Origin of the sequence: Paenibacillus profundus (genome assembly GCF_021369635.1) — a bacterium.
Lineage (GTDB): Bacteria > Bacillota > Bacilli > Paenibacillales > Paenibacillaceae > Paenibacillus_B > Paenibacillus_B profundus.
This window is the reverse complement of sequence record NZ_JAJNBZ010000015.1, coordinates 1-115,343: the sequence shown is the minus strand read 5'-3', so window position 1 is coordinate 115,343 and position 115,343 is coordinate 1. Positions and strand designations below refer to the sequence as shown.

117 protein-coding genes and 3 pseudogenes (1 of these 120 running past the window's edge) are annotated in these 115,343 nt (G+C 50.7%); 77 read left to right on the top strand and 43 right to left on the bottom strand.

Annotated features, from left to right (window positions below):
- The 3 genes in view from LQV63_RS17905 to LQV63_RS17895 are tightly spaced (at most 55 nt apart) and all read right to left on the bottom strand, a layout consistent with a single transcriptional unit that may run on beyond the window.
- On the bottom strand, window positions 1–879 hold the 5' portion of the coding sequence (locus tag LQV63_RS17905) for an electron transfer flavoprotein subunit alpha/FixB family protein (RefSeq protein ID WP_233697746.1). 102 nt of this gene lie to the left of the window's left edge; 879 of the gene's 981 nt are visible here — the first part of the coding sequence; it begins with the start codon at window positions 877–879; the stop codon falls past the left edge of the window.
- Between the two features lie 55 nt (window positions 880–934).
- Entirely contained in the window at window positions 935–1,693 is a 759-nt protein-coding gene (locus LQV63_RS17900; RefSeq protein WP_233697745.1) for an electron transfer flavoprotein subunit beta/FixA family protein, read from the bottom strand.
- A gap of 23 nt (window positions 1,694–1,716) precedes the next feature.
- A complete protein-coding gene (locus LQV63_RS17895; RefSeq protein ID WP_019421544.1) occupies window positions 1,717–2,301 on the bottom strand; it encodes a TetR/AcrR family transcriptional regulator in 585 nt (194 codons plus the stop codon).
- Window positions 2,302–2,508: 207 nt separating this feature from the next.
- On the opposite strand from LQV63_RS17895, the gene LQV63_RS17890 reads away from it, so the two are divergent.
- The 6 genes from LQV63_RS17890 to LQV63_RS17865 all read left to right on the top strand — a co-directional run bounded on the left by LQV63_RS17890 (window position 2,509) and on the right by LQV63_RS17865 (window position 12,586).
- Complete coding sequence (locus tag LQV63_RS17890; RefSeq protein ID WP_019421543.1) at window positions 2,509–4,683, top strand: (Fe-S)-binding protein; 2,175 nt, start codon at window positions 2,509–2,511, stop codon at window positions 4,681–4,683.
- Between the two features lie 292 nt (window positions 4,684–4,975).
- The gene (locus LQV63_RS17885; protein WP_233697744.1) at window positions 4,976–7,372 is read left to right on the top strand and encodes a 3-hydroxyacyl-CoA dehydrogenase/enoyl-CoA hydratase family protein; all 2,397 of its coding nucleotides are present in this window, start codon (window positions 4,976–4,978) and stop codon (window positions 7,370–7,372) included.
- A gap of 22 nt (window positions 7,373–7,394) precedes the next feature.
- Complete coding sequence (locus LQV63_RS17880; protein WP_233697743.1) at window positions 7,395–8,576, top strand: acetyl-CoA C-acyltransferase; 1,182 nt, start codon at window positions 7,395–7,397, stop codon at window positions 8,574–8,576.
- Window positions 8,577–8,606: 30 nt separating this feature from the next.
- Window positions 8,607–10,385 carry an acyl-CoA dehydrogenase family protein gene (locus LQV63_RS17875; RefSeq protein WP_325175899.1) on the top strand — a complete coding sequence of 593 codons (1,779 nt, stop codon included), beginning with the start codon at window positions 8,607–8,609 and terminating at the stop codon, window positions 10,383–10,385.
- 35 nt (window positions 10,386–10,420) lie between these two features.
- On the top strand, window positions 10,421–12,100 hold the full coding sequence (locus LQV63_RS17870) for an AMP-binding protein (protein WP_233697741.1): 1,680 nt from the start codon (window positions 10,421–10,423) through the stop codon (window positions 12,098–12,100).
- A 57-nt stretch (window positions 12,101–12,157) separates the two neighbouring features.
- Window positions 12,158–12,586: a PaaI family thioesterase gene (locus LQV63_RS17865; RefSeq protein ID WP_233697740.1), complete on the top strand. Its 429-nt coding sequence runs from the start codon at window positions 12,158–12,160 to the stop codon at window positions 12,584–12,586.
- Window positions 12,587–12,851: 265 nt separating this feature from the next.
- Here the strand turns inward: LQV63_RS17865 and LQV63_RS17860 are convergent, their stop codons facing one another.
- From LQV63_RS17860 to LQV63_RS17830, 7 genes and pseudogenes are all read right to left on the bottom strand, one after another.
- Window positions 12,852–13,880 (bottom strand): phosphotransferase, encoded by a 1,029-nt coding sequence (locus tag LQV63_RS17860; RefSeq protein WP_233697739.1) that lies wholly within the window; start codon window positions 13,878–13,880, stop codon window positions 12,852–12,854.
- 178 nt (window positions 13,881–14,058) lie between these two features.
- Window positions 14,059–14,283 (bottom strand): hypothetical protein, encoded by a 225-nt coding sequence (locus tag LQV63_RS17855; RefSeq protein WP_233697738.1) that lies wholly within the window; start codon window positions 14,281–14,283, stop codon window positions 14,059–14,061.
- A gap of 255 nt (window positions 14,284–14,538) precedes the next feature.
- Window positions 14,539–15,123 (bottom strand): annotated as a pseudogene (locus tag LQV63_RS17850) (DJ-1/PfpI family protein); the annotation flags it as partial.
- Window positions 15,124–15,367: 244 nt separating this feature from the next.
- Entirely contained in the window at window positions 15,368–16,606 is a 1,239-nt protein-coding gene (locus tag LQV63_RS17845) for an FAD-dependent oxidoreductase (RefSeq protein WP_233697737.1), read from the bottom strand.
- A gap of 60 nt (window positions 16,607–16,666) precedes the next feature.
- Window positions 16,667–17,203 carry a YeeE/YedE thiosulfate transporter family protein gene (locus LQV63_RS17840; protein WP_019421534.1) on the bottom strand — a complete coding sequence of 179 codons (537 nt, stop codon included), beginning with the start codon at window positions 17,201–17,203 and terminating at the stop codon, window positions 16,667–16,669.
- A 15-nt stretch (window positions 17,204–17,218) separates the two neighbouring features.
- Entirely contained in the window at window positions 17,219–17,446 is a 228-nt protein-coding gene (locus tag LQV63_RS17835; protein WP_019421533.1) for a sulfurtransferase TusA family protein, read from the bottom strand.
- A 64-nt stretch (window positions 17,447–17,510) separates the two neighbouring features.
- On the bottom strand, window positions 17,511–18,209 hold the full coding sequence (locus LQV63_RS17830) for a YeeE/YedE thiosulfate transporter family protein (RefSeq protein WP_233697736.1): 699 nt from the start codon (window positions 18,207–18,209) through the stop codon (window positions 17,511–17,513).
- 216 nt (window positions 18,210–18,425) lie between these two features.
- Between LQV63_RS17830 and LQV63_RS17825 the strand changes: the two genes are divergently transcribed.
- A complete protein-coding gene (locus tag LQV63_RS17825) occupies window positions 18,426–19,328 on the top strand; it encodes a LysR family transcriptional regulator (RefSeq protein ID WP_233697735.1) in 903 nt (300 codons plus the stop codon).
- A gap of 10 nt (window positions 19,329–19,338) precedes the next feature.
- Here LQV63_RS17825 and LQV63_RS17820 read toward each other — a convergent pair whose 3' ends face one another.
- On the bottom strand, window positions 19,339–19,566 hold the full coding sequence (locus tag LQV63_RS17820) for a sulfurtransferase TusA family protein (RefSeq protein ID WP_233697734.1): 228 nt from the start codon (window positions 19,564–19,566) through the stop codon (window positions 19,339–19,341).
- A gap of 168 nt (window positions 19,567–19,734) precedes the next feature.
- Here LQV63_RS17820 and LQV63_RS17815 point away from each other — a divergent pair, with 168 nt between their 5' ends.
- Both LQV63_RS17815 and LQV63_RS17810 read left to right on the top strand, forming a co-directional pair.
- On the top strand, window positions 19,735–19,989 hold the full coding sequence (locus LQV63_RS17815; protein ID WP_233697733.1) for a hypothetical protein: 255 nt from the start codon (window positions 19,735–19,737) through the stop codon (window positions 19,987–19,989).
- Window positions 19,990–20,251: 262 nt separating this feature from the next.
- Complete coding sequence (locus LQV63_RS17810) at window positions 20,252–20,545, top strand: TFIIB-type zinc ribbon-containing protein (protein ID WP_019421528.1); 294 nt, start codon at window positions 20,252–20,254, stop codon at window positions 20,543–20,545.
- Between the two features lie 260 nt (window positions 20,546–20,805).
- Here LQV63_RS17810 and LQV63_RS17805 read toward each other — a convergent pair whose 3' ends face one another.
- Together LQV63_RS17805 and LQV63_RS31485 are read right to left on the bottom strand one after the other, a co-directional pair.
- On the bottom strand, window positions 20,806–21,924 hold the full coding sequence (locus LQV63_RS17805; RefSeq protein WP_233697732.1) for a tetratricopeptide repeat-containing glycosyltransferase family 2 protein: 1,119 nt from the start codon (window positions 21,922–21,924) through the stop codon (window positions 20,806–20,808).
- Window positions 21,925–22,057: 133 nt separating this feature from the next.
- Window positions 22,058–22,393, bottom strand: coding sequence for a BclA C-terminal domain-containing protein (locus LQV63_RS31485; protein ID WP_325175900.1), 336 nt, complete (start codon window positions 22,391–22,393; stop codon window positions 22,058–22,060).
- 4 nt (window positions 22,394–22,397) lie between these two features.
- Between LQV63_RS31485 and LQV63_RS31480 the strand changes: the two genes are divergently transcribed.
- From LQV63_RS31480 to LQV63_RS17775, 7 genes are all read left to right on the top strand, one after another.
- Entirely contained in the window at window positions 22,398–22,760 is a 363-nt protein-coding gene (locus LQV63_RS31480; RefSeq protein ID WP_267934095.1) for a hypothetical protein, read from the top strand.
- A gap of 317 nt (window positions 22,761–23,077) precedes the next feature.
- Window positions 23,078–24,013 (top strand): bile acid:sodium symporter family protein, encoded by a 936-nt coding sequence (locus LQV63_RS17795; protein WP_036704258.1) that lies wholly within the window; start codon window positions 23,078–23,080, stop codon window positions 24,011–24,013.
- A 50-nt stretch (window positions 24,014–24,063) separates the two neighbouring features.
- Entirely contained in the window at window positions 24,064–24,324 is a 261-nt protein-coding gene (locus LQV63_RS17790; protein ID WP_019421523.1) for a YqkE family protein, read from the top strand.
- Window positions 24,325–24,540: 216 nt separating this feature from the next.
- A complete protein-coding gene (locus LQV63_RS17785) occupies window positions 24,541–24,756 on the top strand; it encodes a hypothetical protein (protein WP_019421522.1) in 216 nt (71 codons plus the stop codon).
- The gene (locus tag LQV63_RS32090) at window positions 24,741–25,004 is read left to right on the top strand and encodes a CPBP family intramembrane glutamic endopeptidase (protein WP_083858852.1); all 264 of its coding nucleotides are present in this window, start codon (window positions 24,741–24,743) and stop codon (window positions 25,002–25,004) included. Before LQV63_RS17785 ends, LQV63_RS32090 begins: the two co-directional genes overlap by 16 nt.
- A 152-nt stretch (window positions 25,005–25,156) precedes the next feature.
- On the top strand, window positions 25,157–25,990 hold the full coding sequence (locus LQV63_RS17780) for a MerR family transcriptional regulator (RefSeq protein ID WP_233697731.1): 834 nt from the start codon (window positions 25,157–25,159) through the stop codon (window positions 25,988–25,990).
- A gap of 430 nt (window positions 25,991–26,420) precedes the next feature.
- On the top strand, window positions 26,421–26,927 hold the full coding sequence (locus LQV63_RS17775; RefSeq protein WP_026011070.1) for a GNAT family N-acetyltransferase: 507 nt from the start codon (window positions 26,421–26,423) through the stop codon (window positions 26,925–26,927).
- A 22-nt stretch (window positions 26,928–26,949) separates the two neighbouring features.
- On the opposite strand, the gene LQV63_RS17770 is transcribed toward LQV63_RS17775, so the two are convergent.
- Window positions 26,950–27,474 carry a helix-turn-helix domain-containing protein gene (locus LQV63_RS17770; protein ID WP_233697730.1) on the bottom strand — a complete coding sequence of 175 codons (525 nt, stop codon included), beginning with the start codon at window positions 27,472–27,474 and terminating at the stop codon, window positions 26,950–26,952.
- A gap of 233 nt (window positions 27,475–27,707) precedes the next feature.
- Between LQV63_RS17770 and LQV63_RS17765 the strand changes: the two genes are divergently transcribed.
- The 3 genes from LQV63_RS17765 to LQV63_RS17755 all read left to right on the top strand — a co-directional run bounded on the left by LQV63_RS17765 (window position 27,708) and on the right by LQV63_RS17755 (window position 30,393).
- Window positions 27,708–27,923, top strand: a complete 216-nt coding sequence (locus LQV63_RS17765; RefSeq protein WP_019421518.1) for a hypothetical protein — start codon at window positions 27,708–27,710, stop codon at window positions 27,921–27,923.
- 98 nt (window positions 27,924–28,021) lie between these two features.
- Window positions 28,022–28,684, top strand: a complete 663-nt coding sequence (locus tag LQV63_RS17760; protein ID WP_233697729.1) for a GTP pyrophosphokinase — start codon at window positions 28,022–28,024, stop codon at window positions 28,682–28,684.
- A 98-nt stretch (window positions 28,685–28,782) separates the two neighbouring features.
- Window positions 28,783–30,393, top strand: a complete 1,611-nt coding sequence (locus LQV63_RS17755) for an S-layer homology domain-containing protein (protein WP_233697728.1) — start codon at window positions 28,783–28,785, stop codon at window positions 30,391–30,393.
- 206 nt (window positions 30,394–30,599) lie between these two features.
- Here the strand turns inward: LQV63_RS17755 and nikR are convergent, their stop codons facing one another.
- From nikR to LQV63_RS17715, 8 genes and pseudogenes are all read right to left on the bottom strand, one after another.
- Window positions 30,600–31,025 (bottom strand): nickel-responsive transcriptional regulator NikR, encoded by a 426-nt coding sequence (gene nikR / locus LQV63_RS17750; RefSeq protein WP_019421515.1) that lies wholly within the window; start codon window positions 31,023–31,025, stop codon window positions 30,600–30,602.
- Window positions 31,026–31,158: 133 nt separating this feature from the next.
- Complete coding sequence (locus tag LQV63_RS17745) at window positions 31,159–32,754, bottom strand: ABC transporter substrate-binding protein (RefSeq protein ID WP_233697727.1); 1,596 nt, start codon at window positions 32,752–32,754, stop codon at window positions 31,159–31,161.
- Window positions 32,751–34,370 carry a nickel ABC transporter ATP-binding protein NikE gene (gene nikE / locus LQV63_RS17740; protein WP_233697726.1) on the bottom strand — a complete coding sequence of 540 codons (1,620 nt, stop codon included), beginning with the start codon at window positions 34,368–34,370 and terminating at the stop codon, window positions 32,751–32,753. The genes LQV63_RS17745 and nikE overlap by 4 nt, the downstream gene beginning before the upstream one ends.
- 97 nt (window positions 34,371–34,467) lie before the next feature.
- The gene (locus LQV63_RS17735) at window positions 34,468–35,292 is read right to left on the bottom strand and encodes an ABC transporter permease (protein ID WP_233697725.1); all 825 of its coding nucleotides are present in this window, start codon (window positions 35,290–35,292) and stop codon (window positions 34,468–34,470) included.
- The gene (locus tag LQV63_RS17730) at window positions 35,289–36,266 is read right to left on the bottom strand and encodes an ABC transporter permease (RefSeq protein WP_233697724.1); all 978 of its coding nucleotides are present in this window, start codon (window positions 36,264–36,266) and stop codon (window positions 35,289–35,291) included. Before LQV63_RS17730 ends, LQV63_RS17735 begins: the two co-directional genes overlap by 4 nt.
- A gap of 513 nt (window positions 36,267–36,779) precedes the next feature.
- Complete coding sequence (locus LQV63_RS17725) at window positions 36,780–37,499, bottom strand: 3-ketoacyl-ACP reductase (RefSeq protein ID WP_233697723.1); 720 nt, start codon at window positions 37,497–37,499, stop codon at window positions 36,780–36,782.
- On the bottom strand, window positions 37,496–37,825 hold the full coding sequence (locus tag LQV63_RS17720; RefSeq protein WP_019421504.1) for an antibiotic biosynthesis monooxygenase: 330 nt from the start codon (window positions 37,823–37,825) through the stop codon (window positions 37,496–37,498). Before LQV63_RS17720 ends, LQV63_RS17725 begins: the two co-directional genes overlap by 4 nt.
- Before the next feature lie 209 nt (window positions 37,826–38,034).
- Window positions 38,035–38,211: pseudogene (locus LQV63_RS17715) on the bottom strand (helix-turn-helix domain-containing protein); the annotation flags it as partial.
- Between the two features lie 294 nt (window positions 38,212–38,505).
- Between LQV63_RS17715 and LQV63_RS17710 the strand changes: the two are divergent.
- The 3 genes from LQV63_RS17710 to LQV63_RS17700 all read left to right on the top strand — a co-directional run bounded on the left by LQV63_RS17710 (window position 38,506) and on the right by LQV63_RS17700 (window position 42,087).
- Window positions 38,506–39,276 carry a hypothetical protein gene (locus LQV63_RS17710; protein ID WP_233697722.1) on the top strand — a complete coding sequence of 257 codons (771 nt, stop codon included), beginning with the start codon at window positions 38,506–38,508 and terminating at the stop codon, window positions 39,274–39,276.
- A 102-nt stretch (window positions 39,277–39,378) separates the two neighbouring features.
- Complete coding sequence (locus LQV63_RS17705; RefSeq protein ID WP_233697721.1) at window positions 39,379–40,176, top strand: hypothetical protein; 798 nt, start codon at window positions 39,379–39,381, stop codon at window positions 40,174–40,176.
- Between the two features lie 522 nt (window positions 40,177–40,698).
- Complete coding sequence (locus LQV63_RS17700) at window positions 40,699–42,087, top strand: MATE family efflux transporter (RefSeq protein WP_233697720.1); 1,389 nt, start codon at window positions 40,699–40,701, stop codon at window positions 42,085–42,087.
- 62 nt (window positions 42,088–42,149) lie between these two features.
- Here the strand turns inward: LQV63_RS17700 and LQV63_RS17695 are convergent, their stop codons facing one another.
- Window positions 42,150–43,889 (bottom strand): glycoside hydrolase family 2 protein, encoded by a 1,740-nt coding sequence (locus LQV63_RS17695; RefSeq protein WP_233697719.1) that lies wholly within the window; start codon window positions 43,887–43,889, stop codon window positions 42,150–42,152.
- A gap of 166 nt (window positions 43,890–44,055) precedes the next feature.
- Between LQV63_RS17695 and LQV63_RS17690 the strand changes: the two genes are divergently transcribed.
- The 5 genes and pseudogenes from LQV63_RS17690 (at window position 44,056) to LQV63_RS17670 (ending at window position 48,070) form a co-directional block, all read left to right on the top strand.
- Window positions 44,056–44,976: an ArsR/SmtB family transcription factor gene (locus LQV63_RS17690; RefSeq protein ID WP_233697718.1), complete on the top strand. Its 921-nt coding sequence runs from the start codon at window positions 44,056–44,058 to the stop codon at window positions 44,974–44,976.
- Between the two features lie 163 nt (window positions 44,977–45,139).
- Window positions 45,140–45,886: pseudogene (locus LQV63_RS17685) on the top strand (class I SAM-dependent methyltransferase); the annotation flags it as partial.
- A gap of 183 nt (window positions 45,887–46,069) precedes the next feature.
- Window positions 46,070–46,402: an NINE protein gene (locus LQV63_RS17680; protein ID WP_019421496.1), complete on the top strand. Its 333-nt coding sequence runs from the start codon at window positions 46,070–46,072 to the stop codon at window positions 46,400–46,402.
- A complete protein-coding gene (locus LQV63_RS17675) occupies window positions 46,402–46,848 on the top strand; it encodes an NINE protein (RefSeq protein ID WP_233697717.1) in 447 nt (148 codons plus the stop codon). Before LQV63_RS17680 ends, LQV63_RS17675 begins: the two co-directional genes overlap by 1 nt.
- 289 nt (window positions 46,849–47,137) lie before the next feature.
- A complete protein-coding gene (locus tag LQV63_RS17670; protein ID WP_233697716.1) occupies window positions 47,138–48,070 on the top strand; it encodes a phosphotransferase family protein in 933 nt (310 codons plus the stop codon).
- 79 nt (window positions 48,071–48,149) lie between these two features.
- Here the strand turns inward: LQV63_RS17670 and LQV63_RS17665 are convergent, their stop codons facing one another.
- Both LQV63_RS17665 and LQV63_RS17660 read right to left on the bottom strand, forming a co-directional pair.
- A complete protein-coding gene (locus tag LQV63_RS17665) occupies window positions 48,150–48,932 on the bottom strand; it encodes an HAD-IIB family hydrolase (RefSeq protein WP_233697715.1) in 783 nt (260 codons plus the stop codon).
- 66 nt (window positions 48,933–48,998) lie between these two features.
- Complete coding sequence (locus LQV63_RS17660; RefSeq protein WP_233697714.1) at window positions 48,999–49,646, bottom strand: LysE family translocator; 648 nt, start codon at window positions 49,644–49,646, stop codon at window positions 48,999–49,001.
- Between the two features lie 117 nt (window positions 49,647–49,763).
- Between LQV63_RS17660 and pdxR the strand changes: the two genes are divergently transcribed.
- The 3 genes from pdxR (at window position 49,764) to LQV63_RS17645 (ending at window position 52,743) form a co-directional block, all read left to right on the top strand.
- A complete protein-coding gene (gene pdxR / locus LQV63_RS17655; RefSeq protein ID WP_233697713.1) occupies window positions 49,764–51,188 on the top strand; it encodes a MocR-like pyridoxine biosynthesis transcription factor PdxR in 1,425 nt (474 codons plus the stop codon).
- 72 nt (window positions 51,189–51,260) lie between these two features.
- Window positions 51,261–51,815 (top strand): ATP-binding cassette domain-containing protein, encoded by a 555-nt coding sequence (locus tag LQV63_RS17650; RefSeq protein ID WP_233697712.1) that lies wholly within the window; start codon window positions 51,261–51,263, stop codon window positions 51,813–51,815.
- A gap of 118 nt (window positions 51,816–51,933) precedes the next feature.
- Window positions 51,934–52,743, top strand: a complete 810-nt coding sequence (locus LQV63_RS17645; protein ID WP_233697711.1) for an HAD family hydrolase — start codon at window positions 51,934–51,936, stop codon at window positions 52,741–52,743.
- Between the two features lie 110 nt (window positions 52,744–52,853).
- Here the strand turns inward: LQV63_RS17645 and LQV63_RS17640 are convergent, their stop codons facing one another.
- Window positions 52,854–53,741 (bottom strand): LysR substrate-binding domain-containing protein, encoded by an 888-nt coding sequence (locus tag LQV63_RS17640; RefSeq protein ID WP_233697766.1) that lies wholly within the window; start codon window positions 53,739–53,741, stop codon window positions 52,854–52,856.
- Between the two features lie 398 nt (window positions 53,742–54,139).
- On the opposite strand from LQV63_RS17640, the gene LQV63_RS17635 reads away from it, so the two are divergent.
- Entirely contained in the window at window positions 54,140–55,192 is a 1,053-nt protein-coding gene (locus LQV63_RS17635; protein ID WP_233697710.1) for a YeiH family protein, read from the top strand.
- Between the two features lie 121 nt (window positions 55,193–55,313).
- On the opposite strand, the gene ald is transcribed toward LQV63_RS17635, so the two are convergent.
- Window positions 55,314–56,447 (bottom strand): alanine dehydrogenase, encoded by a 1,134-nt coding sequence (gene ald, locus LQV63_RS17630; RefSeq protein ID WP_019421486.1) that lies wholly within the window; start codon window positions 56,445–56,447, stop codon window positions 55,314–55,316.
- A 129-nt stretch (window positions 56,448–56,576) separates the two neighbouring features.
- Window positions 56,577–57,812, bottom strand: a complete 1,236-nt coding sequence (locus tag LQV63_RS17625) for a PucR family transcriptional regulator (protein ID WP_233697709.1) — start codon at window positions 57,810–57,812, stop codon at window positions 56,577–56,579.
- Window positions 57,813–58,148: 336 nt separating this feature from the next.
- On the opposite strand from LQV63_RS17625, the gene LQV63_RS17620 reads away from it, so the two are divergent.
- The 6 genes from LQV63_RS17620 to LQV63_RS17595 all read left to right on the top strand — a co-directional run bounded on the left by LQV63_RS17620 (window position 58,149) and on the right by LQV63_RS17595 (window position 64,838).
- Window positions 58,149–59,111 (top strand): copper amine oxidase N-terminal domain-containing protein, encoded by a 963-nt coding sequence (locus tag LQV63_RS17620; RefSeq protein ID WP_233697708.1) that lies wholly within the window; start codon window positions 58,149–58,151, stop codon window positions 59,109–59,111.
- Window positions 59,112–59,833: 722 nt separating this feature from the next.
- Window positions 59,834–60,799: a Gfo/Idh/MocA family protein gene (locus tag LQV63_RS17615; protein WP_233697707.1), complete on the top strand. Its 966-nt coding sequence runs from the start codon at window positions 59,834–59,836 to the stop codon at window positions 60,797–60,799.
- 234 nt (window positions 60,800–61,033) lie between these two features.
- A complete protein-coding gene (locus tag LQV63_RS17610; RefSeq protein WP_233697706.1) occupies window positions 61,034–61,555 on the top strand; it encodes a hypothetical protein in 522 nt (173 codons plus the stop codon).
- Window positions 61,556–61,655: 100 nt separating this feature from the next.
- Window positions 61,656–61,814: an RAxF-45 family protein gene (locus tag LQV63_RS17605; RefSeq protein WP_019421481.1), complete on the top strand. Its 159-nt coding sequence runs from the start codon at window positions 61,656–61,658 to the stop codon at window positions 61,812–61,814.
- A gap of 118 nt (window positions 61,815–61,932) precedes the next feature.
- Entirely contained in the window at window positions 61,933–63,993 is a 2,061-nt protein-coding gene (gene abc-f, locus LQV63_RS17600) for a ribosomal protection-like ABC-F family protein (RefSeq protein WP_233697705.1), read from the top strand.
- 344 nt (window positions 63,994–64,337) lie between these two features.
- Window positions 64,338–64,838 carry an NUDIX domain-containing protein gene (locus tag LQV63_RS17595; RefSeq protein WP_233697704.1) on the top strand — a complete coding sequence of 167 codons (501 nt, stop codon included), beginning with the start codon at window positions 64,338–64,340 and terminating at the stop codon, window positions 64,836–64,838.
- Window positions 64,839–64,991: 153 nt separating this feature from the next.
- Here LQV63_RS17595 and LQV63_RS17590 read toward each other — a convergent pair whose 3' ends face one another.
- The 3 genes from LQV63_RS17590 to LQV63_RS17580 form a co-directional block, all read right to left on the bottom strand.
- Entirely contained in the window at window positions 64,992–66,029 is a 1,038-nt protein-coding gene (locus tag LQV63_RS17590; RefSeq protein WP_019421478.1) for an AI-2E family transporter, read from the bottom strand.
- A 195-nt stretch (window positions 66,030–66,224) separates the two neighbouring features.
- Complete coding sequence (locus LQV63_RS17585; protein ID WP_233697703.1) at window positions 66,225–67,691, bottom strand: ABC transporter substrate-binding protein; 1,467 nt, start codon at window positions 67,689–67,691, stop codon at window positions 66,225–66,227.
- 161 nt (window positions 67,692–67,852) lie between these two features.
- On the bottom strand, window positions 67,853–69,319 hold the full coding sequence (locus LQV63_RS17580; protein ID WP_233697702.1) for an ABC transporter substrate-binding protein: 1,467 nt from the start codon (window positions 69,317–69,319) through the stop codon (window positions 67,853–67,855).
- Window positions 69,320–69,490: 171 nt separating this feature from the next.
- On the opposite strand from LQV63_RS17580, the gene LQV63_RS17575 reads away from it, so the two are divergent.
- Complete coding sequence (locus tag LQV63_RS17575; RefSeq protein ID WP_019424225.1) at window positions 69,491–69,763, top strand: hypothetical protein; 273 nt, start codon at window positions 69,491–69,493, stop codon at window positions 69,761–69,763.
- 110 nt (window positions 69,764–69,873) lie between these two features.
- Here LQV63_RS17575 and LQV63_RS17570 read toward each other — a convergent pair whose 3' ends face one another.
- A complete protein-coding gene (locus LQV63_RS17570) occupies window positions 69,874–71,340 on the bottom strand; it encodes an extracellular solute-binding protein (protein WP_233697701.1) in 1,467 nt (488 codons plus the stop codon).
- A gap of 485 nt (window positions 71,341–71,825) precedes the next feature.
- Here LQV63_RS17570 and LQV63_RS17565 point away from each other — a divergent pair, with 485 nt between their 5' ends.
- A complete protein-coding gene (locus LQV63_RS17565; RefSeq protein ID WP_233697700.1) occupies window positions 71,826–72,524 on the top strand; it encodes a hypothetical protein in 699 nt (232 codons plus the stop codon).
- 26 nt (window positions 72,525–72,550) lie between these two features.
- Here the strand turns inward: LQV63_RS17565 and LQV63_RS17560 are convergent, their stop codons facing one another.
- Window positions 72,551–73,420: an AraC family transcriptional regulator gene (locus LQV63_RS17560; protein ID WP_233697699.1), complete on the bottom strand. Its 870-nt coding sequence runs from the start codon at window positions 73,418–73,420 to the stop codon at window positions 72,551–72,553.
- Window positions 73,421–73,580: 160 nt separating this feature from the next.
- Between LQV63_RS17560 and LQV63_RS17555 the strand changes: the two genes are divergently transcribed.
- The 3 genes from LQV63_RS17555 to LQV63_RS17545 are packed head-to-tail and all read left to right on the top strand — an operon-like array spanning window position 73,581 to window position 76,837.
- A complete protein-coding gene (locus LQV63_RS17555) occupies window positions 73,581–74,489 on the top strand; it encodes a carbohydrate ABC transporter permease (protein WP_233697765.1) in 909 nt (302 codons plus the stop codon).
- A gap of 13 nt (window positions 74,490–74,502) precedes the next feature.
- A complete protein-coding gene (locus LQV63_RS17550) occupies window positions 74,503–75,408 on the top strand; it encodes a carbohydrate ABC transporter permease (protein WP_233697698.1) in 906 nt (301 codons plus the stop codon).
- Between the two features lie 52 nt (window positions 75,409–75,460).
- Window positions 75,461–76,837 (top strand): extracellular solute-binding protein, encoded by a 1,377-nt coding sequence (locus LQV63_RS17545; RefSeq protein ID WP_233697697.1) that lies wholly within the window; start codon window positions 75,461–75,463, stop codon window positions 76,835–76,837.
- 135 nt (window positions 76,838–76,972) lie between these two features.
- Here the strand turns inward: LQV63_RS17545 and LQV63_RS17540 are convergent, their stop codons facing one another.
- From LQV63_RS17540 to LQV63_RS17525, 4 genes are all read right to left on the bottom strand, one after another.
- A complete protein-coding gene (locus tag LQV63_RS17540) occupies window positions 76,973–77,956 on the bottom strand; it encodes a phosphotransferase (RefSeq protein WP_233697696.1) in 984 nt (327 codons plus the stop codon).
- 150 nt (window positions 77,957–78,106) lie between these two features.
- Entirely contained in the window at window positions 78,107–80,440 is a 2,334-nt protein-coding gene (locus LQV63_RS17535; protein ID WP_233697695.1) for a glycosyl hydrolase, read from the bottom strand.
- Between the two features lie 263 nt (window positions 80,441–80,703).
- Window positions 80,704–82,251 carry an L-glutamate gamma-semialdehyde dehydrogenase gene (pruA, locus tag LQV63_RS17530; protein ID WP_233697694.1) on the bottom strand — a complete coding sequence of 516 codons (1,548 nt, stop codon included), beginning with the start codon at window positions 82,249–82,251 and terminating at the stop codon, window positions 80,704–80,706.
- Between the two features lie 30 nt (window positions 82,252–82,281).
- The gene (locus tag LQV63_RS17525; RefSeq protein ID WP_233697693.1) at window positions 82,282–83,202 is read right to left on the bottom strand and encodes a proline dehydrogenase family protein; all 921 of its coding nucleotides are present in this window, start codon (window positions 83,200–83,202) and stop codon (window positions 82,282–82,284) included.
- 298 nt (window positions 83,203–83,500) lie between these two features.
- On the opposite strand from LQV63_RS17525, the gene LQV63_RS17520 reads away from it, so the two are divergent.
- The 11 genes from LQV63_RS17520 (at window position 83,501) to LQV63_RS17470 (ending at window position 91,437) form a co-directional block, all read left to right on the top strand.
- The gene (locus tag LQV63_RS17520) at window positions 83,501–84,796 is read left to right on the top strand and encodes a sigma 54-interacting transcriptional regulator (protein ID WP_233697692.1); all 1,296 of its coding nucleotides are present in this window, start codon (window positions 83,501–83,503) and stop codon (window positions 84,794–84,796) included.
- Between the two features lie 87 nt (window positions 84,797–84,883).
- Window positions 84,884–86,203, top strand: a complete 1,320-nt coding sequence (locus tag LQV63_RS17515; protein ID WP_233697691.1) for a purine/pyrimidine permease — start codon at window positions 84,884–84,886, stop codon at window positions 86,201–86,203.
- A 39-nt stretch (window positions 86,204–86,242) separates the two neighbouring features.
- Window positions 86,243–86,710: a DinB family protein gene (locus LQV63_RS17510; protein WP_019424212.1), complete on the top strand. Its 468-nt coding sequence runs from the start codon at window positions 86,243–86,245 to the stop codon at window positions 86,708–86,710.
- 52 nt (window positions 86,711–86,762) lie between these two features.
- The gene (locus tag LQV63_RS17505) at window positions 86,763–86,927 is read left to right on the top strand and encodes a hypothetical protein (protein ID WP_233697690.1); all 165 of its coding nucleotides are present in this window, start codon (window positions 86,763–86,765) and stop codon (window positions 86,925–86,927) included.
- Window positions 86,928–86,936: 9 nt separating this feature from the next.
- Window positions 86,937–87,446, top strand: coding sequence for a GNAT family N-acetyltransferase (locus tag LQV63_RS17500; RefSeq protein WP_019424210.1), 510 nt, complete (start codon window positions 86,937–86,939; stop codon window positions 87,444–87,446).
- 18 nt (window positions 87,447–87,464) lie between these two features.
- A complete protein-coding gene (locus LQV63_RS17495; RefSeq protein WP_233697689.1) occupies window positions 87,465–88,253 on the top strand; it encodes an APH(3') family aminoglycoside O-phosphotransferase in 789 nt (262 codons plus the stop codon).
- Window positions 88,254–88,445: 192 nt separating this feature from the next.
- Window positions 88,446–88,658, top strand: a complete 213-nt coding sequence (locus tag LQV63_RS17490) for a hypothetical protein (RefSeq protein ID WP_233697688.1) — start codon at window positions 88,446–88,448, stop codon at window positions 88,656–88,658.
- A gap of 177 nt (window positions 88,659–88,835) precedes the next feature.
- Window positions 88,836–89,255 (top strand): DUF2500 domain-containing protein, encoded by a 420-nt coding sequence (locus LQV63_RS17485; RefSeq protein WP_233697687.1) that lies wholly within the window; start codon window positions 88,836–88,838, stop codon window positions 89,253–89,255.
- A gap of 35 nt (window positions 89,256–89,290) precedes the next feature.
- Window positions 89,291–89,782 carry an NUDIX hydrolase gene (locus LQV63_RS17480; protein WP_019424206.1) on the top strand — a complete coding sequence of 164 codons (492 nt, stop codon included), beginning with the start codon at window positions 89,291–89,293 and terminating at the stop codon, window positions 89,780–89,782.
- Window positions 89,783–90,028: 246 nt separating this feature from the next.
- A complete protein-coding gene (locus tag LQV63_RS17475; protein WP_233697686.1) occupies window positions 90,029–90,961 on the top strand; it encodes an alpha/beta hydrolase in 933 nt (310 codons plus the stop codon).
- Window positions 90,958–91,437 (top strand): GNAT family N-acetyltransferase, encoded by a 480-nt coding sequence (locus LQV63_RS17470; RefSeq protein WP_019424204.1) that lies wholly within the window; start codon window positions 90,958–90,960, stop codon window positions 91,435–91,437. Before LQV63_RS17475 ends, LQV63_RS17470 begins: the two co-directional genes overlap by 4 nt.
- A 62-nt stretch (window positions 91,438–91,499) precedes the next feature.
- Here the strand turns inward: LQV63_RS17470 and LQV63_RS17465 are convergent, their stop codons facing one another.
- Window positions 91,500–93,017: an ABC transporter permease/substrate-binding protein gene (locus LQV63_RS17465; protein WP_233697685.1), complete on the bottom strand. Its 1,518-nt coding sequence runs from the start codon at window positions 93,015–93,017 to the stop codon at window positions 91,500–91,502.
- Window positions 93,014–93,988 carry an ABC transporter ATP-binding protein gene (locus tag LQV63_RS17460; protein ID WP_233697684.1) on the bottom strand — a complete coding sequence of 325 codons (975 nt, stop codon included), beginning with the start codon at window positions 93,986–93,988 and terminating at the stop codon, window positions 93,014–93,016. The genes LQV63_RS17465 and LQV63_RS17460 overlap by 4 nt, the downstream gene beginning before the upstream one ends.
- A gap of 272 nt (window positions 93,989–94,260) precedes the next feature.
- Here LQV63_RS17460 and LQV63_RS17455 point away from each other — a divergent pair, with 272 nt between their 5' ends.
- The 11 genes from LQV63_RS17455 to LQV63_RS17405 all read left to right on the top strand — a co-directional run bounded on the left by LQV63_RS17455 (window position 94,261) and on the right by LQV63_RS17405 (window position 101,709).
- Entirely contained in the window at window positions 94,261–94,827 is a 567-nt protein-coding gene (locus LQV63_RS17455; RefSeq protein WP_019424201.1) for a GNAT family N-acetyltransferase, read from the top strand.
- 48 nt (window positions 94,828–94,875) lie between these two features.
- The gene (locus tag LQV63_RS17450) at window positions 94,876–95,271 is read left to right on the top strand and encodes a hypothetical protein (protein ID WP_157259751.1); all 396 of its coding nucleotides are present in this window, start codon (window positions 94,876–94,878) and stop codon (window positions 95,269–95,271) included.
- A 58-nt stretch (window positions 95,272–95,329) separates the two neighbouring features.
- The gene (gene yqeK, locus LQV63_RS17445; RefSeq protein WP_233697683.1) at window positions 95,330–95,962 is read left to right on the top strand and encodes a bis(5'-nucleosyl)-tetraphosphatase (symmetrical) YqeK; all 633 of its coding nucleotides are present in this window, start codon (window positions 95,330–95,332) and stop codon (window positions 95,960–95,962) included.
- 26 nt (window positions 95,963–95,988) lie between these two features.
- Window positions 95,989–96,519 (top strand): GNAT family N-acetyltransferase, encoded by a 531-nt coding sequence (locus LQV63_RS17440; RefSeq protein ID WP_233697682.1) that lies wholly within the window; start codon window positions 95,989–95,991, stop codon window positions 96,517–96,519.
- A gap of 19 nt (window positions 96,520–96,538) precedes the next feature.
- The gene (locus LQV63_RS17435) at window positions 96,539–97,090 is read left to right on the top strand and encodes an HAD-IIIA family hydrolase (RefSeq protein WP_233697681.1); all 552 of its coding nucleotides are present in this window, start codon (window positions 96,539–96,541) and stop codon (window positions 97,088–97,090) included.
- Window positions 97,091–97,384: 294 nt separating this feature from the next.
- Window positions 97,385–97,753: a VOC family protein gene (locus LQV63_RS17430; protein ID WP_019424196.1), complete on the top strand. Its 369-nt coding sequence runs from the start codon at window positions 97,385–97,387 to the stop codon at window positions 97,751–97,753.
- 114 nt (window positions 97,754–97,867) lie between these two features.
- Window positions 97,868–97,957, top strand: coding sequence for a GNAT family N-acetyltransferase (locus LQV63_RS17425; RefSeq protein ID WP_267934093.1), 90 nt, complete (start codon window positions 97,868–97,870; stop codon window positions 97,955–97,957).
- Between the two features lie 68 nt (window positions 97,958–98,025).
- Window positions 98,026–98,949, top strand: coding sequence for an ATP-grasp domain-containing protein (locus LQV63_RS17420; protein WP_233697680.1), 924 nt, complete (start codon window positions 98,026–98,028; stop codon window positions 98,947–98,949).
- A gap of 3 nt (window positions 98,950–98,952) precedes the next feature.
- Window positions 98,953–99,939: a S66 family peptidase gene (locus tag LQV63_RS17415; protein WP_233697679.1), complete on the top strand. Its 987-nt coding sequence runs from the start codon at window positions 98,953–98,955 to the stop codon at window positions 99,937–99,939.
- A gap of 40 nt (window positions 99,940–99,979) precedes the next feature.
- Window positions 99,980–100,390, top strand: coding sequence for a hypothetical protein (locus tag LQV63_RS17410; protein ID WP_233697678.1), 411 nt, complete (start codon window positions 99,980–99,982; stop codon window positions 100,388–100,390).
- Window positions 100,391–101,079: 689 nt separating this feature from the next.
- A complete protein-coding gene (locus LQV63_RS17405; RefSeq protein ID WP_233697677.1) occupies window positions 101,080–101,709 on the top strand; it encodes a pyridoxamine 5'-phosphate oxidase family protein in 630 nt (209 codons plus the stop codon).
- Between the two features lie 261 nt (window positions 101,710–101,970).
- Here LQV63_RS17405 and LQV63_RS17400 read toward each other — a convergent pair whose 3' ends face one another.
- Complete coding sequence (locus LQV63_RS17400; protein ID WP_407672938.1) at window positions 101,971–102,660, bottom strand: stalk domain-containing protein; 690 nt, start codon at window positions 102,658–102,660, stop codon at window positions 101,971–101,973.
- A 146-nt stretch (window positions 102,661–102,806) separates the two neighbouring features.
- Here LQV63_RS17400 and LQV63_RS17395 point away from each other — a divergent pair, with 146 nt between their 5' ends.
- From LQV63_RS17395 to LQV63_RS17365, 7 genes are all read left to right on the top strand, one after another.
- Window positions 102,807–103,616: an inositol monophosphatase family protein gene (locus tag LQV63_RS17395; protein ID WP_233697676.1), complete on the top strand. Its 810-nt coding sequence runs from the start codon at window positions 102,807–102,809 to the stop codon at window positions 103,614–103,616.
- Window positions 103,617–103,833: 217 nt separating this feature from the next.
- Window positions 103,834–104,433 carry an HD domain-containing protein gene (locus LQV63_RS17390; protein WP_019424189.1) on the top strand — a complete coding sequence of 200 codons (600 nt, stop codon included), beginning with the start codon at window positions 103,834–103,836 and terminating at the stop codon, window positions 104,431–104,433.
- Between the two features lie 101 nt (window positions 104,434–104,534).
- On the top strand, window positions 104,535–105,062 hold the full coding sequence (locus tag LQV63_RS17385; RefSeq protein ID WP_233697675.1) for a hypothetical protein: 528 nt from the start codon (window positions 104,535–104,537) through the stop codon (window positions 105,060–105,062).
- Window positions 105,063–105,116: 54 nt separating this feature from the next.
- Window positions 105,117–105,548 (top strand): metallothiol transferase FosB, encoded by a 432-nt coding sequence (gene fosB / locus LQV63_RS17380; RefSeq protein WP_407672939.1) that lies wholly within the window; start codon window positions 105,117–105,119, stop codon window positions 105,546–105,548.
- A gap of 255 nt (window positions 105,549–105,803) precedes the next feature.
- A complete protein-coding gene (locus LQV63_RS17375; RefSeq protein ID WP_233697673.1) occupies window positions 105,804–106,298 on the top strand; it encodes a DinB family protein in 495 nt (164 codons plus the stop codon).
- A complete protein-coding gene (locus LQV63_RS17370) occupies window positions 106,292–106,726 on the top strand; it encodes a GNAT family N-acetyltransferase (RefSeq protein ID WP_233697672.1) in 435 nt (144 codons plus the stop codon). The genes LQV63_RS17375 and LQV63_RS17370 overlap by 7 nt, the downstream gene beginning before the upstream one ends.
- Before the next feature lie 41 nt (window positions 106,727–106,767).
- Complete coding sequence (locus LQV63_RS17365; protein ID WP_233697671.1) at window positions 106,768–107,268, top strand: GNAT family N-acetyltransferase; 501 nt, start codon at window positions 106,768–106,770, stop codon at window positions 107,266–107,268.
- A gap of 150 nt (window positions 107,269–107,418) precedes the next feature.
- Here the strand turns inward: LQV63_RS17365 and LQV63_RS17360 are convergent, their stop codons facing one another.
- Together LQV63_RS17360 and LQV63_RS17355 are read right to left on the bottom strand one after the other, a co-directional pair.
- Window positions 107,419–107,832 carry a GNAT family N-acetyltransferase gene (locus tag LQV63_RS17360; RefSeq protein ID WP_233697670.1) on the bottom strand — a complete coding sequence of 138 codons (414 nt, stop codon included), beginning with the start codon at window positions 107,830–107,832 and terminating at the stop codon, window positions 107,419–107,421.
- A gap of 28 nt (window positions 107,833–107,860) precedes the next feature.
- Entirely contained in the window at window positions 107,861–108,226 is a 366-nt protein-coding gene (locus LQV63_RS17355) for a VOC family protein (RefSeq protein ID WP_233697669.1), read from the bottom strand.
- Window positions 108,227–108,371: 145 nt separating this feature from the next.
- Between LQV63_RS17355 and LQV63_RS17350 the strand changes: the two genes are divergently transcribed.
- On the top strand, window positions 108,372–109,328 hold the full coding sequence (locus tag LQV63_RS17350; RefSeq protein WP_233697668.1) for a helix-turn-helix transcriptional regulator: 957 nt from the start codon (window positions 108,372–108,374) through the stop codon (window positions 109,326–109,328).
- Between the two features lie 94 nt (window positions 109,329–109,422).
- Window positions 109,423–110,325 (top strand): LysR family transcriptional regulator, encoded by a 903-nt coding sequence (locus tag LQV63_RS17345; protein WP_233697762.1) that lies wholly within the window; start codon window positions 109,423–109,425, stop codon window positions 110,323–110,325.
- Between the two features lie 11 nt (window positions 110,326–110,336).
- Here the strand turns inward: LQV63_RS17345 and LQV63_RS17340 are convergent, their stop codons facing one another.
- Complete coding sequence (locus tag LQV63_RS17340) at window positions 110,337–111,326, bottom strand: aldo/keto reductase family protein (protein ID WP_019424178.1); 990 nt, start codon at window positions 111,324–111,326, stop codon at window positions 110,337–110,339.
- A gap of 643 nt (window positions 111,327–111,969) precedes the next feature.
- On the opposite strand from LQV63_RS17340, the gene LQV63_RS17335 reads away from it, so the two are divergent.
- The 4 genes from LQV63_RS17335 (at window position 111,970) to LQV63_RS17320 (ending at window position 115,111) form a co-directional block, all read left to right on the top strand.
- Window positions 111,970–112,968 carry a BadF/BadG/BcrA/BcrD ATPase family protein gene (locus LQV63_RS17335; RefSeq protein WP_233697667.1) on the top strand — a complete coding sequence of 333 codons (999 nt, stop codon included), beginning with the start codon at window positions 111,970–111,972 and terminating at the stop codon, window positions 112,966–112,968.
- A gap of 61 nt (window positions 112,969–113,029) precedes the next feature.
- Entirely contained in the window at window positions 113,030–113,647 is a 618-nt protein-coding gene (locus LQV63_RS17330; RefSeq protein WP_233697666.1) for a class I SAM-dependent methyltransferase, read from the top strand.
- A gap of 41 nt (window positions 113,648–113,688) precedes the next feature.
- Window positions 113,689–114,663 carry a phosphotransferase enzyme family protein gene (locus tag LQV63_RS17325; RefSeq protein WP_233697665.1) on the top strand — a complete coding sequence of 325 codons (975 nt, stop codon included), beginning with the start codon at window positions 113,689–113,691 and terminating at the stop codon, window positions 114,661–114,663.
- Between the two features lie 88 nt (window positions 114,664–114,751).
- Complete coding sequence (locus tag LQV63_RS17320; protein WP_233697664.1) at window positions 114,752–115,111, top strand: DnaJ family domain-containing protein; 360 nt, start codon at window positions 114,752–114,754, stop codon at window positions 115,109–115,111.
- Window positions 115,112–115,343 lie beyond the last annotated feature (232 nt).

Here is a 115,343-nt window from a genome sequence, read left to right as displayed (position 1 = left end):
CGGGTCTTTGTTAATCGCAATGATGACCCGTGATTGGCTCATACCGGCTAGATGCTGGATCGCGCCGCTGATGCCGCAGGCGATGTACAGCTCCGGCGTGACGACCTTGCCAGTCTGACCGATTTGCAGGGCATAATCGCAATAGGCCGCATCGCACGCGCCGCGTGAAGCGCCGACGGCGCCGCCCAGCACGTCCGCGAGCTCCTCCAGCGGCTTGAAGCCCTCGGCGCTGCGGACGCCCCGGCCCCCGGAGACGATGACCTTCGCTTCGCTCAGATCCATCTTGCCGGCCGTATTTTGCACAACCTCGCGGATGACGGCGGCCAGCGGCGGCTCTGGATAAGCGACAGCTGTTACCGGTGCCGTCCGGCCTGCTTCAGCGGCCAGAGGCGGAATGTTATTCGGGCGGATCGTGACGATCCACGGCGTTGACATAAATTTTTTCTTCTCCATAGCTTTGCCTGCATAGATCGGACGGGTAAACAGCAGTTCGCCGCTGTCGTCCGTGTCCATGGAGATGACGTCGGAGATCTGGCCGGCGCCGAGCGCGGCAGCCAATTGGGGCGCAAGATCTTTGCCCCACGCGGTATGGCCGAAGAACACGCCGTCTGGGCGGACTTCCTGCATGACTGCCTGCAACGCGGCAAAGTAAGCTTCCGGATGATAATGAGTGAGAGCGGAATGATCAACGGAATAAATACAATCCGCGCCGTAGACGGCCAAATCGCCCGCAAGCCGGGTCACATCAGAACCCATGATGACAGCGGCCACGGTTCCGCCGTCGCCGGCAGCAGTGCGGGCCGCACCGATCGCTTCATAAGATACCTGCCGAAGAACGCCGCCTTTCGCTTCGGCTACAACAAGAATTGTTCTGGACATGGTCAATCGCCTCCTTCAAATATGGACCTTGCCGGAATCGGAATCAGAATCGGAATCATACAACCTTCGCTTCTGTACGCAACAGCCGGAACAGCTCCTGCGCCTGCTCCCCCGGTTCCCCGGAGATCAGCTTGCCCGCTTGGCGCTGTGGGGGCAGGAACAGCTCGGCGCGCGCGGTGCGCGCTTCGGCTGTCACGCCAAAGTCGTCCAGCGTCAGCTCGCGGAACGGCTTCTTCTTCGCCTTCATAATGCCTTGCAGCGAAGGGTAGCGCGGCTCGTTCAGCCCTTGCTGGGCCGTGAATAGCGCCGGCAGCGGCAGCTCAAGGATCTCCGTATCACCCTCGGCGTCCCGGGAGCACACGGCGCGTCCGTCGGCGATGTCCAGCTTCGTAATGGCTGACACATGCGGGATGCCAAGCAGCTTCGCCAGTCTTACGGCGACTTGCCCCGCACCGTTATCCACGGAGAAGTTGCCGCCCAGGACAAGGTCGTACGGCTCCGTGCCGACGAAAGCGGCTAACGCTTGCGCGACCGCGTGTTCATCCGCGCCGATACGCTCGTCGTTCAGCAGCACGGCCTCGTCGGCGCCCATGGCGAGCGCCGTGCGCAACGCTTCGGCTGCGCGCTCGGGACCGGAGGAGACGACGGTCACTTTGCCGCCCATATCATCACGGATGCGAATCGCTTCTTCCACTGCGTATTCGTCATAGGGATTAAGCACGAATTTGACCCCGTCTTCGACGACGCCTCCTTCTGCGATGAAGATCTTTTCCTCCGTATCGAACGTCTGCTTGACTAATACGATGATATTCATCTTTCATTGCCCCTTTCGTTTTTTCATGCCTCGAGCCCTTTTAAAAAGAAGCCTACCGCACCGTCCAGTTGTCCGGAGAGAGAATACTTTTGCCCGGAGATGAGCCATGAGGTAACGACCTCGTCCATGGAACCGAAAATAAGAAGACGGGTGAGCTTCACGTCCAGATCGGAACGGAACACTTTCTCTTCAATGCCCTGCAGCAGAATTTGTTCAATCAGCACGATGTACGGCTTAATCGTCTTGCCGATCTCCTTGCGGAGTTCGATCGAGCTCTGTCGAAGCTCGATCTGCGTCACGAAGGCGAAATCGGGATCATTTTCGAGTTCGGTAAAATGAATTTCACATACCTTGCGCAGCGCTTCCTTAGCCCCTGTCGCTTCTTCGAGGCTGGCGTGAAACTTGGCGACAAGCTCGCCCAGCTTCTCGCGGAACAAGGAAATGAGGATATCCTCCTTTCGTTTGAAATATAAATAAATAGTACCGTCAGCGACTCCGGCCGTTTTGGCAATCTTGGAAACTTGCGAACGGTGAAATCCGTTTTCTGCAAATACCTTGACCGCTGCATCGAGGATTTGGGTATATTTTTCTTTTTTCTGACTTGCCATGGAATCACCTCAGTGCTAAAATGTGGAATACGAATGAATGAACGCTCATTCATTTTCTGCTGATATCATAAAATAGAACGAAACCCTTGTCAATGATTGGATGAAAAATGGGTGCGCATCAAGACGATTACATGTGATATCAGCCGATGGAAGCGATTCCTATGAGGGCATTCGTTCATTTACAAAAGGAGAAAGGAGATGGTTCCGATGCCGGGAGCGATCGTGCAGCTCGTCCTGTTTTTGGCCGTCACGGGACTCGGTGTCTACTGGTTCGCCAAAGCGGTCATCCATCGGTACATGTACGTCAAGCTGGGCCAGCCGGTGGATTGGAGCGGGCGAGCGAAGCATAACTTGCGTGAATTCGCCGTTCAGGTGTTCGGCCAGACGAAGCTGCTCAAGGACAAGAAGAGCGGTCTGATGCACATTGTCATTTTTTACGGATTTATCATTTTGCAATTGGGTGCGCTGGATATCATCTATAAAGGACTGTCGGGCCAGCCGCTTCCGATTCCCGGCTATGCGGCGTTCGAGCTGCTGCAAGAAACAACGGTGGCGCTTGTGCTGGTCGCCATGGGTTATGCCGCTTACCGCCGGTACGGCGAGAAGCTGGAGCGATTGAAACGCGGATGGAAGCCTTCCATCGTCGTCTTCTTTATTTTTTCGCTCATGCTGTCCGTCCTGTTGACGATGGCGTTCGATCGCCTGGTCGAGGGGGAGGGCCAGTCGCCATACGCGCCCATATCGTCTCTGATCGCGGTTCCGCTTGCCGGGTTGTCCCGAGGCGTGGCCGAGGCGCTGTATGTGACATTCTGGTGGGCGCATCTGCTTATTCTGCTGGCGTTTCTTGTCTACGTGCCACAGAGCAAGCATTTTCATCTGCTGTCAGCCCCGGTCAATCTGCTGCTGCGGCGCACCGAATCGCCCGGGCGTCTCCGTAAGCTCGATCTCGAAGACGAAGAAGCGGAATCGTTCGGTGCCGGCAAGGTGGAAGATTTCACACAGAAGCAGCTGCTTGATCTGTATGCTTGCGTCGAATGCGGGCGCTGCACGAATGTTTGTCCGGCTGCCGGAACGGGCAAATGGCTCTCGCCAATGCACATGATTGTCAAGCTGCGGGATCACTTGACGGACAAAGGCGCGGCCGTCACTTCGCGCTCGCCTTGGATACCGGCATTCGCCTTCTCGACTGCCAGCACACACGGCATGCAGACCGGAGGTCAAGAGCTCGGCGCGTGGCAAGGCGAGGGGATGACCGACATCGGACCGACGATGCGGGCGCAAGCCGCATCTTGGCAGACGACGGCGAATCGTGCGCCGGGAGAGCTGGAGCTTATCGGCGATGTCATGTCCGAAGCTGAAATATGGGCGTGCACGACTTGCCGCAACTGTGAGGATCAATGCCCTGTCGCCAATGAACACGTCGACAAAATCGTCGACATGCGCCGATATCTCGTGCTGACGCAAGGCAGCATGCCCCATGATGGGCAGAGGGCGCTGCAGAACATCGAGCGTCAGGGCAATCCATGGGGAATCAGCCGCAGCGATCGCGCCAAATGGGTGCAGGAAATCGATCCTGAAGGCGTGCTGCATGTGCCGACGGTGAAGGAGAACCCCGAATTCGACATTTTGCTGTTCGTTGGTTCGATGGGCTCGTACGACAATCGCAGCCGCAAGATAACGCGTTCGCTCGTGCGACTCATGAACGAAGCCGGAGTGAACTTCGCCATACTTGGCAACGAGGAAAAAAACTCGGGCGACACCCCGCGGCGTATGGGCAATGAGTTTCTGTTCCAGCAACTGTGCGAGGAGAACATCGGCACGTTCCAAAAATACAACGTGCGCAAGATTGTAACCGCCTGCCCGCACACGTATAACACGCTAAAAAATGAATACCCTGAATTCGGCCTTGAAGCCGAAGTTCTTCATCACAGCGAGCTGCTCGACGAGTTAATCCGCGCGGAGCGTCTCGTACCGCGCCATGAAGTGCAGGAACGCATAACGTATCACGACTCGTGCTACCTAGGGCGATACAACGGCGTCTACGATCAGCCGCGCAACATTTTGCGGGCAATCCGGGGCGTAACATTGCTTGAGATGGAGCGCAGCCGCGAGAACGGCATGTGCTGCGGAGCGGGCGGCGGCATGATGTGGATGGAGGAAACCGCCGGCAAGCGCGTCAATCTGGCACGCACCGAACAGGCGCTTGCCACGAAGCCGTCAGTCATTTCATCGGCCTGTCCGTATTGCCTCACCATGATGGAAGATGGCACCAAGCTGCTGGAGGCGGAAGAAGCGGTACAGACGCGAGATATCGCCGAGATTCTGGAATTGGCCGTATTCGGCCCGGTGAAGTCAGACGACAAGCAGCCAGTCAGCGTGTAAATCAACATTGTTTTTGTATGGAAAGCACTGCGACTTCAACGTATGAACATCGAACTAATATGGAACGAACATCGAATGAATGGACATCGAATGAACACACCTCAATGAATCAACCACAACGATTACAACCAACAATGACCTACCCGATATAGCCAATCATCAATGACCTGTCACAAACAACAACGTCCGACTCCAAAGCAACGACATCCTGTACATGTCAACACAACCAACAACGATTCAGTCATCTCATCATGTTGAAACAGAACATTTCAATCTGGGAGGGAATCTGCATATGATCCAATCGATTCAACGCGCCGCCGTTATCGGATCCGGCGTAATGGGAGCGGCCATCGCCGCCCATTTGGCAGGCGCCGGCATTCGGTGTCTCTTGCTTGACCTCGTGCCGGCTCAGCTTACGGAAGCAGAAGCACAGAAGGGACTTACGCTTGAGCACCCGGCTGTGCGCAACCGTCTTGCCGTTAATGCAATCACACGTTTGAAAAAGACAAAACCGGCACCTTTATACAGCGAAGCATTTGCCGAACGAATCACGCCGGGTAATCTGGATGACGATCTTCCGAAGCTGGCCGACGTGGATTGGATTATTGAAGTCGTCGTCGAACGGCTTGACGTCAAGCAGGAGCTATTCGGGCGCATCGAGGGGGTATGGAAGCCGGGCACCATCGTATCGTCGAACACGTCCGGCATTTCCATCAATGACATGGTTGCTTCATGCGGAGAAGAGTTCAAACGTCATTTTTTAGGTACTCATTTTTTCAATCCTCCGCGTTATATGAAGCTGCTTGAAATTATACCGGGAGCAACGACCGATCCGGAAATTGTGTCGTACATGCACGAATTCTGCGAGCGCCGTCTCGGCAAAGGCGTCGTTGTGGCCAAGGATACGCCCAATTTCATAGCCAACCGCATTGGCACGTACGGATTGCTCGTCACGCTGCGCAATATGCTTGAAATGGGATACACGATCGAAGAAGTCGATGCGGTGACTGGACCGGCCTTGGGACGGCCGAAGAGCGCCACGTTCCGCACGCTTGACCTCGTCGGACTCGACACGTTCGTCCACGTTGCGGCCAACGTGCATGGTCAGACGGCTGCCACGGCAGAGAAGGACGTATTTAGCGCTCCCGATGTCCTGAACCGGATGGTGGAGCTTGGCTGGATCGGCGAGAAGCAGGGTCAAGGCTTCTATAAGAAGGTGAAGACGGAGGCCGGCAAGGAAATTCATGCGCTCCGCTTCGACACGATGGAGTACACGCTGTCGCGCAAAGTCTCATCGGCTTCGCTCGAAGCGGCCAAGACCGCGAAGGGGGCGGCCAATAAAATCAGGGCGCTGCTCGGGACGAAGGACCGGTATTCCGAGCTGGCTTGGAACACGCTCAAGCCAGTGCTGCTCTATGCGGCGCACAAGCTGGGCGAGATCGCGGACACGATAGCCGATGTTGACAGCGCCATGAAGTGGGGCTTCAACTGGGATCTCGGTCCATTCGAGATATGGGATGCGATTGGCTTGGCATCGACCGCCAAACGCATGGAGGCCGAGGGCGATACACTGCCGGAGTGGGTGAGTGCTTGGATAGACGCCGGCCATACCGGATTTTATGAGCAGCGGGACAATAGAAGCTTCTATGTCCGCAATGGGGACTGGAGCGAGCTTGAGATGCCGGCCGAGCATATTTCGCTGCGAGGGCTCAAGCAACAGAACCAAGTCGTGCTGTCCAATCCGGGCGCTAGCTTAATTGATATCGGCGACGGTGTCGCATGTCTTGAATTCCATTCGCCGAACAACGCCATCGGGGCCGACATACTGACGATGATACAGAAGAGCGTCGACGAGGTGCGCCGCAATTACCGCGGACTCGTCGTGGCGAACGAAGGACGCCACTTCTGCGTCGGCGCGAATGTGATGCTGCTGTTGATGGAGGCGCAGGAAGAGGAATGGGATGAGATCGACCTCATTATCCGCCAGTTCCAGAACACCATGCTGACGCTCAAGAGGCTGGAAAAACCGGTCGTCGCAGCGCCGCATCAGATGACGCTGGGCGGCGGGGTGGAAGCATGCTTGCCTGCCGACAAGATCATTTTCTCGGCGGAAACGTATTTCGGACTGGTGGAGACGGGTGTCGGCCTAATTCCGGGAGGCGGAGGCTGCAAGGAATTGGCCTTGCGCTCAAGCCGGATGGCGGGCCATACGGACGCTGATTTGCAGCCGTTCGTGAGCGGGTATTTCGAGACGGTCGCAATGGCGAAGGTGTCGACGAGCGGCTATGACACGAAGCGGCTAGGGTACATGGGACCGCGCGATTCCGTCGTCATTAATGAGGACCGCCGCATACATGAAGCAAAGATGGCCGTGCTGGCAATGGATAGCGCGGGATACGAGCCGCAGGAAGAGGAGCGCATCCGCGTCATCGGAGAGCCGGGCAGGGCGGTGCTTGAGCTGGGAGCCTATACGATGCATCTCGGCGGGTACATTTCGGATCATGACCGGCTTATCGCGAACAAGCTTGCGCATGTGCTCGCAGGCGGCAATGTGCCGGCGAACAGCCTTGTGACTGAGCAGTATATGCTCGATTTGGAGCGGGAAGCATTTTTGAGCCTGTGCGGCGAACCGAAGACGCAGGCGCGCATGCAGCACATGCTGGCCAAAGGCAAGCCGCTGCGCAATTAATTATGAATGAGGTGAGATTGCAATGAAAGAGGCAGTCATTGTATCTATGGCGCGTACGCCAGTTGGCAAGGCAAAGAAGGGAATCCTCGCGCACACGCGCGCCGAGGATCTGGGCCGCATCGTGTTGGATGAGGCGGTTCGGCGGGCGCCGGGCTTGAGCAAGTCGGAGATCGAGGATGTCATTATTGGCTGCGCGATGCCGGAAGGCGAACAGGGGTTGAACATGGCGCGCATCGTGTCGCTGTATGCCGGTTATCCGGAGACTGTGCCTGCGGTGACGATTAACCGTTTCTGTTCGTCAGGCCTACAGTCGATAGCGTTCGCTGCGGAACGAATCAGGGCCGGCTCCGCCGAGACGATCGTGGCCGGCGGCATAGAGAGCATGAGCGCGGTTCCAATGACCGGATTCAAGTTGTCGCCGCATCCGAAGCTTATATCCGAGATGCCGGAGGTGTATATGGGCATGGGGTATACCGCGGAGAATGTAGCGACACGGTTCGGTATCAGCCGCGAGGATCAGGACCGCTTCGCGGCGGACAGCCACCGTAAGGCGGCGGCCGCCATCGCGGAAGGGAAATTCCGCGATGAGATCGTACCTGTGAATACGTCGCAAAAAGGCGTAGGCGCCGACGGCCGTCCATGGGAGAAAGAAATAACGTTCGATATGGACGAAGGCGTCCGGCCGGATACGACGCCGGAAGCTCTTGCCCGGCTGAAGCCGGCGTTCGCCGCGAGAGGCAGCGTTACGGCGGGGAACAGCTCGCAGATGAGCGACGGCGCGGCGGCTTGCGTGCTGATGAGCGCTGAACGGGCGCAAGCGCTCGGCCTGCAACCGCTGGCCGCATTCCGCAGCTTCGCTATCGCCGGCGTCGAGCCGGACATTATGGGCGTAGGCCCTGTTGAAGCGATCCCGAAGGCGCTGCGCATGGCGGGCATTACGCAGGAGCAAGTGGACCTGTTCGAGGTGAATGAAGCGTTCGCCTCGCAATGCATTCACATCATCCGCCAGTTGGAGCTGGATGAGAGCAAAGTGAATGTGAACGGGGGCGCGATTGCGCTCGGCCACCCGCTCGGCTGCACGGGTTCGAAGCTGACGGCGACGCTCGTGCATGAACTGCGCCGCCGGGGCGGCGGCTACGGTGTCGTCTCGATGTGCATCGGTGGGGGAATGGGAGCCGCCGGCGTGTTTGAAGTATTTGCTTAACTTAACAATTCATTGGAAAGGAAGATTGCGATGTTGGAAACGAAGATTAAAGGCGGCAGCTTTGTTATTGAGGATGTAGAACCGGAAGCGATCGTCACGCCGGAGGATTTCAGCGAAGAGCAACGCATGATGGTGGAAACAACCCGCGATTATGTAGAAGGCGAAGTGTTGCCTAACGACGAAGCATTGGAGAAATTGGACTATGAGCTGACGGTAAAGCTGATGCGCAAAGCCGGGGAACTCGGCTTGCTCAGTGCCGACGTTCCAGAGGAATATGGCGGCCTCGGTCTCGATAAGGTAAGCTCGACGCTTATCGGCGAGACGCTGACGAAAGCGTCCGGATTCGCACTGTCCATTGGCGCACATGTCGGTATCGGGACACTGCCAATCGTGTTCTTCGGCACGCCGGAGCAAAAGAGCAAATATTTGCCCGACTTGGCGACAGGAGCGAAAATCGCCGCCTATTGCCTTACCGAACCGTCATCCGGATCGGATGCGCTCGGAGCGAAGACGACGGCAAAGCTGTCCGAAGACGGCAGCCATTACGTGTTGAATGGCTCCAAAATTTTCATAACAAATGCAGGCTTCGCCGACATTTTCATCGTGTACGCGAAGGTGGACGGTAAGGATTTCACCACCTTTATTGTAGAAAGAGGGATGGAAGGCTTCACGATCGGTCCGGAAGAGAAGAAGATGGGCATTAAAGGATCTTCCACCTGCCCGTTATTTTTTGAGGATGTCAAGGTGCCGGTGGAGAACCTGCTCGGTGAAATCGGCCGCGGCCACGTCATTGCGTTTAACATTTTGAACATAGGGCGCTTCAAGTTGGGTGCGGGCTGCCTTGGCGCAGCGAAGGAAGCGATCGAGCTGAGCGCGAAATACGCGAATGAGCGCACACAGTTCGGCAAGGCGCTCACATCCTTCCCGCTCATCGGCAAGAAGCTTGCGGAGATGAACATCCGCACGTATGTGACGGAGTGCATGGTGTACCGCACGTCCGGCTTGGTTGACGCCGCGCTCAAGGACATCGATCATCAGCAGCCGGACTCAGGCATGCTGTCGGCCAAGGGCATTGCCGAATATGCGCTCGAATGCTCCATCAACAAAGTGTTCGCTTCCGAGGCACTCGACTTCGTTGCCGACGAAGGCGTGCAAATTCACGGCGGCTACGGCTTTACCCAAGAATACAAAATCGAGCGCATCTATCGTGATTCCCGGATCAATCGCATCTTCGAGGGCACGAACGAAATCAACCGCCTGCTCATACCGGGCACGCTGCTCAAGAAAGCGGCCAAAGGCGAGCTTCCGCTCATGCAAAAGGCGCAGGCGCTGCAATCCGATCTGATGTCGATCGTATCCGTTCCGGATTCGGGCGGCGTGTTGGAGCAAGAGGGACACCTGGTATCCATGGCGAAAAAAGTATTTCTCATGATCGGCGGCTTGGCGGCACAGAAGTACGGAGCTGCATTGGAAAAACAGCAGGAAATACTCAGCAACCTCGCCGATCTGATGATTGCGGTATATGCGATGGAGAGCGTCCTGCTGCGCACGCGCAAGCTGATAGCCAAGGGCGGCGAGGCGAAGGCGAAGCTGGCCGTGCAGATGACGACCGTCTATGTGCATGAAGCGTTTGCCGACATCGAACGAATCGCCAAGGAATCGCTGGCGGCCATGGAGTCGGGCGACATGCTGCGCACGCAGTTGTCCATTCTGAAAAAGCTGGCTAAAAACTCACCGATAGACTCTGTCAGCATGAAGCGTGAAATCGCGGCACGTGTCATCCAGGCGGAAAAATACGCGGTCTCGTAATACGCGGGAATTCCGCGAGAAAGGGATGGTTTGGTATGCCATTGGAGAAACCATGGCTCCGTCATTACCCGCAGGAAATCTACCCGACGTATGACTACCCGCGGCATAATGTCGCCCAATTTCTTATCGACGCGGCGCGGGATTGTCCGCAGCGTCCCGCGCTCGAATTCATGGGGAAGCAGTTGCGGTACAAGCGGCTGCACGAGGAGAGCTGCCGTTTCGCCAATGCGCTTACGCGCCTTGGGATCGAGAGGAAGGAACGGGTGGCGATTATGCTGCCCAACTGTCCTCAGACGGTCATTGCCTATTACGGCACGCTGATGGCCGGCTGTGTCGCCGTGCTCACGAATCCGTTGTACAAGGAGCGTGAACTAGAGCTTCAACTGGCCGATTCCGGCGCCATGGTCATTGTCACTCTTGACGCTTTATTCCCGCGCGTGCGTGCCGTACAGGCACGCACGAAGCTGCGCCACATCATCGTAACTTCCATCAAGGACTACTTGCCGTTTCCTAAAAATGTGCTGTATCCGATTAAGGCAAGGCGGAGCGGGCATACAGCCGAAGTGGCGTACGGAGACGATGTCCATGCCTTCAACGCGCTGCTGAAGAGCGTCCCGCCTCGCTTCTCCTGCGTCGAGGTCGACGCGGAGAACGACCTGGCTCTGCTGCAGTATACCGGCGGCACGACGAGTACCTCGAAAGGGGTTATGCTGACCCATGGCAATCTTGTCGCCAATACGATGCAAGCCGGCACATGGTTCTATAAGGTGAAGCGGGGTGAAGAAATATTCTTGGGAGCGCTTCCCTTTTTCCATGTGTTCGGCATGACGATACTGATGAACCTATGCATGCTTTGCAGGGGAATGAACGTGCTGGTGCCGAAGTTCGAACCGGGCGAGGTGCTGCGTCTGATTCACAAGCAGCGTCCGACCGTGTTCCCCGGAGCGCCGACCATGTACATTGCTCTCATCAACCATCCTGACATTCATGAATATGATCTGTCCTCGATCCGCATGTGCCTCAGCGGCGCGGCTTCGTTGCCGCTTGAGGTGCAGGAAAGGTTTGAATCGTTGACGGGCTGCGTGCTTATCGAAGGATATGGATTGACGGAGGCTTCGCCGATTACGCATGCGAACCTGTTATGGGGGGCGCGTAAGAACGGCTCGATCGGAATTCCTTTCCCGAATACGGATGCGAAGGTGGTCGATGGATACTCCGGAGAGGATCTGCCGCCGGGTGAAGTCGGAGAGCTTGTCGTCCGCGGTCCCCAAGTGATGAAGGGATATTGGAATAGGCCGCAGGAAACGATGAAGGCGCTTAAAGACGGATGGCTATATACTGGCGATATGGCCCGGATGGACGAGGATGGTTTTTTCGCCATTATGGACCGGAAAAAAGACTTGATTATCGCAGGCGGCTTCAACATCTATCCGCGTGAAGTGGAGGAAGTATTGTTCGAGCATCCGCAGGTGCAGGAAGCTGTTGTGGTAGGCGTGCCCGATCCGTATCGCGGCGAGACAGTGAAGGCATACATCATTTCGCGTCCGGGATGCTCGCCGTCCGAGGAAGAGCTCAATCTTTGGTGCCGGGAACGTCTCGCTTCCTTTAAAGTACCGCGCCAATACGAATTCCGCGACGAACTGCCGAAGACGATTGCAGGCAAGGTGCTGCGCCGGAAGCTTCTCGAAGAAGAAGAAATGCTGTTGAAGCGATAGAAGCTGCGGCCAATGCAATGAAAACGAACGAAGGAGTGGAGCGGAGGTGAGACCTGTATGAATAAGCAAGCGGCGGTACCTTTATCCGTCGGGAGCTCGCAATTTGAAAAGCTCTTTGAACAGGCACGGGGTACATTCTGGGAATATCTAGGCTGTGAGATGGTGTCGGCGTCGTCCGAGCGGGTTGTCCTGAAGCTTGACGCCGGGCTTCACCATTTGAACTCGATCGGCATCGTGCATGGCGGCGTAGTGTCTTCTCTATTGGACAACGCGATGGGACTGGTCACGATGCTGGCGCGTCCCGGCGAGAATACGGTGACATCGAACTTGAACGTCCATTTTGTCGCGCCGCTGCATGCAGGCGATCTTCGCGTCACAGCGGACATTGCGCACGAGACGCGCCGAACGATCACCTGCACTGGACAGGTGATAGGCGCGGATGGACAGCTCGGATCGCTTGCGACAGCGACGTTCCGCGTCATTTGACGCAGGCGAACCATTAACACGCAGGGACGCCCGTCGAACAGTACGGAACGCACGCTAGCCGAGCGAACATGCGCCGATAGTTGGTAGAGCCGGTTGCCATATCTGCACGTGCTCGGTTCTGTCACACAAAATACTCTTGCCCAACAGAGCGTTATACAGCCCCTGAACGGAAGGTTCCGTCAGGGGCGTTGCTCTGCCCAAAATAAAATTTTCAGACGAACTCGGCACAGCAGACCTCAACTAACTCCCAAGCCGCCTCAAGCGGTCAGTGCGGAACGAAAGCGATGTCACTTAGCTGACGCCGGGCCCATTCGTCCATCCACTGGATGGCGCTGAGACGTGCATCCCATGTTCGCTCCAACAGACGAAAAACGCGCGAACCTCTGCCGGATGCAATTCCCCGGGCTGCAATCCATGCTTCGACCGGCAAACGGAACAAAGAGCTGACTAACACACGTTCCGCAGGTATCAATGGTTTTAATTGTTCGTACCCCCGCAGCAGAGCATCGATCTGTACCTGATTGTAATTAGTAGTGTTCAACAAGGTTTTTACGATTTCATAGTAGGTCGAATCGATTCGTAACTGATCCCAGTCAATCAGAAATAGTCCGTTCGAATGAATAATGACATTAGGGGACGTGACATCCCCGTGAATCAATGCGGGATGGTTAATTTCCTCTTCCATAATATGTTTCGGTTCTGGCGCGTCGATGGCACCCCATGCTTCGTTCGCGAGCTTGATGCAATGGCCGCCATGTTCATTAAACCATTTCCCTGCGCCTTTTCTCTTACGAATGGTTGGCAAGCGGCGGCGAAAGAGTATATCCTGCATTTTGAATAGCTTGGTTTGGTTACGGGTACATCGAGACATGGGAGGAAGAGAGCCCTTGCAAATGTTATGAAGAGTTGCCAGGGCGCTGCCCAAGTTTTCGTAGTCCTGCTCGCTTTGCAGCTGGCCGCCCTCAACCCATTCCATCATATAGTAGGGTCTTCCGCTCTGGGTAACCCAGTACCCGCCGGACTTTGTGACCAGCCAATTAGGCAAATGGGGATATCCGTGTTCCTTTAATTTTTGGATGTACGAAGAGAGCCGGACGATTTGCTGCTTGGTAGTTAGTTTGTTTCCGATCTTTCTTCGGTAAAAGGGTTTGATTAAAAAATCGCCCTCATCCGTAGACACCCGGAAAGCCGCGTTTGGTTTGTACAGGGAAGCGTAAGATTTAACATTGTGCAGTTGGAGCCCGTAGTTCCTGACGATAGTTTTGAACCGCGCTTTATGGAATCGGTTTGCCACACCGTGATCCTCCGTTTCATTTCAGTAATGGGGCCTGTTGACAGTTTATTCGGCGGCTCGTGTGCGGTAACGGATAACAATTTTTTTTGAAGGCCATGTTTGAATGTGGCGTTAAAACGAGGCGGAGAAGGATAACTATATTCCTTCTCCCGCTACGAACATGAAAAGTAATAAGGGTTTACCTTATGACAAGTGATGCGATCAGCAAGATGATGCCGATAACAATGCCGATAGGTCCCCAAAATTGCATTGGAACGAAAAATAAGCTGTGTTGTGTCCCCATTTGATATTGCTGGCCCGTCTCCGGATCGATTAATACTTTACCGGAACCAGTGTTGAGTGCTTTGCCGGCGTACCAGATGATGACGCCAAACCCTTTCCAAATAACCACTAATCCCAACATGGACGGACGGCTTGACTAGTTTCTTGGCGATTGCTTCGAAGTCGGCATTGCCGTGTTCAAGCACATAGGTCTGAATTACTTTGCCGTCCTGCATGGTCAGAATGGCAGGAGCTCCTCTATGTCCGAGCGGGCAGCTTATGGTCTACTTCGCCGTACAGATCACCACTAACAAAAACTAGCATAACAACGCATTATACCGCCCCTGAACGGAGTATCTGTCAGGGGCGTTGCTCTGCCAAAAAATGAGACACTCGTAAGATCAATATCATATTCCATCATTTTTGCTGTGTTTTCTGCAACGTCTTTGCCCATCAGTCGGCTTACGAGATGGAATGACATATCGATGCCGGCAGAAATTCCCCCTGATGTGATGATTTTGCCTTCATCGACGAATTTTACGTTTCTCTTCACTTTAAGGCTCGGATAGTCACTTACTAAGCGATCATAGGAGTTCCAATGGGTTGTAACCGTTTTACCATCCAGCAGTCCGGCTTCTGCCAATATTAACGCGCCGGTGCATACGGAGGCCATGATGTCCACCTTATCCATGCGCTCCTGCACCCACTTAATCGTAGTTTTGTTATACATTTCGGTTCGGCTGCCCGGTCCTCCAGGGACGATTAAAATATCAAATTGAGGCGCATTGGCATAACTGTAATCGGGCTGTACCTTCAACCCATTACGTGCGGTAACGATCTTACCGTCTTCCGACACCGTTTTTACTAGAAAAGGACTGGATGTAGAATCCAACGTTTGACCCGTAACGGCAAAAACTTCGAAAGGTCCTGCGAAATCGAGTACTTCCACGTCATTAAACAACAAAATTACTACGCTTAGCACAGATCGCTCTCCTTCCTTTGCATTCGTAGAGGCAATTGCCGTCTTACTCCATCCGCTTCCCCCTAATGTGACAATAACTATCGCAATGACGAGAATGGAACGAAAGAGTTGTTTCAATGAATACTCCTCCTTTTTATGTAAATTAACTATTGCATTGTCCCAAGCCACCACATTGTCTGAAATAAAAAACCGCCCTCTTTGCAGAGAGAGCGGTCGATCGACTGTGCCAATTGACATGGCATCCTTATGACTTCACCAAATCCTTGGCGATTGCTTCGAAGTCGGCGTTTCCGCCTTCAAGTTGATAGATCTGAATTACTTTGCCGTCCCGCATAGCCAGAATGGCAGGAGCTCCCCTATGTCCGAGCCTTTCCGCGAGAGTGGCTCCTTTATAAATATCGATGGCGATGACCTTGAGCTGATTGTTCCATTGCGCTTTGACTTTATCCAGCTCGGGCAACAAATCGCGGCATGCCGCATCCCGCGGGTCCCAGCAAAATACGAGCGCGGGCAGCTCTTTCTGCAGGATCTCGGTTTCAAAATAATCGTTCTCTTCAATGTACCGCTCGGCAGCCACCCCTGCGATAGCTCCGTCACCAACAGCGGTTGCGACTTGTCTTAACCATTTATTCCGCACGTCGCCTACGGCAAAAATACCGGAAACGTTCGTTTCCATCTGTTCATTGGTGTGGATGTAACCTTGCGGAGTCAAATCGATCAACTCTTTGAATAGCTCCGTATTAGGAACATAGCCGATGAACAAGAAGCAGCCATCGACGTCAACCGGAATGGATTCATTCGTTTTGACATTTCGCAGAATGACCTTTTCAAGTGAATCATTTCCCGCGAACTGATCCACTACCGTATTCCAAATAAAATTCATTTTAGGATTTTGCAGCGCTTTCTCCTGGGCAATCTTGTTGGCATCCATGACGCCTTCATCGTGGATGACGGACACCGTTACTGTGCGAGCGAACTTTGTCAGGAACAGACCTTCCTCAATCGCAGCATCGCCACTGCCGACAATGAGCACATGCTGGTCGGTGTACCGCGCAGCATCGCATGTGGCGCAGAACGAAATGCCTTTATCGTACAGAAAATCCTGCTCTCCTGTCGCACCGGTCAAGCGAGGCTTGCCGCCTGTAGCAATAATGACGGCTTTTGCCTTGTAGTCGGTCCGATAGGTTTGAACGATTTTCACAGTTCCTTCATCTACGATGCCTTTGACATCGGTCAGCTTGATTTTGACGCCGAATCTTTTCGCTTGCTTTTCGAATCGCTTCATGAGATCGATGCCGGTGCTGCCGTCTGGGAAGCCGGGATAGTTCTCAATTTCATTCGTATAGGTAGCAAGACCGCCCATCAACGTCTTTTCGATGAGCAATGTTTTAAGTCGTGCGCGGCCGCAGTAGATGGCAGCAGTCATGCCGCCCGCACCGCCGCCAATAATGACGACATCATACTCTTCTGTCCGTTTTTCCATGTGTAGCCCGCCTTTACATGGATAAAAGCAGGAATCCCTGCTTTTATCCGCATTATATGATCACATCAAAAACTTCACGAGAATTTTGCTGCCGATCCAGGCGCCGATGAAAATGAACACGGCATATAACCAGCCATGCAGCGAAAGGGAAGCAATCCCGCTGAAAAAAGCGCCAATGTTGCAGCCGAATGCGATGCGGGCGCCATAGCCCATAATCAATCCGCCCCCAAGAGCAGAGGCGACCTGTTTCCAAGATTTGATCTTTTTAATTTTAAATTGGGAAGCCGCCAATGCCGCAAACAGCGCTCCGACAATGATGCCGATATTCATGACAGACCCGCTGTGAGTCAGGAAGTTTTTGGCCTGATTCGCCGCATTGTTTGGAATCTGAAAGTAGTCCCAGCCGGACGGGTCGATTCCGACCGCATCCATAATCCAGGTCCCCCAATAGACAAACGTAGTTGTCACACCCCAAGGCTTGCCTTGTACAATAAACAAGCAAACATTGAGCAATCCGAGCAAAATACCGCCAACCCAATACGGCCAAGCATTTTTAAAAATGACTTTGTATACCGGGTGGTTTTGAATTTTATCCAAGGGAGAGCCCTCCTCTTACTTGTTCAGTTCAATGATAACTTCCCATTCGCCCTCATCTACTTCTTCCAACTCAACAGGGTAGCCTTCTTTACGCGCCCATTCGGGAACGTTCTTCATCGCACAGCTGTGATCAATCTCTACGATAAGGACATCGCCTTTGTTTAATTCTTTCAATTTCTTTTGTGTTTTTAACAAAGGAACCGGACAAGCTTCTCCCATACAATCCAATCTTACTTCTGCCATGATAAATGACCTCCGATTTGTGTAGTTATATAATGAAATAATGATGCTAAGCGCGGGAACACCTTTACGAACCTAACTTGCGCTTGCTGAACGAGTCAGCCGCCCAATATAACAGACCAAGCACCAGAAGCTGTAAAAATACGGCACCTCCCCAGCCTAAATAATCGGGCAACCAGATCGTTGGTGATTTCTGAAAAAAGTTGCTGTCCCAGAACGTATAGTCTCTAATGCCCCATACAGATCCGGCTACAAAGCCAATAATGGTAATCCATTGCATCGTAAAACCTTCGCCCATACGCATCAACGTCCCCGAAGCACATCCGCCAGCGATAACCATCCCAATGCCGAATAGCGTTGCGCCAATCATAATATGAATGCCGGCAGGGTGAACATTGCCGGGGATGTTGGCTGGGTCAGCGAGAGATGCGCTATATTGAATAGCTGCAAAACCAGCCGTAGCGATGGCAAACGCGATAATGACCGCTTTTGAAATCGAGGTGCTTCCGGTCAAGACCGGATCACGCAGCGATGCAGTAAAGCAGAATCGGGTCTTTTGCAACACGAAGCCAAACGCAATGCCAAATATCCAGGAGATCGACAGGTTGTCACTTTTTCTGGCGAAGAGGATGCCAGCGATCACAATCATGACAAGCGCGATAGCAGCGTACGGAATTTGTGATTTTTTGCGTTTCTTTTGCGGTCTTGCACCTGTTCTAGCGGATGGCGTTGCATCTGTTGCTGTGGAAGCAGCGATCTTTGCCACAAGATTCTCTCCTTCTCTGATGTGATTGTTTTCACATATCTAAACAAACCGGTTTGTTTTATAATTAGAGTATAAGCGAGAACTTCGGTAAGCGGTCATAACAAACGCTTATTAGCTATAAGAAGTCTTTATAGCAAGCGCTCGTGGCAGGATGCATTCATCCATTAAGGAGCACATCATGATTCAGAGCATTCATCATTTGCAGGTGGTGATCAGATGAATACGGAAGCCTTGCACGCATATTATGAGACACTTCAAATGAAGAGCATTTCCAAAGCTGCGCAAAAATTGCATATGTCCCAACCGGCCCTCAGCATGCAGCTGCAGACGCTGGAGCGAGAATTAGGGTATACGCTGCTCCATCGAACGAATCGAGGCGTAACGGCAACGGAAGAGGGGCAGATCGTGTTTGAATATGCCAAAAACGTGTTGGAACTGCTCGATGATATGGATAATAAGCTAAAGAAGCATGCCGAGTTGAAGTATAGCCAGATTTTGCTGGGGACATGCCCCACATTGGCAGAATATTTAATACCGTGCAGCTTGTACAGCTTCAAAGAAAAGTACCCGCATACGTGCATCGATCAGAAAACGGTTGCTTCCCGTGAAGTTATTGAAAGCTTGAAAAATCATACGATCCAAATTGGACTCATCAACGGCACTAGTAAAAATCCAGAGATCGTGTGCCACGAGCTATTTACGAGTGACATTCATCTGGTGATGTCCGCCAAGCGAAGCTTTGTCGATAAGGAATGGATCCAACCGGAAGAGCTATATAGGCTGCCTTTTGTGTTGCCGACGAAGAGCAGTCGCACGCGTTCGCTATTGCAACAAGAGCTGCATCCATTCGGGATTGATGTGAACCAACTGCAGACCAAATTAGAATTTGATTACTTGGAATCTATCAAATCATTAGTCGTCTCAGGGAAGGGCATGGCCTTTTTACCTTACATGGCGATTAAAAAAGAACTGTATACAGACATGCTCAAAGTCATTCGCATCGAAGGAATGGACTTGAAGTGGCGCTGCTCCCTCATTCACTTGGCCAAAAAGCAGCTGCATCAGACAGAGAAAGAATTCATCCGGTTTCTTACTTCTAAGGAAAGAGGATTTTGTTAGAGACACGGAATCATTCCTTTTTTCTAATGGTCACCTCCCATATGCCGGTCATCACTTCCGCGGATTGAATCGTATGCGTTTTCTTGGAAAAAGAGGAGCGGATATTGCTTTCCACACAGCTATGATCGGTAATGAGGATGAGGGTGTCCGCTGGAGTCATGTTTTTTAAAGCGATTTGGCTTTTAGCTACAGGAATAGGACACATCTCTCCCAACATGTCCAATCGGATGATAGCCATAATTCTCACCGCCTTTTGCGTTCTATATGACCCAATGTACCATGGATCTACCGCCGATGAAGTGACGTCCAACACTTGTTGCGATTAAGCTGTGTGCCATAGGGGTAACGTATTGATACTCTGGTAAAAAATCTGCTTACAGCGGGATGCAGGAGAGGCGGCGCAAAGATGTCGAATGTTGCATATATCATCATCTGGACTGTATTGTTGTTCTTTCCGTTAGCAGCGGCCATAAAGCGGTATTGGTCCGCATTTGTCATTTATGCTGTGGCCTGCGCTATTTTTTTGGTTCAAATGTTGCAGAACCATGGCGGTTGGGATGACTTGGCTGACGCTGCAACGTTATTAACTGTAATAGGCCCTTTCTATGTTGTCGGTTCGATCGTATGGCTCATCACCTATCTTAAGAGAATACGGAAGTAGTTTACATATCTGTGATTGACATTCAGATTAAGCAATTCTATAATGTGGATAATTGAATAGCGCTTCTGTGTAGAAGGGGAGTAGCTACTACAGTAAAGTCGTCAATTCGGGTGCATGCCCCGGCTTTATTGGCAACGTATTTCGTTGTAAGCAAGACCTTTGCCAGCAATAGGTGAAGGATTTTATGTGAATTATAAAAGACCTTTGCCAATTGCTTGGCAGAGGTCTTTTTCAGTCTTAACGATAAATGGAGGGATATTCGATGAATTGTCCAATTTGCAACGATGTCCGCATGCGTGAAGTTGAAAAAGAGGGCGTAGTGATTGATGTATGTCCAGATTGCAAGGGAGTATGGCTGGATAGAGGCGAGCTGGAGAAGCTTATGTCTGACGTAAGGGAAGAACGTAAAGTGTTCAATGAGTGGTATGATGACCGTGACCGACGTCCGCACAAGTCAGATTATCCTCATCATAACCCGAATGCCGGATACCCGCCGCACTATAAGGAGAAAAGAAAGAAAAGCGTCCTGGATCGCCTTGGAGACATATTCGATTGAAAAGGTTCCTCCCGCATTACTCCTGTTGTTAAGGAAATGGGCAGTTAGCCTATCTCCTTGGCATCAGGATTTTTTTGTTTTGACCGAGCCGGTGAGTTTACCACATATTCCGATGCTCGCTTAGAAACAGCCAAATCCACTGGACAAACTATAGTCTAGATGTCGTTCAGCCGCCAAACCGCATATGTTGCTGTATATTTCCCAGTGGAGCTGCTGCGATATGACCTTTTGGAACCACAGGGCGGGCCCCTGCCTTTTAGTTACTTCGTCTCTACAGATGCAACGCTCTCCATTGATACGGGCTTTGCTTCCGCGAGAACGTTCTGCAAGTACTGTTGGTTATGAAGCATTCTCTCATCGTGAGGTCGATATCGAAGCGCCATTTCGTTATGGGCATAGGCCAACTCGTGCTGTCCTTTACGGTCATAGCAGACGCACAGCTGCAAATGGGGGAGCCATGTCGAGCAGGCAACATTCGTAAAGCCCAAATTTTCCTTTGGTTGATCCAGATTGGCGGCGACATTGTACCAAAAAATCGATGAGTCTACCTCATTTCGCTGTAAAAAGTAATATCCGAGGCGACAGCAAAATTCTGCGCGCGGTGCAGCGTATCGAAAGGAACGCAGCGTGCATTCCAATTCCCGCTCGGTGTCGCCCAGCGCATGGTAGCAGTCCGCCATCTTGCCGCAGGAGGACAGAACATCCTCGAGCCAGCCCTGACCCGTTGCCAGAAACTTTTCATAATAATCGATGGCCTTTAGGTATCTCCCATGATCCTTCAACTCATTGGCGAAATAGTACAAGTCCCGCGGTGACAGCGATTCCCCGCGGGCCAACGCTGCTTCATAAATTCGTATGTTCCGATCACTATCGTGTTGGACGCTGGCATGGGTAACGGCGATATCGCTGTTTACGATGTTGCCCCAGACTTCAAGGTATTCGTGCACTTTGCCTATCCATCGGAACTCGTTGGCTCTCTTGACGAGCCGATTGCGCCGGTTGCGTGCAGTCACATTTCCGTATTCGTCAAAAGCCAAATGATATTCCATCGTGACGGAATCAATTGTTGGATCAAGCGTGCGTTTGAACGCAGACAGCTTCTGACGATCCCGTTCCCTGAAAATATCATCTGCATCCAGCCATAGAATGTAATCCATCCTCGCTAGGCTGAAGGCGTAATTGCGGGCCGCTGCAAAATCTTCGATCCATGCAAAATCGTAAATTCGATCTGTAAATCGTTGCGCGACCGATTTCGTCTCATCCGTCGAACCGGTGTCAACAATGATGATTTCATCTGCCAAATTGGCAAGTGAGGAGAGGCAGCGCTCAAGCGTGTCCTCTTCATTTCGGACTATCATGCATAAGCTTATGGTTGCCATTCAATCACTCCGTCTCGTATCTTCATCACGTCTTAAATATACATATTCTATTCGTTCGACTATGTACCTCAATAATGGATATGTATGTAAAACAAAAAGCCGTGCAGACAAGGAACTGCACGGCTAGGCATGACTAACTCAAACGAATAATGGTCAAGGCGGCTCCAGCGCTGTTGTTTATCAGCGTAGCAGCTCCCAGCAATCCAAACAGCTGAAGAGTAATAGTAGATCCCGCCGTTAATGTGACGATGATGTCGTTGTTGAAGCTGGACAACGATAATATAGGCACGATGGTTGAAGCTACATTGGCGGCTCCATTGATAAGCAGTCGCGAACTGACCAGTAATGCAGCGGTCAGATTGATTTGATAGGTAATATAGTACCTTCCTGCTGTAGATACCGTAAACGTGTCGTTTGCGGCATTGACGGTAATGCCGGCTCCGATATTTTGAGCGTTCGGGAGCGGGATGTTGGTGCCGCCTAGAAGGACAGCGATGATGCTGCCCGATGTGTTCGCTACAAAAGAGGAGGTGGCCGTGGTGCCGGTACCGGTGGCTCCGGTAGCACCTGTGGCACCCGTAACGCCCGTAACGCCCGTGGCTCCTGTAGCACCCGTGGTGCCCGTAACACCAGTGGCTCCGGTAGAGCCAGTAGCACCCGTGGCACCCGTAATGCCCGTGGCTCCAGTCGCGCCCGAAGCCCCTGAATCTCCAGTGGCCCCCGTCGCCCCAGTAGGTCCGTCGGCCCATTATTTGGTGGAACAGGTGGAGGCGGAAATATGTTTGGACAGCTTTGCGGAGGAAAGATGGAAGCAGGAAGTGCATTTAGAGGTTTGAATTTGTCGAAGGTCATAAATACACTCCTTTTCCTGAATAGGTCGAACCAAACTTATGTTGTAATGGCCGTCATTAGGTCGGCCTGGGTATATTTTTCCTATCATCAATGTATGTATATGTTTGGGAAGGGAACAGGGTAACGACCCACTATGTTCATGATTGGCTTATGAATCTATCGATCATTTATATGGAATCTAGTGGACAGTTGTTGAGTGGTTGAGAAGCAGAGCCTATCTATTATCGGGAAGGACGCCAATTCTTTCTGGAAATTATTTTTTTCATCTCTTATAATAAAGTTTAAAACTAAAATTCAGGAGATGGAACGATTGGAGAAAGTCAGTCAATTTGTAGGGAAAACGTTTGCGATTTGGGTTATATTATTTGCATGTCTTGCTTTCTATTTTCCGGATTCATTCAAATGGTTGGGTACGTACATAACCCCGTTACTGGGCATTATTATGTTCGGTATGGGCTTAACCGTCTCTCCTGCCGATTTCAAAGAGGTATTTCGCAGACCAAAGGATGTTGCCATCGGCGTCATCGGACAGTTCATCATTATGCCGCTGCTCGCATTTGCTCTGGCGAAAGGCCTGCAGCTGCCGCCTGAGATCGCAGTAGGGGTTATCTTGGTTGGCTGCTGCCCGGGGGGGACCTCGTCCAATGTCATGACATATCTTGCGAAGGGTGACGTGCCGCTCTCTGTAACGGTCACTTCCATTACGACATTATTAGCTCCCATTGTTACCCCTGGTCTCATTCTTTTGTTTGCCAGTCAATGGGTGCCGATTAATGCGACGTCATTGCTATGGTCCATTTTGCAAATCGTCATTATTCCGATTATTTTGGGCTTCATATTCAAAACATTTCTGCGCAAGCCGGCTGAAATGGGGGTCAAAGCGCTCCCATTGATATCCACCATTGCCATTGTCGCGATTGTTGCAGCGGTTGTAGCGGGCAGCCAGCAAAAGATCGCAGAGACGGGATTAATCATCTTTGCCGTCGTTATTCTGCACAACGGACTAGGCCTATTGCTCGGATATTTATTCGGAAAGATGCTTGGACTCGATATGGCGAGCCGCAAAGCGGTCTCCATTGAAGTAGGCATGCAGAATTCCGGTTTGGGCGCAGCTATTGCCAGCGCTCATTTTTCGCCGCTATCTGCCGTTCCGAGTGCTATTTTTAGTGTATGGCATAACATATCGGGGCCGATTGTCGCCACCATTTATAGCCGTATGAAAAACAAACCGAAATGAACTGCATAGCTCAATATATGCTATAATGAGGGGAAATCGAGGTGAGTTCAATGGCGAAAAAAAAGAGACAAGCCGCTGCACCTGCACCGGCTTCAACAGACAAACCAGCCACGTTGAAGGATTTGCTCAGCTCCGACATCCTGGACAAGCTGAAGGCACAGGCGACTGAGCTGAAGGCGGAAGAAGCAAAGCGCAAGGAAGACGAGCGGAAGCAGGCGGAGGAAGTCCGCCATGCCGAACAGAAACGGCTTGATAGCAATTTCGAATACTTGCTGAACAACAGTAAAATGGACTGGAAGAAATATAAATGAACAAAGCGTGCAGCCGATATCGGGTCTGCACGCTTTTGTATTTTGGCCGCAGATCTTCCCCTCTCTACCATCAGGCACCCTCAGAAAGCTTCTCATCTGACCCGTTCGCTCCGTCCCTTTGTTCACAATTTGTCCATTGATAGTGACGTTACGTCGTCTTATACAATTGCAAATGTTCATCCCAGATTTTTCATATTGATAGGAGGAATAATATCGATGACGCGAATGCGGCGAAATGAAAGGGGAATTTTGTTGAGCGACAATTCTACGATTCATCATGACTCAGTTAAACATGACAAGGTGCCCTGGAATGTAATCGATTTGCTGCTTATTTTGATTATATGGAGAATAATGCTGACGGATACAATAATGGGGGCTGTTGGGGATCAGTTCGAACATCTAGGACTTAGTCCTGCATTGCCCCGATCGTAGAAGAGATTATAAATCGTGGGGTTATTTACAGGTATCTTCGCTCTCGTTTCGGCGTAGTTGTTGGAGTTGTGATTAGCGGGCTCATTTTTGGGATTGGCCATGCGCCAGAGCTTATGCTCAATGCCACTGTAACTGGTTGCCTTTTTGCTATATTTTACGAAAAAAGGGGCACTTTGTGGATGCCTATTATTCTACATGGGTTGATGAACGCTCTATTGATCATTATTTTTTTCTTCTCGGCGCCTTAAAAGGGATACTTTGCTATAATATACCACGTATGGCTGTCCTCCAAGCAATATAAGGCCCTGTATCATAAAGAGATTAGCCGGGAGGCCGATGGAGATTATGCGAAACGGACAAGGGAACTTGGGCTGGGGAAAATAAAAACTAGGGATTGAAAGTGACGTCACGTCATCTTAAATTAAGGGATTATATTATTTACCAAAGAAGGTGTTGCGCTACGATTCCGATTCAAGACGTTACCAAACAGACTGGCATAACGGTCCGCACGCTGCGCTATTACGATCAGATCGGGTTGCTGAACCCTTCAGCCAAGACGCCTGGCGGACATCGAATTTATTCTCATGATGATTTGATGAGGCTGAAGCATATTCAATTTTTGAAGCAGATGGGCTTCAGGCTGCAGGAGATAGATGATATGCTCACCATTCAGGACCGGGATTGGTCCGCCAGTCTGAACAACCAGCTGGCTTATGTATTGGAAGAACAAGAGAAGCTCAAGCAGATGGAGAATTATTTGCGCGAACTGCTGCACAGCATGGCCTTCGAAGGAGAAGCGAAGGGAGCCGCGGTTCGGAAGCTGATTCAGTTGTCAGGCCGCAGTCAGGAGTCGCGGAAGAAATACCGCAAGCTGCTGTTCGAGGAGCACGAGCAGAAGCTCGTGTCGCGCCTGCCGAAAGTGAACGGAGATGATCCCGACTCGCTGGAATGGATCGGGCTGATTGCACAGCTCCGCAAGAATAGGGATGCCGGACCGGATGCTCCTCAGGTACAGCGGATTGTCAGACGTATATTGGAAAAAACCGACGAATCATTTTCAGGGGAAGATGAATTCCTCGATAAACTGTGGAAAATCCGGAAGTGCCCGGAGCAATCCGCTCAGATCGGGATGTATCCACTGGAGCCTGAACTGCTGGAGCTATTCGAACAGGCTTATGAAGTCTATCTCACCCGCCAACAAACACAGCATCCAGAGCAGGAGGCGGATTCATAAGCATCGAGCAGCTCCGCTCTGTCGGGGCGCTGTCCCATTTAGATATGGCCCCGCTGTGCTAGATGCGCCGCCATTATACGCTGCTTTTCAGCGAAGAACGGCAGATTGAGCGTCTGCGGTCGCACAGAAGCTGTCTTTCCTGGCGACTACCGTGTAATCATGGCGCTGCTGCCGCTTGCGCTGCCTTGGAGTGAATGATAGTATCGCCGGAATCATTCTCGCAGCGAATGGCATGGACAACTAGTAACATGGACATGAAAGCGATGAGCTAATCCCTTTGCTCATCGCTTTTGTTTTGTAAGCATGCATTCTCCAATAGGGAAGGCACATAAAATTATTTCCTTTTGGACATAGATTGGTATACAATTTTAAAATCGGCGGCGATTCACCGCTGTGCCAATCTTGTTGCCTGAAGGACGTGACGCTCGAAATGATAGACAACATTACGATTCGAAATGCTGTAATCAGCGATTTGCCGGCCATTGTCGATATATACAATTCTACCGTGCCAAGCCGTATCGTAACCGCAGATACCAGCCCGGTTACCGTGGAGAGCAGAGAACTATGGTTCCACGAGCATTCGCCTGATTCCAGACCGCTGTGGTGCGTGGAGCAACAAGGGAACCTTTGCGGATGGTTCAGCTTTCAATCTTTTTACGGAAGGCCCGCATATAACGCGACAGCAGAAGTGAGCATCTACATTCATGAACAATATAGAGGGAAAGGACTCGGCAAATACATGCTCCAGAAAGGCATTGAGGCCTGTCCCTCACTGCAGATCAAAACCTTGCTCGGATTTATATTTGGACATAATGAAGCGAGTCTGTATATGTTTGAGCGCTTCGGATTTGACAGGTGGGCTCATTTACCGAATATCGCTGAGATAGACGGGATAGAGCGTGATTTGATTATCGTCGGAAAAAGAGTCTGCCCGTGACCCGAAATGGTTCCGTTCAGCTTCACAGCTGCTTATCGTCCGGCTTGCCCTCTTCTGGCTTCGTATGCTTCGAATCCGGAAAGAGCACATCCAGCATGGTGAGCGTGCGTTGGCAATCCGCTTCATTCAACAGATGCCCGCGGTAATATACGGGAACATCTCCTTGCAGAACGTCGGCAAGCTCGTAGCATGGCCGCGTCTCTTTGACCGTTCGCTGCTGCGGGTTTCTCCGGGCGTGCGAGCTATAATTCATATCAGAGTCGTCGTCCGCAACGGGAGCGCCGTCCGGCGCATTCATCAACGAGCGGTTATCGTTCCTGTCCATATCCATATATCCGGCGCTGAGCATCAGCTGCTCGTACGAAATGTCGTACACCTGCGCCAGCTTCTTCAACGTGTCGGGTGTAGGCTTCCGTTCCTTTCCCGTTCGCGGATCATATCCTTTTTCAAGACTGCTTAAATAAGTGTGGCTAACCCCCGACTCGCGCTCAATTTCCCTAAGCGACCGCTTGCCGCGCAATTCCCGCAGCAGTGCTCCGATACTCATAACATACCTCCTTGAAAAAAAGTAAAATAACACATGTAAAAATGCAATTCTTGGCTTGCAAACATCATACCACTACGCTATAGTAGTTGCAAAGAACGCTATTCTTGGTTTGCGGGATACACCTCAGAAGTTCCTTTCACAGCACCATATAATCCACATGCTATTCCAGAATACCACACTTTGAGGTACAAAACAGTACAATTACGTAAATTACGTAAAGGAGGGAAGGGGAAATGGATATACATCACCTGATACGGTACAGCCAACTGAAGACCGGTCTGTTGGAAGTCGCTTGTCAGCTCGATGACGACGAAGAATACACGAGGGCGATGGCGGTGCACGACTTGACGGAACTATTGGAGCAAGTCATTCTGTTGGAAGCATCGTGCTCGTTTGCAAGTGTTGATTTCCGCGCACACGCACGGACTGTACCGATGTCAGACACATAAAGGCGAGGCGCGTTGTCCTGTTATTTGATATTGCGATTCGATCCGGTTAATCTAGAATTAACGAAAATATTTACATTGGAACATGACGGAGGGGCAACATGATAGACCATACCAATCAATTGATTAACATGATCAACCGGGTCGAGGTGCTCGAGACGCTGCAGAAAAATTGGGGCGGCTTCTTCCGCCAATACCAAATGGCGTTAAACGAGCTGAGAAGCGATTTTCAGATCATCGATTTGGATTGGAGAACAAGACACGGCTATTCACCAATAGAGCATATCAAGGGGCGGATCAAAGAGCCGCTATCCATGTTGAAAAAGATGGAAAGAAAAAACATTCCCTTCACTCAGGAAGCGGTGCAGGAGCAGATACAAGACATAGCGGGCTTGCGCATCGTGACGACGTTTCTCGATGACGTTTACATGATGAAGGAGCATATCGAGCGGCGGGATGATATCCGGGTGCTGGAAGTGAAGGACTACATCGAACACCCGAAGCCAAGCGGCTATAAGAGCTTGCATATGGTCGTACAGACGAAGGTGATTCTGTCGAGCGGCAACTTGTGGGTCCCTGCTGAAATACAACTACGAACCTCATCCATGGATTTCTGGGCCGCGACGGAACATAAACTGAATTATAAATATGAAGGGGGAGACGTGCCGGAGGATGCAAGAAAGCAGTTGGTCGACTTGGCCAAATCCTCTTTCCAGATGGATCAGCAAATGTCTCTGCTTCGCCGTCAACTGTTAACATTATAGAGGTAAGAAACAACTTCCAATATTTTATAGTAAACGAGCTTCCTTTTATTTGCTAGGATGATTATATCTATCATTTCTAGTAAAGTGAGGCCAATTCATTGAATTATTTTCGCAAAATACTAATTCTGCTTGCATCAACGGCGCTTTTCTTCACTGCCAGTCTGGTGTGGGGAGAGTCGGGCCGTACACCGTTGCCGTTCGACGATATTGGCAACAGCTATGGACAGAAACAGATTGTAGATTTGTATGAAAGACATATCGTAAACGGAACGGGCCAACGTACCTTCGAGCCGGATAAGCCCGTATCGCGCGCGGAGTTTACAGCCATGGTGAACCGTGTGCTGAACGTCAAGCCGGTGGCGAGCGACATTCCCGCATTCGACGATGTTCCTCGGAGTGCATGGTATTACGGAGCTGTACAGGCGGCGCTTCTGCTGCAGGTCATAGATGGAACGGGAGCACGCACGTTTGAGCCGCAGCAGCCTATTACCCGTCAGGAAGCTGCAGCCGTCCTCGTGCGCGCGTTCAAGCAGGCCCGTTCCAAATCCCCGGTGGAACCGGCCTTCAAGGATGCGAGTCGCATCGCTGCGTGGGCCGTTCCTTATGTCGGCTCGATGCAGCAGCTCGGCCTAATGAACGGAAATGCCGGGATATTCCGGCCGAACGATCCGTTGACGCGTCAGGAGACTGCAGTCGTCTTGGCAAGAGCGCTGGAGCGCCCGAGCTGGTCGGCAGCGTTGAAGGCGAATCCGCCACAAAGCATCCAGATGGGCTGGCAATACGAGTTGACAACACAGCAATACATCGCTCGTGTCGAGAAGTCCACAGTCAACACGCTATCCCCAAGATGGTACTATCTCGACAAGACACAGACGGTAGCGGATCATACAGATCGGGAGCTTATCGATTGGGCGAAGAAGAATGGCAAGAAAATATGGGCTATGGTAGGCAATGGCTTCAATGCCGATCTGACCCATTCCGTTCTTACCGATCCGATCAAAAGGGATGCCGTTATCGGACAATTGACGACTTATGTCCGCCAATATGGGCTTGCCGGATTGAACCTTGATTTCGAGAACGTCTATCCGCAGGATCGGGAGGCGTTCACAGCGTTTGTGTCGAAGCTGGCCGCAGAGCTGCATCTTCTGCAAGCGGTATTGTCTGTCGATGTGTCCCCGGATTTGGGAACAGATTGGACGGCTGCGTTTGATTATGCTGCTTTAGGAACCAATGCCGATTACATCGTGCTTATGGGGTATGACGAGCATTGGGACGGAGCTCCGGCGGCTGGCTCGGTTTCTTCGCTGCCTTGGCTGCAGCGTGGTATCGATAAGCTCATTACTATGATTCCGTCTGAAAAACTAATCGTGGGCTTGCCGCTGTATACGCGTGAGTGGTCTTTGAAGCAGAGCGGCACAACAGCGCAGGATCTTACTCTAGCCGAGCAAGGAAACATACTTCGTGCGCACAAACCCAAGATGGCATGGGATGCCAACATAGGCCAGTATACAGCAGATTATATGCAACAGGGCGTGCCTCATCGCATCTGGACAGAGGATAGCCGTTCACTTTCCGTGAAATCCGAGCTTGCGGAACAGAGGAATATAGCCGGATTCGCTTATTGGTCCGTGGGATCGGAAACCATTGATATATGGGACGCTTTACGCAATCATATGAAGTTTTCATCTTATTCTTTTTCAGCAAAATGAGGAAAAAATGAAAGCAGGTGGGGATACCTCCTTTGTCGTGCCTGACAGGTTCAGGTCCGCTCAAGGGAGGTATTTTTTACGCAAGTTGAGTAACAAAGCAGATTTCGGATCTGCAAAAGTGTAAAACTTGTTCAAAAACAGGCCCAGGGGCGAGGACAACAAAGCCCCTTGCCTGAAGCAGGGGGCTTGCCGGATATACATATTTATTATGAATGAGGTTCATCAATGGGAGCCACTGTGAATTTGCCGTATTTGACACCTTTTAAACTGATGATCTGATCGCTCAGCACTTTAAGTTCCTTGGCTTTCCCTTTGACAACGATGAGCTCGAGGCAGTTACTCGGATCCAAGTGGAAATGGGTCGTCGCCAGGATGAGATCATGCATCTCATGCTGAAGATTGGATAACTCATCAAGGAGATTCCGGTGATGGTGGTTATAGAATAGCAATATGCTGCCAGCTACCACTTTGTCGTCATCTTCAAGGAATTCCTTGACCAGGGCGTCACGGACTAAGTCACGGACCGCTTCGGATCGATTCTCATACCCTTTTGCTTTAATTGTCTCATCAAACTTTTCTAGCAGCTTGCCATCCATGGAAACGCCAAACCGTTTTAAATTGGAATCATTCATGACGCACCTCATAAAACAACTTTTTATAATAACTCTACCATAAATACGGCAAAAGCGGAATTTAGGTATGAAAATAGAGTCGTTCGTATCTAAAAGCTGATACGCATGATGGCTGATTCCCCGATGATACCGATTATTTCACAGTCCACTCTTCAATGTTCCACAGTACGCCGGCGCCGTGGTGCCCCAACGGGCGATTGCCGACTCCGCTTATTTTTTTGCTGACGCCATACAAGGCATCAACGTAGACAAGGAAATTGAAGGCAGGATCCTTCCGCAGCTCGCGCTGGAATTCGGCATACAGATCTTTACGTTTGTCGCGCTCCGGTTCGATCCGCGCTTCGGTCAGCCTCTTATCGACCTTGTCATTACGGTATGCGCCGTAATTGTACAATCCGTTCTCAATCTGGCTGCTGTGGAATACGCGATACGTATGGTCGTCAGGATCAAATTCACTGCCCCATGCGATCATGAACGCGTCGATCTTGTCGAATTGAATCGCGCTCCAATCCAGCGGTTTCGGGTTGACGGAAATGCCGAACGGCTTCAACTGGGTGCGAACCGCATTGGCTAACGCCACACGGACCGTATCTGTCGCTGGCGAGACCAAGTCGAACTCGAATCGTGTGCCGTCCTTCACGAGAACGCCGTCTGCGCCAGGCTTCCAGCCCGCCTTCTCCAGCAACGCTTTTGCTTCTTCGGGACGAAGCTCCGCCCCTTCCGGAGCCGGATCATTTGCCCAAGATTTCTGCAGCGGGCCGTATGCTGGTTGGCCTTTGCCGAACAGCACGCCCTGCACTAAGGCTTCGCGATCCAAGGCAGCGCTCATCGCCAGGCGGACTTGGGGATCTTGGAACAGCGGGTTGCGAAAATTGTACAGAATGCCGCGATAATCGACCGTTGTCATCTGAAGCGCGGTGAACGGATCGGTATCCTTCACGCTGCCTTCTTGGTTGAGCTCCATGTAGGCTAAGTCGATCTCACCTGTCTTCAATTGCATTAGCCGTGTATTCGGGTCCGTTACGGGCCGGATAATCATCTCGTCGATCTGCGGCTTCGTGCCGTGGAACTTGTCATTGCGGACGAGAACAATCGACTGATCCGTCTTCCATTCTTTCAATTTGAATGGTCCGTTCCCGACAGGCTTGCGGTTGAATTCCGCCGTGTTGATCTCTTTTCCTTCCAATAGATGCTTAGGAAGCAGACCGAGCTTCAGCTTGTTCAAGAGCGGCGGAAACGGATCCTTCAACGTAATTTTCACCTTGTGCGGCTCAAGCACCTCGACCCGGTCGATCTCGTTAAAGTCGCTTTGAATCGGGGAATTTGTTGCCGGATTGAGCAGTGTGTCGAGTGTAAACTTGACATCTTCAGCCGTAAGCGGGTTCCCGTCCTCCCATGCGACATCTTCCCGCAGTACAAATGTATATTCCCGCTGATCGGTAGAGACCGTCCATTCCTTAGCAATGTCCGGAGCAACCTCATTATCGGAGGTTGGCTTCGTCAGACCGCGGAATAGGAGCGTATCGACATCCTGATCGCCGTTCAATACCGGATTGATCATCTCAACTTCGCTTTCCGTGCCGAATACGATCGTTTTCGGCGCTGCTGCTGACTGTGCAGCAGGAACGGATCCTGCCTGATCGCCAGATTGCGTTGAAGAACAGCCTAACATGGCAAGCAGACTTGCAATAGAAAACAACGCCAGCAGCAATTTGCATGTTTTCGTCATGTGCATATAACTCCTTTAGTAATTTTTTTGTTCGAACTGTGGGCAAAGCCAGGAATCGCCGCCAGCAGCCGCTTCGTGTAAGGATGGTCGGAATGCGGAAGCAGAGCCGCTGGAAGCTGCTCGATAATCTCCCCCTGACGCATAACCATGACGCGATGGCACAGCAGCATAGCGGCACGGACATCATGGGTGATGAAGAGCATGGCCGTTCCTTGTCTTTCATTCATGTGCCGGAGAAGTGCAAGCATCTGTCTTTGCTGGGTCATATCCAGACTAGCGAATGGTTCATCAAGAATGAGCAGACGCGGCTGCACAATCGAGGCGCGGGCCAGCGCAACTCTCTGCCGCATGCCGCCAGACAATTGGCGGGGATATGTACCAGCGAATTCCTCGCCGAGTCCGACGCTGTCGAGTGCGTGCTTGATGCGGGCGCGAGTCTCGTCTTGCGAGAGCTTGCAGCCGTAATCCAATCCTTCTCCGACGATTTGGGCGACGGTCCAGCGCGGGTCGAAGGAGGCAAGCGGGTCTTGATGAACCCACTGTACGGAACGCCGCGGCTCTGTCTTGCTGCACCAGCAGATGGATCCGCTGTCTGGTGTATCAAGCTGGAGCAGCAGACGCGACAAGGTGCTCTTGCCGCTGCCGCTCTCTCCGATGAGTCCCAACAATTCCGCTTCGCCGATCTGGAATGATGCGTTTCGCACGGCGTTTATCTGGCTTTTGGCTTTGCCCCAGCCATGATGGGCACGATACGATTTGCTTACATCCCGCACTTTAACGATGCTGCCGGATCCGATAGCCAGGCTTGCTTGATTCGGCGCCGATAACGAAGCATAGTCAGCGAGCAGTGCTTTTGTATGTGAATGAGCAGGTCGGGTCATGATGTCCAGCTTCGATCCGGACTCGACGATCTCACCATGCTGCATGACGAGAACCTCATCCGCAATCTCGTCGACGACGCCCAGATCATGCGTAATGAAGAGGACACTTGCTCCGGTACGGCGATTCCAGCGCGAAATTAATCGCAGGATGTCAGCCTGTATGGGCATGTCCAAGGCGGTCGTAGGCTCGTCCGCGATAAGAAGCTTCGGCTCAGGAGCGAGCGCCAATCCGAGCTGGACGCGCTGCCGCATCCCGCCGGACAATTCGTGCGGGTAGGCCCGATAGACGCGGTCCGGGTCTGGAAATTGCATTTCCCCGAGCAGCTGGAGAGCCCGTTCCTTCGCTTTGGACTTCGACAGCTTCGCATGTACGGCATACAGCTCTTGAAAATGGCTGCCGACTCTGTACAGCGGATCGAAGGTTCCGAACGTATCTTGAAAGACGATGCCGACTTGGCCCCCTCGGTACGATTGCAGCAGATGCTCCGACCACGTTCGTATGTCCTCCCCTTCGAACAGGATCGTGCCTGAGCTTACATGCGCTTCCTGCGGCAACATTCCCAACAAGGCTTGGGCAGTCAGGCTTTTCCCCGAACCGCTTTCGCCGATGAGAGCCGTCACCCTGCCTCGCAGAAGTGAGAAGGACAACTGTTTCAATACATCCTTCTTCATGGCACCGTCGTCAAAGGAAAGCGTGAGTCCATTCACACGCAGTAAATCGATCTCAGTAGGCATGTTCCTTTCCTCCTTCTTCGGGAATGCTTCCGATGCAGTTTTCTTACGAATACTTGTGCTTTCGATACTGAAAGGCACTTTTTTGAACACGTGCTCTTCATTTCTTCGGATTGAATTGCGGGCTGCCATAGCGGTTCTGAAGCCAATCACCGAGGAAGGTAATAGCCAGCACCGTCAACACGATGCACGCTCCGGGGAAGGCGACTGCCCACCAGGCGCCTGTCAGCAGATGATTTTGTGCGCCTACGAGCATGTTCCCCCACGAAGCTTCATGCGGCGGGATACCGAGGCCTAGAAAGCTAAGCGTCGATTCGGACAAAATGGCATGGCCGACGCCGCTCGCCGACATGACCAGTATCGTCGGCAAGGAATGCGGAACCAAGTGGCGGACGAACAGCCGATAAGGCGAAGCGCCGACAACGATTGATGCTTGAATGAATACTTCGTCCTTGCGCTCGAACATTTCGGTACGGATGAGGCGGGCAAGCGACATCCAGCCCGTCAGGCCGATGACGAGGACGACTGTGAGCAGACCGGGGGAGAGGATGGCTTGTACTCCAATCATGATAAGCAAGCTCGGGATGCTGAGCAGCGTATCCAGAAGCCGCATCATGATCCGGTCGATCCAGCCGCCGCAGTATCCGCTTACGGTACCGTAGACGACACCGACGACGAGCGACACGAGCATAGCGGCGAATCCGACAGAGAGCGATACTCTCGCGCCGTACAACAAGCGAGTGAACACGTCGCGTCCCATCTCGTCCGTACCCATCAGATGATCTGGCCGCGGCGGCTGCAGAATGGATCCCAGATTGACATCAACCGGGTCGTGCCCGGTTGCATACGGTGCGGCGAACGAGAGCAGAAGCAAGAGACATAGATAGGCGCAGGCGGTGACAGCCAGCCATTTCGTCAGTTTCATGAAGCTGCTCCTTCCTTTACAAGCTGCCGCCGGATGCGCGGATTGAACCAGGCGCAGAACAGATCGATAAGCAAGCTGCCGATAATGACAACGAACGTGCCGAGCAGAATTGCGGCGATGAGTACCGGATAGTCTCGCGTCAGCGCCGATTTCAAGGACAGCATGCCAAGACCAGGCCAAGAAAACAGCGTTTCAATGACGACGGAACCAGCCATTGTCAACGATAATGACATCCCGATATACGTAAGAAACGGCAGTGCTGAATTAGGTGCGATGTGACGGGTTACGATACGCAGGTAAGGAACGCCACGGGCTTCGAGCGCACGCACGAAGTCCTTTTCCTTTGTTATAAGGACATGATTTCGTAAAAGCCGTATGTAATAACCGATGTGTGATAAGGACAGAACGAGTGCGGGAAGCGTAATGTGGCGGAGCCACTCGCCGAATCCTCCATGCGGGCTTCCCATGCCTGCGATGGGGAACCAACCGAAATACAGAGAGAACACGAGCATGAACAGCAACGCTTGATAAAATGCGGGCATGGACATCAATAAGTAACTGAAGACGGTTACAACAACATCAGTCTTGGAAGCATGCCTGAGCCCGGTGTAGGTTCCAAGCAGCAGAGAGGCGAGCACGGTAAGGCACGTCCCTGTCAGCATCAACTGCACGGTGGGGCCGACCGCATTATAAATGATGGTGCTGACGGGTTCCCCATTCAGATAGGAGCGTCCGAGTTCGCCGTGCATCACGCCTTCGAGCCATTTGGTGTACTGGATGTGAAGCGGCTCATCCAATCCGAGATTGTCGCGGATGCGCAGCTGATCGGCAGGTGTCATCTTCTGGATGTTATCGCCATATAGAGCCATCGCCGGATCGCCGGGCAACAGGCGGATAAAGATGAAGACGATTACGCTGACGATCAGCAGCACGACTGCAGCCTCGCCAATTCGTGACAATACAAATCGAAGCACAACATCCTCTCCCAAGCCGTTAGTGGTATCACGAATTACACAATCTGTAACACTATAGCATGGTGTTACGAGTTAGTAAATATGTGATACTGTATAAATTTTCATATTGTATGGTTTTTTTATGAAATAGTAGGGGAGCCATATAAATTGAACGAAAGAAAGATCACATTTCCAGCCAATAACGATATGCTGCCAAGTACTTCTCTCCATTCTCCCACTCGTTCAGAAGGGGCATCCCTCCGTAGCTTCTCAGACGATGCAGCAACATCACCTTTAGATCACACCGCCTAGCGCCTGAGACAGGCGGGAATTGTTGTTACTGATCGAAGGGGAGAGTGAACGGAAGCGCCGAACAGAGAGAGTACCGCCCCTCCAATATCTTGAGATAAGTAACGAAGCGTATCAAACTCTAATCAAGAAATTCAATAACGGACGCGGAAAGTTCCGGTAAAAAAGAAAAACAGGGGATATAAGCTCCCCTGTCTTCTCATGCGATATGTTAATGGACAATGGTTATTGTGGATTCGTGGTCCAAATGCCCGCCGTCTTGATGAAAATGCGCTCAGGCAGCTTCAAGGTAGCGAGTGCCAGATCGGCGACATCCTCTGGCTGCATCATCCGCTCCTCGTCGCCAATCTTGAGGCCGGCGTTCACGGCAAGCTCTGTGTTGACGGTGCTCGGTGTCAACGCCGTGACACGGATATTGTGCTTGCGCACTTCCTGCATCAACGCCTCGGTCAGGCCCATGACGGCAAACTTGGAGGCATTATAGGCGGAGCCCGTCGCAAATCCGCGTTCACCAGCGGTGGAGGCTACATTGATGATGCTGCCGGAGTTCTGTCCGATCATGGTCGGCAGCACGGCGCGCGTTACGTAGTAAGTGCCCATCAGATTGACCTGAATGATGCGCTCCCATTCTGCAGGATCCATCTCCAGAACAGTGCCGAACTTAGCGATACCGGCGTTATTTACCAAAATATCAATTGTGCCGAGTTCGTCTCGGATGGCGGCAACTGCCTTGTCCGCTTCCGCTTGCACGGAAATATCCGCTGCGGCGATGCTGACCTTCACGCCATACTCCTTCGTCAGTGAAGATTTTAGAGCTTCCAGATCGGAAGTCGTCCGGGCGACAAGTCCGAGATGCGTTCCTTCCTTCGCCAAGGCGATCGCGAGGGCTCTGCCGATTCCTTTGCCCGCACCGGTGATGAGAGCGACTTTGTTGTTTAAGTTCATTCCGTTACCGCTCCTTGTTGTGTATTGTGACTGACGACCAGCTCATATTTATTCAGCGATGCGCCCAGCATGTATTCTTTGCTGTCTCCAGCTCCACGGTGCGAAGCGCGGAACGTTTCGCTGGATGTCCAATTGTGAAATGCTTCTTCATTCTCCCAGAGTGTGCACACTTTCAGTTCTTCTTCGCCTTCTTTGCCTTCGCCAAGCCAAGCCTCCATGCGGACGAAGCCGGGCATTTGCTGTACGCCCTTCGCGTTCGCGAAGCGTTCCGCCACCTGCTTCCCGAATCCAGCTTTAATTCTGATTGTGTTTGTAACGACTAACATGCTCTCGCCTCCATTGCACTAATTTGCGCAGAATCGATTGCAGAAACGAATCTCCTTTATGTAATAAATAAGGCTGCTATGCCGTTTCTGTAGTCTGCACTATCTATTATAACGGAACGGAAGGCCAAGATCATATATCACGTCTTATAGCATGCAGCCAGGAGTTCGACGCACTATACCCTCATTGAAAGCAAGTCAGTTCGCCATTATCAAATAGAGAAAAAGCGCTGGCGGTAGCTGCGCGGCGCAATTCCCTCATATTTGCTGAAGCATGAGGTGAAGTAGGCAGCATGACGGAACCCGATGTCTTCGGCGATGCGGGAGACGGTCAAATCAGTCTGCAGCAGCAGAATTTTGGCTTGCTCGATGCGATAGCGCATCAAAAAAACTGATTGGATTGCTGCAAGCTTTTCTGGCAAGCGCGGCACCTTTCAATGGCCGACCAGCAGCCAAAGACGACCACGCGAGCTGCGTCGGCTACTGGGAACTATCGCTTTCCTAACGACAGGCTCATCGCGAAGTCGTTTACCAAAGATTTGAGCTTTTTAGATGGAGTTGCTTTCGAGAATCGAGTTCAGAGATCCTATCGTAAATTTACAACATAAAACTTTACAAATGTATCCAATTGTCTTAACCTTATAATAGATGCATATCCTTATATACTAAAGGAGGCGTTAAAAGTGTTTAAAAAATGGTCCACATTCCTTGGTTTGTTGTTACTCTTATCAGCGATGGCCACTACTGTTTGTACTGCCGCTTCTGATCAAAGTTCTTTGAATATAAATGAAAGCAAACATTCGACCCATCGGTTTTACTTAACTACTGACCCGGTCAAAAATCAAGATTTAATTAAGTCGTACGGGAACCTTTCTTTAAATGATAACATTAGCTACTTTTTGAATTCATCTACTTATGCTAGTTCTGACTACACTCTCCTGAATTCCTCCCCAACACAAGAAGGAGATGATTACTCTAATTTTTATGGTGTCGTGCGTTTGTACAAAGCAAAGGATGCGGGAAAACATAAGTTGTATGTTCTAGAACAAGTTTCTACGGCGTCAGGAATTACGAAAGATAGTAAATCTTCAGGAATATCGCAGTTGAAGTGGAGATCATACTATTCCTCCGAAGGAGGTTCTATCAGCCTAAATGACTGGTCGCCAAAAGGGACTACAAAGCAAAAATCAACAAGTGCCTTCAATTGGGCCATCAACCCCTCGATTGAAGGGGTGAGTGTAGGTTCGATTGGTGGATCATTTCAATTGGATGAAGGACTGCTTGTAGCGGAACCAAGTACCAATACTTTCAGTGAGACTTGGACTGGAGATCCTGTAGTTCACCCTGCAAATGTAGCACAAGAAGGCGCAACAGCTTGGTTTGTTAAAAATGGAGATGAACCAGGCTTACAATTTTGGTGGCAATGGAATTGGTCATACAGCTACTGGTATTGATTTAAGGCTCTACACAAAAAAATCTTGAAAATTGATTATGATTGTGTAGTAGGATAACCCCCTCCTCTTTGAACTATCTGTTGAATGTGAGGCACCATAATTATGAAATGGATAAAATATATGTTTCTGTTATTAGTTATCATTCTTCTCAGCGCTTGTCAAAATTCAACCAAGGATAATTCAGACATAACGGCCAATGATAACTCAGAAAAGATAATTTTAACTGATAAAATTGATTCATCAATTTTGTATTACGAGATTAGGAATAAACCAACTTCTGAATTAATTGGGACCCAAGAAATATCAATACATCAGGAAGGTGATTACTATATACTCGATGAGAAAAGATTTTTGAAAAAGGAATTTTTAGTGGGGTTGGGAAAAGACTTACTTAACATAAAAAAATATAAGTTAAACTCTGAATATTCATTAGTGGATTTATCTGAAACAGAATATATAGATAACAAAGAACGGTATGAAAGAGAAGTTAGTACAAGAATTTCAGATAATTCAATTGTTATTGACACAAAATCTACTGAACATACTCTAGATGGTAAAAATAATACTTCCAACGTACAAATTGCTTATCCTGATAATTATATGTTAAGTTCAGGGTCTTACTTTCAAATTCCATTTCTTATTAAGAACTTAAATGATAAGTATATTTTTTGCAATACATTGGACGGAAAAATTAATAGTTACATTAATAAAGGGAATGAAGACATAAAAAACTCTATATTAGGAAAAATTAATTCGATCGCATTAACTACTATGGATAATAAAGTGAAAATATGGATTGATCCAAACCTTCGCATCATATTTCAGATAGAGGAAGAAATTACAGATGAATCCATATTGGTTACCACTCTAAAGAAAATTGAAACAAGAGCTAATAAATAAATGATCTCCTTCCTGGACTCTATAATGAGATTTCGATAAAAAACGCTTTCAACTCTACCCAATTATTCAGATATATTCAAGCAAATTAGAAGCTACAGCCAGAATGATAATTCCTGGTCACAGTTTTCTACTTTGCTTTTTTGTTATTCCTATTTTACAACAGCACGCTTGTTGAATAACCACTAAATGGTGGAAAAGGAATCTCTAACCTGGCAAAATGTTTGTACCCCTACAAACTTAACCGAAAGGTGGCGACTCCATGAAAAAGTCTAACACGATCCTGTCTATCCTTACTGCTGCTAACTCCTGAAAAAGTCACCTCTATCGGCATCTGGAGCAGGAAGCGGTGAGGGTTCTGTCGAAGTAAACGTATATGAAAAATCAAGTGGATACACTACTGGCTGTTTAGGTTGGATTCCTGATACATCGCATCAAGTATACCATCTATAATAATATCGTTCTATCTGCTTAGAGACGTAATTTCAGCGTTGTGACACCAGGGGAAAGCAGGAGGTTTGTTTTGTGAATGACGAACGGAATAAGTTTTCATTAGGTCTGCTGGCATGGCCTATTTTTGTAGAATTGTTTTTGCAGTTTTTGCTCGGAGCGGCGGATACACTCATGGTCAGCCGCATTTCGGATGACGCAGTGGCGGTTGTCGGATTTTCCAACCAATTGTTCATGGCGCTGACGACGCTGTTCATGACGGTAGCCAGCGGGGCTGGCATTCTCATTGCGCAGAAGCTGGGATCCCGTCAAGAGAATGATGCCCGCACGATTGCGATTATGGCGGTGACGGCCAGTGCGTTTATTGGTGTTCTGCTCAGTCTGTTATTGTACACGCAGCCGCGCGCTATCGCATCCGTGCTGCAGCTGCCTGATAACCTGCTGCCGCTCGCGGAAGTATATATTTCGATTGTGGGCGGGGGCATGGTGCTGACGGCGCTCATGTCCACCCTCAGCACAGTCATCCGCAATACTGGCAATACGAAAGGTCCGATGTATACGGCGATCGGCATGAATGTCGTGCACGTAATTATGAACTACGGGTTCATTTTTGGAGAATTCGGATTTCCGCAATGGGGCTTGACCGGGGTGGCGATCTCGACGCTCGTCAGCCGTCTGCTTGCTACCGTGCTGCTATTATATCTGTTTGTGCGCTCGTTCGAGCCAAGCATCCGTACGCGGGACTTGCTGACGTTCGATAGCAAGCTGTTCAAAGAGATTCTTCGCATCGGATGGCCGCTGGGCGTTAATATGTCCTGTTGGGTGTTCTCCCAGCTTGTCATCTTCACGTTCATCGCTTTGCTGGGAGCGAAGGAGCTGGCAGCACGGACGTATATGAATACGTTGGAATCGTACTGCTTCTTGCTCGGCAATTCCATCGCGCTCGCGGTTCAGATTCAGATTGCCCATTTGTACGGTGCAGGGCGCACGCGTGATGCATACAAGGTAGCGTATCGGGCACTTGGCGTCGGGCTTGCGCTGGTAGTGGTGAATGCGTCTATGATCTTCGTTTTCGGCAAATGGCTGCTCGGCTTATTTACGACCGACACGGACATTATTGCGCTCGGTGTTTCGCTGCTCGGATTCAATCTATTGCTGCAGCCCGGCAAGATGTTGAACATGGCGATTAACAACTCGCTCAATGCGGTCGGAGATACCCGGTTCACGATGCTTGCGTCGCTCTTCTCGATGTGGCTCATCGCTACGGCGCTGTCCTATGTGATAGGCATCGGATGGGGATGGGGACTGGCAGGCATATATATCTGCATGATAGCTGATGAGTATGTGCGCGGATTTCTTGCCTTGTATCGTTGGAAGGGGCAAAAATATTTGCGCAGGGCGGAGCGTGACAAAGAAGACAGCGGCTTTTCGTCCATAGCGGGGCGACCGGCGGCAGAAGTGTGACGGGTATAAAAGAGAGAGCGTGCAGCCGATGAACAAGAAGGTTGCGCGCTCTCTTTGCGCTGTCAGTCCTCAATGGCGGCTTTCTGGGTGTTGATGCGCCGAATGAGGCCAGGATCGAATTTAGGCTTGCGGTCGTACGTGCACAGCCCGTTTACTTCCTGTTCGATATCATAAAGCTGCGTGTAACAGAAGCCACACATCATCGGATGATCGAGCAGCGTACTCGTCAATTTCCCGTATCGCTCGATGAATTCGGGTTCGCTTGTCGGGCGGTCGCCGTAGCCCCAGCCATGCCCATCGGTTTGCCCCGGATTCCACCAGATACCACCGTATTCGCTTACGAAATACGGTTGGCCTTCATAGGCTTGACGCTCTGGAAAAGTGACGAACGCTGGTCCGCCGTGCTTCATTGGTTCATACTTTTCTCGGAATGTATCTGGATTCTGATCATAATCATGGACGTCAAAAATGTCAGTGACTACATGATAATTGCCGCTCGTATCGATGACAGGACGTGTCGGATCCACCAACTTGGTCACGGAATGGACGATGCGCAAAATCTCGTCATTCTGTTTCTTCCCGTCGGCATCCCACGTCTCATTAAACGGACACCAGCCAATAATCGAAGGATGGTTGAGATCTCGGATGATGGTCTCCAGCCATTCGGGAAGAAACCGTTCCAAGCCTGCGGCGCTCGTAATGTCCAGTCCCCAGTTGGCATACTCCCCCCAGACCAGATATCCGAGCCTGTCAGCCCAATACAGGAAGCGCGGCTCGAATACTTTCTCGTGCAGACGTGCTCCGTTGAAACCGAGATTCATTGAAATCTCAATATCCCGGCGCAGATCATCATCAGTCGGAGCGGTATATATCCCGTCAGGATAAAAGCCTTGATCGAGCACTAGCCGCTGGAACACCGACTTGCCGTTCAACCGGAACGCCATGCCGTCCAGCTTGACAGAACGCAGCCCGAAGTAGGATTGGACTGAATCGATGGCCGCATCGTTGCGCCGGATAGTTAACTGCAGATCGTATAGCTCCGGATGCCCCGGCTCCCATAGACACACCTCATCAAGCGGAATCGTCAGCCGCAGCGATGAGCCGGACAAGATGGCGGCTGAACTTCCAACCGGACGACCTCTATGCGACGCTTCTGCTTCAAGGACACATGCATTCGTATCTCCGGCCACATTCGCTTGCAGGTGAACACAGCCATTGTCCGGATCGGCAATCAGCTTGAAGGAGGAGATGGAAGTTAGCGGCACGCATTCCACCCAGACGGTCTGCCAAATGCCGGTCGTGCGCGTGTAGTCGCAAGCATGTGAATGCAATCGTTCGCTCTGTTTGCCGCGCGGCTGCAGGGGAGAGCGCACGTCGTCTTCGGCGCATACCGCCACCACGTTGTCCCCGGGTACAACCGTATTTGTAATATCGAATGAGAAGGAACTATATCCTCCGCGATGCGTCCCGACGGCCGTTCCGTTTATCCATACCTCTGTATCATAATCAACTGCTCCAAAATGAAGCCATATGCGTTGGCCGTTCCACTGCGCTGGCAGAGTGAATACCCGTTTGTACCAGACCGCGTCCATGAAATCCGTATAATGCACGCCGGAGAGCTTGCTTTCGGGACAAAAAGGGACAATGATGCGGTCCTGTAATGCTGCTTCCGGTGCGTACAAAGATCTTTCTTTGCCGCTCCGGCCATGATCGATTTCAAATTGCCATTCGCCGTTCAAGTTGAGCCATTCGTCGCGCATCATTTGCGGCCGTGGATATTCCGGTCTAGGAATGGTGTTCATGTTTTTCCCTCCAATAAGTTAACTATAAAGTTAATTAATTAATAAATTTATGAACTATATTTGTTATTATAATAATGCTGCCAGTTCTGACGGTCAATACTAATGGTTTAATTAACTTGCAGGTTATATAATGACAGTAAAATAGATGAATTCGAGGTTATTGCTTATGAAAATTGAAGTATCTGTACAGAACATGACTTTCTTAGAATGTCTGTCGTCAGAGACAAGGGTAAAAATAATTGAGCTGCTGAATGAGAAGCCGCTGAACATTAAGGAGATGTCACAAGCGCTCGGCATTTCATCGGCCATCGTGACGAAGCATATTCAGAAGCTGACCGAAGCGGGCATCGTATCGTGCGCAAGCGTTGCGGGAAAACGGGGCATACAAAAAATTTGCTCGTTGCAAATGAAACAAGCCATTCTGGAATTCAGACCGAAACGGGCGCGGCCGCTGACGCATACCGTGTCGATTCCGATCGGGCAATATGCCGCTTGTGAAGTCCGGCCGACCTGCGGCTTGGCATCATCCGAACGCATCATTGGCGTCATGGACGATCCGCGCTATTTCGCTGATCCGGCGCACGTCCGCGCCAGCCACCTCTGGTTCGGCAGCGGTTATGTCGAATACCGGCTCCCGAATTTTTTGCTCGGCAATCAAGCGGCACGCTCCTTGGAGATCTCGCTTGAGCTCTGTTCCGAAGCGCCTGGATATAACGAAGCTTGGCCGTCGGACATTTCTTTCTACATCAATGATATTCCGATCGGCATGTGGACCTGTCCGGGTGATTTTGGCGAGCGAAAAGGGGTATATACCCCAAGCTGGTGGAACAATGGGACGCAATACGGATTGTTGAAGACGATTTCGGTGAGCGATCGGGGGACTTATGTGGATGGGGTACGAATGTCCGACGTGACGATAGACGATGTAAACATCCAGTTCGGCAAGGATATCGGCTTTCGCATCGCATCGCATGACACTTCCGTCAATCCTGGAGGCGTCAGTCTGTTCGGCAAGCACTTCGGGAACTACAACCAAGATATTGACGTTATTCTGGCATACGACATCATTGGCTCCAAGGGCAATTAAAATGCCAATAGCGCCTCTTTACAGGGACAGGGAATGGTTGGTAAAATGACAATGTTGATAAATGAAACTTAGTTTTGTCTGGTGAAACTACGGTGACCAATTCAGTTTCCAAGAGAGGTGCAATAATAATATGGTGGACATCAAGCAGCAAGTCATGCAGTAATTCGGTCAAAATGCCGCGAAGTATGTAACGAGTCAAGGCCATGCTCAAGGCGAGGACTTGGAGTGGCTGTTGCAAATGGCGGCGATGGAGACGAAGCGGGATGTACTGGACATCGCGACCGGAGGAGGACATGTCGCGAATGCGCTCGCTCCGCTGGCTGAGAATGTGGTGGCGTACGATCTGACACCGGCAATGCTCGATCATGCAAGAAGATTCATTGCCGGGAATGGCTATGGCAATGTGCAGTTCGTGCAAGGAGATGCGGAACGGCTGCCGTTTTCTGACTGTGCCTTCGATATGGTGACCTGCCGTATTGCGGCGCACCATTTTCCCGACGTGCTGGCGTTCGTGCAGGAATCCTGGCGCGTGCTTCGGCCTGGTGGCAGCTTTCTGCTTATCGACAACGTTTCTCCCGAGAATGACGCCTATGACGCATTTTATAATGCAGTCGAGAAGCGGCGGGATCCGAGCCATTGCCGCGCCTTGAAAAAAACAGAGTGGCTTCGCATGCTTGAGGAAAAAGGTCTGGCGATAGAATTCATGATGACGTTTGCCAAGCGTTTCCGCTACGACAGCTGGTTCGATCGCATGGGACGTCCGCAGCAAGAGAAAGACGAATTGGAACAGACGATGCTTGCCGCACAGGGAGAGATTCGACATCATTTTCGCATCGCGGTTGAAGAGGAACGTGTTGTTAGCTTCGAAGGTGAATCCATGCTCGTCAAGGCAAGAAAAGAAGTTAAATGACTGCATGGCATCCTAAAAGTTCATATTTATGAACCCAACATTATAATAATATGTGAAGTAGGGTGCGCTACCGGCGCTCCTTATTTTTTTTATGAATGAGGATTTTTCCAAAATTATCATGGTGTTGGAGCGTCAATGCTTGCTATACTGACTTCACTAATAGTGTAAAAGGAGTGCATCATATTGTACAACACGATAGGGATGAAGAACCAGCTCGATGCGAGAGAGCTTATGCTGCTCGAATCGGAAATGAAAAATCAGGGCAAGAGCATGCTTGTGGCTTATATCCTGTGGTACTTTCTCGGATTATTCGGCGGACATCGCTTCTATATGAAGAAGACGGGCTCAGCCGTGGCTCAGCTTATTCTGTCGCTAACGGTTTTTGGATTGATTGTGACTTCCATCTGGTGGATTGTAGACGCCTTTCTGCTTCACACATGGGTGCGCGAGAAGAACCAGTACACGGAAGGCATGCTGATGCAACAAATTCTGAATAACAAAGGGTTCAACTATTAATGAGGAACGGGGCATTTCATGATTTTGCTTCCGCGAAGCGGCAATTAAGTCTGAAGGAGCTGGCTATTCTCCAATCAGAGATGCGTCACCAGGAGAAATCGTTGGCGCTCGCCTACCTGATGCTCATTGGCGGGCATCTTGGGGTGCACCGATTCTATCTGCGCCGCTTCGGCTCCGCTTTCGTTCAATTGGCGCTCTTTGTTGCGCTGATCGTATTCTATGCTTTGTTTGGCGTCATGACGGCTGGCGGGGAAATGGACGATCCGGTGTCGAATGTATTTTTGGCGTTGACGCTCGTTTCTTTTCTTGCATTGAGCGTCTGGGTTTTCGTGGATCTATTCTTGGTGAATAAGATGGTGAAGCAGTGGAACGAAGCCCGCGAATCGGAAATCATCCATTATTTAGTGAATAACCGTGCCCCGGAACAACCGGAGAATTCTTTATAAGATCCCTTCCGAGCCAGTCTGCAGAGAACGGCTTAATAAGAGAGGCACCACGAGACACATTCGTCCTTTTGGGAGAATGTGTCTTTTTACGTACCGGGAGATGTGCTGCCGCTGCCGCGCATACATTGTTGCTCAAGGTGACATCTAACAAAAAAGCAGCCGTAGTCGGCTGCTGCTCAATTCCATATCTAGAACTCTATCAACAGTCTATCAAAAATAAAAATATAAGTCTATATTTTTTCGCTCCTTTCTTACATAATCAATCTACCGAAAGAAAGGAGTGATTGGATTGACATTGCATATTCCCGACAGATGGCTTGAAAGAGCAGGGCACTTTCCGCTTGTGGAACAATCGAAGCATTGGGAGTCGTTGCGGCAATGGTCTTTGTCCGGCGTGTACCGCGTGACATTATTGTCCGGAGCGACAGTTATCGCGAAGTGCTCTGGCGGCAAAATGAAGGGAGAACCTGACTTGTATAACGACGTGCTGGCTCCGCTTCACATCGAGCGGCCTTGCATATATGCGGCGTTCGAAGACGAGACCGGCTGTTACATGATGATGGAGGACGTTGGCACGGATACGCTGGAATCCAAGCCTTCGGCAGACGCTTTTCTGCAAGCGGCTCGCCAGTTGGCTGTCATTCATCGCACCGCAACCTCATTTATGAAGGATGGGGCGTTGGCGGAAGAAGCTTTTCACCGACATTATAAAGGGGAAGATATGTTTCTGGACGATCTTGCCTATGTGACAAGCCACCCATTTTTCGCTGGCTCGCAGCGACAGGTGCTGGAACGACTTGTCCTCTTGTTCCCCGAGCATTTGGAACGGCTGTACTCGGAGTATCCGGTCACGTTCGTGCATAACGACTATTTTCCGAAGAACATCATCGTGCAGGAAGAAGGGCAAGGGGTGAGGGTCATTGACTGGACAAACTCTTATCTGAGTCCTCATTTGGGCGATCTGTACGGCTTGAGTCAAGAAGCCGCGGCATACGGCGCATCAAGAGAGCAAATGCTGCAAGCCTATGCGGAAACGAGCGGCCTCTATGGAAATGCCGAGCTGACATTGGACTGGCTCGTTCGCGTGGGAGGCGTGTGCTGGTTCATTCATACGATACGGTGGATTCTTGATTACGGGCGGCATGTCATTTCCGGTTCGGAGGCATGGATAGGCGATATGCTGCTCGACCTAGAGGAGCTCACGAACAGCATGTCCCGCTAGTTGCAGGCGAGGGGCGATACACAGAGAAAAAAAGGTCCGTCAAACGATCGAGACTGTTGGACGGACCTCCTCCTTTATTTTAACGTGATAGCAGTACCTCTTCGCTTTTCGAGGCTAAGTCCTTCAGCATGTCTACAATGCGATGTTCGATATCCTGATCAACTGTCTCGAGGCGATGCGTTGCGAAGGGAGTCAACCCTGCGAAGCTCCCGATCGCGACGGCGGTACCGGCTTCCTGAAACATCGGGATATCGTTCATATCGTTGCCGAAGCAAGTGAATTGCCTAGGGGCGATGCCATACGAACGGATAGCGGCCATTTTGTTGACACCTTGATTCGTAATATCGAGTATTCCTTCTGAGGAATGATAGTGAATCGTCACGTTCAACCCCTCCATCGTCTTGGCCAGCTCCTCAAAATGATCGCAGGACAGAACGAGCAGCTTCACCACATGCTTCAGATCGGTCAATTCTACGCGGCGGGCAAGCTGCAAGGCATCGACATTCATCAGAAACGGATGATCTTCTCCACAGTTATATGCATAATTCCACTCATCGTCGATCAAATATGATGCGTGATACGAATCCAAAATCCCGATAATTTCCCGTGCGAGCGCCTCCGGAATCGGGTTCACCGCTACAGGTTCTCCACCAAAATGCGTCATTGCGCCGTTGGCTCCGATCAATAGATTCTGGTGGAATCGGCTATCGAGCACCGGCAGCATGTCCCTGCACGGTCTGGCGGACGCGAAGCCGATGACATGCCTGGAAGATTGCAGCTCCTGAAGACAGTCGAGGATGGTCTCCGACACGGGTTGACCTTTGAATGAAATGGTTCCATCAATATCGAAAATAAAATGCATTGCTAAATCCCTCTCTTTTGTTTAATTCCTAGAATTCATGAAGTTTCTTAGTTCCTTTGAGTAACTTTACATTTGCGCCAACGATATAAATTGTACGACAGCGCAGTAACCGAAATATAGACCGAATCCAATGAGCGAAACGCCGGCAATGACGGAGATTCCCTTCATCAAGCGAGGGGTGACCGCCCTGCGGCTTACATGCACGACGGTGGATACTAAGATGTCCCACACGAACACTCCGGCAAAAATCGCACCGCTATACAATAACGCCTGACCGTTCCCCATCGTCTCCAGCATCTTCGTAATGACAGACCCATAGATTCCTATCCAGAACACGATGTTCAACGGATTGGAGATCGCAATGAGAAAGCCGGACAGGAAGGATTTCCCGACATGCTCTTTGCGGGAGCCGCTGCTACTGATATCTATCCCTTTGCGGGCGTCGCGGATGCTCTCGTATCCGAGCAGCGTAAGGACGGCAAAGCCCATTATCCAAATGAGCAACTTCGCCAGCGGTGTCGTCAAATAAGCGGCAGCACCAAAGTAGATAAGCAGCATGAACACGAGGTCAGCGCACATCGCGCCAATGCCGACGAACCATGCGTTCCAGAACCCATTGCTCAGTCCAGCCTTGATTTGCGCCACGTTGACGGGGCCGACGGGTGCAGACAGCGAAATTCCGAGCAAAACATAACTAATCCAAATGCTTGCCATAGTTGTTCCTTTCTTACGGTACAGAGTTGAAAAGTCTGGTATAATCATAGTCAAACTCTGTCCTGTTGATAAGTGCCAGATTAGTAGATTTATATGGGGACAGATTGGGGGGGAAGGATGCTGGAGATTACGCCTTACATTGACGAACAGGCAGACGAACCGAAATATATGCAAATCTATCATTATATAAAGCGGCAAATTATGAGTGGCGGCATCTTGGCTGGAACGAGGCTGCCTTCGATACGGCAATTGGCAGACAGCTTGCATCTCAGCCGCAACACAGTAGAAGCCGCTTATCAGCAATTGCATGCGGAAGGTTATGTGGACAGTCGTTCCCGCATCGGCCTGTTCGTGTGCGAGATTGAGAGCGATATGGGCGAGACAGCTGGAGTTAGTAACCGGCTTGTCTACAGTGGGAGGGATACGGTTGCTGAAGCTGTGGCCGAACCCGGCGTCGATATCGATTTCCGGCATGGCAACATTGATTTTGACGGCTTTCCGCTGTCTCTGTGGCGCAAGCTGTCGAACGACGTATTCCGCCTGACGCCTGTCGAAGCGCTGCAATACGGAGAACGCCAAGGAGAGATGGGGCTGCGCCGGCAGATTGCGCAATATTTGCGTCATTCGCGTGGAGTATCATGCCAAGCGGATCAGATTGTCATCGGGGCGGGCATCCAGCAGTTGCTTATGCTGCTCAGTCAGATGATCGGTGGCGATCGGCGGACCATTGCCGTAGAGGATCCCGGCTATGATGGAGCGCGGACGATCTTCCGCAATCATCGGCTGAGTATCGTCTCCGTTCCGCTGGAGCAAGACGGAATGAATGTGCGCCGGCTGAAGGAGAGCGGGGCGGAGGCGGTATACATTACCCCATCCCATCAATTTCCTTCTGGGATGGTCATGTCAGTTGCGAAGCGAATGCAATTGCTGCAATGGGCGGAGGAGCGGGATGGACTTATAATAGAGGACGACTACGACGGCGAATTCAGATATCATACGAAGCCAATCCCTGCCCTGCAAGGTCTGGATTCGACAGGAAGGGTCGTATATATGGGCACATTCTCCAAATCGCTGCTGCCTTCCATTCGATTAAGCTACATGGTGCTGCCGCCGGCGCTGCTGGAACGGTACAAGGTGGAGTTTGCCGTGTATGAGCAGACCGCATCCAAGCTTCATCAGTTGACGTTGGAACGATTTATGCAAGAAGGACATTGGGAGAAGCATTTGCGGAAAATACGCAAAGTGTATCAGAAGAAGCATGCGGTGTTATTGCTTGCTTTGAAGCGTACAATGGGCGATCGAGTACGCATCATTGGCCACGATTCCGGCCTCCATTTGCTTATACAGATCCAGAACGGCATGACGGAAGCCGGGTTGCTGGAAGCCGCCGCCCGCGCTGGGGTGAAGGTGTATCCGACCTCGAATTATTGGGGGGAGCCGGCAGACGTTCAGGCTGCCGCATTACTGCTCGGGTTCGGCGGCTTAAGTAATCAGCAGATCGAAGATGGCATCACTCGGCTTCATGGCGCTTGGTTCCATTAGTAAAGGGCAAATATGGAAATATCCGTCTTATCTCAAAGTACATCTATGTATAGATAAAGAGAAGGATTGCACATGAATCGAGGTAAGACGTTATCCAGATTATGGGGATATATGAGACAGTATAGGCTGTTGTACGCCGGACTCTTTGCAACGATGATGATAAGTATCGCGGTGAATCTTGGCTCTTGGCATTGCGTGCGGGATTATTACGGCTTCGTTCCGCAGGAGATGCAGTTATTTACTGGAACGATATGGGACAATATTTCCGACGGCAAGTCTGATGCAACCGAAGAGGAAGTGAGCGCCGCCGCTAAGCATGCGAATGCGTACGACTTCATTATGCAGCTGCCGAACGGCTTCCATACGGAAATTGGGGAACGCGGCTCACAGCTGTCGGGCTGCCAGCGCCAGCGCATTTCTATTGCCCGGGCAATTATACGTAATGCCCCTGTGCTGCTGCTGGATGAAGCAACGGCGGCGCTCGATAACGAATCGGAACGGCTGGTGCAGGATGCGCTGTCAAGGCTGATGAAGGACAAGACGACACTAGTTATCGCTCATAGGCTATCTACTATCCGCCATGCGGATACCATTTTGGTTATGGAGGACGGGAGCATTGTGGAGTGAGGGACATATGAAGAGCTGCTTGCGCTTGAGGGAAAGTATTATGCGCTGTACTGTACGCAGCTGCAGCAGCAGGATGACGGCCAGACAGCCGAACTCGTTAAAAAGGCAGGGATGAGCATTGAACAAATGGATTACGTTTGATTTGGATGGAACGTTGATGCAGAATCCGTTTTCCGCATGGATTTTTCCCGAGGTGGAACAACTGATTTGCGGTGAACTGAACCGAAATATTGAAGTTAGGAAGGCGTTGTTCCAAGAGCATAAGCTCCGGATGAAGCGGCAGGAGATGGTTGCGGCCTACGATTGGGATGATATCGTGCGTCAGCTCTCGAAGGATTGGGGACTTAGCCTGTCCATCGATGTGGAGCAGCTGCTGTTGAAGCATGCTGCCGCGCCCAAAATTTATTTGCTGGATGACACAGTGCTTCCGACGTTGGAGAAGCTGAAGCAGAAAGGTTATTCACTTGCGGCCGTGACGAACGGATTCCGTAAATACCAATATCCCGTAATGGAGGAGCTTGGCATCGGAAGCTTGTTCGATGATATCATCACCCCAGAGCGAATGGAGTGCGGGAAGCCCGACGCCGGCATATTGCGGGAGCTGCAGCAAGACGGGATAATCGTGGCCCATGTCGGAGATCGTCTCGATCACGATATACATATGGCGAACCAATCCGGCATTCCATCCGTGCTGGTTGCTCGGGATTTACCTGCCGGATTGGAAGTGCTGTCCCCGGCAGAACGGACGACACAGGCGCCGTTCCTGCAGCGTTGCGAGGAGCAGATGCGCAAGGAAGACCCGGAGCTGCACACTTCGTTGCAGCCCGAGGCATATCGGCCCGCTTATGCCATCTGCCAGATGGATGAGCTGCTAGCATGCATCGACGAGCTAGCCTCCCGGTCCAGCGGCGCCGCCGCTGCTGATTAAGCGCCACTGCGCAAAAACACCTGAATGAACTATCCCTCGCTGCCGCAATAGCAACAAAGCCGATCGGGCAACTCCGGTCGGCTTCTTCTATTTGCTTACTTGATGCGTTCTTAGATGTTGAGCTGTCTTAGCTTCTGGACGAACATTTTCATCGCCATGGTGGAAGAGGTTTTCGTATCCTGCAAAATAAAAAACTGCCGCGTAATGCGCGCGCCCTTCACTTGGATGCTGCACAATTCGCCCGCTTCCAGCTCTTTGCGGATGACCCATCGGGACAGAAGCGCGGCGCCGAGACCAGCCATAACTGCTTCCTTCACGCCCTGATTGCTATTAAAGACGAAGGTGCGCTTCACTGCAAGCCCCAGATCCTTAATGAACTGATCACAATAAGACCTCGTGCCAGAGCCGTTCTCCCGCAGTATCCACACTTGATGCTGCAGCATGGCCGCATCGGCCGTACGAGTGGAGCACAAGGAGTGATCCGGCGGCACGACCAGCACCATTTCGTCCTCCATGAACGGATGCTTCACTTGAATGTCCGCATAGTCCACCTTGCCCTCCACAAGCCCGATATCAAGCTCATTGGACCGGATAGCTTGCGCGATATCCTCCGTATTCGCAATCGTCGCGTGAACGTCCACTTGCGGATATTGCTGGGCGAATTCCGCAATGAGCCGCGGCAAAATATATTCGCCAATTGTATAGCTGGCGCCAATTTTAAGAGAGCCCGTCACTTCATCCCGCAACAGATGAATCTCTTCTTTGGCTGTATCGAAGAGCGAGAGCATTTGCTTGGCGCGTTCGTATAGTATCTCCCCTGCTTCCGTCATCTTGACGTGCTTCGAGGAACGGTGAATGAGCTTGACGCCGAATTCATTTTCCAAATTGCGAATGTGCAGGCTGACGCCCGGCTGGGACAGATTGAGCACTTTGGCCGCGCGCGAGAAATTGCTCTGTTCCACTACCGTTACATACACTTTCAATGTATCTACCATCATTTTGTTGTTCCTCCGCAGTCTGCAAGCTGTACCGCTTGCCATACGTTCCATCATCTTGAACGTCCACCACCCATTTTATCCCTTCCCGCTGTTCGGAACAATCCCGTAATAACACGGTCTTGGTGCATATTGCCCATACAAGCATAAGTATTCCTAATCGTTACGATAGCATTTCGGTATTTCACTTCCCCCGGAATCCTCTATATAGTGGAATTATGAACACAAGGTTCATTGGAATATAGCAACGTGATGTTAATGGTGTTGAGTGGCAATGGTAGGCATGAATGGCACGGAAGGACGAGAAATCGTGGACCGGTGCTTATTCGACATGTCACAAATACTTTAACACTGTAATTCATAGCTGTATCCCAGTGATAGACAAGGAGTTGGGGGTAAACATGAGTCAAGGGGAAGTGCTTGCGGCGACGAAGCCGAAGAGACAGAAACAATATTCAGGCTTCGCGCTCGGAATCGGTCTGACGCTCATCATTGCGTTGGTTGCCAAATATTTGGCGGGATTTCCGTTTTTGAGCATTATGGGGCAGCTCGTCATCGCGATCTTAATCGGCATCGCTTGGCGGGCGACGATCGGATTGCCGGAGCAATTGGTTGCCGGCACGAACTTTTCAAGCAAGAAGCTGTTGCGCCTTGGGATTATCTTGCTCGGCATGCGGCTGAACTTGATGGATATCGTCAATGCGGGGCCGAAGGTGTTCCTTATCGCCGTCATCGTCATCGCGTTTACGCTGTCGGTCGTCTACGGACTTGCGCGGCTGTTCAAGGTAGAGAAGCGGCTCGGCATCCTTACGGCTTGCGGCACGGCGATATGCGGCGCTGCTGCCGTGGTGGCGATCGCTCCGCAAATTAAGGCGAAGGATGATGAAACCGCCATCGGGGCGGCCATGGTAGCCATCCTCGGAACGATATTCACATTAGTATACACGTTCCTGTATCCGGTGCTCGGATTTTCGCCGAACGGGTATGGCATATTCTCGGGAGCGACCCTGCACGAAATCGCACACGTCATTGCGGCAGCGGCACCAGGGGGGAACGATGCGGTTGACATGGCAGTCATCGTTAAGCTGACGCGGGTGGCTCTGCTCGTGCCGGTCGCGATCCTGATCGGGATTTGGGCAAGCCGTGCAGAACAGAAGGAACAGGGCGGAAGCTCGAAGACCTCATGGAAGTCGATTCCGATTCCGTGGTTCATTCTCGGCTTCCTGCTCGTGAGCGGGTTCAACTCGCTTGGCATCGTGTCGGCGGACATCGCGAGCGTCATCGTGACGATTGCTTACATGCTCATTGCGATGGCGATGGCGGGCCTCGGCTTGAATGTGGATCTGGTCACGTTCCGCCGTCTCGGGATGAAATCGTTCGCTGCAGGGCTTATCGGTTCCGTTTTACTTTCGTGTCTTGGATTTGCACTAGTGTATCTTTTGGGGCTGGCTTGACGAGGTCGTGAAAAATGTACCGTAATTTCGGAGCAGTGGGTGTGCGGAAGATGTTCTATCAGGCATAAGTTAAGCCGGTATCGATGAAGCGGGAACTTCGTCGACGCCGGCTTATTGTATATTACAGAATTACGGCCGCTTTCTTGAGTGCCTCTTCGACTGGTACATAAGGCAGGCCGAGGTCGCGCGCCACCGCGGAGTACGTGATGGAGCCGCCGGCCGCATTGACGCCGAGCAGCAATGGCTTGCTGTCGCGCAGCGCCTGCTCCAGCCCTTTGTCCGCGATCTGCAGCGCATACGGAACGGTCGCGTTCGTGAGCGCCATCGTGGACGTGCGCGGAACGGCGCCAGGCATGTTCGCCACCGCATAGTGGACGACGCCATGCTTCACGTACGTCGGCTTGTCGTGCGTCGTGATGCGATCCGCCGTGGCGATGATGCCGCCCTGATCGATCGCGACATCGACGACAACTGAGCCTGTCCGCATTGATCGGATCATCGCTTCCGTCACCAGCTTGGGTGCCTTCGCGCCCGGAATGAGGACAGCGCCGATGACGAGATCGGACTCGGCCACAGCTTCCGCAATATTGAGCGGGTTGGACATAAGCGTGTTCACGGTGGAGCCGAAGATGTCATCCAGCTGGCGCAAGCGATCGGCGCTCATGTCGATGATGGTGACGTCCGCTCCGAGACCGACCGCGATTTTCGCCGCATTCGTTCCGACGACACCGCCGCCGATGACGGTTACCTTGCCGCGCTTTACGCCAGGAACGCCGCCGAGCAGGATGCCCTTGCCGCCATGCGGCTTCTCCAAAAATTGCGCTCCGATCTGGGCCGCCATCCGGCCAGCCACCTCGCTCATCGGCGTCAGGAGCGGAAGCGTGCGGTTCACCTGCACCGTTTCGTAGGCGATGGCCGTCACGCCTTTATCCATCAGCGCCCGCGCCAGCTCCGGCTCTGCCGCCAAATGCAAATAAGTGAATAACAGTAATCCTTCACGGAAGTATCCATATTCCGAAGGGAGCGGCTCCTTCACTTTCATGACCATATCGGCCTTCGCCCAGACGTCGGCCGCCCGGTCAGACACGGTTGCCCCGGCCTGCTTGAAATCCTCGTCTGCAAATCCGCTGCCGAGCCCGGCATCGCGCTCCATCATGACTTGATGGCCCGCTTGCGTGAACGCCGCCACACCGGCTGGTGTCATCGCGACGCGATTCTCATTGTTTTTGATTTCTTTAGGCACGCCGATAATCATTGCAACTCCCCCTTACACCTGAAACTGATATTTTATCCATATAAAGTATAAAGCTAGCGCAATGAAACCGCTTTATTCCAATTCCTGAAAAAAAGACCCTGTACTTGTGAAAAATCACAAATGACAGGATCAAGCTTCCAGCTGATTCAGCTTATATTCGAGGTACAAGGTCACCTTCTCATCCATGCTGGCCAGATCGATGTCGCTGATGTCGGCGATGCGCTTCATTCGATACATGAGCGTATTGCCGTGAATATGCAAGGCCTCCGCTGCTTTTTTCACGTTGCCGTCATGCTTCAACATCATCTCGAGCGTATGCAGCAATCCGCTTTGGTGCTCTAGATCATATTGCCGCAGCTTGCTGAGGCCCGGGTGCGCGACAGGGTGCCGGCGGCGTTCATCCGCGAGCAGCGGCAGGTAGCGGTAATAGCCCAACTCGCCATACTCGCCGGCATCCTGCAGCTCTGCGGGAAAGCGCCGCTTCAAGTGCAGCACCGCAAGCGCCTCGCGGTACGCATCCTCGACCGCTGCATACGGCTCGCGGAATGCGCTTGCGCCGCTTAGCACCGGTTCCGCATCGAAGCGCTGCTTGAGCAGACGGGCGAGCTGGCCGCATTCCTCCCTGTACTGCCGGATGCCGCCGTTGCCTCCTTGAAGAGGGGAGGAAAGTATGATTAAGCGGTCGTTATGCGCCACGTGAAGTACGATGCGCATTCGCTGCGCCGTTTTAACCATATAGTGAATCTGCCGGTACAGCCTATCATCTATGGCCGTTTCAAATTGCAAGAGAAGGATTTGATAGGATGGCGGAAGCATGATGCCAATCTGGGCGGCCTTCTCGCGAATGACCGTCTCCGAGACATGATGGCCGGTCAGCAGCTGCCAGAAGAAGTCATGGCTGTGCTGCTCCTGTCTGCGCCGCTGCGTCTGCAGCTGCATAAGCTTCATCTTGGCGGCGCCTGCCGCTTGCTTTAGCTGCAGCAGTGCCGTATCGCCAAGCAGCTCGTTATACTCCAGCACCCATATGTAGCCCAGAACCTCGCCGTGATGACGAATGGCGATTGCAATCCGGTTGCCGAGTCCGACTTCGAGAATTTCCCCAATACGGACGGGTTCGCTGCTTGTCATGAGCTGCTGCATGATGCCTTCCCGCCACAGCGTGCTGATGACCTGCTCCGGAACCCTCCGGCCAATAATCGTCGCGATCCGTGCCGAATCGGTTTCGGCGTGATGCGAGCTGTATGCGACGAGATTGTGACTGGCATCCTCAATCGTCACAGGGCATTGCAGCAGCTCGCTAACCGTATCGGCAATGGCCTCCAGGCTGTCGAAGTGCCGATCGAATAGATTGGGCTCCATATTCATCCACACTGCTCCTTTAAATGAAAATGGCTCTCATTGTTTCTGACACGTACATTCTAACACGATTTACGGGCCGCAACTATCATTTGTAACTGAAATCGGTATACTTTTTACCCAGTGGGTTCAAGGGTTCATGCATGGGGGTGACAAGACATTCATCTTACATCTGCACTTTCCAATATGCATCAGTCATTCCATTGCCGTCCTAGGTGGAACATAATGGATGAATCATTCCGTGAAACATTATAGACGGCGTCTCCGTCTGAGAGTGTGAATCAGTTGGCAACCAATTGCGCAATTGGAGTCACAACAAGACTTGCACTCTAGAGAGGATGACGAATGTTGAACAAAACTGTAGCCGCTGCTTTAGCCTTAGCCATCGGCTTGATGAGCGCGCAAGCTTTTGCTGCGCCGGTTCAGGCAATGAACGATCAAGGAGCAGTAAATTCTCCTGTTGAACAAGAACGTGATTTTTATGATAAATATGTAAAGCAGTTTGTCCGCAACGATAACGGAGAGATTATCGGGTCCACCCGCGAGACGAGCCTCAACAAGGAGTGGTTACATAAAGTATCCGAGCGTAAAAACCTGGTTATTGACGGCCAGAGCGTTGCAGCCAACATTGCTGTAGACGGGCAATACCTTCTCGTTCCGCTGCGAACGGTCATGGACAGCTTGGGATACGACCTGAAATGGAATGCCGAGCACAAATCGATTGAAGCGACGAAGGGCGCCCAGTGGACGAGCGTGCAGCTGAACAAGGACCAGTACAATTTCGCTAAAATGCCGATTCAGCTCGGCAAAGCGTCTGTGTTGAAGGACAATATGATGTACGTGCCGCTGCAATTCGTATCCGAGGTGCTGAAAGCGGACGTAACCTTGGATGAGCAAGGCAATATTACGATTCAAAGCCAATCGGAACAAATTCCGCAAGATTCCTTCGGTGGCATGCATTGGGTCATTGTCGTCAATGGCGAAGGCATCGGTGTGAAGTCCGATGAGGTATATACGACAGAGGACAGTGTCATGGTGCCGGTGGAAGCCATCGGGCAGGCGCTTGGTTATACGGTCGAGAGGAACACAGACACGGGCGCATATGAGTTCGTGCGCGGCGCGAAATGGATTGCGCTGAAGGAAGGCGAAAAGAATGCTGCCGTGGGCAAAATGAACGTAGAGTTGAAGACGGCTCCTGTGGTCAAGGACGGCGCGTTGTACGTTCCATTCGAATCGATGGCAGAGGTATTTGGCGCAAAAACAGGCATTGATCCGACCGGTGTCATCGGAATACAAGAAGAACAGTAATGTAGATGATTAGAGATAGAAGATATACAGATGTGAAAAAGGAAAAGACGTGCTTCGGAAGGCATCCCTAACAAAGGGGTGAACTCTAAGCATGTCTTTTGTCGTCTTTTATGTTCTTCCGCCTTGCAGTCGTCACCTGTCCCTTCCCGGATAAGGGTTGCCTGATCCATTCTTTGCATCACTCTCCCCTGCATTCAGAACATCAGCTCCCCCTTTCCCTTTTACACGAAAATATTCTGTCAGTTCTCCTTATAATGGCCCTTAGCTCCATTCTCCCATACAATCAGGATGGATAACGTCCAAGGTAAGGTAATTGCTGTTTCGCCAGACATCATGCCATGAAGCGGCCGATTATGATTGCAGTTACCCAGAGCCGTCCTCGGGCATGCCGAATCCTGATGGCAGAAACCTAGAGTTGTCCTTAGGCGTGCCAACCACTGATGGAAGGGGAGACTGAAGCAAAGGGTCGGATGAGCGCCCCCTTCAGTCTGAACATGCCACTGTACGAACCAAATATTTCGTGAATGATGAAGTGTCTCCACAGAATCTGAATAGATAACCTGTCTCTTCTTATATGCTCTGCTCTATAATGCAGATAGAACAAATAAAGGTGGTGGGAGCGTGAAGAGATTAAGGCTGGCGGATAAAATCCAATCGTCACATTATGGTGCCATGCGGGCGAGGAATAAAGGAAATACATATATTGCGAAGGGGAGAGACAGATGAAAGCATTGTTAGTCGGGTTTGGATCCGCCGGATTTCATTGGTATAAGAAGCTGAGCGAACGCGGAATGCTGGCTGCCATTGTAGAAACGGACATTACAATGAAACGAAAATTGGACGGGCGAGAGATTCCGTTCTACACTTCATTGGAAGAGGCGTTGCAGCGGGAGCAGGTAGATTTTCTCGTAAACGTGACGCCGCCGCTCGTGCATACGTCTATCAACCAAGCAGCGTTCGACCGCCGCCTTCCTGTGCTGTGCGAGAAGCCGATCTCATTCGATTATACGGAGTCAGTGCGGATCGTACAGCGTGCGGTCAAGGAGGAAATTCCTTTTATGATTGCGGAAAATTACCGTTGTTTCCCTTTCATGCGCAAGCTCAAGCAGCTTTTGGATGAAGGAGCCATCGGCGAGATCTCTTCTTTGCATATTGATTTTTACCGCAAACATCAGGTCGAACGTAAATATGCGGTACAGATACTAGATGACATCGGAATTCATCATTTCGATTTGGTCCGTTATTTGACCGGCCGTGAGGGCGCGCGGATTTACGCGGAAATCTATCATCCGGTTGCAGGATGGGGCTCGGCGGAGGAAATGATTAACGCGCATGCGCTGCTGGAGATGGAGGGCGGTATTCGCGTCAGCTACAATGCGACAGTCGCATCCTGCTGCAAGCCGACGCCGTGGAGCGGCAGCTGGCGCATCGAAGGTACATCAGGTTCATTGCAGCTTATAGACGACATTATTCTGCTGACGCAAGACGAGCGCACGACCGTAATCGAGGACTTCAGCGGCGTGCACGCGCCGAATTGCTTGGATGAATTTGTTGCGTCATTATACGCCGGACGGGAAGGGGAGACGAGCGGCAAGGAATACATCAAGACGCAAGCGATTGTGCACCATGCCCATTTATCCAATGCGACACGAACGAGCATCCACATTCAATTACCAGACATCCTTTAGATAGCATGATTGAACGGAATGAACAGTCGGGCGTCTTTCGCAAAAAAAGCGGAAGCGCCTTTTTTGGAATGAATACATTAAATATTGGAATAATCTCAAAGTATTAGGACTTTATTCCGATAATAGTAAAAAGGAGGTGTGATAATACGGAAAAAGGGTCTAAAGAAATAGTTCTTTATTACTATAATCATACAAAGATGGGATAAAAACTAAGTTCCCAAGGAGGGGTTCTGAATGAAGACTCAGCAAACGATTCAACTGCCGTCATTTACAATGGTAGGGAAGTATTGTGATTCCATATCAGAAATGGAGCGAACTTGCGGCACACTGCCTTTTTTGTTGGAAAATAGGTCGGTCCAAGCGGATATCGACTCCAGCTTTGGTATCGGAAGGAACGGATTATATTTTGCAGGAATTAAAGTTCAAGGCTTGACAAGCCTATGGAACGAAATGCCTCAAGGTTTATCCAGACGGGTTATTTTGGGAGGCTCATACCGCGTATCTCTGCCGATAGACACAGAATCAGGCCCGTTCCTTCAACATACGTTGACACCTTGGGGACCACACACCTTCGGGAAGAAAGACATCGTCTACGAATTTCGTCGCAACGTTGACACTTATGAACACCACTGCATGTACATTCCGCTTGAAACTCATCAGCACGAACATACATATCACAGACGCCTATCCCGACATCTAAATCATTGGCGTTCCCGCCTCGCCAATCACAGTCAGCCCAATATTGCCTTATTATAATAAAAATCAGATTGATTCGATTATAAACTTGACACTTGCTTTTGTTATCCATCATATGGTATTGTAATTCTTATTATGTTAAACGAGGAGGGGTGGCAGGATGCAACGCAACGTCATGTCGGAACGCTTGAATGTGCTTCGTACGCAATTGCTCGGAATTTTCCATGATTCCGTAAACAACGGGATACGTGTGTCTATTTTCAGTAATTCCAATCGAATTCAACATTTAAGCGAAGTGACCATCCTGCCTCTGCCTTAACGGAACATCTGGTTCAACCAGAGGGCTGCGGGGACATTTCCCCGCGGCCTTTTTTATGTTTTTTTTCGAGGACCGGCATACAGCGCGGGGAGGAGGGTCATCAGAGAGGGAGATAACGATGATGATTCAATGCCAACAGGTGCAAAAAGGATACGGGGCCGAATCGGTCCTGTTGGAAGTGACATGCGACATCGGTGAGAACGAGCGCGTGGGCCTTATCGGCCGCAATGGTACGGGCAAGACGACTTTGCTTCAATTGCTTAATGGGAGCGAGAAGCCAGATGGCGGGCAGATTTCGATCCGCAAAGGTACACGGATTGGCTATCTGGATCAAGTACCTCGCAGCGGAGACGACGAGACGGTGCGGGATGTGCTGGAGAGAGCCTTTTGTGAACCGAGGCAGTGGCTGGCTGAGATGCGGGAACTGGAACGGATCATGGCTGAGCCGGAGCAAGCAGGGGGCGCAGACGGGTTCGAACGGCTGCTGTATCGTTACGGCGATCTGCAAGAGAAGTTCGAACGGGCTGGTGGCTATGACATCGATGCCCATGTCGGGAGAGTGGCGGGCGGGCTCGGCATTCCGGACACGCAGTACGGGCGATTATTCGCGTCTTTGTCTGGGGGAGAGAAGACAAAGGTTGGCTTGGCCGCCATGTTAATAGAAGAGCCAGACGTGCTGCTGCTTGATGAACCGACGAACCATCTTGATATGCAGGCGATCGACTGGCTGGAACGTTTTTTACAGGCTTACACCGGGACTGTCGTCGTCATTTCGCACGACCGCTACTTTCTTGACCGAGTCGTGACCAAGATCATTGAGCTCGAGGACGGCGAGGCCGTGACGTACCATACGAATTACACGGGATTCCAGCAGGAAAAGGAAGCCCGATTGCTGCAGCAGTTCGCCAACTTCCAGGAGCAGCAGAAGAAGATTAAAAAAATGCAGGAGACGATTAAGCAGCTTATCGAATGGGGCAACCGGGCGAATCCGCCGAACCCAGGCTTCCATCGCCGCGCTGCCTCGATGCAGAAGGCGCTCGATCGCATGGTGAAGCTGAAGCGTCCGATGATGGAACGCAGGGCCATGGAGCTTGAGCTGCAGCAAGGCGACCGCTCTGGCAACCAAGTGTTGACGTTGGAAGACGTGGGGAAGGCGTTCGGAGAACGAGTGCTGTTCAGCGGTGTACGCGAACTGCTCCGTTATGGGGAGCGGGTAGCGCTCATCGGTGAGAACGGATCAGGCAAGAGCACGCTCTTAAAGTGCATTTTAGGGGTTGAAGCACCGGACGAAGGTGAGATCCGGCTCGGTTCGCGAGTCGATGTCGGTTATTTGGCCCAGGAGGCCGCACCGGAGGACGAGAACGCCACGGTGCTGCAACACTTCCGCGAAGCAGTCGGAATGGAGGAAGGCGAAGCCCGGGGACGTCTTGCGCGCTTCCTGTTCTGCGGCGCCGACGTCTTCAAGTCCATACGATCGCTATCCGGCGGTGAGTGGAGCCGTCTGCGATTCGCATTGCTCATGCATCGGCAGCCGAATTTGCTCGTGCTTGATGAGCCGACGAATCATCTCGATATCGATTCCCGCGAGGCATTGGAGGAGGCGCTCGAGGAGTTCCCTGGTACGGTGATCGCCGTATCGCACGACCGCTACTTCATTAATCGGTTGGCCGTGAAGATCTGGTCGTTGGAGGAAGGTCAACTGGTTACGGTGCATGGCAACTTCGACAATTACAAGGCGAAGGCTGACAGCGCCAGGGAAGGAGGCGCTTCTCCGAAAGGCCGTGAACGGGAGGATGCTGCCAGGAGCACCAGAACGGCCAGGAAAGTGCCGGCATCACAGGTAGATGCCGCGCGGACACACGCCAATCCCTCTGGATGCACGGCTCGGCAGAAGAGCTTGGATCAAGCGGGCGCTGGAAAAACAATGGCTGCACGGGGGCAAGCCGATGAAGCTGCACGTACAGGAGGCCGTTTGCACGAAAGCGCTGCAGACCCGGCGCGACTGGAACGGGATATCGCCGAGCTGGAGCAGGAGCTGCGCAGCTTGGACGCAGCGATGATGGCGCCTGCGCTCGCCGCTGACGCGGAGAAGCTTGCCGTTCTGCACGCGGAGCGGGAAGCGCTGCAGGCCAAGCTGGAAATGATGTACGAGGCATGGATGGATGCCGCGGCACAATGAATAATTGCGGATACAGTTAAGGAAGTGAGAGCAGGTCGAGCCCATGAACAGCGGTTTGTGGGCAGCGGCCTGCTTTCTTTTTATACGTTTCATGAAAATGGAAGGATTTCTGCTCTTGTTTCTATAATATATAAATTGAACTAAATTCTTCGTTAATGAATCGTGTTGGAGATACTCATCCGGTTCGACTCTTCTCACTGTGGCCGCGAATAACAATATAGGGATATAGCTTCTACATGCGAAGCAGCAAATAATCACTTTGGTAGAGTGTAGTGAGGGAGTGACAATTGCGAAGTTCAATCATTCACCTTACATACATAGAAATAGATATCGGAGGTGAGGTAATGCGTATTAGGGAAATGGCAACCGCATTCCTGTTTCATCAGGATCAGATTTTACTAATGAAAAAGTCGGAGAGCCGGATTTGCTCATCTGAGTTTTGGAGTGGGGTTGGAGGGCATTTGGAGCCTGCCGAGCTCAATCATCCGTTAGAGGCGTGTCTCAGGGAAATAGAAGAAGAAACCGGGCTGCAAGCGAAGGACCTGCGTGACATCCGCCTGCGGTATATTTTGCTGCGCCAGAAAGAGACGGAGATTCGCCAGCAATATGTTTATTTTGCCTCCACTGTCCATCCGAACGTCGTGTCGTCTGCAGAAGGAGAATTGCACTGGATTCATCCGCAAGCGCTTCCGCAATTGCACATGTCGGCCATTGTCACCAAGATGCTGGAGCATTATGCGCTGCATTCCGACGATCCGGATATTTATGTAGGCACGATGTCAGTCACCCCGGTTGGAAAGCCAATTGTCCAATGGAGCGTACTAAAAGATCCCGCAGTGTTCTAAATTCTAGACATCGGATCGCTACACTTCAGCAGCTCGTCGTCACGGCGATCTTATCCCGCTGTAAGGCTCTAGAGGGGGGAGACTGGGCCCAACGTTAACGAGCCATAAATAAAGCCCTTGACCGACAAAGCATTCGGCCTAGGGCTAGTTTCTTCATTTGATTTTATTCCCTGCCTTCACATCGACTTCAAGCAAATCTAGCAAAAACATGAAGATTGGCACGCCGAGTATCAATCCCCATACGCCCAAGAAGTGCTGGGAGACGATTAGAATCGCAAAGGTATAGAAGATGGGAAGATGTATCTTGGAAGACATCAGCTTCGGATTCAAAATATAAGCCTCGATAGCATGTACAACACAGATCATGACGATGACGTATACCACTTTCACCACGCCGCCAATGCTAAATGCAATCGCACAGAGCGGAATGAGGGAAATGATGACGCCCATTACCGGAATCAAGCCGAGCAGGAAAATCATAATCGCCAGTCCGAACAACTGCGGGAAGCCCATCATCCAGAGGAACAGCGTGCTCAAGATGCAGTTGATCAGCGCAATCAGGAACTGCACTTCAATGACCTTGCCGAATGAATACAAGAACTTGTTGCCGAAATATTCGAGCTCCGAATAGATTGGCGCAATTTTGCTCGTCTTGAAATTCATCGTAAATTCCTTCACTCTCTTCTTCTCCAGTACGAAGAACAGGCTAAGTATGAAGGCGATGATGAAGCGGGTACCCCATTGGCTCAGATCGGTGATCGATTTAACTAGGAAATCAAAGCCTTTGTTCAAATAGCTGGCCAAGTCAATCTTCTGCAGCGAATCCATAATGTACTCCATAATATCATTATCATAGTTGATATAGGTTACATTATAGAAATGGACCACTACATTAACCAACTGATTGATCTGGGTAATGATCTTCGGTAAATAATTATAGGTTCCCCAAGCCATCATCAGGAGCAGGGCCGCATATAAGCACAGCACGGTAACCTTATAATTGATTTTGACATACTTGTTGATGCCCTTGTGAATGAACATATGCAGCCTGTCAACCAGGTAAGTCAAGATGAAGGTGATAAGAATCAGATGTAAAATGCTCCTTAAGGCAAATAGCAGTGCGATGAAGAAGAGTAAGATAAGGATTCGCTTGATTCCCGGGCCTTTGAAAAAATCTTTCGAAATTTGCATCTAAATCGTGGACTCCTTTGACTGTTACTTGTGAGTGGCCGATCCTTATCATGATAGAAGAGAACGCCCCTATAATCACCTTATTCAAGAATATGCTATTACATACGTCAAAGCAAACGGATTCGTTTCATGACTTCATTTCAACCCAAAAAATGCTCCGACCGGAATGCGGCGCGAAGCATTTTTCATATTCAATTAATACCCATATACTGCCTTCTGTACAGCCTCATCATCATAAATCGATCCGTTCGGATTCTTTTTAATCATCGGCAGCAATTGGTTCCCTTTTGTCTCCCATTGCTTCAGCATGTCGGCCGTCGTTAATTTGCCTTCTATCCTTTTTTCGAATAGTTCATAGACTGAGTTATCAATGATCCACAAATTTCTATACTCACGGTTGAGTTTGTCTTCGACAGGATTGCTGGGAGCCGGCTTCATAGCATAGAAGGACTGGATGTTATAATTCATTCCTTCTTTCGGTTTAATAAAGGATTTGCGAGTCACCAACTCATAGGTGGAGCGGGATCTGATTTTTGCCCAATCCTCGCCGTTGATGAACTGTACGAATTTCCAAGCGTCATCCGGATTCTGCGCTTGCGTATTGATGGCCATAATGGAGTCGAAGCGCATACCGCTGCTTATTCCAGGCGCTTCCGGATGGTGCGGAATGGTGACGACATCCCATTCTGGCATTTGGAAGTTTTTGATTTTCCCTGCATTTTTGTTTGCGTCAAACAAATCCGAAGTATAGCTGTAGTAGCTGAGTATCATTGCGGCTTTTCCTGACAGAAACAGATCGTTGTCCAGTGGACTGTAACGCCCCTCGCCGTAGCTGCCGCCATTGTCTTCATCTTTACGGCCAGGCATTATGTTATCTTGGGACAGCTTCGCAATTGTATCGTACAACTTCTCCCATTGCGGCGTATTGATCGTCATCTTTTCAGCCTTGTCGTCATACTTGCGCAGCTGCAGCGGCGCCGCATAATTGGCAACGCTATAAAAAGCATTCCCCCCGCGATACTGATTGAAGCTGAAGCCGTATGTCCGGTCTTTTCCCTCGCCATTGGCGACTCTGCGGGCCAACTCGAACGCTTCATCCCACGTCATGTTGTCGGTTGGCAGCTCGACTCCGGCTTCCTTGAACAACGTTTTATTATAATACAATGCGTTTGATGTGAAGGTCGGCGTCAATCCATAAATATTGCCGTCTCCCATCATTTTGATGGTGTCCATAACGGAAGGAATGATGTCGCTCGTATCGAAGCCATCCTTTTGGATCAGCGCATCCAATTGCTTGAACTGTCCGTCCCGGACAAATTGCTGAAATGAATCTCTATCTAAAATGACGACATCGACCGGATTGGCGCCAGTGAGCTGCTTTCGCATTTCCTCTGTAGGGTCGGGACCAGCCGAATCGGAATATCTGTACTCGCTCGTATCGACGGCAGGAACGATTTCGATCGAAATGTTGCCGTTCATATATTCGAAGATGTCCGTATACTCTTGGCGTATGTACTGCTCGTCTCCGCCGCCGTATAATACTCCGATGCGGAGCACGCGCTCCTGCTCGTTCTGCTTCGCTTCTCCGCCGCATGCCGTCAATAACGGGATGAGCAGCATCATAGATAGTGTCAGCATCATCAGTTTGTTACGTTTCATCATTCTTTTTCTACCTCTCCATTCTTTTGTTCTGGCAATGATTGCCTGCCCTCCTCCTTATTACGTTTCTGGGAGCATAATGTTACACTTTCGTTTCATGACTTCATTTCAACCCCAAAAATGCTCCGACCGGAATGCGGTGCGAAGCATTTTTTCGTATTCAATTAATCCCCATATACTGCCTTCTGTACAGCCTCATCTCCGAATATCGATTTGTTCGGATTCTTTTTAATCATCGGCAGCAATTGGTTCCCTTTTGTCTCCCATTGCTTCAGCATGTCGGCCGTCGTTAATTTGCCTTCTATCCTTTTTTTGAATAGTTCTTCGGCTGAGTTCTTAACAATCCATAAATTTCTATACTTCTGATGAAGCTTCTCTTCGGCGGGAATGCCTGGAGCCGGCTTCATTGCATAGAAGGACTGGATATTATAATTCATTCCTTCTTTCGGTTTAATAAATGATTTGCGAGTCACCAACTCATAGGTAGAGCGGGATTTGATTTTTGCCCAATCCTCTCCGTTGATAAACTGTACGAATTGCCAAGCGTCATCCGGATTCTGCGCTTGCGTATTAATGGCCATAATGGAGTCGAAGCGCATGCCGCTGCTTATTCCTGGCGCTTCCGGATGGTGAGGAATGGTGACGACATCCCATTCGGGCATTTGATAGTTTTTGATTTTACCTGCATTTTTGCTTATGTCGAACAATTCCGAAGTATAGCTGTAGTAGTTCATCATCATTGCGACTTTTCCTGACAAAAACAGATCGTGTTCCAGTGGATTGTAACGTCCCTCGCCGAGGCTGCCGCCGTTGTCATCATCTTTTCGGCCAGGCATTATATTATCTTGGGACAGCTTCGCAATGGTGTCGTATACCTTCTCCCACTGCGGCGTATTGATCGCCATCTTTTCAGCCTTGTCGTCATACGTGCGCAGCTGCAGCGGCGCGGCATAATCGGCAACGCCATAAAAAGCAGTCCCCCATCGATACTGGTCGAAGCTGAAGCCGTATGTCCGGTCTTTTCCCTCGCCATTGGCGACTCGGCGGGCCAACTCGAATGCTTCATCCCACGTCATGCTGTCGGTTGGCAGCTCGACTCCGGCTTTCTGGAACAACGTTTTATTGTAGTACAATGCTTTAGACGAAAAGGTCGGTGCCAATCCGTAAATATTGCCGTCTCCCATCATTTTGATGGTGTCCATAACGGAAGGAATAATGTCGCTCGTATCGAAGCCATCCTTTTGGATCAGCGCATCCAATTGCTTGAACTGTCCATCCCGGACATATTGCTGAAATGAATCACTGTCCACGATGGCAACATCGACCGGATTGGCGCCGGTAAGCAGCTTTCGCATTTCCTCTGTCGGGTCAGGACCAGCCGAATCGGAATAGTTGTACTCGCTCGTATCGACGGCAGGAACGATTTCGATCGAAATGTTGCCGTTCATATATTCGAAGATGTCCGTATACTCTTGGCGTATGTGCTGCTCGTCTCCGCCGCCGTACAATACTCCGATGCGGAGCGTGCGCTCCTGCTCGTTCTGCTTCGCTTCCCCGCCGCATGCCGTCAAGAGCGGGATAAGCAGCATCATGGATAATGTCAGCAGCATCAGTTTGTTTCGTTTCATCATTCTTTTTCTACCTCTCCATTCTTTTGTTCTGGCAATGATTGCCTGTCCTCCTTCTTGTTACGTTTCTCGGAGGCATAATTGTGATACTTATTAGATGAGTGAGCGGCGCTTTTGGTTTTGCCTTTTTTCTTTTATAATGGAATTATGACTATAACGAGTGAGGGATCAGGTATGCAGTTCAATATCGTAAAGGCGAACATGAGTCAGCGCGAAGACGGCACCTATGCAGGACAAGTCGTCTTTACGCACGATCGTTTTTCATCTACGTACGAAATTACGTTTTTCAGCAAGAAAGGGAAAGAGTGGGACTATAGCTTGAACTTCACCGAACAATCCGGAAACGAAGAAGAAATGCTTGCGATGGATGAACTTCTCGAAGAGGATGACGATTTGTTCGAGCAGCTATTGGCGGCAGCCAAGCAGCAGATGAACCAGAATGCATAGGCCGCTTTAACACGGGTGGAATGTAAAAAAGACATGGAGCACTACGGCTCGATGTCTTTTTGATATACAGCATTTGTTATTCGAAAATTTCATTTTTTTTAGGCCTTCATTTATTCCCCGTATACCCCTTTTATGATATCATCGTCCTTGCCAATAGGGCCGTTCGGATTTTTCTTGATGGCCAACAGCAGGGCATTCCCTTTCGTCTCCCATTCTTTCAGCATTTCAGCTGTCGTCATTTTGCCTTTGATTACTTTGTCGAACAGCTCATAACCGGCGCTTTCAACGGTGTACAAATTATTGGCTTGGCGGCGCAGGTTTATTTCGACGGCATTATTGGGCGCCGGCTTCATTGCATAGAAAGACTGGATGTTGAAGTTCAGCCCTTCCTTCGGCTTGATATACGATTTGCGGGATACCATCTCATGGCTGGAGCGTGATCTGATTTTTGCCCATTCCTCGCTGTTGATGAACTGTATGAATTTCCAGGCATCATCTGGATTTTGCGCCTCTGTATTGATGGCAGTTATGGTGTTGAAGCTCATGCCGCTGCTAATGCCTGGCGCTTCCGGATGATGCGGAACTGTGACGACATCCCATTCCGGCATATTGAGGCCTTTGATATTGCCTGCATGCTTGCTGGCATCTAACAGCTCCGAAGTATAGCCGTAATATCCGAGCATCATGGCCACTCTTCCAGACAAGAACAGGTCGTGGTTCAGCGGACCGTACTCGCCGCTGCTTTCCATATCGTCATTCTGGCCGGGCAGTACATGATCCTGGGACAGCTTCGCGAGTGTGCCGTATACATGTTCCCACTGCGGCGTATTGATCGTCATTCGCTCGGCCTTGTCGTCAAATAGTCGCATCTGCAGCGGCTTCACGTAGTCCGACACGCTCCAGAATGCGTTGTCGCCTGGATACCTGTTGAAGCCGAAGCCGAATGTGCGGTCTTTCCCTTCGCCATTGGCAACCCGGCGCGCCAGATCGAATACTTCGTCCCACGTCATGTTGTCGTGCGGCGGCTCGACTCCAGCTTCTTTGAACAACGTTTTGTTGTAAAATAATGCATTTGACGAGAATGTTGGCGCCAGTCCGTAGATGTTTCCGTCCCCCATTGTCTTAATCGTTTCCAGGACGGAAGGAATAATATCCGAAGTATAGAAGTTGTCCTTTTGGATGAGCGGATCCAGTTGTTTTAAATTCCCATCGCGGACGATTTCCTGAAATGCGTCCGTATCGAGAATGACGACATCTACCGGATTGGCTCCAGTCATAAGCTTCCGCATTTCCCCTACAGGATCGGGGTTTTTGTCCCTCTCTGCCGGATCGGCATAGCGATATCCGCTCGTATCGACGGCGGGAACGATGTCGATGGAAATGCCGCCATTCGTATATTCGAAGATGTCGGTATATTGTTGGCGTATGTACTGCTCGTCTCCGCCACCGTATAATACTCCGATGCGGAGCACGCGCTCCTGTTCGTTCTGCTTGGATTCTCCGCTGCACCCAGCCACCAGCGGAACGAGCAGCATTAAGGATAGAGTCAACAGCAGCAGTTTGTTTCGTTTTTTCATTCTTTTTCAACCTCTCCAATCTGTCTCTACTTGTAATTCGCGCCTGTCCTCCTGCTTGTTATGATTGTCGCAGGGAGAATCTTACACTCATTAGATGAATAAGCTGCACATTTGGTTTTTAAGCTTTTTCCTTTATGCTGGAATTACGACTATAGCGAGCATGGGATAGACCGTTATATCATGAGTGGAACGCGAAAAAGTATGGTTGTGAGGATGGTGGAATATCGGTAACCGTAAGGGATGGGCTATTCACTTCAGTGAGGAGCGGTTGAGCTTGGCCGATCGGAGATTCCATATTATGCTCATTATCTGAATAGTTGGGATAGTGGGTAAAAGGGTTAATAAGCGCACCCTCTATTTTCAGAATTTCTTATTTCCAGCAATCTCTATTACTATATGGTATAATACGGAAAATGTGTCGTTTAATCATAGTTATCGATATCGCTAGAATTTCATTTTCATTTTTTTCGCACAGGAGGTATCCCGTGGAAAAGATCATATCGCTCTGCATCTTTCTCTTGCTAAGCGTTGCTCTCATTTCACCGGTACAAGGAGCCGACCTTCTCCACCGCTTGACTCATCATGATCAGGAAACGCTCGTTATCGGCCGAATCACCGCTATGGACGACACCTCCCTGCAGGTTCACGTGATGTATATCGTATCGGGGATCCGCACGAGTCATATCATTACTGTCAACCAGACATGCTGTGATGCACAATGGGAACAGTTGGCTGTGCAGGATACGGCGTTGCTTTCACTGGATGAGGCGGATGAATCAGAGCACTCGTACGACACGAAGTGGGGCCTGTATCCGTTGGTAATCGAAGACGGCCAAGCCAGATTGAACGGTTCTGAATCCAATCCAGATTATAAGGCGCTCGAATACTACATAAATAGCGGTGGGACTCCGCTTGCCTTCCACTTTGAAAATGACGTCATTACCGGGAAATATGACAATGGAGCCGCCGTTCGAATCGCGCCAGAGATGGATGAAGCCGCGCTGCGGTATAGCCGGGATGGGGTAAAGCAATTAATTAGGCCCAAATTAAATGATGATAATATCATACCGCTCGAATCGAAGGACACCCCAGATATGCTGTTCAAAGTGACTTGGAGCTTGGCCGTATTACTGGCTGTTGTAATTGCGCTAACGTATTTGATAAGAAGAAATCGCATGCTGTGAGCAGCAGAGGAGCGTTGCTTATGGAATTACTGTCGCTGCGGCTTGTCCTTCTCGCGGTAGTGCAGCGGGGACAGCCCGACGATTTTTTTGAACAGTCTTGAAAAATAATACGTATCCTCGTAGCACAATCGCGCTGCGATTTGTTTTACCGAAGCCGGGCTGTGCGTCAGAAGCAGCTTGGCTTCTTCCATTTTCAGACGGTGCCAGTAATCATGGAGAGCGCATCCGGTATACTGTCGGACCTTGCGCCGCAGCGTCGGAACGGACATATTCAAGCTGGCGGCAAGCATATTGTCGTCAATTGGCGTATAGATGGCTTGGCCCACTGCATCTAGAATGGCCGCTTTGTCGGATGAAGGAAGGGGAGAGGCAGAACCATTATCATAGTGGAGCGACATGTCGAACAGCATGAACTCGAACAAGAGAGCAGCCCGTTCGGCGAACGCGGGGGATGCGGATTCCAGCATGCCGTTGATTTGTTCAAGCTGCCGCCGCCATGCTCCGTCCGGTTCCACTAGCCAAATCCGATCCGCCGTCCCCCCGAAATAGCCGCAGATCTCCTGCCCTCTTTCCCCTGAGAACAGCACATAGGCAAGCTCCCACCCTGTCCCGCCAGACGGATTAAGGTCTAATACTTCTCCAGGGGGGATTAGAAAGCAGGACCCCGGACGCCCCGGCCGATCCGTGCCACTCCCGTATCGGTAGCTGCCCGTTCCACGTTCTACTATCAAGAATATCCAACACGCGCTCGTTAACTGCTCATATTTGCCATCGTTATGCCGGATCCGTCCGCATTCCAGCAGAGACAAAGACTGAATGCGGCGGGATGAGCCGTCTGTAAATGCAGAAACACGTGATTGAGCCTCCCGGATTATATAATCCATGAAATTGAACATAATGGTCATTTCACCTCGCCCAGGAACAACCTATAATTCTTTGTATCCGCTTACATGATTAACGAAAGCTGTTACCTCTCAGGCCCGTGAAATGAGAGGTAACAATCTGCCGTTGAATTGAACTTAAGGTGGTGATGATTTGTCAGCCAACGTGAACGCCATGTCCGGCCGCAAGCAGATCCGGAAGAGAAGATGGACACGCAACGATCGCATCGGTTTTTTGTTCGCCACGCCGATGCTGCTTGGCATTATCAGCTTTTCGATCTACCCGATTGCCGCGGCGTTGTTCATGAGCTTCCAACAGACAAACGGAATTATGGGCCATTGGGTCGGTCTGCACAATTACAGCATCGTCTTGTCCGACTCTGTGTTCTGGCGGTCTCTATCCAACACGATGTTCATGGGGGTCTTGTCCGTCGTATCGGGCATCGTCGTCTCCTTCGTGTTGGCGAGTCTGATTAACAGCTTGCCATGGACATTCGGCAGAAACTTCTTCAAAAGTGTCTACTTTCTCCCGAATGTCGTCTCCGCCGTAGCGACCAGCATTCTGTTCTCCTTCCTGTTCTACCCCGGGGAAGAAGGTTTGCTTAACTTCCTGCTCGGACAAATTGGGCTCGGACCGGTCGGCTGGTTCACCGATCCGACATTCTCGCGCTTCAGCATCGTGCTTATGAGCATGTGGGGGGCGCTCGGCTACAATACGATCATTTTTCTGGCCGCCTTGCAGAGCGTGCCGCGAGATTTGTACGAAGCGGCGGAGGTGGACGGCGCGAACGGGATTCGCAAGTGGCGTTATATTACCATTCCGTATTTGCGCCCGGTATTTCTGTTCATGGTAGTGATGGGCACGATTGGCGGCATGAAGCGTTTCACCGATGTATGGCTCATCGGCGGAACGGCTGGCAATCCCGATGGCACGCTGCTCACCTCGGTTCTGTACATTTATCGAACGGCCTTCATCGGGCATCAGATGGGACTGGCGACAGCCGCATCGTACCTGCTGTTTATCGTAATCCTGATTTTGACGGTGCTCATTCTGCGCACGAACCGCCGTCATGACATCGATTAGAGGAGGCCACGGGATGGCAGAACACAATTCCTGGAACGTGAATAAGCCTGTCCGACCGGGGCGGTCCCCGCGTCTTCCTTCGAAGCAGCGCAATCAGCGCATGGGCCGTATATTCCTTGTGACCGTCCTTTCATTGGGATCGCTCGTCATGATCGTCCCTTTTTTATGGATGCTCATCACTAGCTTCGATTGGGGCGCCCGGCTGAACATTCCATTTCCGCCGCGGCTATTCCCGAGACAATTCTCCATTCGCACGTACGAAGTTGCGTTTCTTAATATCGATATGCTGAAATACATTTTGAATTCTATCATCGTCGCCGTCGGCGTCATCATCGTCAGCTTGCTATCCGCACTATTGTCTGGCTACGCATTGTCTAAGATTCGGTTTAGAGGTGCCGGTGTCGTCTTGGTCGTGGCGCTCAGCACGATGATGATACCGTTCGAAATGACGATGATTCCGCAATATCTGTTGTTTGACAAGCTGCGCCTGCTCGATTCCTATTGGGCGTTCTATTTGCCGGCATTGAACTATGCATTCGGAACGTTTCTCGCGAAGCAGTTCATCGACCAGTTGCCTAATACGCTGCGCGAAGCGGCCATTATCGACGGAGCAAGGGAAGGTACCGTGTTTTGGCGGGTTTATTTTCCGCTTTGTACGCCCATTGTGGCAACGATAATCATTTTGCAGTTTCTGGGAGTATGGAATGACTTGCTGTGGCCTTTGCTCGTCTTGAGCGACGCGGGAAAGTACACCATTCAGCTCGGGTTGGCAATGTTCACATACAATCAAGGTCTGAACCGGATGCCGGCTATCATCATGGCTGCAACGACGGTAAGCTTGCTTCCGGTGCTCGTGCTGTACTTGTTCCTACAGCGATATATCGTGGAAAGCATCGCTTTATCAGGCATCAAGCAATAATGCGAGGAAATACGGTCTTGTATGATGCAGGTGAAGAACGGAGGGGAACGTTATGAAAAAATCGGTATGGCTTTATCTCTTCATGTCCATGGCTCTACTCGTCAGTGCGTGTTCAGGCGGCGCAACTTCTGGCGGCGGCGGAGACCGGAATATTGAAAAGGTATCGGACATCACGGGCACGGTTCGCGTTGCGGTTGCGGGCTGGGCGATGGAAAATGGCGTCGATACGTTGACCGGACGCAAGACGCTCGGCTTCAATCCATATGTTCAAGACACATTTAAGAAGATGTACCCGAACATCGAGTTGAAGGTGACGCAGATTCCGTGGGAGAATGCGATGGCGAAGCAGAAAGCGATGCTGCTCTCGAAGGACGTCGATCTGATATATACCGGCGGAGCCTATGCGAATCAGTTTTACCAGCAGGGGCTGATTCAGGATATCGATGACCTCATCGCGAACGACAAATCGTTCGATCCGGGCATTTATTTGGAAGGTGCCTTCAAGAACTCCTTCAGCGTGCGCTCCTTAGATGGGACGAAGCAATTCGGCATTCCGATCATTCTTGGCAAACGGATGGTCGTCTATGACAAGCAGATGTTCGAGGAATGGGGCGTCGAGCCGCTGTCCGCGAATCCGACTCCAGAAGAAATATTGGAGAAGGCCAAAAAGATGACAGGCAAAAATCCAAAGACAGGCAAGCAGAACTATGGTCTCTGGTTCAGCGGCAACAGCTTGAATCAATCGACCTTTGTGGCGCTGTCCTACGCGTATAACGTCAATGGTGTTGAAGGCAGCCTCAATGATTTGAAAAGTTTGAAATGGAATCTGAATACGCCTGAGATGACGAAAGTGCTGGACTGGTTCAAGGAAGCCGCGCCGCTGGCCCCGAAAGCATTCATCAATGGGCAGGGAGCGGAGAACTTCGGCATGGAGGAGAATAACATCGCGATTGCCATCGATTCGAGCGGCGGGGCGGCGTTCAACGAATTCCGCAGCTCGGGCAGCGCCGACCTGATCGACCGCTTCGTGCCTGTGTTGAATATGGGGCCAAATGGGGAAGGCTGGGTTGCCGTCGACCCGATTGTCATGGCGAAGGAGGTGAAGGATGAGAAGGCGGCATGGGAAGTGATGAAGTTTTTGACGAGCTACGAGACGCAAAAGTATTTTTACGAAAATTCCTTGGCTACGCCAACGCTGAAGAAGGCCGATTTCGTGGATGAAAAGGATATCTATACGGCCAAGGCGATGGAGCTGGCGGATATCGCGCGCAAAAATTTACTCGACGAGGCGAATCCGTTCTACAATACGCGCATGGTGCCGGTCATCAACGGGTTCATCAGCCAAGCGGCGAATGGCAACCCGACCGATATCGGCAAAACACTGTCAGACCTGCAGAACGATGCGGAGAAATGGTCGGCGGAGCAGTAAAGCCTAAGCCTTGCCTGAAAAGCCTGGCAAAGTTAACTGTTTATGCGATGAACTTCTAGTTCAATGCGGTGTACGATCTCTGACGATGGGATCGTGCGCCTTTTTATGTTCCATGTGCGGTTAGGGTATACGCAGCTATATATCTCCCAAAATTAATGGAAGCTGCTCGTTGTTATGGGCTAACCACAGCATTTCCTCCGCAAATCGGGTCTGAACGGCATTATGCTTCTCCATATTGGCGCTGATCCACCATATGCTCTCCAAATACCAAAGCAAGCGCAATGCGCGGACTAACGATCCGGAAGGAAAATCAGCCTCCGTCCGATAACCTTCAAGAAATGCCGAGGCAAGCTCTTGGTGAAAATGTCCATGATGCAATGCGCATGATAATATGGCCCGCGCCACATCGATCTCAGGATACTCAAAGTGGAGCCGATCAAAATCGAGAACCGCCGACACGCGATCTTTGTGAAACAGCAGGTTATCCACCCATAGATCACGATGGGCCCAACCTGTTTTACACTCGGAAAAAGCGTCAAGGTCTAACGTTTCCGTTACGTTCATTTGCAACGCGATGTTGGCTGCTATTTGCCTGTTATTACTGTGCTGAGCTTCCGCGAGCGCATTCTGCCAATGGAGCATTCTTTCCTTCCGTTCAGGAGGAACAAATTGCGGCTCGCTTTCCATGCCAAGTGTCCCATCATTCAAGACTCGATGGATTTTACCAGTAACACAGCCGAGATCAACCATTTGCTGTCGGTTGAAATGGCCTGGTTTAACGATTTCTCCGGTGGAGTAATCCATGATGATGAAATGTTCGTTCGCAGAGGAAGCGTGAAGAAGCCGCCCCTTATCGGCCATCAATTTGGGACACGGAATGCCTGCTTCATGCAGCCTTTGCTGCTGCTGCAATGCACGAGTAAGCACCTCAACATTTTTGAATCGGTTCGAATGGTATTTCTTTAACACGAATTCCCCTTGCTCCGTTGTGATTTTCCATTTTAAATTGAGCCAACCGCGAGCGATTGGCTGCCAAGACTCGATTTGCAAGCCGAATAACGGCTTAGAGATGTCTGCTAATTCGATTAACAGAGGATCAATTTGCTTTCGTTGCTCCATGGCTTCTTATCCCTTTCTTGGACGCTATCGGTTTAGCCTTCTTATTTTCGACATTGGGAATATACATTCCTGCAAAAAAGAGGCACCCCGATAGGGTGCTGCATGGGGGTGCCTTATGAGTGAACACATGACTTGCAATCAGAAGCTGTCTTATTCCTTATGAACGGGAATGGGCAGGATGTGAACATCGCCGTCATCGGGTTCTGGGCGGACGATATCGATGCTGCCATTTCCGACGGAGGCGATGCCGAAGGCTGATGGCTCAGCCTTCACCTGTGTGCCGTCAGAGAATGTGACGGTTTTGGCCCGGTTAGTCATGTTGTAGACGGCATACGTCCTTGCTCCGTCTTTATTAAATACGGCGTAGAGCGGATAGTCGGCGCTCACCGCCGGATCGGCCTGCCCCAGCACATTCAAGCTGCGAATCCAATAATAGGCGTTCGCCTTGGAATTGCCTGCCTCCGGTGTCATGGCCTCGGCATGAGCATCAAATAACGCTGCTGCTTCCTCGGGATTGGAGGCTGCGCGGTACATATAGACGATGTCTGCCCAGAGATTGAAGCTTATGCTTCCGTTCTCCGCCAACAGCGCCGCATAGTTCCTGTCGGCGTAATCCGGACGGTGCGTCAGATAGAGAGAAGCCGCGGTGATGGGCAGCCAGCTCATGCCGTACGATTGCTCCGGTCGGTCCGACCACCCGCTGCTCGCCGTCTTGCCGCCCCACACCATACTGGCGGTGGTGCGGGAGAAATCTTGCCGCTGCTTCGTCTCGTAGGCATCGAACCAATACTCACTAATCGCATTCATTTCCGTCGTGTACATATAAATGCCTAAGTCGCGTATCCGGGTATCACCTGTCGCTTCTCCCCACAAAATAAGCCCCGACCATGCGTTCATCGCTTCAGAAGGCGATCCGTTGTAATTGCCGTCGGCGAACTGGCCGTGGCCCGATTGCCACGAGTGTCCGGCATACGGATCGAAGCCGCGCAGGAACGGAAAGCGCGTGTCGCTGTGGTCCGCATTGGCGATATCTTGAATAAGCAGCTTGACCATCTTGCCCCATTCGTCGTCGCTGGACCAATCTGGATCGATGCGCGCGATTTCAGCCGCTGCCCGGATAAAGTAGCCATATTGCACATGATGGTCGTTCAATTCCGTGTCGGAGCCGTTCTCCGCTGGATAGCCGATTAGGGCGCCCCATCGTTCATTATAATAGAACAGATTGGAACGTTTGAGACGCTCTGTGTCGTCACTCGCTTTCAGCCAATCCTGCAGAATGCCCTTCATGTCAGAGCGGAACTGCTGCGCGGCTGCGGCATCACCGACTTGTTCGGCTATCGGCGCGAGAGCGGCCAGCTTGCCCAGACGTTTGCCGGTCTGCTGCGTGCCGGACGCACCCGAATAGGATTCGGCCTGCGCCTCATCCACATATCCTTGCAGTGCAGCGCGCTCATCCACACTAAGCTTGAATGGAAGCGAAGGGAGCACGCCCGTGAACTTCATTGCGGTGCGCAAGCTGTTCCCGGCCCCGGTCTTCATCACCCCGCGGACGCTGTCGTATTCGTAAGGCAGCAGTGCTGCATCGGTATGCTTCCATTGATGCGGATACAATGCGAAGATAGTGCCCTGCTCGGCACCTTCCTTCACCGACGTCGTCCACGTGTAGGTCGTCTGGACCTCGCTTCTATCCGCATTATATGACCAAGCCACCTTCGTATCTGTGACATGGGCGTATGCATAGCGGCGGAACTGCTCCAGCGTATCCGGACGATTGTCTGGCAGCGCGGCGATGGCGAAGTATGATTTCCCGTTCAGGCGATTCGTCAGCGTGTCCGTGCCAATGCCGTCCCATGTGCCTCCGGAAGGTCCGAATAGCCCGTAATGCGCGCCGTCGATTGTAATGCCGAGCACGGAAGCTTGCTCATCACCCGACCATATAGTCGGGGAGGCGGTGAAGGAGAGCTGTGGGCTGCCGCCATGAAACATGAAGTACACATAGGGGGAACCAAGTCCGTATGAGGCATTCATGGATCGGCTTCCGGCTTCGTAGCGCGCATTGACGAACCAATCGCTGTAACCGTCTACTGAGGCTGCTGTGAATGAAGAGGCGCTTGTATGGCCTACGGTGAAGTCGGGTGTGTCGCTCATCGTACCGCAAATGCAGGCGGGATGTGCGGCAATGCGCGGGCCGGGAGCATAAACGCTCATTCCGTTCGCTTCATTCTTGACTGCAAGCGGGTGAGGATATTGGGCCTCGGAGTATGTATTCCATGCCAAGCTGCTCCACCAGCGGTTCGTTGGCATGGCGCCGGAAATCCGGCCAGTCCGGTATAGGCCTGTCTGCGCGTTTTTGGTTCCGTTAGGCGGCAGCGTAGAATAGGAGCCTGAACCGAGCCGCTGTTCTCCCGAGAACGCGGATAGGGGCACAGACGTCAACAAGACAAGGCATGCTGCAAGCATAAGGGCGAAGCCCTTTGTTTTCATAAGTTCCCTCCTTTGTTTGGCGATAATATGCAATCGTTCGACAGCCTGCATAGATAGGGTTGGTGCTTGTTTTGCATGTGGGAAATTATGATCCAGTATATGCTTTCTTTAGCGGCATTCAGACCTGTCCGAGCGGAAGGGCGGCAAACATGGTCCAGCGGTATCCGAGGCTGTTCGATAGAGGCGGGCATGAGAAAAACCTGCACGGCAAAGATGCTGTCGTGCAGGTGAGAGTACCGTTCATAAGAGATAGAAAGAGTTCGTTACCATTTCTCTGATACGAGCTTCGCTTGCGTGAACAGAAGCAAGTAATCGCGTCCGCCCGCCTTGGAGTCCGTACCAGACATATTGAAGCCGCCGAATGGATGCACACCAACCAGTGCGCCCGTACATTTGCGGTTGAAGTATAGGTTGCCGCAATGCATGCGTTGTCTGGCGTACTCCAGGTGTTCGCGGTTATGGCTGAACACTGCGCCGGTCAAGCCATATTCCGTATTGTTGAAAATATCAATGGCCTGCTTGAAATCGTTAGCCTTGCATATGGCAAGCACCGGACCGAAGATTTCTTCCAGCATGACGCGCGAGGTCGGTTCGACATCGGCGAAGACGGTCGGCTGAATATAATAGCCATTGCCTTCCGCAATGTCTCCACCGGCGACTAGGCGGCCTTCCGTTTTGCCGACTTCGAGATATTCTCGAATCTTGCCGTATGCATTCGCATCGATGACCGGACCGATGGCGAAGTTCTCATCGGCTGGACCTACGGTAAGCTGCTTTGTCTTCGCAATGACGAGCTCCAGCACCTCGTCGTACACCGCTTGATGAACGATTGCGCGCGAGCCTGCACTGCATTTCTGCCCTTGGAAGCCGAAGGCTGACTGGACGATTGCGGTTGCGGCTTCATCCAGGTTCACCGACTGGTCGACGACGATGCCGTCCTTGCCACCCATTTCCGCAATAAGACGTTTGATCCAGATCTGCCCCTTCGCAGGCTTCGCGATGCGTTCATTGATGCGTAGTCCGACATCGCGTGAACCGGTGAAGGATACGAACCGTGTCCGCGGGTGATCGACGATGAAGTCGCCAATTTCACCGCCGGAGCCCGGCACGAAGTTGAGTACGCCCGCAGGCAGTCCGACGTCCTCCATCAGTTCAACGAATTTCGCTGCGATGACCGGAGCAGTGGAGGCCGGCTTCAGCACGACTGTATTGCCGGATACGATGGCTGCGCATGTCATGCCGGCCATGATGGCGAGCGGGAAATTCCACGGCGGAATAACAACGCCGACGCCGAGCGGAATATAGGTAAGCCGGTTATCCTCTCCCGGAAGCGGCGTCAACGGCTGCGGACCGCTCAGGCGAATCATTTCACGGCCGTAGAATTCCAGGAAATCGATCGCTTCGGCTACGTCTGCATCCGCTTCGGCCCAGTTCTTGCCCGCTTCGTATACGAGCCATGCCGCGTAATCGAATTTACGGCGGCGCATGATGGCAGATGCCTTGAACAGGTAGCCTGCGCGTTCGTCAGGGCTAACATACTGCCATTGCTGGAAAGCGGCATCCGCCGCGGCAATCGCTTGATCGGCCAGCGTCGAATCAGCCTGCGCCATCAACCCGACGACCTGATCGGTGTTGCCGGGGTTAATCGACGTGCCGAGCTTCTCCGTCGTTATTTTCTCTCCATTAATCGTAAGTGGATAAGTACGGCCAAGTTGTTCTCCGATCCGCTCCAACGATTGTTGCATCGCTTTGCGGTTTGCCTCCTGCGAGAAATCAGTGAACGGTTCATTGCGGTATTCTACCATAGTCATAATTGCGCCTCCTTCAAATGATTGGATGATTTATGATTTGAACATGGACTTCACGACAAATCCGACGTTGGCCGGACGTTCTGCCAGTCTGCGCATGAAATAACCATACCAGTCGTCACCATATGGGACATACACGCGCATCGTGTAGCCTTCATCTGCCAGCTGCTGTTGTGCCTGAGTGCGAATACCGTATAGCATTTGGAATTCAAATTGTGAGAGAGGAATGTTGTTGGCTTTTACAAAGGTCTTGACGGAGTTGATGATGTTATCGTCGTGGGTGGCAATGGCTGCGTAATCTCCGTTCTTGAGATGCTGTTCAATGATCCGGATGTAATTATTGTCGACGTCTTCCTTCTTCGGGAAGGCGACTTCGGGCGGTTCCTTGTAAGCGCCTTTCACCAGTCTTAAATTCGGCTGGTACCGGTGCAGCTTGGTGATGTCCTCCTCGCTCTTATACAAGTACGCTTGAATGACAAGGCCAATCGTGCTGCCGAACTCTTCGCGGAGCTGGCAGAACAGCTCGATAGAGGCTTCGTTATGCGCGTAATCCTCCATATCGATGCGCACAAAATTATCGTAGCGTGATGCGGCCTCGAGAATGGAGCGCATGTTGCTGAGGCATAGGTCGCGCGAAATGTCCAGGCCGAGCTGTGTCAGCTTGAGCGAGAGATTGGCCTTGACTCCACTAGCGGCAATCTCGTCCAGAGTGCGAATACAATATTTCATGGATTCTACCGCTTCGTCCGTCGTGGAAATGAATTCGCCCAAATGATCCAAGGTCACGACAATGCCTCTATCGTTCAGTTCTCGCACGGCTGTAATCGCTTCCGAAATTTGCTCTCCGGCAACGAACCGCTTCGCGCCGAACCGCAGCCCGTATTTCTTGGCGGTGCGATTGGCCGTCCTATTCTTCGAAAGAAATAGAAATGCATTTCTCATCAGACTTTCCATGTCCGAAATGCTCCTCCCGCGAACAAAAGTGTTCAAAAAATATACACATATTCTATTTGTGATTAATTATAATCATATAAATTTGGAATTGTAAACACATTTTTTAGAATGATATGGAAATCGGGCGTTATCATGCCAGCAGCCCTGTTGTCTTTTTCGTTGCATTTTCAGAAGCGGTTTGCCATAATTTAAGAAAATATTAGAAGTGTATGTTCAAAAAGTGAACTTTTCAGCACCGGGAAATATTGTGCTCGAGAGGGCGCTTGTTGAACAGCCTCTAGAAAAATCGGTGGTTCGAATGATTCTACTACAAGAGATGCAAGCATTTCTCGAATGTTTGCTGCAGACGACGAACGATGCGGTCTCTATTATTGATACAGAGGGGAACGTCATCTATTGGAATCCAGCAGCAGAGAAAACATACGGAATTGACAGTGGAGAGATTATTGGCAAAAAAATCGGTGATTTCTTTCAGAGGGAATCCATTATGCTCTTTCAAGTCATGGAAGGCGGCCGAGCGGTCCGCCAGGTGTACCATGAACCGCGGCCGGGCATGCACGTCATGATCAATGCGGCGCCGGTGTTGAGTACGGATAACACGCTTATCGGCGCTATTTCGATCGAGCGCGACGTGACGCAATACGTGAAGCTGAGCGCCGAGATGTATAGCAACCCAGGGGAACGGGAGCTATCTCCCGAGGTGTTCTCGTTCAAGCCGGAAGATTGGAAGCATCTCACGGCAGCAGGGCGGATGGCGACTCCGCTGCTCCTTATGGGAGAGCCGGGCGTCGGCAAGAAATCGCTCGCCGAATGGCTGCATCGGCACAACGAGTGCGAGGGGAATTTCGTGTCGGTCAGCTGCAGCGCCGTTCCGAGCGGCTTGCTTGAAGCGGAGTTGTTCGGCTACAACGGGGATGAGGAGCGTGCCGGGAAGCTGGACCTAGCACAGCAGGGAAGCATCTATTTGAAGGATATTCACGTGCTGCCGAAGCGGCTGCAGGAGAAGCTGGCGAATGCGATGCATGATCGGCGCTACTATCGCTCAGGCGGCTCGGCGCCGGTGCCGCTCCAATGCCGAATTGTAGCTTCCGTAGCGGAAGAGGCTTCAAGGGAGCAGCATGCGGAGCTCGTTGAGGAGCTATATTATTCGTTCCAGATTCAGCATCTCTTGCCGCTGCGGGAACGAACGCAGGATCTTCCTGAGTTGTGCCGTCTGTTCTTGGCTGCGGCGTCTGACAAAGCGGGAATCCCAGTCCCCGTCCTGGGCTCTGATGCGTTGGCCGCCTTGACTGCATTTGATTGGCCTGGCAACCTGCCTCAGTTGGGCAATGCGATGGCTTATGCCGTCATTGCCGCGCAGGATAAGGGCGAGATTACGGCACGGGAACTTCCCGATTATGCGCGTCTCATGACGTTGACGGATTTGACGCAGCCCGAGCTGCCATTGAGCGCCCATTCAGAGGAGATGGAACGTGCGCTTATCTGCGAGACGCTTCAGCGGACGAAGGGCAACAAGGCGAAGGCCGCTCGCCAGCTCGGTATTTCCCGCGGTGCGTTATACTATAAAATGAAGCAGTACGGGCTGGATTCATAACCTTCACTGTGCTGAAATTGTCCTACTTGAACACGCACTTAGGCATAGCTTCATACCATTTTATGTAGAACACAGGTGATAGACATCATGAAATTGTTTTTTTCATCGTTTCAGTGGGTCGTTTTTATTTTGGCAGGAAGCTTGGTGGCTCCGCTGGCGGTAGGCCATGCATTCGGTTTTGCCCCAGAGGAGATTTCAAGCTTCATGCAGCGCACCTTTTTGCTGATTGGAGTGTCTGGTTTGCTGCAGACCTTGTTCGGCCACCGGTTTCCGATTATGGAGAATCCGGCAGGCTTGTGGTGGGGCGTGTTTTCCGTCTATGCGGGTCTTATCGCTTCCGGTACTTTAGGACTGGACGCCGGATTGAAGCAGCTGGAGATGGGGATGTTCCTCGCGGGCATCATTTTCGTCGCCATCGCTTTGCTGCGCTGCACAGAGGCCATCACGAAGCTGTTCACTCCGTTGGTCGTCGGAACCTACTTGCTGCTGCTCGTCGCGCAGCTGAGCGGTTCATTCATGAAAGGGATGATGGGGATCGGTTATTTGTCCTCCGATCAGATCAATCTACGGGTGGCGATTCCCGCGCTCATTACTCTCGTCATATCGATGCTCTTGCCGCGCAGCTCCCGGCCATTTCTCCGCAACTATTCGGTTCTCATCAGCCTATGCATCGGCTGGCTGCTGTTTCTCGCGCTTGGAGTGACCGAGCCGCCCGCATCTTCGGGGACGTGGTTCGCCGCTCCGCAGCCATTCGCTTGGGGCATGCCCGAATTCGACGTTGGCATCGGGGTGACGGCGGTCTTTATCAGCTTGCTGCTTATCACGAACATGATGACCAGCATCCGGGTCATGGAAGGCGTCATGAAGGACGCAGGGAAGCAGCAGCAGCCGATCGCTTATAATCGCACGATGCTTATTATGGGCGCCAATACGACGTTGGGCGGAATCTTTTCCGCCATGGGCTGCGTGCCGATTTCGGGTACGGCCGGATTTGTAATGGCTACGCGGATCTATCAGCGGCTACCATTTATTATTGCTAGTATTTTTATGATGGCAATCAGCTTTTTTCCCGCGTTGACAGCCTTTTTCTCCTCGATTCCGATGCCTGTCGGGTATGCGACTATTTTCATTCCGTTCGCTTCCATGATAGGGATCGGCTTGAAGGAATTTCAGGCAGTGCCAATGGATGACCGGAACCGGTTCATTGTCGGCGTATCGCTCATGATCGGCATCGGGTGCATGTTCATTCCTGCTTCAGCGGTAGGCGAGCTTCCCGGTATGCTCAAGACGTTGGCTAACAACGGCATAATACTGGGAATGGTGTTGTGCATTGCTATGGAGCAAGGCAGCCGTCTCCTCGATAAGAGAAAGGAAAACCGGACGGAAAAGGCATCAAAAACGGTGTAACGTTTCATTTATTTAAGACCTCCATGAGGAGATGATTAGTTGAGCCAGCTAGTAGATACCGTATTTCACCAATTGGATATTGCCATTCGTTCGGTCCATCACATGATGGACCAGTTGACGGAGGAGGATCTCACGAAGCAGCCGATTCCAGATAAACGTTCGATTCAAGAGATGGTGTCCCATATCGCCCTTATTTGCCAAGCGGACTGGCTTATTATGAACGAGGCGACGCAGGAGCAGATGGATGAGTTCTACCGCCTTCATACCCCTAATACACTGGAGGAAATGAAGAAGGCGCTGCGCGGGCATCATGAAGATTTAGTCCAAGCCTTTTCAGGCTTTACGCTCGAAGAGTTGCTGGAAACGAAGACATCCTATTGGGGTGTAACGTATACTCGATATGAATGGCTGCTCGAAGTGCTGTGCCACGTTGTCCATCATCGGGGGCAGCTATATACGCTGCTGTGCGAGCATGTGGTAACACCTAAGGTCGTGCTGTTCGAGTAAGATCAGATAACCGGGAGGGTGTCCCGGCGATGACGCGGCGGGATTGTTATATGTGCCTCTGAACCGATGGGATATCCTGCAGCAAAGCGCTTCCTTGGCGGAAGCGACCGAAGAAGGGTGCGATTTCATCGAGGCTTACCCGCTAGAAAAGACGTTGAAGCTATTCGTCCCAGAGGATGGAACACTGCGGACCGTTGTGCAAACTCTAATGAAATGAGATGATGTCATGACTGCAGAAGTGGAATTGAAGGAGCTGACGATTCAAGACGGCGCGGACATCTACGACATGCTGCAGGAGATCGGGCCGGGAGAGAGTGGATTTGCCAATAGCGGATATGGTGTGCCTGCCGATCGTTTCCGGGCATATTTGAAAAAATATTGGCGAATGTCCCACGGCATTAATCTTCCGCCCCAATATGTGCCGCAAACGATATACTGGCTATATGTGAACGGCAGACCCGTCGGATACGGCAAGCTGCGGAAATATTTGAACGATTCTTTGCTGGAAAGGGGAGGGCACATCGGATATGTCATCCGGCCTTCCGCACGCGGCAACGGATATGGCACCTTGTTGCTTGGAGAGCTTGTGGGCAAAGCCCGAGAGAAGGGGCTCCTTGAAGTATTAGTTACGGTTGACGAGGATAATGTTCGTTCGAGAAAGGTAGCAGAGGCGAACGGAGGCCAGCTGGCCGAACTGAAGGAAGGAATTTGCAAGTATTGGATACGCAATTCGTAGAATAGGAGTGTCCCGGATATGATGAAAGAGATCGCATTTCCTGATGCGCTGCTGGAGCATATAGGCGAGAATGACTGGGTGCAAGACAGCATCGGCATGTCGGGCGCACGTGTGTTTCAAGTGCAGACGCCTGCTGCTGAAGCCGCCTATTTGAAAGTGGCCCCCAGCGGTTGGGAGACAACGCTCGCATCGGAGAAACGCGCGCTGGAATGGCTGCAAGGCAAGCTGCAGGTGCCAGAGTTGCTCTATTACGAAGAAACGAACGGCTATGACTTCTTGCTCATGTCTGTGGTTGAAGGTGACATGTGCTGCTCTCCGGCTCAGCTGTCCCGACCAGAAAATACGGCGCGTTTGCTTGGGGCGGGATTGGCGCACTTCCATCGGGTCGAAACGCAGGAATGCCCGATAGATAATCGGTTGGATCGCAAGCTGGCGGAAGCCGAGAAACGGCTTCTGGCGGGACTCGTCGATGAAGAGGATTTCAATGAGGGCAATCTGGGCAAGTCGGCAGCACAATTGTATCAACAGCTCGTGCAAGAACGTCCGAACGCAGAAGATATCGTGTTCACGCATGGAGACTACTGTCTGCCGAATATTTTACTGCGTCAAGGAAAGATTAGCGGCTTCATCGATTTGGGCCGATGCGGATTGGCGGATCGATACCAAGATATTGGCATTGCGATACGCAGTATGATGCATAACTTCGGAACGGATAAGTATAGGCAGCCGTTTCTGGAAGGATACGGAATTGAAGCGGTGGATGAAGACAAGGTGAATTACTACATTTTGCTCGATGAAATGTTTTAAATTGTTTTGACCGAAGGGGGAGATAGCATTGAATGTACATATCCATCAAGAACCGTCAAGCTGGGGTGTGAATACGAGCCATCGCTTCATAACATGCGGCTCCGACTCTTTGGTCGTGCTGTTTCCGGGAAAACAATATTCATGTGAGCTACCCGTCCTATACTAACGCCTATACAAGATGCGATTCCTTACATGCTTCACTCTTCTGGCAGTGTCATTTACGGTTCGAAGGATCCGTTGTTCGGTGAAGAAGAACACCGCCAGATTATGGTCAACGACCAGTTGCAGATTACCGTCATTCCGGATGCTGATCATGCGATGGAAGCCAGCGGCACGTGTGAATCGCTCGACATCATATCTCGTATCGCCAAGCTCTATTCAGACGCGTTGAAAAGAAAGGCGTAATAACCCAGCATAGAAACAACAGTCAGCCCTGTTCCGTTTGGAATGGGGTTGTGTTGCGTTGAAAATGTTGTTAATCTTTTCCTCTGCATCGTATATAATGAACGTGCGCGCTCGCTTCACAACAGCCCGTTCCATACTAATGAGCTCGTGAGCTCATTTTTTCATAAGGAGGTCAACATGAACTTCTCGTTCTCGCCTTTTCCCCCTAGTCCCATGGAAAGTTTTATTACCACGATTATCCCGCTAGGCTTCATAGTCGTATTTGGAATTATTATTTTCAGCTTGATTAAAGGAATCTCCCAATGGAGTTATAACAATAAGCAGCCGCTGCTGGCCGTGGAAGCGATCGTCGTAGGCAAGCGGACGAAGATAAGGGATCATCACGCCCATGATGGAGATTTTCATCATCATACCGTCACGTTGTATTACACGACGTTCGAAGTGGAGAGCGGGGACCGGATGGAGTTTCAGATCAAGGAGCGGGATTTCGGCATGATGGCGGAGGGCGATCGCGGCAGACTGACCTTTCAAGGCACACGGTTTGTAAGCTTTGATAGAAATGATAAATTTAGAGGCCACAGCATAGCTGAGCAATAATGCCGGTGTCACAGATGCAGAGGAGGAACCAAAAGATGTGGTACGTCAATTCAAGGGCGATTATTGAACGGAACAATCAACACGGCGTGGAAATTGTTGTCCAGAACCGCTCAAAGCCGGATCAACCGGCCACCATCGAGCTCCCTGGAGGCAGAATCGAGCCATACGAATCGTTGACAGAAGCGCTCCGCCGCGAAGTGAAAGAAGAGACCGGTCTGGATATCGTCGAAATTGAGGGATATGAGACGAAGGTGGATACAGCGGGCATCGAATCGGAGTTCGAAGTGGAATGCATTCGGCCGTTTGCTGCTTATCAGACCATCCGCGGACCATTCGATTCGGTTGGATACTACTTTCGCTGCAAGGTGTCAGGCACGCTCTTGACATCGGGAGATGGGACGACGAATGTGCGCTGGATACCTGTCGATGCTTTGCGTGATATGATGCGGGAAGATCCGCTGCAATTTTCAAGCGTGGACAGAGCCGGCATCCTATTTTATTTGAAACATCTGGAATCGAAGAATTAATATCGGAGGCGGTATCATGCCGATTAATTTCCATAACTGAAGTCTGAAGGCAAGTTATGCGACTCGGGTTGCGGATGAGGCTTGGCTCGAGCAAGTCCGATGGACGTTCTGGATTGCGCGGAAAGAAATGAAAGCGATATTAAGTATAGCCAAATCATCCTGAAGGCGATATGCTTTAGATGAGCAATTGGTGCGAATGCCGTATTGCATACCATGAGATTGACGTGACATAAAGGGTGATCTAACATGTGGCTATTCATAATTGCGGCAGGAGTTATTGTCCTGCTGCTGATAGGAATCACGGCCGTAAGCCGCCATGCATTTCGGCAGGTTACGCTGTGGGAGAGAAGCTCGCTGGACAGCGCTTATACGACGGTGGAAGGCTTCGGGCTGTTGACAAGAGCAGAATTCGAAGGCATTCCGAAGGAAGATGTCAGCATTATGTCCAAGGACGGACACACGTTAAGAGGCTACTATATCGAGCGATATCCGGAAGGTAATAAGGTCATTATTCTCGTACACGGCTATACCGCGAATCATATCATCTCGGCACAGTTCATCAGCCTGTTCGCAGATGAAGGATTCAATGTTCTGCTCATCGATCAGAGAGGCCATGGCCGCAGCGAAGGGACGTATGCGAGCTATGGCTTCCATGAACGTGACGATTTAGACGCTTGGGTGGAATTTGTAAGGCGGCGCGCAGGCAAAGACGCATTAATTGGTTTGCATGGGCAATCGATGGGCGGCGGGACGGTGCTCATGTATGCCGGTATCAGCCAATACGTGAAGTTCATTATTGCGGACTGCCCTTATTCCGACATGGAAGAGCTGATGAAATATCAATTGAAGCAGCTGAACCATGTTCCGTTGTTCCCGTTTATGGGCTTGCTGGACCGAAGCCTGAAGAAGACAGCGAAGTTCTCGATGAGACAGGTGAAGCCGATTGATGAGGTGAAGGATAAGGATATTCCGCTGCTCCTTATACACGGGAATAAGGATACGTTCGTGCCGACGCAGATGAGCGTCGATATTCATAACCAGAAGCGAATTGGATTAAGCGAGCTATTAATCATCGACGATGCGATCCATGCCAATGCCTACCCGACGAATAAGGAACGATATCGGGACAAGGTGCATCAATTTTTACAACAGGTATTCGAAAAGGAGTCAACAACATGAAGCAACAAGAGCTAGTGTTGCAGCTAACCATTGAACCGGTACATAAGGGGAATTGGGAGACGGCGCTCGACTTGGAAGTTCATCCTTCCCAACGGGAATGGGTGCCGACCGTCGCGGAATCGTTGGCATCCGCCTACATTCGCCCGGATGACGAACAGATCGATCCATACGCAGTATATATAAACGGCGTTATGGTCGGATTTTTCTATTATTCGTATACTCCGGGCAGCCGCGATAATTATTGGATTTGCGGTTTTTTTATAGACAAGGCGTACCAAAGACAGGGATATGGAACGAAAATGTTTGCGGCATGCATGAATGAACTGCGATCCCAATTTCCCGAGTGCAGCGTCATTCAGTTGACCGTTCACGAGGACAATAAGGTCGCGCAGCGCTTTTACCGGAAACGCGGATTTCATGATACCGGCATTGTGCGGGAAGAAGCGCGAGAAATCGTGTATCAATTAACTCTTTAACGAAAGCTATCAACGTAATAAAAAAACAAGGCAGAGCTGGTCAGCTCTGCCTTCAAAATGGATTATTTCAATATCCCCGCTTGCTGCAGGAAGTCTCGCGCTGCCTCTTCGGCAGGAATGCCTCCCACATTCACGTCATAATTCATTTTCCGCATTTCTTCATCCGTTATTTTACCGGAGAGCTTATTCAACGTCTTCTCCAGCTCGGGATATTTCGTGAGCGTCTCCTTACGCATGAGGGGAGCGCCTTGGTATGGAGGGAATAATGATTTATCGTCTTCGAGCACCTTAAGCTCATATTGCTTCAGCTCGCTATCGGTTGAATAAGCATCGATGAGCGTGATGTCTCCCGTCTCGACGGCGCTGTACCGCAGCTTCGGCTCCATCGTGACCAAATTCGGGAACTGTATGCCGTACAGCTGTTGAATCCCTTTATATCCATCTTCCCGATCGGAGAATTCGAGCGTAAATCCTGCCTTTAAGTTCGAGGCCATCTGCTTCAAATCAGTAATGGTATTCAATTGATATTGTTCAGCGGTAGCACTTGGCACTGCCAATGCATACGTATTGTTGAACTCCATCGGCTGCAGCAGGACCATGCCGAATTGATCTGCCATGCCCTGCTTCGCCTGTTCGTACACGTTGCTGCGATCCGTGCTGACGGCTTCCTGTTTCATGAACGTCGTAATCGCTGTACCGGTAAACTCTGGATAAATGTCGATTTCACCGGCTTCCAGCGCATTGAACACGAACGATGTCTTGCCGAAGCCAGGCTTCACTTCTACCTTCAAGTCAGTGTCCTGTTCGATTAATTGCTTATACATTTGAATCAGAATTTCCGGCTCTGAGCCGAGTTTGCCGGCGATGACCAAGTCTTTCTGGCCAGACCCCCATGCAAAGGGAATCCCGATGAAGAGGATAGCGGCCAGCAAGGCAATTCCGACGAATCTCAACGATCCTTTCTGTGACAGCCGTTCTGCGAGCCGCAGCATGACGTCGAACAGCAGCACTAAGAGCGCGGTTGGAATCGCGCCCAGCATGATAAGCATGTTGTCGTTGCGATCGATGCCGAGCAGAATCAGCTTTCCTAGCCCGCCTGCTCCGATTAACGCGGCCAAGGTTGCTGTACCGACGATTAACACCATGGCGGTTCGTATTCCCGCCATCATGACGGGCAGAGCGAGCGGAAGCTCTACGCGCAACAGACGCTTGCGATGGTTCATGCCCATGGCGCGGGCGGCTTCGATTAGCGCCGGATCGATTTCTTTAATGCTCGTGTACGTGTTGCGCAGTATTGGAAGCAGCGCGTACAGCACAAGCGCGATGATAGCCGGAACCTTGCCGATGCCGACGAGCGGAATGAGCAATCCAAGCAATGCGAGTGAAGGAATCGTCTGCAGCACGGCGGACGTGCCGATAATCGGTTCGGCCCATTTCGGATGCCTGGTTAAATAGATGGCCACCGGAATCGCGATGAGGATGGCAAACAGCAAAGCGATAAATGAGATCTGAATATGCTCGAGCAGGGCGTTCAAGAGCTGCTCCTGACGTTCGATAAAAGTGCTCCATAATCGACTCATCCGATTCCCCTCGCTTCCATCCGCTCAGCTAGAAATTGGACGACCGCTTGCCGATTGACGGTTCCGACCAACTCTCCGTCTTGTTCGATGGGAATGTCATCTTCTTGCGCGAGCCGCGACAGCATCTCGGATAACGAAGCCTGGGAAGAGAGCGGTGCCGCATCATTTGATAAGCATTCTGCTTCCACTTTCTGCAATACTTGTTCCAACGGCAATATATCGTCTGTCATCGCTGAGACAGGCGCAGCAGCGCGGGCTCCTATGAAGTCTCTGACGAAGTCGTCGGCGGGATGCTGCAGCACCTCCTGTGGCGTGCCGCATTGTACCACCTCGCCATCCCGCATGAGGCAGATGCGGTCTCCCAGCGCGAGCGCCTCCTGCATATCGTGCGTCACGAAGACAATCGTCTTCCGAATGCGCTTCTGCAGATCGGCGATATCCCGCTGCAGCTGCTCGCGGCTAATCGGGTCGAGCGCGCTGAACGGTTCATCCATGAGTATAATGTCCGGATCGGCTGCGAGCGCGCGAACGACCCCCACCCGCTGCTGCTGTCCGCCTGATAACTCATGCGGCTTACGGCAGCGGTAGGTGTCGGGATCGAGGCCGACCATATCCAACAGCTCGTCAACGCGTTTGCGAATATCGTCCTTACTCCATTTTCGCAGATCGGGCACGACGGCAATATTTTCTTCAATCGTCATATGAGGGAACAGAGCGATCTGCTGCAGCACGTAGCCAATATTCCAGCGCAATTCGTACAAGTTGTAATCGCGGATATTCTTGTCATGGATGAGAATATCGCCATCCGTCGTATCGATAAGCCCATTAATCATTTTCATCGTGGTCGTCTTGCCGCATCCGCTTGGGCCGATTAGCACGAAAAATTCTCCTTGCTCAATATGCAAATTCAAGTCGTCTACGGCCTTGGTGCCGTCGGGATACGTCTTGGATACATGGTTGAATTCAATCATGGTTCACTCTCCTTAAGCTGCCGCCGGCGGCAGTTCGTTCACTTGTGACATGAAGGCGGGCAGAGGTGTACATCAAATTAAATATAGTGGATTGAAGGTGGAAAAATACGTGATACGAAAAAATGACTTCATGTCTACATACCGCAAAAAGGGTTGAAAAAAACATTTTATCGAATGTTAGCTAGGAATTATAGTGTTTCAAAGAGAATTGAAAGATATGGAAGACGTGGTTGTGTAGAACACGTGATCAGAATACAAGGAGACCATGCATCATGAATGAGAGAACAAACATATTTGCCGACTTAGAAACGGATCGATGTGCCCTGAGACAGGTGAATGCAGAGGATGCGGCGTTTATTTTGCGCCATTTCGGAAGCGAGGAAGTATGCCAGTTCCTGTTGGATGAGGAACGGTACACGCATATCGATCATGCGCACGAATTGATTGAGTGTTACGCTGATCCAGATAGCAAGGGGCATAATCGCTGGATGATTCTGAATAAGGATACAGGTGAGCGTATGGGCACGTGCGGCTTTCATGGTTGGGACAGAAGGAATCTAGCAGCAGAAATCGGCTATGACTTGAGCCCTGAATATTGGGGGCGTGGTTATATGAGCGAGGTGCTGGCGACCATGCTTGCCTTTGGCTTCGAACGGATGGGTCTGAATCGGATTCAGGCTATCGTATATCCGGACAATGAGCGCTCGGCACTATTGCTGCAAAAATTTTATTTTGTAAGGGAAGGCGTTATCCGCGACAAGCATTTATACCTGGGCCAATTCTATGACCACGATTGCTATTCGCTGCTAAGAAGAGAATGGACCGGGAGCCAACAATAAGCTGTTGTCATCATAGTAACGATGAACCAGCGTTAACCGAGGGATCCTATGAAAACGGTTCAACTAGGGGTTGTGCTGCTTATGTTGTTTATGCTAACTGGCACAATCATCTACAAAACATCCGACCAATCCGCACCGCTGCAGCTCTCCGAATCCATGAAGGATACGTATCGCTCCGTGGCGTGGCACAGTTTGAACGAAGCTGAGCAAGTCGGCGTTATCAATCATTGGAAAGAGGCGGACGTCTCGTTCCGCAAGAATGAACATCTTATGATTTTTCCGGTAGGCGAAGCACAGGCGCATATTTTCGAAAAGATAAGAGACAAGGTCGAACAGTGGATTACGGTGACCTTTCACACCAATCATGATGAACGGCTCAGGCCGATTACGGTCGTTATTCATCCGGGCAGCGGGGAGGTCGTCGGATACGTAGCACGTTTTTGACCACTCAAAGTGCATGTTCAAAAAGGACTTGTTGAACAATCATCGGAGGTTGACGGAGATGCATGTCATATTGGAAGCATTGGCAAAGGACATGGAATTTACAGGGGATACGGAGCGCGATATGCGTCTTTTTCTAGAGCTGCATGGCTGCCTGCAGACAGCTGACCATTGCTTCGACGTAGCGCAGGAAGCACAGCGGATTGCGCACTTATATGGCGCGGACCCACAGGCCGCCCTGCTGTCAGGTTATTTGCACGATATTAGTGCGGTCATTCCCAACCACGAACGCATCGCTGTGTCGCGCAGCTTAGGTCTTGAAGTGCTGCCAGAGGAAGAGACGTTCCCAATGATTATTCATCAGAAGCTGTCACGGGTTATAGCGGAGGAGCTATTCGGCATTCGTGACGTGAACGTATTAAGTGCCATCGAATGTCATACGACGTTGAAGTCGGGCGCCTCCTTGATGGATAAAATCTTGTTCGTTGCGGATAAGCTGGCGTGGGATCAACCTGGAGCTCCACCGTATCGGGAGGCAATGCTCAACCAGCTTGATGTATCATTGGATGATGCGGCCTTCGCATATATTCATCATCTATGGCAGCAGCGAGAGCAGTTAAAGGTTGTTCATCCATGGCTTAAAGCTGCTTACGATGATCTGGCACATCAATTTAAGGCTACTGGAAGCCTGTAAAGCTTCAATTTATAGGGAGTGAAGGTATGAACAGTATGGACAGCGTCATTACGATTGTTCCTTTTCACGAGGAAGCGCAGATTCAACAGCTTCAAGATGCGTTTGCGGGCAGAGGCATAAGCCGGCCGGAAGGATATTTCGAGAAGTGCTTCCGCGAAAATCAGAACGAAACCCGTTACTCTTTCATCGGTTATGTGGACGGACAGTTGGCTGGGTGCGCGCACTTGAAGATTCAGTCCGATTACCCGCCGTTTCAGGAGCGGGAGATTCCCGAAATCAACGACTTGAATGTGTTCCCGGCCTATCAGAGAAGGGGCATAGCAAGCAAGCTGTTCGATGAATTCGAATCTGTCGCTGCCTCTCGCACGGGACGCATCGGCGTCGGTGTAGGATTATTCCAGGATTACGGGAAAGCGCAGATCATGTACTGCAAGCGCGGATATGTGCTGGACGGCAATGGCGTCCATTATGATAACGTTCGGGTCGAGCCGGGGGAGATGGTGCGGGTGGATGATGATTTGGTGCTTTATTTAGTGAAGGAATTGAATAAAGATTAACATGGAGGATCTGAGCCTAATGAAGCCGATTCAAGCGGTATTCCTTGACAGAGACGGTACGATTGGCGGAACGGGTCATTTCGTTCACCTGAATGACTTTCAGCTATACCCGAATTCAGCCGCAGCGCTCCGGCTGCTGCGGGAAGCGGGGCTGCTCGTGTTTGCGTTTACGAATCAACACCGAATAGCGCAAGGACAGGCCAGCGTGGAGCAATTCGAGCAGCAGCTCGCTTCCTACGGGTTCCACCGAGCTTATATTTGCCCCTACGAGGCAAATGATGAATGCGAGTGCCGCAAACCGCTCCCGGGTATGCTGCTGCAAGCGGCCGCCGACTATAGGGTGGATTTGACCCGTTGCGTCGTTATCGGCGATGTGGGGGATACCGACATGCTGGCTGCCGATGCGGTCGGTGCGATGAAGGTAATCGTCAAGACGGGCTGGGGGAGCGGCTCCTTGGGTCCGTATCGGGAGAGATGGGCTGGAGTGGAGCCCGATTATGTTGCTGAAGATGTAATGGATGCAGCCGAGTGGATATTACGGCAGCAAGCGGACGTTGGACCATACCACTGAGTGCTTGGGCGATGCGGGAAGCGTTTACGACTGACCAAGGGGGATAGTGATTGGAAAGGCCGAATGGATAGAATAGCGTCTCTCCAACCTCTCCAATATTCTGGGGGAAGTAACGAAGCCGTATCAAACTCGAATTAAGAAATTCAATAGTTCACGAGACGGCTCTAATTCTGCTGTCTGCGCCCGAGGCGACGCAGTTCTATCCGAAGCTGGGATTCGAACGGTCGGAACGCGCCTATATCATTCCGCGTAAACGATAAATACCGATGTGCATGTACACGAAGGAGGGGGAGTATGTCTTTTTCCTATTCAGGCATCCACCATGTCCAATTGGCGGCGCCTGCAAATTGCGAAGACACAGCACGGCATTTCTATGGGCATGTGCTGTGCATGACGGAGATCGAGAAGCCTAGTAATTTGAAAAAACGGGGCGGCGTCTGGTTCGTTTGCGGCAGCCAGCAGGTCCATATCGGTGTGCAGGAGCCATTCGTGCCTGCGAAGAAAGCGCATCCCGCTTTTGAAGTGAAGGGGTTGAGGGCGCTGCGCGAGCATGTGCTTGCGAACACTATCGGCATTGTAGAAGATGAGCCTCTGGAGGGATACCATCGCTTCTACTTGCTGGATCCGTTCGGAAATCGGTTGGAATTTCTCGAAAGAGCGTGATGCTATGAGATTGTGACGGATCTTGAAGTCCGCAACCGGGGATTTGGAGAACATGTCGTGCTCAACCTGCTGCACTGAGTCTGAGGCAAGCGGCACGGCGCCGAATATAGCTATTTGCTCGTCGTGCTGGGTAATGCGCCGGCTATCAAACTATATGACAAGATCGGTTATGAAGAGATTTATCAGTATTGGTATCGTGTGTAGGATTGAAATCGGTGAAATCGGGATAAATAGCTACTCACATCATCGAAAGCATTGTAGAGGGATGGGACATGAGAATTATTTATTGCAGCGATCCGCTGGATAGCAATCGAGTGGATGCAGACTATGAAACGGAATACGAGGCGGCGCGCAAGCTTGGCTTTTCTGTCGGGCTCATGTCATTGGAGCTGTTGCTTGCCGATGAACCTGAACAGGCTATACGCAAAGTGAATGGGGCTTCCGATACAGAAGTCGCCATTTACCGGGGATGGATGATCAAGCCTCGTTATTACGCGATGCTGTACGATGCGCTAAAGCAGAAAGGCATCACATTAATTAACACGCCGGAGCAATACAGGCATTGCCATCACTTTCCTTGTTCCTATGACATTATTAAGGAGCATACACCAGCAAGCATCTGGTTTCCAGAGGAACAGGTACGTGATCAATTCGACAGTGTGCTTGAAGGGCTGCAGGTGTTCGGCGATCAGCCCGTCATTGTCAAGGATTATGTCAAGTCGCGCAAGCATGAATGGGAGGACGCCTGTTATATTCCCAATGCGGCTGACAAGGATCATGCTCGGCAAGTCATCAGCAATTTCGTGACCAGACAGGGTGATGACCTGAATGAAGGCATCGTGTTCCGAAAATTTGTGCGGCTCGAATTTCTGAACCATCACCCGAAAAGTGATATGCCGCTGTCGAAAGAATACCGGGTGTTTTTCCTGGATCATCAGCCTGTTCTAGTGCTTCATTATTGGGATGAGGCGGAGTATGACGAGGACCGGCCGGATATGGAGTTCTTCATGGAAATTGCACGACGGGTGGAGAGCCGCTTTTTCACGATGGATATCGCGAAGCTGGAAGCAGGAAGTTGGACCATCGTGGAACTGGGTGACGGACAAGTGTCGGGATTACCGGATCTGGCTGATATCGAAGGATTTTATCGTTCGCTCCATCGCGATGATACAATGGCTGGAAAGGAGATGGATTGAACAATGAGTATACCCAAATTGAAACGGGGAGACGAAATCCGGGTTATCGCTCCTTCTAGAAGCTTGTCGCTCATCTCTGTGCCACAGCGAGAGTTGGCGAAGAGCCGCTTGGAACAGATGGGGTTTACAGTGACGTATTCCACGCATGTGGAAGAGACGGATGATTTTTGTTCTTCGTCGATTGTATCCAGAGTGGAGGATGTGCATGAAGCATTCCGCGACCCGAACGTGAAAGCCATCTTGACGGTAATTGGCGGCTATAACAGCAATCAGTTGCTCCGTTATTTGGATTATGAACTGATTGGGCGCAATCCGAAATTGTTCTGCGGATATTCGGACATCACCGCGTTAAGCAACGCGATGTATGCCAAGGCAGGGCTTGTTACTTATTCCGGAGCTCATTTTTCCACCTTTGGCATGGAGCACGGCATCGAATATACGGCGGAACATTTCCGCAAAATGGTGACGACGAACGAGATTATGACGGTCACGCCGTCGGCACAATGGAGCGACGACGCGTGGTATCTCGATCAGGAACGGCGGGAATTCATTCCGAACGAAGGCTGGTCGATTATTCACGCAGGCACTTGTGAAGGAACGATAATCGGCGGCAATTTGTGCACATTGAATTTACTGCAAGGCACGGAGTATATGCCGGATCTGCGCGGGGCCGTTTTGTTTCTAGAGGATGACGAGTTAACTAGTCCAGAAACGTTCGACAGAGATTTGCAGTCGCTTCTTCACCAACCTGGCGCCGATGAGGTGCGCGGATTGGTCATCGGCCGTTTCCAGAAGTCGTCCCGTATGACGTTGGCATTGTTGACAAAGATCATCGCCACCAAGCAGGAGCTGCAAGGGATGCCGGTCATTGCCGACGTCGATTTCGGCCACACGACGCCGATATTCACGTTTCCGATCGGAGGATATGCCAAGCTGGATGCCAATCGAGAGGCTCCGCCGCAGCTGCAGTTCCGGGAAGAGCCTTTTTAGGAGCAGCAGGGTGACAGTTGCTAGGTTGATATAAAAGGCCGTGTTGCAAGCTCGTAAAGCAGCTTGCGGCAGGGTCCTTTTCTGTGGCTACGCAGCCAACTCTGATGCGGCAACTGCAAAAGTGCATCTAAAATCGCGATTTCAGCCGATTTTTAAGTTGCGACAGGTCCATCGCGGACACACATCCCCGTTAATTAAAGCTCTTTTCGCAAAAATTGCTGCTTTATCTTTCGGTATCCAACCAGCATCTCAGCTTCTTAAACAAAAGGTTGAATCTGTCCGCCTTAGAAAATTAATCGAACAACAAGGCGCAGTTAAGGAAAAGGCAAAATGGCTTATAGATTATTGGGGCAGTAAAACCATTGCCGGTTTAGTGCTAATGCCTGCTACAAGATACAATTTCCTTCACTTGAATCGATCCATACGTATAAAAAATAAGTGCCAGAAATAATATACGATGGGTGCTTGCCCTCAACTAGCGGAAAACGATAGTACAATAAGCTCTTATCATGGCGATTTTTCTTTTGTTCAAAAATCAACAATAAACGATAATAAAGCCCGGCTGAGTGATTCAGATGTCCATTGAATGATTAAGAAACAGCATTGGAGTGGTGTAGAAGGAAGATCGTGGTAAGCGCCATTGGAAAATATGCAGTCAAATGTACGGACTCGGCTGCAAATCGGCATGTAGACTGTAAATTGTCCAATGGATTGGGCTGTTTTCAGCCATTAGGGCGGATGGAGTGTCAAACTATTGGATGAAATCCAATAGAATCGGCCGTAAAGAGATATACACTACTGTTTTATTGGAGCAAATCCAATGAATTAGACAATTGTGAGCTCGAATGCTTGCGAGGAGAACGGAAGCAGTAATCGTAAGAGAGTGGGGGAACGGGACGGGCTAATAATGCATTCAGTCAGGAACGATTGAACCGGAGCAAAAGGTGCGATATTCGTTATTCTTACTCATCTTCTAATCTTCTGAATAATTGGGATAGTGGGCAAAAGGGCTATTTGGCGTACTTGCCGTAGAGGAGAAAGCGAATTCGCACGATGGTTGGAGCCGAACTCCTTAACATTGGTGTGCAGGAATAGTATGGTATAAGGACAAGAGACATCTAATCGGAGGGGATTCATCTTATGGAACATGATTCAAAGTTTGGGGAAATGATCACATCGGAGTCCGAAATCCGCACGCTGATTGGAAATCCAAGCGAATTGGTCAAGCGCAAGGTCATCGCAAGGCTTGACGACAATTGCATCCGATTCCTATCGCAATCGCCGCTGTTGTTCCTTGCGACATCCGACGAGACGGGACATTGCGACGTGTCGCCGCGGGGAGATGCTCCCGGCTTCGTGCACGTGCTGGACACGCGCCGCTTCATCATTCCGGAACGTCCGGGTAACCGCCGCATCGATTCGTTGCGCAACATACTGGCGAACGGTCATGCGGGAGTCATCTTCATCATTCCCGGGTTAGAGGAGACGCTGCGTGTGAACGGGAGGGCTTGCATCGTCAAGGACCGCGCGCTGCTTGAGCCGATGAAGGCGAACGGGAATAGCCCCGTTCTCGGCATCGGCATCACAGTGGAAGAATGCTTCATCCACTGCGCCAAGGCGTTCAAGCGCTCCACCCTGTGGAACCCGGCTTCCTGGCCCGCGGAGGAAGAGCTGCCGTCCGCAGCGCAGATGCTGGCCGCTCACGCCCGGGGCAATGCGGACGACATTGCCCGCAGCCTGCAGGAAAGCTATACGAAGCGATTGTATTAGCCGAGCCGCATTTCTGCTGCATACGAACGGCGCCCACGCCCCGCTATGGGATTCTCCATGCGGGGCGCTTCGCCTTTTTTACCTCAAAATCCTTGTACTCTGTAAAGATTTTCTGTATTTCGGGCAGACGTTCCTTCTTATGATAAAGGTACATCGTATGGCGCCGCATGACAAACTCCGGATGGATAAGGTCGCTGCGCCATTACGGTGAATTATACTATCCAGTGGCTGAAGTGTCCTGTCGTCACGATCCTACGGGGCTTACAACGTTACGCTCAACTGCTTCATTGTCTCGTTCCACTCTAACGTGCAGGGCAGCGCATCACGGAAGAGCTGCAGCGGCACCATCAATTTTCCTCCGTAAATGATCATCGGGGTGGATAGCTTCACTGCTTGTCCATCCACTTGTATGTTTAATTCGTTATGTTGGATAGGAATAATGACGGTTCGGTCGTCCAGCTGAATGTGCACGCTTTTATCGCTAATCGTGTAAGGAATATCGAATGCGCTCAACGTATCTATGAGCGGAAGCAGTACTTGGCCCTCATGGCGAACCGGCTTCGATGGAAGCTGAACTGATTCCTTGTTGAGCAATACCGAAATATTCAGTTGTTGTGGAACGGGCTTTTTAGGTACAGCCTTTGAATTGGCGTTGGACTTGGCTTTATTCGATGATTTGCTTTTGCTCGGTTTTGACTTTGCTTTTGACCCTGACGATTTTGCTTTGTTCGAAGCTTTTGACGAACTGCTCCCCTTTGAACTGCTTGACCCGCCATTATGGTAATGGTATTCCCCGTATTCGAGCCCCCATTTCTCACAATTGGTGCGGCAGTAATGTCCGCCGTTGCTGTCCGTTCTTCCCGGGTGCGCGCCAGCGGCGGGAGTGAATGCCGATATGACCATGACGACAGCCATGCCGGAGCCGAGCCATGTTTTCAACCATTGCTTCATATTCAGTTCCTCCTTGGTCTATACACGTTGGTTCCCATGTATTATAGTTAAAATATTCCTGAAAGTATAGGGCATGTCTCACGGATTTAGAGGTCAATTTTCTAAAAAACGCAAATTTCATACTACGAGCAAAGACGGGGTGCATCATGGACAGAACGATTCTGCACGCTGCCAGAGATGTGGCAGTTTCGGCCGTGAAAGCCGCAGGCGATATAACAAAACATCGTTTCGCTACCTATCACCAATGTGAAGACAAGGGGGTCTTCGGAGATGTAGTGACCGAAGTCGACCATCTTGCAGAGCAGGTCATTGTGGAGGCTATCGGACACACGTTTCCCGAACACCTTATCCGAAGTGAGGAAGCCGGACAGCTGGGGAAGGAGAGCGACTGGCTGTGGCTAGTGGACCCGCTCGACGGCACAAATAATTATGTAATCGGTCTGCCGGTTTTTGCGGTATCTATTACTTTGCTATTTAAGGAAGAGCCTGTGCTAGGTGTTATCTATGAGCCTATGACTGACCGCCTCTACATATCTTTCAAGGATGAAGGATTTTTTTGCAACGGAGTCCAGATGCAGATGAAGAAGAAGCCGCAGCTGCAACTGCAGCGGGCGACATTGGGCTGGATTCAGGGGCATCTTGTTCAGCATGATGAACAGGCCGTTCAATTGCGGCAGCATTTGGACTTGAAGTGCAAGCGAATGCTGAGGGTGTGGGCTCCAACTCTAGTCTGGTGCATGCTCGCGAAGGGCGATGCCGAGGCAATCGTGCTCTACAACTCGGAAGGTGAGGATTTGTATTCGGGCGTGCTTATGGTTCAAGAAGCGGGCGGACACGTGATGGATTTCCAAGGCAGACCATTTCAAGGCATGTGCGAGGAACCTTATTTAATTGCGTGTCATCCCGACTATAAAGAAGAGTGGCTGCAGATCGTCAAGCAAGGCTTGCGCGCATGACAATGAATCCATGTTTGATGCGTCGGCTTGCCCTGCTTCCGTTATCTCGTTGAAGATTTGCACATGACAACTAGGAACTAGGAAAGCCGGTCTCTTTGTGAGACAATAGTAAAAAGTGGCAGCGGTTGCCGAAATTGTTTCGTTGCAAGGCTGATGGATGAAGAAATTTTGCATCGCTCTTGAGGGATTAAGGGGATGCGAAGGAGATTAAGCGAACATGACACACATGAACGAAAGACTATTGAAGCAAATCGAATTCATTAAGGAGATAGATAAGCTGAAATCTATTTTTCGCAAGTCCTATCTGCTTGATCGCAGCCGGTACGAAAATGATGCCGAACACACTTGGCATTTGACGGTCATGGCCATCCTGCTTCAAGAGTATGCGAATGAACGGAATTTGAATCTGCTTCGCGTGCTTAAAATGCTCATCATTCACGATATCGTCGAGATCGATGCAGGAGATACTTTCGCCTACGACGCGAAAGGGAACGAGGACAAGTTCGAACGAGAATCGCAAGCGGCCAAACGTATCTTCGGTCTGCTTCCGGAAGACCAGCAGCACGAGATGAATCAACTCTGGGTGGAATACGAGCAGCGGCAGACGCCGGAAGCTCAGTTCGCATCCGCCCTGGATCGGCTTCAGCCGCTACTTCACAATTATGTGACTGAAGGGAAGTCATGGCAGGAGAACGGCATTACGAGCGATAAGGTGCTGGCTCGCATCCGTGGCATCCGGGAAGGGTCTGCAGAACTCGGCAAGCTGGCGGAAACGATCGTGCGCAGCGCCGTAGAGAAAGGCTATCTTTCTAAGTAGCAACAATTCATCATCGAAAAAAATGCCGGAGGGAAGTATGACCTGGTAACTCAGGTCCAACATTATACGACCATCCGGCGGTTCCGCGAAGGAGGTATGATATGACGACTGGCATTGTGCTTATATTCGGCATGTTCATCTTGTTCATCGGCGGAGTGTATGGCGTGTCAATGTTTCTTAACTTGGGGGAGCCGCAACTTCTCATTTTCGTCGTATTTGCTGGATTTACATTAATCGGCATTGCCAAAATCATTACTTACCTCAAAGGAATCTATTACATACAGCTAGGCATTCCGCTAGATCGCGATCTGGTGAAGGATAAAATCGCGCGCTGGCCGATCTATCACATCCGCTCTCATCATTTCCCGCTGGAAGGAGATTCCCGCCATTCGCTGGTGCAGCTGGACGACGAATGGTATGTGCGGACCATTGTATTCGCCCAATACGTCTCCCATAGCGGTTTTACGCATACGTTTCGATTTCCCGGGAAAGAAGAGATCGTTCTGAGCAGCTCGACACAGTATACAAAAGGAATCAGCATGTTTGATATTAACGTTACCGTATTCGTCAAGCTGTCTGCGCTCGGATATGAGCTGTATTTCGACGAGAATACCGCCTATATCGTTTAGGAGAAACAGGGCTCGAGGTTCCATATATAGAGAGGAGGATTTGTCGTGGCGTATATAAAAGGCCTGAATCACTTGTGCTTCTCCGTCTCCAATCTGGACTCCTCCATCGCCTTTTACCGTGATATCCTGGAAGGGAAGCTCCTTGCTCTCGGAAGAAAGTTGGCATACTTCGATTGCCAGGGACTGTGGATCGCGCTCAATCAGGAGGATGTTGATCGCTCCAATCGAGACGTGACGTATACGCACATCGCGTTCAGCATAGATGAGAGGGACTATGACGCCATGAAGCAGAGGCTGCTCGATTATGGGGTGACTGTGCTTGAGGGAAGGGAACGGGCGCAAGAAGACAAACGTTCCATCTATTTTTTGGATCCCGACCATCATTGCTTCGAGTTTCATACGGGAACACTGGAGGAACGCCTGCAATATTACCGTTCTTCCAAGCGGCATATCCAATTTTTCGAGAGAGTGGATAGACATGACTGACTTTGCACGTATGAAGCGTACAATCACGATGCCTATGAACGGAAGCAAGCCTTTGACGATGCACCAAGCCCGGTATGCTCTGCAGATTGGACTCTAGCATCTATATGCCGAAGTCAATACGACCGACAAATGGGCGCTGGTCATGCTGAATCATTATTCGTTCGACGCTGTCCCGGCTTGGGTGACGTATTAGCGAGGAACTCCGTGTTGAATAAGCTGATTTAATTGAATGGGATTTAGAGGAGGAGAAGTCAGGTGGAACAGGTTCAAGAAAGAAGCGGTATATTGCAGCAATTTGGTGAGTGGATAGCATTTGTGAACGATTTGAACAATAGGAATGAAGAAGTATGGGAGATACGCGAGGAAGGAAAAATGTCCATACGTGAAATCGTATCCCACATTATGCGTTGGGATGAATATTTCTATCAGCATGCGATTGCGAAAATCGTGCAGGGACAGCCATTGACAGTACAGCATTTGAACTTCGACGAGTTTAACCGTGAAGCCGCTGCATACGCCCATACGATTCCGCTCGACCAGTTGGTGCGAGAGACGCTGCAGTGTAGGCAGAACGTCATTGACGCGATTGCGGAGATGTCTGAAGAGGAGTATTTGCAATCCTATGTGGACGGTGACGGCAATCCATTTTCAACACCGCAATATTTGCAGGATTTCCTGTGGCATGATCGGCATCATATGGAACCGATGAGAGGTTTGTTAGATAAGGGGGAACAAGAGACAACATGTTAATACGCAAGCTGAAAGTAGAAGATGTAACACAATTGGCAGTACTTTACGCAGAGCTGGATGACCGCCCCATTAACGTAGAGAAGATGACGACCCGACTGACTCGATTGAGCGATGATCCGGATTATTTGTTCTTGGGTGCGGCGGGCGAGAACGGCAAGTTGCTCGGTTCGGTGATGGGCATTATTTGCGAAGATTTGACAGGGGATTGTCAGCCTTTTATGGTGGTTGAAAATGTAATTGTCACGGCGGCGGCTCATGGCCAAGGCATCGGGATGAAGCTGATGAGTCGATTGGAAGAGTTCGCTCGTGAACGGAACTGCCATGTCATGATGCTGATGTCGAATGTAAAGCGCGAGGGCGCACACCGGTTCTATGAACGCCTCGGCTTCAGCAGGGAAGTTGGGTACGGGTTTGTGAAAGATTTGTAACGGAGGTTGCGGGATGAGGATCGGACCTATCCAACCAACTGATGCGGAAGCGTTTTTTGACATTAAACAAAACGCTAGATGAAGAAACGTCGTTCATGCTGTATGAGCCGGGAGAGCGGAATACGACGGTTGAAGCGCAGCGTGATCGCATACAAGGAATGCTTCAGTCTGGACGCTCCATCATATATGTTGCCGAAGAGCATGACACACTGGTTGGGTACATTGCCGGTCTCGGTTCAGATATTCAGCGGACGAAGCATGTCTTATATATCGTTATCGGCATACTGCAGGACTATGCTGGTCAAGGGATTGGCACCCAATTGTTCAATGAGCTGTTGGACTGGGCCAATGAGAAGGATATCGTTCGTTTGGAACTGACGGTAATGGCCCACAATGAACGGGCGATTGCTCTGTACCGCAAAATTGGTTTCACGATTGAGGGAGTCAAGAAGTGTTCCATCCTTGTGAAAGAACAATATATTGATGAATATATGATGTCACGGTTGCTTCACGATGGACAGGGAACCGTGGAAGGAGATTAATCTATATTGTGTCACCAGCAACGACTAAAGCTCCGAACGTTCCGGTTGCCGGATTGTTCGGAGTTTGTTGTCGTATCGTTGTAGAATAACCGCCGAGCTCACACTGTGGATGATGACATCATGTGGCGCCAACCAGGTTGAACACGCACTTTAAGCGTTCAGCACCCAGCGATTGCATCTGGCCGTCTGGCCTGTTAAGGTCCAGCCGGTCTTGTCATAATAAGCATTAAAGCTGGCGTTAAGCGGACAAGTCACATCTACCGGAATCGGGAAGGCTGTCTGCAGCATGCGGTTCAGCAGGCGTTGTCCGCGGTAATTCTCCGCTACGGCGAATTGGTAAAGAGAGATGCGTTCACTTTCTTTTTTTGGATAGAAGCGCAGCGCGCCGGCAATTCGATGATGCTCGACAGCTATAAGTATTTGATTCCGCTTCGCAGCAGCACGCGCTCCGTCCGGACAGAAAAATTCTTCGTTCGGAATCCCGTCGTGTCCCCGAATGATATTAGTATCGAAGAACGTAACGATTGCGGAAGCTTCGGCTGGGCGTGCCAATCGTATTTCCATGATGTCTCCTTTCTGCTCATGAATTTATCTATTTGCCGACAAGCACAAATACGTTTTGATCGGGCGCTTCCATGACAGCGACGTGGCCGGATTCCGTCGGAAAGGGTTCACGTATCCACTGGATATCGGATCTGTCGGATAAGGATTGGTATACGTCACGCACGTCCTCCACGTATAATTCAATATCGGTAACATTGAGCTCCGGATTGTTCTGCAACACGAGCTCAGAGCTCTTCTCATCAGGGAATTTCAACCCGACGAGGATCCATGTTCTGCCTTCTCCGATGTTTCGTTCAATGCGCCAATTTTCCGTCAATCCAAGCGTTGTATAGAATTCCACGGATGCCTCCATGTTTGGGGTATACAGTGCCACACATTCCAGTCTTTTAAGCATATTAGTTCCTCCTAAAGTAATTTTCAAGCCTGTATATACTGTAGCATCTATATACGTCAATATTTGTCGTAGATATAAAATAGTTGTACAATAGATTACAAAACCTGACGGATTAACGTACCGGGAAATAAAAGAGGGACAATGGATGCAGAAATCGAAACGACTGATTGAATTAATGATGTTAATCAACAAAAAGCAGCACTTCACGGCGCGTGAATTAGCTGAAGAATGCGGTGTTTCGCTGCGTACTATCCAAAGGGACCTGGTCGATTTAGAGGAACTAGGTGTGCCGTTATATACGGAATTCGGACCCAAGGGCGGGTACCGACTGCTGAAGGAGAAGCTTCTGCCTCCGCTTACTTTTACCGAGAACGAAGCAATTGCGATGTTTTTTGCCTATGAATCGCTGCAGAACTATACCTCCGTTCCGTTCGGGAAGGAGGCGACTTCGGCATTAACCAAGTTCTATAGCGTTCTGCCTCCGAACACGAAGCGAAAGATTGATGAGCTGAAGCATCGCATCCTATTCTGGGTTCCGATGAGAGAGCAGGACGTTCCTTTTTTATATCTTATATTGGAGGCAGCTGTAGAACGGAAGGTAATCACGATTCGCTATGATTCGGCGAAGGGAGAGGGGGACAGAGATATTTTGCCGATTGGCTTATATTCACATAACGGGTATTGGTACTGTCCTGCCTATTGCTTCAATAAACAGGCTTACCGGTTGTTCCGAGCGGACAATATCCGTTCGCTTCAGCTGCGGGAGGAGTTGGAGCCCGCAATGAAAGAGAAAATCGGCAAATCGATGACGCTCGAGGAATGGTTTCTGCCGCCCACACCCCAGCATACCGTACCGCTGCGGGTTGAATTAACCCGATTAGGAGTAAGGAAATGTCAGGCTGATCCTTGGCTGGACAAGGCAATTACTTTACGTGATGACGGATCAGGCTTTATTAATAGTAAAATAGAAAAACGGGAGATTGCATACTATGCCGATTTTGTGTTTGGATTGGGTACAGATGCTTTCGTGGAGGAGCCTTCGGAGATGGCCGATCTAATTGTGGATAAGCTGGAGAGTCTTCAAAGTCGCTATCAATTATAGAATAACCGTGGGACGAACAACAGAAGGATATGGTTATAAAAATGGTCGAATTAATCGACGAGACCACTACAAAACAGGAAGGAAAATCGTGTCTATGGACTTGAAAAAACTACGTTACTTTATCGCAGTGGCGGAAGAACTACATTTCAACCGTGCTGCGAAAAAACTGAATATAACCCAACCTCCCTTGAGCCAACAAATCCAGAGTCTTGAGGAAGAACTCGGCGTGAAGCTTTTGGAGCGAACCAAGAGACAGGTTCGACTTACGTCAGCAGGAACGATATTTTTGGAAGAATCCAGAAACATTGTTTCTCAATTGGAACGATCTATTAAGGTGACACAACTTGCAAGTCAAGGAAAAATTGGACATTTGTCCATCGCATTTGTAGATTCGGCAGTTGGCGGAATGATGGTCAACGTTTTAAAGGGATTTCGGGAGCGTTTTCCCGATGTGCAGCTTACTCTATTTGAAATGACATCTGCCGAACAACTGAAAGCTTTACACGATGGGAAAATTCATGTTGGCTTCCTTCGTTCGGTAGATCCGTCAAAACAGATCACCTCTCGACTCTACACCAACGAATCACTCGTTGCCGTATTGCCCGAAATGCATCCGTTAGCCATACATCCAACCCTGTCTTTACATTCTTTGGCGGACGAACCTTTTATCTTGTTTCCGCATCATATGGGGGCTTCTTTTCACGACCTCATTATAGACTTTTGCAGGCAGCATGGATTTCAGCCCCACATCGTGCAGGAAGCTGTTCAAATGTATACCATTGTTAATCTGGTAGCTGCCGGTATAGGCATTTCAATTGTACCCTCTTCGGTTTCTGTTTTCCAACGCAGTGATGTCGTATTCCGATCTTTTAACGAAGATACACCGTCAGTCCCTCTCTATGCAGCCTGGAAAACAGATATGAGTGAAACCGTTCTGATTAATTTTCTAGAAGTGGTGAAAGAAACAGTTAATAGTCAGACAAGCAAACTTGTGTAAACCCTATAATCTTAACCGGTTTTGCTTGGATCAAACTCAACAACGCCATTTAAAATGCTGTTTATTTGCTTCATGACCTCAGTATCTAGACAGACACCTGCAGCTTTTACGTTTTCCTTTACCTGCTCGGGCTTCGAGGCGCCAATAATAGCTGAGGACACTTGCGGGTTTTGCAGAACCCATGCTATCGCAAGCTGTGGCAACGTCAAACCGCATTCCTGTGCGATCGGCTGGATTCTCTCTACTGCCTGAAGGACTTCTTTACGCAACCACTGCCCGGCCAAACGTTCGAAAAATGGTGAACCAGCTGTTGTAGAAGCGCGGGAGCCCTTCGGTATTGGCTTGTCTGGTGCATATTTACCGGAAAGAATGCCCTGCGCCAGTGGTGACCAGACAACCTGCCCAATTCCTTCACGCTCACAAGCGGGAATAACTTCGGCTTCAATAACACGCCATAGCATGGAATATTGGGGTTGACTTGCCACGAAGGGAACTCTCAGTTCCCTTGCCAAAGCCGCTCCAAGCTTTATCTGTTCTGCTGTCCACTCACTTACCCCTACATACAGAACTTTTCCCTGCCGAACCAAATCGGAAAAGGCCAAAAATGTTTCTTCAAGCGATACGGTCGAATCAAATCGGTGTGCATAATAGACATCGATATAATCCGTTTGCAATCTTCGAAGCGAAGCATGGCAGGCTTCCATGATATGTTTGCGGGATAGCCCTTTATCGTTATGTCCGGTACCCGTTGGATGAAAGACCTTCGTGCACAACTCAATACTTTCACGACGTATCCCCTTTAAAGACTCACCTAAAATAGATTCCGCTCTCGTCTCTGAATAAACATCAGCTGTATCGAAAGTTGTAATCCCGGAGTCTAGTGCAGCATTTACACAAGCTTGCGCTGTGGTGTCATCCACTTGCGCACCGTGTGTTATCCAGTTTCCTAATGCCATCTCGCTTACCGACAAGCCGCTTTTGCCAAGTTTCCGATATTTCATTCTTAATTCCTCCCTTCAATATAAATCTGATTATAACAAGTGTTATTTAATATTAAAAATATATAATACACTCGCTATTAATTCGAAATATGTATTACTTCAGGAAAAAGTCCCTATTCTTTCCAATGCAAAAGAGCCATCGGTATCTAGCCAGGGGGCCTCAATTTACCCGGTGGAGTAGGGCTCACCGTTCCACCTTTTCCCTCACTATCCCTTTCATTCAGAGCAGAACCTCCTAGTATCTTTTAAGCGAGGATATATTGTCGGTTCTCGACGGTTCTTACGTCCATTCTCCCAGACATTCAGGAAGGAGAACATCCGACAGCAAGACAGCATTGAGGAAAAGTATTTACCGCGTTAACCATACATACAGCAATCGCTATAAAGGTGGTGAATCAAAATTATTATTAGCATGCTGTCTTTCTGAAGGAAGGGGAGAATGGAGCAAAGGGTGGTTGAAGCAGCCCATTTGGTCAATTATACTGAGGTAAATAGAATCCCGAGATAGATTGACGGAAAAGGAGAAAGCGCATTCAAGGTCTTCATGGAAAAGAGAAGATGGACGTTGTAAATCATCATACTAATCGGTGTAATAGGAAGCGTACAACTGATGTAGTACATCATTGACAATGGAGGCGGCAGGGTGAGAAGTGAAGGCGGTATCATAATCGACGTAGGCATTATGGAGAAGAACATCGTCATTGGCATCGAAGGCGGCGGCACGAAGACACGCGCAATGGCGGCGCGAGTAGATGGCAGCATTATCGGTTATGCGGAGACTGGCTGCAGCAACCCGAACAAAGATGATCGCGCGCAAGAGAATGTGAGAGAGGTTATTGAGAAGGTGCTGCAAGCAGCGGGAGCGGGGCCAGATGAGGTTATCGGCTTATGTGCGGGATTGTCTGGCTTGGAATCGGAGCAAGACTTGGCATGGGCTGCCGATTTCACGGATGTTCCGGGAATTTCTTGCCCGAAGCGGCACGTGAACGATTCCACTGTCGCCCATGCGGGAGCTTTCGTAGGAGAGCCGGGTATTATCGCGATATCTGGAACCGGATCGGTCGTATTCGGAATCAATGAATACGGACGGCTGCTGCGAAATCAAGATTATAAGCACTATGCAGGGGCGGCGCGTCATTTGTCGTATGAGTGCGTGCATCGCATTATCGCAGGCTGCGCGGAACGAGGCGATGGGAGTCTCTTGGAAGAGGTGCTCTCATACTGGGGAGTAAGCAGCATCGGGCAACTGAACGAATTGGGAGCCGGGGGATTCGCGAAGAGCAAGTATGAACAGATGCGGCTGTTCGGGCAGATGGCTCCTATGGTGACGCGTGCGGCGGCCGAAGGCAGCCCATTGGCCGCTGGCGTATGTATGCAGCTCGTGCAAGCTCTCGATGTGGGGGTTCGCCTTATCGGAGCTGGATTCGAAGCGGACAACGTGCAGGTGGCCTTCATGGGCAGTGTCATTCGCGACCCGTTCGTCAGCCATTTGCTCACGGAGCGTCTACAAAGAAATGGTGCCAAGCGATATCGCATTATCGAGCCCCGGCTCTCGCCGCCAGCGGGCGCTGTGCTGCTGGCGTTGCGGGAATGCGGTGCGCCTGCCGATGAACAAGTTCTGGCACGTCTCGCGATGGAGTAAGCAACGTATACATTACATAACGATTGAATCGACATAAATTGCATGAAGGAGCTGCAGCAGCATGACAATGCACATTAAACAAGAACTGAAGAAGATCTATAACGAACACGCCCATGAGCGCAATGCTTCCTCGAAGCAGGAATGGAAGATTCAGAGCCGGTCCCGATTTCTCGAGCAGTTGAAGGCGAATCATACCCGCACTCTTTTGGAGATTGGAGCAGGCACTGGACAGGATAGCTTGTACTTCATGGAGCACGGCCTCGATGTGACGGCCATTGACCTGTCGGAGGAACATGTTTCTTATTGCAACCAGCGCGGTATTCGAGCCCTTGTCATGGACTTATATCAATTGGATTTTCCGGATAACAGCTTTAATAGTATATATTCGTTAAACTGCCTGCTCCATGTGCCTAAGGTCGACCTGAATGCGGTGCTCATCGAGCTCAAGCGTGTGCTTGCGCCTGACGGACTGTTCTACTTAGGTCTGTATGGCGGTTACGAATTCGAGGGCATCAACGAACGCGACAACTTTATAGAGAAGCGTTTCTTTTCGTTTCATCGGTTTGAAGCATATCAGAATCTGCTGCTAGAACAATTCGAAGTGATCGAAGGTGAGCGGATCGTCATAGAAAAGGACTTTGAGTATCATTCGTTTCTGCTGCGGAAGAAGACGGAGTGAAGCACACTACTAGTGATAAGTGGTGAAAGAAGGAGGGTAACATGCTCGAGCAATTGTTTCCTTTGTTGGAGCAAAACTATCGTTTTAGCGCAAGGGGATTGAAGCTGCTCGGAGGTTATTACAATCATGTCTATGAGACGGCGGACGGGACGCTTGTCGTCAAGCTCTTCCGCTTCGACCGCGACGATCCGCGCCGTGTTCTATCCGAGTTGCATTGGATGAGGCACTTGCATGAACAAGGCGTGCCGGTTGCCTCCCCCATTGCTGCGAGGAATGGGGAATGGATAGCACGGTTGAATGAGAGGTACTTTGTCTCCGTTACGACAAAGTTGGAGGGGAAAGCGATCGATCCCAAGGACGAATCAGTCTGGAACGATAGCTTCTTCCATCGCTGGGGCGCGACGATGGGCCGGATTCACTCAGCCGGGAAGGATTTTCAGTCTTTGCAGGACGAGGAACTGCCTGACTGGTCCGATGAGACGATTGTGCGCATTGGAGATCCTTCTGGGTCTAATACTCTAGTGGACACTGAACTGGATGCGGTTGTGGCGGCCAAATGGTCGGAGGCGGTGGAGCGGCTGCGCGGGTTCCAGAGAGACGAAGCACGCTTCGGCCTCATCCATCATGATATGCATCTGGATAACTTAATGCTATGCAATCATGGCTTGGCTGTTCTGGACTTCGGCGACAGCTTGCAGCACTGGTTCGTCTATGATGCGGCCATCGCTGTCTTTTTCGCCGCTCTGACAATCGATTCGCAGGAGCAGCAGGCGCGAAGCGAATTTGCAGCCCGCTTCCTGCATTCGTTTGCGGAAGGCTACGAAAGCGTGCACGTCCTGCCAGCGGAAGAGTGGCGGCACATCCCATTCTTCTTATGGTACCGTCAACTGTACTCGTATCTGTATCATCATATACACAAGCCCCCCCATCAGCGGACGGAGCGGGAAACCGTAATTCTTAATCTGATGCGGGAACGAATTATACATGAGGTGCCAGTGGTCCAGCTACCCCGATAAGGACGTAAGAAGCATGAACGTAATAACATAATATAAAAGTGAAATTTCTTGATTGCAACGGAAGGAAAAAAAGGAGCGATGGCTAGTGATGATGAACTCCAGAGACTGGATGGATGAGGCTTTTGCCAACTATGAAAAGCAGGGCGGCCTGAAGGAGCTTTCTGGCAAAGGCAAGCCCCTCGATGTGCCAAGCGGCGATGCGTTGAGCGGGGTGCTGAAAGAAGCGAACTATTTGCCGGCTTGGCTGGAGCTACAGCATACGATCCGGAATCAAATCCGGGCACTTGTGCAGCAGATCGATCAAGACAAGCAAGAGATCGGAGAAGATAAGTTCGAACAAATCAATCGCAATATTCGGAAATACAATCAAATGGTGCCCAACCCTCTGCTTCAGAAAGGGTTCGTAAGCAAAGAACATATCAAGGACCAATTGGCAAGATGGGAATAGCTTGACGACTTCCGCTTTCGTGGCGGTAGTTTTTTTATGACTGGTAGTTGAAGGAGTGTATGTGCTCGAAGTTATGGGGCTGAAGGCTCAGCCGTGCGCCGCTTTATCTCATGTTCCATTGGATTTGATCCAATGGAACAGCGAATATATCTATTTACGATATGGTTACATTGGAGTTTAGAGAGTGTCTATTCAATTCATGCTAAAGTGTATCTATTTTCCTTTTTGTGGA

Bases quoted from the DNA above. Each gene is read 5' to 3' on its own strand.
- LQV63_RS17900 (WP_233697745.1), bottom strand. From the start codon at position 1,693: ATGAATATCATCGTATTAGTCAAGCAGACGTTCGATACGGAGGAAAAG.
- LQV63_RS17895 (WP_019421544.1), bottom strand. From the start codon at position 2,301: ATGGCAAGTCAGAAAAAAGAAAAATATACCCAAATCCTCGATGCAGCG.
- LQV63_RS17890 (WP_019421543.1), top strand. From the start codon at position 2,509: ATGCCGGGAGCGATCGTGCAGCTCGTCCTGTTTTTGGCCGTCACGGGA.
- LQV63_RS17885 (WP_233697744.1), top strand. From the start codon at position 4,976: ATGATCCAATCGATTCAACGCGCCGCCGTTATCGGATCCGGCGTAATG.
- LQV63_RS17880 (WP_233697743.1), top strand. From the start codon at position 7,395: ATGAAAGAGGCAGTCATTGTATCTATGGCGCGTACGCCAGTTGGCAAG.
- LQV63_RS17875 (WP_325175899.1), top strand. From the start codon at position 8,607: ATGTTGGAAACGAAGATTAAAGGCGGCAGCTTTGTTATTGAGGATGTA.
- LQV63_RS17870 (WP_233697741.1), top strand. From the start codon at position 10,421: ATGCCATTGGAGAAACCATGGCTCCGTCATTACCCGCAGGAAATCTAC.
- LQV63_RS17865 (WP_233697740.1), top strand. From the start codon at position 12,158: ATGAATAAGCAAGCGGCGGTACCTTTATCCGTCGGGAGCTCGCAATTT.
- LQV63_RS17855 (WP_233697738.1), bottom strand. From the start codon at position 14,283: ATGTTGGGATTAGTGGTTATTTGGAAAGGGTTTGGCGTCATCATCTGG.
- LQV63_RS17845 (WP_233697737.1), bottom strand. From the start codon at position 16,606: ATGGAAAAACGGACAGAAGAGTATGATGTCGTCATTATTGGCGGCGGT.
- LQV63_RS17835 (WP_019421533.1), bottom strand. From the start codon at position 17,446: ATGGCAGAAGTAAGATTGGATTGTATGGGAGAAGCTTGTCCGGTTCCT.
- LQV63_RS17825 (WP_233697735.1), top strand. From the start codon at position 18,426: ATGAATACGGAAGCCTTGCACGCATATTATGAGACACTTCAAATGAAG.
- LQV63_RS17820 (WP_233697734.1), bottom strand. From the start codon at position 19,566: ATGGCTATCATCCGATTGGACATGTTGGGAGAGATGTGTCCTATTCCT.
- LQV63_RS17815 (WP_233697733.1), top strand. From the start codon at position 19,735: ATGTCGAATGTTGCATATATCATCATCTGGACTGTATTGTTGTTCTTT.
- LQV63_RS17810 (WP_019421528.1), top strand. From the start codon at position 20,252: ATGAATTGTCCAATTTGCAACGATGTCCGCATGCGTGAAGTTGAAAAA.
- LQV63_RS17805 (WP_233697732.1), bottom strand. From the start codon at position 21,924: ATGGCAACCATAAGCTTATGCATGATAGTCCGAAATGAAGAGGACACG.
- LQV63_RS17795 (WP_036704258.1), top strand. From the start codon at position 23,078: ATGGAACGATTGGAGAAAGTCAGTCAATTTGTAGGGAAAACGTTTGCG.
- LQV63_RS17790 (WP_019421523.1), top strand. From the start codon at position 24,064: ATGGCGAAAAAAAAGAGACAAGCCGCTGCACCTGCACCGGCTTCAACA.
- LQV63_RS17785 (WP_019421522.1), top strand. From the start codon at position 24,541: ATGACGCGAATGCGGCGAAATGAAAGGGGAATTTTGTTGAGCGACAAT.
- LQV63_RS17775 (WP_026011070.1), top strand. From the start codon at position 26,421: ATGATAGACAACATTACGATTCGAAATGCTGTAATCAGCGATTTGCCG.
- LQV63_RS17770 (WP_233697730.1), bottom strand. From the start codon at position 27,474: ATGAGTATCGGAGCACTGCTGCGGGAATTGCGCGGCAAGCGGTCGCTT.
- LQV63_RS17765 (WP_019421518.1), top strand. From the start codon at position 27,708: ATGGATATACATCACCTGATACGGTACAGCCAACTGAAGACCGGTCTG.
- LQV63_RS17760 (WP_233697729.1), top strand. From the start codon at position 28,022: ATGATAGACCATACCAATCAATTGATTAACATGATCAACCGGGTCGAG.
- nikR (WP_019421515.1), bottom strand. From the start codon at position 31,025: ATGAATGATTCCAATTTAAAACGGTTTGGCGTTTCCATGGATGGCAAG.
- LQV63_RS17745 (WP_233697727.1), bottom strand. From the start codon at position 32,754: ATGACGAAAACATGCAAATTGCTGCTGGCGTTGTTTTCTATTGCAAGT.
- nikE (WP_233697726.1), bottom strand. From the start codon at position 34,370: ATGCCTACTGAGATCGATTTACTGCGTGTGAATGGACTCACGCTTTCC.
- LQV63_RS17735 (WP_233697725.1), bottom strand. From the start codon at position 35,292: ATGAAACTGACGAAATGGCTGGCTGTCACCGCCTGCGCCTATCTATGT.
- LQV63_RS17725 (WP_233697723.1), bottom strand. From the start codon at position 37,499: ATGAACTTAAACAACAAAGTCGCTCTCATCACCGGTGCGGGCAAAGGA.
- LQV63_RS17720 (WP_019421504.1), bottom strand. From the start codon at position 37,825: ATGTTAGTCGTTACAAACACAATCAGAATTAAAGCTGGATTCGGGAAG.
- LQV63_RS17705 (WP_233697721.1), top strand. From the start codon at position 39,379: ATGAAATGGATAAAATATATGTTTCTGTTATTAGTTATCATTCTTCTC.
- LQV63_RS17695 (WP_233697719.1), bottom strand. From the start codon at position 43,889: ATGAACACCATTCCTAGACCGGAATATCCACGGCCGCAAATGATGCGC.
- LQV63_RS17690 (WP_233697718.1), top strand. From the start codon at position 44,056: ATGAAAATTGAAGTATCTGTACAGAACATGACTTTCTTAGAATGTCTG.
- LQV63_RS17675 (WP_233697717.1), top strand. From the start codon at position 46,402: ATGAGGAACGGGGCATTTCATGATTTTGCTTCCGCGAAGCGGCAATTA.
- LQV63_RS17665 (WP_233697715.1), bottom strand. From the start codon at position 48,932: ATGCATTTTATTTTCGATATTGATGGAACCATTTCATTCAAAGGTCAA.
- LQV63_RS17660 (WP_233697714.1), bottom strand. From the start codon at position 49,646: ATGGCAAGCATTTGGATTAGTTATGTTTTGCTCGGAATTTCGCTGTCT.
- pdxR (WP_233697713.1), top strand. From the start codon at position 49,764: ATGCTGGAGATTACGCCTTACATTGACGAACAGGCAGACGAACCGAAA.
- LQV63_RS17650 (WP_233697712.1), top strand. From the start codon at position 51,261: ATGAATCGAGGTAAGACGTTATCCAGATTATGGGGATATATGAGACAG.
- LQV63_RS17640 (WP_233697766.1), bottom strand. From the start codon at position 53,741: ATGATGGTAGATACATTGAAAGTGTATGTAACGGTAGTGGAACAGAGC.
- LQV63_RS17635 (WP_233697710.1), top strand. From the start codon at position 54,140: ATGAGTCAAGGGGAAGTGCTTGCGGCGACGAAGCCGAAGAGACAGAAA.
- ald (WP_019421486.1), bottom strand. From the start codon at position 56,447: ATGATTATCGGCGTGCCTAAAGAAATCAAAAACAATGAGAATCGCGTC.
- LQV63_RS17625 (WP_233697709.1), bottom strand. From the start codon at position 57,812: ATGAATATGGAGCCCAATCTATTCGATCGGCACTTCGACAGCCTGGAG.
- LQV63_RS17620 (WP_233697708.1), top strand. From the start codon at position 58,149: ATGTTGAACAAAACTGTAGCCGCTGCTTTAGCCTTAGCCATCGGCTTG.
- LQV63_RS17615 (WP_233697707.1), top strand. From the start codon at position 59,834: ATGAAAGCATTGTTAGTCGGGTTTGGATCCGCCGGATTTCATTGGTAT.
- LQV63_RS17610 (WP_233697706.1), top strand. From the start codon at position 61,034: ATGAAGACTCAGCAAACGATTCAACTGCCGTCATTTACAATGGTAGGG.
- LQV63_RS17605 (WP_019421481.1), top strand. From the start codon at position 61,656: ATGCAACGCAACGTCATGTCGGAACGCTTGAATGTGCTTCGTACGCAA.
- abc-f (WP_233697705.1), top strand. From the start codon at position 61,933: ATGATGATTCAATGCCAACAGGTGCAAAAAGGATACGGGGCCGAATCG.
- LQV63_RS17595 (WP_233697704.1), top strand. From the start codon at position 64,338: ATGCGTATTAGGGAAATGGCAACCGCATTCCTGTTTCATCAGGATCAG.
- LQV63_RS17590 (WP_019421478.1), bottom strand. From the start codon at position 66,029: ATGCAAATTTCGAAAGATTTTTTCAAAGGCCCGGGAATCAAGCGAATC.
- LQV63_RS17585 (WP_233697703.1), bottom strand. From the start codon at position 67,691: ATGATGAAACGTAACAAACTGATGATGCTGACACTATCTATGATGCTG.
- LQV63_RS17580 (WP_233697702.1), bottom strand. From the start codon at position 69,319: ATGATGAAACGAAACAAACTGATGCTGCTGACATTATCCATGATGCTG.
- LQV63_RS17575 (WP_019424225.1), top strand. From the start codon at position 69,491: ATGCAGTTCAATATCGTAAAGGCGAACATGAGTCAGCGCGAAGACGGC.
- LQV63_RS17570 (WP_233697701.1), bottom strand. From the start codon at position 71,340: ATGAAAAAACGAAACAAACTGCTGCTGTTGACTCTATCCTTAATGCTG.
- LQV63_RS17560 (WP_233697699.1), bottom strand. From the start codon at position 73,420: ATGTTCAATTTCATGGATTATATAATCCGGGAGGCTCAATCACGTGTT.
- LQV63_RS17555 (WP_233697765.1), top strand. From the start codon at position 73,581: ATGTCCGGCCGCAAGCAGATCCGGAAGAGAAGATGGACACGCAACGAT.
- LQV63_RS17550 (WP_233697698.1), top strand. From the start codon at position 74,503: ATGGCAGAACACAATTCCTGGAACGTGAATAAGCCTGTCCGACCGGGG.
- LQV63_RS17545 (WP_233697697.1), top strand. From the start codon at position 75,461: ATGAAAAAATCGGTATGGCTTTATCTCTTCATGTCCATGGCTCTACTC.
- LQV63_RS17540 (WP_233697696.1), bottom strand. From the start codon at position 77,956: ATGGAGCAACGAAAGCAAATTGATCCTCTGTTAATCGAATTAGCAGAC.
- LQV63_RS17535 (WP_233697695.1), bottom strand. From the start codon at position 80,440: ATGAAAACAAAGGGCTTCGCCCTTATGCTTGCAGCATGCCTTGTCTTG.
- pruA (WP_233697694.1), bottom strand. From the start codon at position 82,251: ATGACTATGGTAGAATACCGCAATGAACCGTTCACTGATTTCTCGCAG.
- LQV63_RS17525 (WP_233697693.1), bottom strand. From the start codon at position 83,202: ATGGAAAGTCTGATGAGAAATGCATTTCTATTTCTTTCGAAGAATAGG.
- LQV63_RS17520 (WP_233697692.1), top strand. From the start codon at position 83,501: ATGATTCTACTACAAGAGATGCAAGCATTTCTCGAATGTTTGCTGCAG.
- LQV63_RS17515 (WP_233697691.1), top strand. From the start codon at position 84,884: ATGAAATTGTTTTTTTCATCGTTTCAGTGGGTCGTTTTTATTTTGGCA.
- LQV63_RS17500 (WP_019424210.1), top strand. From the start codon at position 86,937: ATGACTGCAGAAGTGGAATTGAAGGAGCTGACGATTCAAGACGGCGCG.
- LQV63_RS17495 (WP_233697689.1), top strand. From the start codon at position 87,465: ATGATGAAAGAGATCGCATTTCCTGATGCGCTGCTGGAGCATATAGGC.
- LQV63_RS17490 (WP_233697688.1), top strand. From the start codon at position 88,446: ATGCTTCACTCTTCTGGCAGTGTCATTTACGGTTCGAAGGATCCGTTG.
- LQV63_RS17485 (WP_233697687.1), top strand. From the start codon at position 88,836: ATGAACTTCTCGTTCTCGCCTTTTCCCCCTAGTCCCATGGAAAGTTTT.
- LQV63_RS17480 (WP_019424206.1), top strand. From the start codon at position 89,291: ATGTGGTACGTCAATTCAAGGGCGATTATTGAACGGAACAATCAACAC.
- LQV63_RS17475 (WP_233697686.1), top strand. From the start codon at position 90,029: ATGTGGCTATTCATAATTGCGGCAGGAGTTATTGTCCTGCTGCTGATA.
- LQV63_RS17470 (WP_019424204.1), top strand. From the start codon at position 90,958: ATGAAGCAACAAGAGCTAGTGTTGCAGCTAACCATTGAACCGGTACAT.
- LQV63_RS17465 (WP_233697685.1), bottom strand. From the start codon at position 93,017: ATGAGTCGATTATGGAGCACTTTTATCGAACGTCAGGAGCAGCTCTTG.
- LQV63_RS17460 (WP_233697684.1), bottom strand. From the start codon at position 93,988: ATGATTGAATTCAACCATGTATCCAAGACGTATCCCGACGGCACCAAG.
- LQV63_RS17455 (WP_019424201.1), top strand. From the start codon at position 94,261: ATGAATGAGAGAACAAACATATTTGCCGACTTAGAAACGGATCGATGT.
- LQV63_RS17450 (WP_157259751.1), top strand. From the start codon at position 94,876: ATGAAAACGGTTCAACTAGGGGTTGTGCTGCTTATGTTGTTTATGCTA.
- yqeK (WP_233697683.1), top strand. From the start codon at position 95,330: ATGCATGTCATATTGGAAGCATTGGCAAAGGACATGGAATTTACAGGG.
- LQV63_RS17440 (WP_233697682.1), top strand. From the start codon at position 95,989: ATGAACAGTATGGACAGCGTCATTACGATTGTTCCTTTTCACGAGGAA.
- LQV63_RS17435 (WP_233697681.1), top strand. From the start codon at position 96,539: ATGAAGCCGATTCAAGCGGTATTCCTTGACAGAGACGGTACGATTGGC.
- LQV63_RS17430 (WP_019424196.1), top strand. From the start codon at position 97,385: ATGTCTTTTTCCTATTCAGGCATCCACCATGTCCAATTGGCGGCGCCT.
- LQV63_RS17420 (WP_233697680.1), top strand. From the start codon at position 98,026: ATGAGAATTATTTATTGCAGCGATCCGCTGGATAGCAATCGAGTGGAT.
- LQV63_RS17415 (WP_233697679.1), top strand. From the start codon at position 98,953: ATGAGTATACCCAAATTGAAACGGGGAGACGAAATCCGGGTTATCGCT.
- LQV63_RS17405 (WP_233697677.1), top strand. From the start codon at position 101,080: ATGGAACATGATTCAAAGTTTGGGGAAATGATCACATCGGAGTCCGAA.
- LQV63_RS17400 (WP_407672938.1), bottom strand. From the start codon at position 102,660: ATGAAGCAATGGTTGAAAACATGGCTCGGCTCCGGCATGGCTGTCGTC.
- LQV63_RS17395 (WP_233697676.1), top strand. From the start codon at position 102,807: ATGGACAGAACGATTCTGCACGCTGCCAGAGATGTGGCAGTTTCGGCC.
- LQV63_RS17390 (WP_019424189.1), top strand. From the start codon at position 103,834: ATGACACACATGAACGAAAGACTATTGAAGCAAATCGAATTCATTAAG.
- LQV63_RS17385 (WP_233697675.1), top strand. From the start codon at position 104,535: ATGACGACTGGCATTGTGCTTATATTCGGCATGTTCATCTTGTTCATC.
- LQV63_RS17370 (WP_233697672.1), top strand. From the start codon at position 106,292: ATGTTAATACGCAAGCTGAAAGTAGAAGATGTAACACAATTGGCAGTA.
- LQV63_RS17365 (WP_233697671.1), top strand. From the start codon at position 106,768: ATGCGGAAGCGTTTTTTGACATTAAACAAAACGCTAGATGAAGAAACG.
- LQV63_RS17360 (WP_233697670.1), bottom strand. From the start codon at position 107,832: ATGGAAATACGATTGGCACGCCCAGCCGAAGCTTCCGCAATCGTTACG.
- LQV63_RS17355 (WP_233697669.1), bottom strand. From the start codon at position 108,226: ATGCTTAAAAGACTGGAATGTGTGGCACTGTATACCCCAAACATGGAG.
- LQV63_RS17350 (WP_233697668.1), top strand. From the start codon at position 108,372: ATGCAGAAATCGAAACGACTGATTGAATTAATGATGTTAATCAACAAA.
- LQV63_RS17345 (WP_233697762.1), top strand. From the start codon at position 109,423: ATGGACTTGAAAAAACTACGTTACTTTATCGCAGTGGCGGAAGAACTA.
- LQV63_RS17340 (WP_019424178.1), bottom strand. From the start codon at position 111,326: ATGAAATATCGGAAACTTGGCAAAAGCGGCTTGTCGGTAAGCGAGATG.
- LQV63_RS17330 (WP_233697666.1), top strand. From the start codon at position 113,030: ATGACAATGCACATTAAACAAGAACTGAAGAAGATCTATAACGAACAC.
- LQV63_RS17325 (WP_233697665.1), top strand. From the start codon at position 113,689: ATGCTCGAGCAATTGTTTCCTTTGTTGGAGCAAAACTATCGTTTTAGC.
- LQV63_RS17320 (WP_233697664.1), top strand. From the start codon at position 114,752: ATGATGAACTCCAGAGACTGGATGGATGAGGCTTTTGCCAACTATGAA.